Here is a 113,872-nt window from a genome sequence, read left to right on the forward strand (position 1 = left end):
AATCTCCTGCTGCCAGACCCGCTCGTTCACATCGCCGGCATGGCGGTAGCGGATAATGCCTTTGCCGTCGATGAGGAAAGTTTCCGGCGCGCCATACACGCCAAGATCCAGCCCCAGCATACCGTCGCCGTCAAACACCCCCAGCGCATACGGGTTGCCCAATTCGTGCAGCCAGTTCACCGCTTTCTGGCGATCGTCTTTATAGTTGATGCCAACGATGCGAATACCCTGCGCCGCCAGGGAGCGCAAATACTGATGCTCCGCCCGACAGGTGGGGCACCAGGTGGCCCAGACGTTAATCAGCACCGGTTTACCATTGATAATGTTAGAGGGATCCAGCATGACATCCGGTTTTTCCAGCGACGCCAGGCGGAAATCCGGCAGAGGCTTACCCACCAGCGCTGATTCAAGCACGGTAGGATCGTCCCCGTCGCTATTGCGCATCAGTTGCCACATCAGCGCCGCCGCCAGAATCAGGAAGATAGCCAGCGGTAAATATAAGACTTTGCGGTTCATCACGCGTTCTCCGGCAGTGATTTACGTAAGCGGTAACGTGGATCCAGGATGCACAGCACGCCGCCAAACGCCATTAACATCCCGCCGAACCAGATCCAGCGAACAAAAGGTTTATAGTACAAGCGCACCGCCCAGCTACCGTCGGCCAGCTCTTCACCCAGCGCAGCGTACAGGTCGCGCGCCAGCCCGCCGTCGATGGCGGCTTCGGTCATCTCCATGCGGCTGCTGCTGTAAATGCGTTTTTCCGCCCGCAGCGTACTCACGTGACGGCCATTTTGAGAAACTTCGATCACCCCTTCACCGCCGAAGTAGTTCGGCCCGGTTATATCCCGCACGTCACGGAACACAAAGTGATACTGGTGGATATCGACGCTATCGCCCGGCTTCATCCGCACGTCACGTTCGATGCTGTAATTCTGACTGAAGGCGATGCCAATGACGGTGACCACCAGCCCTACGTGGCCGGCGACCATTCCCCAGTGACTGCGTCCGAGGCGGGTCAGCCCGCGCCAGAAGGGGTGGCGGTCGGTGGCGCGCTCCACCACTTCCATCACGGTAAGCACGAATGCCCATAGCGACATCAGCAGGCCAACCACGGTCATGGCTTTAATACGATCCTGCATCAGCCACGGCAGTGCGATGGCCAGTACGATGGCAACCACCGCGGCAATCAGCAGCCGCTTACGCAGCTTGTGGAATTCATCGCGACGCCAGCGCACCAGCGGCCCGATGCCAAGCAGCAGCGAGAACGGGACCATCAGCGCAATAAAGAGGGAATTAAAGAACGGCTCGCCAATAGAAATGCTGCCTAGCCCCAGTAGCTTGTGTATCAGCGGCAGCAGCGTTCCCAGCAGTACCACCAGCATGGCGGCAATCAGCAACACATTGTTGCCCAGCAGCAGCGACTCGCGCGACCACAGTTCGTGACGCACCCGGGAGCGTACCTTGCCGCCTTTGATGGCGAATAACAGCAGCGAACCGCCGATAGTGATCACCAGCAGCGCCAGAATAAACATGCCGCGCGTAGGATCGGAAGCGAAGGAGTGTACGGAAATCAGTACCCCGGAACGCACCAGGAAGGTGCCCAGCAGGCACAGCGAGAACGCCAGAATCGCCAGCAGCACGGTCCAGGATTTAAAGCTGCCGCGCTTTTCGGTGACCGACAGCGAGTGAATCAGCGCCGTTCCCGCCAGCCACGGCATCAGAGAGGCGTTTTCTACCGGATCCCAGAACCACCAGCCGCCCCAGCCGAGCTCATAATAGGCCCATGCGGACCCCAGCACGATACCGACCGTCAGAAAGCTCCACGCCGCCAGCGTCCACGGGCGTGACCAGCGCGCCCACGCGCTATCAAGGCGCCCGGTCATCAGCGATGCAATCGCGAAAGCGAAAGCCACGGAGAAGCCCACATAGCCCATATACAGCATCGGCGGGTGGAAGATCAGCCCGATATCCTGCAGCATCGGGTTCAGATCGCGCCCTTCGATGGGGAAATCAGGTAGCGTGCGCACGAACGGATTTGAGGTCAGCAGGATGAACGCCAGGAAGCAGAAGGAGATCATCCCCATTACCGCCAGCACCCGCGAAGAGGCCTCCAGCGGAATATTACGGCTCAGGGCCGCGACCGCGCAGGTCCAGCCGCTCATCAGCAATACCCATAGCAGCAACGATCCCTCGTGGGCCCCCCAGGTCGCCGCTACGCGATACCACACCGGCAGCAGCGTATTCGAGTTACTGACGACATACAGAACGGTGAAGTCATTCACCACAAAGGCATACACCAGAATGAGAAACGCCCCGAGGATGGCGGCAAACATCGCTACCGACAGCGGCTTCGCCAGCGCCATCATCCGCGCATCCTGCCGCATCGCGCCCCAGGAGGGAAATAGCGCCAGCAGGCAGGAAATGCCCAGCGCCAGGCACAGCAGGAAGAGGCCGATTTCAGGGATCATTGCGCGGCTCCCTGTGGCTTCTCTGCCGGATGATGATTCTCTTCCATCGCTTCTTTCACTTCCGGAGGGGTGTAATTTTCATCGTGTTTCGCCAGCACTTCCTTCGCGCGGATATGCGTCCCGTCCTGCAGCGTCCCCTGTGCTACGACCCCCTGCCCTTCGCGGAACAACGCCGGCAGTATCCCGGTATAGCTCACCTCGACGACGCCGCGGGCATCATAGAGTTTGAAGGTCACATCGAGGGTTTTATCGTCACGCTTCACGCTGCCGGGCATCACCATGCCGCCGATACGTAGACGCTGTCCCGGCTCTGGCTTCTGGCCATTTTCCCGTTTGCCGTATATCACTTCGCCTGGGGTATAGAAGAGATCGATATTGGAGCTTAATGCATACATCACCAGACCAACGGTCAGCGCCAGCCCCCCAATCACTCCGCAGGCGAGCCAGAGACGTACTTTACGCCGAGGATTCACAACGCATCTCCCTTCATTGTGCTTTGCTTACGCGCCGCCGATACCCGCCGCTCGCGCGCCATCTGCCGGCGTATATCCGCCAGCAACGCCCGGCGCTGCCAGCGGGTGTGGATGAACAAAATCAGCAGCGCGATAACCGTCACTGCAACCGCCAGCCAGACATAAAAGGCGTAGCCGCCCATCTGCCAGAAATCGCTCCAGGAGTGAAAAGCGCTGGTCATGAGTTCTCCTCGCGCTTGCTAGCCCCAGCCAGCGCCACGACCCACGGACGGCGGCGCTCCTGCAACAGAATTAAATTACGCATACGCATTAATGTCAGAGTAATAAAGAGGAATAAGAAACCGAAAATGGTTAAACGCAAGGGCATTCGCATCGACGGGTCGATGGTTTTCTGCATATTGGTCGAGCCCTGATGCAGGGTGTTCCACCACTCCACGGAATAATGAATAATCGGCAGGTTGACCACCCCGACCAGCACCAGTATCCCGGCGGCGCGCCCGGCCAGCCGGCGATCGTCAAAAGCGTGATACAGGCCAATCACCCCGACGTATAAAAACAGCAGGACCAGTTCGGATGTCAGACGCGCATCCCAGACCCACCAGGTTCCCCACATCGGTTTTCCCCACGCGGAACCGGTCACCAGCGCAATAAAGGTGTAAACCGCGCCTGGCAGCGCCATCGCCATCACCGCTTTATCCGCCATTTTCATCTGCCAGACCAGGCCGACAAAAGCGGTCACGGCCATTGAGCCGTAAATCCCCATCGACCACATCGCCGCCGGAACGTGCAGATACATGATGCGATAGCTTTCACCCTGTTGATAATCTGCCGGGGCGTAGACAAATCCCCAGACGCAGCCCACCACCAGAAAAAGCGCGCTGAGGATAGCCATCAGCGGAATGAATCGTCCGCATACGCTATACAGGCGCTCTGGAATGGCGAGTTGATGTAACACTTTCCACATTTTTTTTGCCTCATTGCCCCGAGGGAACGGGAATTATTGCACGCTAATTCTGAGTGCCGCCGCGGTAGCAAACGGACTTAAGGTGGCGCTTCCCGCCAGAAAGGCGCCAAGAATGGCCATATAGCCGTCAACCGGCAACTGCATCTGCGCCGCGCCCACGGCGGCGGTGGCGAAAATCAGTAACGGAATCATCAGCGGCAGCACCAGCAGGCTCAGCAATACGCCGCCGCGCCGCAGGCCGACGGTCAGCCCCACGCCGATGGCGCCAATAAAGCTCAGCGTTGGCGTGCCCATCAATAGCGTCAGGGCCAGCACCTGCCACTCCGCGGTCGAAAGTCCGAATAACATAGCGATCAGCGGAGAGATTATCAGCAGCGGCAGCCCGGAGACCACCCAATGCGCCGCGATTTTTGCCAGCACCACCAGCGACAGCGGCACCGGCATCAGCATCAGTTGCTGCAGCGAGCCATCCAGCCAGTCATCGCGAAACAGCCGGTCCATTGCCAGCAGCGAAGAGAGTAACGCGGCCACCCACACAATGCCCGGCGCAATCTGCCGGAGCAGCTGCGGTTCAGGGCCGATACTGAGGGGGAACAAGGTGATAATAATCAGGAAAAACCACAGCGGGTTGATAATTTCGGCGTAATTGCGAAAGGCGAGGCGCAGGTCGCGCCAGAATATCTGCTTGATCATGCCGCGACCGCCTCATCGTCACTCAGCATAATCGTGCGTAAGGGAACGCACAGAGGGCGCAGAGGTTGATGGGTGGTCAGGATGACCGCACCGCCCTGGCTGACGTGCTGCTCCAGCCGGGTGGTCAGCGTTTGTACGCCTGCCGCATCGAGCGCGGTGAAGGGTTCATCTAAAATCCAGAACGTCGCGCGGCTGAGCCATAGTCTCGCCAGCGCGACGCGCCGCTGTTGCCCGGCGGAGAGTTGCGCTACCGGAACATCCTCAAAGCCCACCAGCTCAACCTGCGCCAGCGCCTGCCAGCGCGCCTCAATGGTCGCCTCAGGATGGTAAAAGCGCAGATTTTCGTCCGCCGTTAGCGCCCCTTTCACCCCCACCTGATGACCGAGCCATAAGAGCTGCGCATGCCAGCTATCGCGAATGCGCCGCAGCGGTTTGCCCTGCCAGAGAATTTCCCCTTCTTCTGGCGTCGATAACCCGGTTAAGAGATGTAATAACGAGGTTTTTCCCGCGCCGTTGGGGCCTGAAATTTGAATAATCTCGCCGGGCTGTACCGCAAACGATAAGTGGATAAAAAGGGTTCGTTCATCCCGCAGGCAGGCGATATTTTTTATTTCCAGCATCAGAAAGCAGGTCCAGTCCGGGCGTCAGCGCATTCAAGTGCCTTATTATAACGAAAGAAAACAATCTGTTTTGCTGAATGTATTAAAATTTTTATACCGGAACTAAGCGGGTAAAAATGCTAAAAACACATAATCGAACGTGCCAGTAGCGGTTGCATTTTCACCACTACCGGCATTCCCTTCTTTAGCGATGCAAGCGTAAAGTGCTGGCAATAGAGGATATTGCCGCAATAGCGCAGGCGAAGCCAAACACATAAACGGCAAACTGTGCGCCGCCTGGGCCGGTTAAGCCGTTCAACAGCGCAATGACCATCGCCACCAGCGCCGCACCGATGGACTGCCCTGTCGTCCTGGCCGTTGATAGCACGCCGGAGGCCGTTACCGTGCGATTTGCTGAGACATTGGCAAACATCTCCTTATTGTTTGGCGGCAGGAATAAGCCATACCCCACCCCGCAAACGGCAACGCGCCACAAGAAATCATTCACCGTCGCGGCGTGCGGCAATAGCGCCAACGACCCTAAGCCAAGACAAAAGATAACCACCCCGACGGTAGAAATTTGCGTCGGATTAAAACGGTTTGACAGTCTTCCCGCTACCGGGGCGCAGAAGGCGACAGCTACCGGCCACGGCGTAAAGATAAACGCCGATTCAAGTACTGAATAGTGATAGCTATGTTGCAACACAAACGGTAAGCCGACCAGCGCCATTCCCTGAGCCACGAACATAGAGACGGATGAAAGCACCGCAAAGCTATATTGCCGTGAACGAAATATATCAAGCGGCAATAAGGGGTGCTTTGCTCGCGTCTGGACGATAATAAAGAAGGCAATTAACGCCACTGACGCCGCCGCGCAATAGATAAGCGTCAGGCTCTCCCAGCGGCCAATTTGATCGACTGCCACCACCATCAAGCCCAATGCCGCTGCCGAACTCAGAGCCCCTGCCCAATCAAAGCCCTTCTCCTTTTCGTTATCCGCCCCTAATGAAATCAGGGAGAAAATAATCGCAGCGCCGCCAAGCGGGATATTGATATAGAAAAGCCACGGCCAGGAAAGATACGAAATGATAAGTCCGCCCAACGCCGGACCGATTGCCGTGCCAACCGCAAAGGCCAGCGCATTCAGCCCGAATATCGTTCCTAGCGCGCGAGGTGGAAAAATAACCCGATATAATCCCAGCCCCACGCTTATCATGACCGCATAACTTACCCCTTGTAGTATCCGCATGGTAACCAGTACGCCAAAGGTCGGCGCAAGGCTACAGCCCAGCGAAGAGAGCGTAAATAACACCATTCCCGCCGTGTAAAAACGCTTCTCACCGATTCTGCTGCCCAGCGACGCGCAAATCAGCATCGTCGCCGCGCTGGCTACCTGATAGCCGTTGGTGATCCAGATACTGGACGCCGAATCGACCTGTAACGCACTGGCAATGGTGGGCAATGCGATATTGACAATAGAGCTATCCAGCGCCGCCATCAGCACGCCAATTAATATGGCCGCGGCGGCTAAATAGCGCCTCGGCGCCTCAAAACCTTGATCAAGAGTACTACTACTTACCAACGACATATCCGCAGGTCCTTTATTAGAATGAAATTACGCGCACAGACTTTCGCTCGCGACGCTTGCCCCTTCGAGGTAGGTCAGCATCCCAAGCATAAGTACCTCCTCAGGCCGGGCGATAACCGGAGAGCGCGGCGTTTTCCACGGCTGCTTGCTGCCATTAATACGGATGCTCCTGAGGAAGCAGTAAGCGGTGAGGACATAAAAGCGATGACGCATATTCTCGCCCATTATTGGCAGCAGCCCGGAAATACCGCCAATTTCCGGAATTTCGCTGAGAATATTGCCGTAATCCTGTTTCGCCAGAACAAACATGAGCGCGTCAGACATCGGAACCATTTTCACTGCGTCTTCAACCTCGGCTGCCAGCTCATGCCAGAACGAAAAAGCAAAGCGCGAAAAGCCGAAAAGGGGATCGAGGCCACTGACGGAAAAATCAGGATCGATGAAATGAGTCAATGAACGTTCTTCGTCATAAAGCACGTTGCCAAAGTGAAAATTGAAATGAGCCTTTTCTACCGATCGGAATTCTTCACCACGCGCCATCTCGATCGCTTTTTCGATAACCTCTCTGGCGGTAATGCTAAAACGGACGCCATTCAGTAAAACCGGTTTATCAAACAGATCGTGCGCAAATCGCGTAGCTTCCCACTCCTCCTGCAACCTGGCTGGCATATCGCTGACCCGTGCAGGTTGGTTTTCTATCTCCAGTCCAATCGCGGTTTGGATGTTCTCCAGGGCATTCAGAACTATTTTGCGTCGCGCCGCGAGCGTTCTTTGTTCATCAAGCACGATAGCCGATAGCGGAAGTGAGGCTTTCTTTTCCATAACATAAAACTGACGTCCGGCGGCAACCCCCTCGTGTAACACCGGCACCATCAGCTCCGGGTAAAGAGCATGTAACGCGCGGATTTGCTCAACCTCAGCCTTTAGCTTGCTATTGAAATCAGGAGACATGGCGGTTTTCACCACAAAACCAGAATTTAAAAAATCAACGGTATGGGAACGTGTCATTTTTCAATCTCCTGAAAGGTCGCCACCGGTAGACCTTGGGCAATATTGCGCGCAACGGCGCGAACAACTGCGGTATACCCTACCGAATTGTTAACAAAGGACTGGATAATCACTTCGCTCAGATTCTGCTTCGCCAGATATGCGGGTCGAAGAATGAGTAAATGGTTAGCGTCAGAGAGAATTGTCGAACAGCGGCGCTCATAAGCATAAGCGCGTCCCCCAAGAGGCGACCGCGAGGCCATCACTACATGAGGATGCTGCTTGTTCACGCGCTCAATGGCAGCTTCAATTAAACCAGTCGTTAAAGCACCGTTATCTTCGACGATAAAGCGGTTAATCTGATAGCCAGGGGCATGAACTGGCGCGCGAAGCGACACCGTATTCACCAACGGCGCCCACGGCATAACTTTTTTCTGGCTCATGGCAATTTGCGAGAAGCTGGGACGCAGATTGTCGCGAGCATCCTGCATACGGCCTTCAAAGGAGCGAGTGCCAAGTACGCCATTCGGCGTATCTGGATGCACAATATCGGTTTCAACCGACACAATTTGCGAAGCGTTGCCATGGATAGCATTTAGTGCCTCAACCACAACACGTAATGAAGCATGCATCCCATTGGTCTGGCAGGAACCCAGACAGTACATACCAGAACTTACTACCTTACGCTGAATCGTACTGATATCGTCACTCGTCAGATCGCCAAGGCAGCCATAAATACTTTTTAGGCTATCAGCCTCAGCGACACCCAGAACTACATTGGCCAGCTCCTGCATGTTGCGAGCCACAGGACTGTGCTGATCCATATCCTGTTTGCTGGTGGCAATAAAACCGATATCAAAGCGCCCGTTAACGGGTGGGCACACTTTGGCTAAATCGCCAAAGAAGAAATGAATTTCACGACCGTCAATTTGCAGCGTATCGTCATTGATTATCTCGACCCGGGACTGGATGCCAGGTTGCGCCATCGCCAGACGCGCCACAATGCCATCAATCGGACGTAACTCCGGATAGTGTTTATCAGTAGCAGGCGGATTCGTTACTACGGTCTGCACCACGAAACCATCATTCTGCGGATCGTTTTGAATCAACAGATTTGCGCCAATCTCTGCACCACAGCCAACCAGTATTGCCTTTTTCACTTCATTCACCTTTAGCGTTATAAATTTATGTCAATGATTCAGAAATGGATTAATGCCAGGAAAAAAGTTTCAGGAACTCATTAACAGACATAGTCTCAAGCGCCGGGCCAGTGGTCAGGATATCGGCCAGTCTGTCCGCCCGATCGCGTAGCGGGCTGTCTGAAAGATTCAGATGGAATTTGGTTAGCAGTGCGTCAAAACACTCCTCACGACGGCGGACGTGACCAAGCGGATATTCAATAAGCTCGGCAATCTCCTCCGTCATTCCACGACATTTAATGTACAGCGCATTCGGGATCGCGCGTTTTTCTGGGTCGTAGTAGCTTTCGGTAAAAGAAGGACGTTCAGTGCAGGTAATTTTGTGGCGTAAGGCTTCCAGTTGCGGATCGCAGGCCAATGGCTCATGGAAATCCCTAATCGTCAGATTTCCAGTTTGTAGCCCTACCGCTACCATATATTGCAGGCAGTGGTCGCGATCGGCTGAGTTATTCAGCACACCTGATTTATCAATAATTTGAATCGCCGGACGCGTCGTTTCTACGCGAACATATTCGATTGATTCAGGTGAATAACCGGCGGCAAGTATTTTTTCACGCAGGTTAATTGCCGCCTCGACCGCGGTCTGAGCATGATATTCAGCAGGATTGGGAACTTTAAACAATATATTATTGATGACGAAGTCTGAGAGATCTCGCGTCAGGTTGAACGACTGACCGCGTAGCACCGCATCATCAAATCCCCAGCGTTTAGCCGTTAACGCCGTCGGATAACCCATCTCATCTGCCTGGGCAAACAGCGCCAATTGCAGTCCGCGAGCTGTGGCATCGCCGGCGGCCCATGATTTACGGGTGCCTGCATTAGGTGCATGTCGGTAAGTTCTGAGCGCATGGCCATCAATTATCACGTTGGAAAGCGCACTCAGCGCCTGATCCTTCGATAATCCCATGATCTGTGCAGCTGCAATCGCCGAAGCCACCTTGACCAGCACGACATGATCAATACCTAGCGCATTAAAACAGTTCGACAGGCACAGTACGCCATGAATTTCATACGCCCTGACCATGGTGTTCAGAACCGCCGCCATACTCACCTCTGGCTGGGCGCTATCGGAGAGGCTCCGCCACGCGGCAGCGGCCAGGATTGCCCCAAGGTTATCGGACGGATGTCCCCACTCTTGCGCAAGCCAGGTATCGTTAAACTCAAGCCAGCGGATCATCGAACCAATTTGAAAAGCCGCTTCGATTGGCCCTAACCGCAATGGCGTCCCCATGACCGGGACCCCCTGAGGGTTGCGACTGAATTGCGCGCTGCGCATGAGTCTGGAACAGTCGGCATCTGTAGAGGCGGCTATCGCGCAGCCAATTGAATCCAGCAGACAAAAACGCGCCATCCGGAGCGTCTCATTATTAAAGGCTGTTTGCTCGTAGGCATAATCAACCAGATCGATCATTATTTTATCAAACTCAGCGTGCGCCATGTTTTATCCCATAAACGAAATGAAGGTTTCATCAATACGAGTAATAAAGGCCAGAAAAGCGAGATAACTGAATACAAGAGGATGCGTAACCACTTGATTATAAAATGAATAATTGGCCTTACTGATTAAATCGTAATTGGCGCAGCAATAAAAAACCAGCGAATAAAATCGAGGTATTCATCGAAAAGATTGATACCTTAATGATATTCAACAGAGCATGGCTCATTGCAATGGAGATTCAGGACATACGAATTGATATACGAATAAGCTTATTGATGTCGAACGTCTTCGCTGTGACGCTCTCTGGCCAGCACTACCAACACTGGCAATTAGAAACATGATGACAAAACAAACGTCACAAATTATAAATACAATTGCAACATTAAACTAACTTTTAGCATGAGGTCTCAAATGAAGCTAAGTGAACTTCTTGCGTTCGTGACGGTGGTGGAGACAGGGAATATAACCCAAGCCGCAGAGCGCCTGAATCGAGTGCAATCAAGCATTTCCCACCGAATACGAAGTCTCGAGGACAACCTGGATGTCACCCTGTTAGACAGGAAAACCGAAGGATGCACTCCCACAGCGCAAGGCCAGATACTTTATGAGTATGCACTCAAAATTCTGAACCTGGCGGACGATTGCAAAAACAACATTTCCTACTCTAAAAGCAGTCAGTTGACGATAAGAGTTGGAATAATTGAATGTTTACCCCCCTATATTATTAGTTCCTTGATTGATTTAGGCCAGGAGCTGGGCTGGAACATCGACATATCAATCGGCAACACAATTAGTTTGCTCAGCGCCTTTGATAAAAACGAATTTGATGCGGTAATTATTGGCGCCGGATTTTCCAATACACAACATGCACGTTCCATATTGCTCTCAAGCGAGCTGGTAATTATCACCGAGAAAAATCAACCTCCCATTACTGATATCTCCAGTCTGGATGGCGAAGTCTTTTTGCTCAGTAGTAAAAAATGTGCAACGTCTACGCGCAACTTCAATGTGCTGTTCAATGAAGGCAATATCACGCCAAAACGTGTCGTTGAATGCGGATCTTATCCAGTGCTGTTCTCAAGCATTGCCGCGGGTAAAGGGGTATCGTTGGTGTTGCGCTGTTCTATTAGTAGTGAAGTTAAGAGCAAGATTAAGATTCATCAGCTCTCCGGGCAGTTCAATGACTTCAAAATAGAGTTGGTGTACCGAACAGACTGTGCCTATCTGGATATCGCCAAATTCACCGGTATGATGACCTCTGTGTTCCAGGATCCTCGGCTGCGCGATATCGGTTATTAACTAACTCATATGAACTGCATAAATTATGCTCGCACCACATTATAAAATACACCTACCTATTGAAGACGATCGGTAAAGGTGATTAGCGGGGATATGTTGTCATTCAAGGAAAATCTTGTAGAAAGCTACGGCTTTCATACTGATTAAGCAGTAAAGCGTGGGAGTGCATCTCATTGACGCATGCCTCCCACCAGAAATGCTGAATATTCAATCTGTCATCATGAGGGTTCGCGCAGGCTGACCAACCTTCTTTCCCGAAACTTTGCCAGAATCGTTTTCATCATTGGTACTTCGAAGTATTTGTATAAAAAAGCGGCGAAAGCAATTGACAGAACCAGAGCAACAGCGATAAGCCCTATTCCTTCAGCTAAATCAAACTTTCTCCCTGCCGTTAAATTCAAAAAATAAAACAGTACTAAGAAATGAACCATATAGAATGCATAAGAGATCTCTCCTAACCAAACCGAGGTTGGCGAATTCAATGCAGTTTTCCTGGTTTTCAAGTCATCGCCGGCAAAAGAGGTAATTAACAAGCAAACAGGAATGATAAATACGACACTCATACTAAATTGGTATGGAATATACATAGAAGCAATATACGTTGCCACCAGTAAGGCAAGTGATACCGTTTTCGACAACATAATTGCCCGGCCATTGATGAGTAGTCGTGCAGCAAACATACCGGCCAGAAACTCAAAAATTCGTGCCGGAGGGAAAATATACGAAATCCAGAAATGATGTTGAGAAATAGGGAATGCTCCCATCATTTTATTCGGTTCAGCCCACAGATAGATCGCAACCTGGACTGCTAACGATGTCATTGTGACCAACAACAGGGCAAGTAAATCATGCTTTGTCGGGATCGTCTTCATAATCCGGTAAAGGAATGGAAAAGAGAGATAAAACATCGCTTCGATGCATAAAGACCAACTCGGCCGGTTACCAACGAAAAAGTAATGTACATCGTTAAACCAGGTATTCACCAACAGCAGATTGGTCGACCATAATTTATATTGATAAACACTGACTGCACCAATTAAAAATGCAACCAACCATGTCAGGAAATGTGTTGGATAAATTTTAGCAAAACGCCGCAGATAAAAATCACCAACGGTATCCGTATCTTTCGCGGACCATACCATGATAAACCCGCTCAAAATAAAGAAGTATGACACTCCCAGCCAACCAGCTTTACCGACAATAACGGTATAGATATGTTGAATCGTCGGATTGGCGAATGGGGCGAGATCGCTGGGCAGTGATGCATGAAATAAAAAAACTAAAAAAGCAGCCCAAAACCTGCTTCCGGTGATGGAAGGAAGCTTAGGCCGCACTGAAAATGCTCCTGCCGCTATTGATTGCATCCCTGGCGTGATATGTGCTTCACCGTAAAGCTTATCACTACTCATTTCTTTTGTTATTACAGAACTCATTACACTCCTCCACAGATGGTATTTTTATATCACCAAGTTATTCTGAAATAGAAAGATGATTACTGGTATAAAAATTAATAACGGCAAAGCAGTATCGACTCAGATTAATGTCTATTACTCATCGGTAATAATGCAATATCCTGTGTTAAGCTTTTTAATATAACCAAAACCCTGCTGACCAAAATGCATACCGCCAACAAGAACTTGATCGGAGCTGGCCATCTCAAGGATGCGCGCACGCGTCTCCGCTGCCAACAGTGGATCATAATCAAAGGCGATAGTGACATCCGGCTTTAATAGCTGAATATGTGGGAAATGCACAATATCCCCCCAAATCAATAGGCTGTTATGACTCCCGACAATGCTATAGCCGGTATGTCCAGGTGTATGGCCTTTCAAGGGAATAGCACGTATGCCGGCAAGCACTTCACCATCATCAATTAACTGAAGCCGATCTTGATACTGTTTAAAAACGCTGCGCGCCAACAGGAAATTACCTTTAACGCGATCGCTGACCGTCGCAAACTGGTTATCGTCTTGCAGATAATCATATTCATCACGACTGATGAATAGCTCCGCGCGAGGAAATATAGCTTCTCCCTGAGCATTAACCAGGCCACCAATATGATCGGGATGAGCATGAGTGAGTAGAACGGCATCAATATCATCTGGTTGCAAGCCCAGTTTAGCTAAATTCTTAACTAAACCGCCCCCCCAACCTTTAATGCCACCAGCACCGCTATCAATGAGGATATTCTTCCCCTGCTGCTGCACTAAAAAGGTATTGATATGAACTGAATTTGGTTCCTCAGGACAGGATTTTTGCTGAATGGCCCTGCACTCCGTTTCATCTACATTTGCCAGTAGCCCGAAGTCAACCTGCAAGTAGCCATCGCTAACCGCAGTCACTAAGACATCCCCAAGGTCCTTCATTGGCAATTTTTCATTCATATTTTATCCTTTAATTTTTAGCGAAAATATTATTGGCTTGATAAAGGAAACAGCGAATTCTCGCCACAACGCCGATCCTCTCTTTAATTAACAAATCTACCTGATGTAAAAATTCATTCATCACCGGTTCGCTACGAAATATTTCTTGTCTGAGTTTTGCCTCGACATAAACCGGCGTACCATAGCCGATTTCAGCAGTGAGATAAGTAATGTGGATATTATTGTCTTTAGCTTGCAGTATCTCTTTGGCTAAATTTGCCAGGGCAATCGAAAATTCAGCAAAGGCGGCGGAATCCAACCGATATCTTGCTGATGTATATACAGTAATACTGGGCATTTAGAAACTACTCCTGCAACAGGTATTTTAGCAACGTGGAACTACACGGTATGGGTAGTCACCAGACGCATGCGTTTAATCACATCCGGATTAACCACCGTGCCCAACTCGGCATCACCACGGCGGAGTTTATCCACCCATTCCATTCCTTTGGTAACCTGACCAACGACGGTATAGTTTTGATCTAAATATCGAGCGCGGGTTGAGGTGATAAAAAATTGATGGCAAGCACTGTGCGGATTTCGCGATCTGGCCATGCCAATAGTGCCGCGTTCAAACGGCAAATGATTAATCTCCGCAGCCAGTTTTGGCATTACGCGGGGATCAAACCGTGTATTTTGTAGCGGCTCACCAGTTTGCGCCATAAACCCATCAATAACCCTGGAAAAAGGCATACCATCATAAAATTTAGACTGTACGAGTGTCTTAATCCGCGCCACATGATTAGGGGCAATATCAGAAAATAACTTTATCGTGACGATACCACTATCCAACTCCATCTCAATAGTATCATCTGCAGAACCTAGCCATTTTAACGCGGCAGGCAACGCGACGGCGCCCGCACATAATCCCAGGCAGCCGCCAATAAATAACCGACGATTCATATCATTTACTCCATTCTGGCGACAGAAATTACCGCCTGTCGCTGCATTTGCTCATTAGCCGCGCTGATTGGCCCCTTATCGCGGCATTGATCTATTAATGTGTTTACGCTTTCTCAATAAATGTAATGATCTCATCGGTAAGCGCATCCGGTTTTTCTAAATTAGGTAAATGTGAAGCGCCGGGGATAACATGTAATTCGGCATTACGCTTTTTCGCCAGACGTTGCGCGTAGTCTTGCGGAGTCAGCTTATCTTCCGCTCCCCTGACTATAACCGCACTAACGCCATGGATATCCATATTAGTCAAATCAGTATCGGCAATAGCTAAAGAACACCCGGAGAAAGCTTCGACCGTTGTATTGCGCAGCATTTTCCTCAGACCGTCAGCCTCAGGCGAGTCGATAAATTGCGGCGTGACCCAATTACTGATAATTCCTCTCTCAAGGTGCTCAAGACCATGCTGGAAAACATCCTCCGCCCTTGCGCGCCATAGCGAGGGCGGAGCGGCATTCACCAGCGAAGTATCAATAATCACCATCCCCTGTACGCGTTGCGGTAATTTGAAGCCAATCCATTGTGCTATCGTGCCGCCAATTGAAACACCGACGACATAAAACTTATTGATGTTCAGATGATCGACGACAGCAATAACATCATCGGCAAGATCTTCCATTGAAAAAGGCAACGCGTCGACGGCACTGAGCCCATGTCCGCGAATATCCAGGCGGACTACTCGATAACGCTCGGTTAATAGCGGCATTTGCAGATCCCAAAGATGCATATCCGTTCCTAACGAGTGAAGAAGAATCACTGTCGTCGCATTTTCTGGGCCCTGTACATCGACATGCTGAGTTAATTTCAGTGGTCGGATAAACATTTAAAATCTCCGTATGCTTATTTTTACTTTTATCATTGACTCCGGATGCCGGTACACAGGCTCAGACGCACGGTTATACCAAAGAAATGTTTATCTGTTTAAGCTATCCCGCAAGCGCACTCATCAGGAAAAACGTGAGGTTATTTCCCGCATTAACATCGGATAAATGTTCTTATCTTGTTAGTACTGCTAGTATTATTAGAGTAATTTAATCCTGTGCTCTAACGGATAATTTCGATATCGCTATCGAATTTGTTGATGTGGTAAAGCCCCCCAATTCCCACCTGCTACGCTTACTACTCCATTCCATAAAAAAGGCTCAACCATGAATATTGATTTATCGGGGAAAGTCGCAATGGTGACGGCATCCACGGCCGGCATCGGTTATGCCATTGCCAAAGGGCTGGCGACAAGCGGCGCTGAAGTGATAATCAACGGCCGCAGCGAACATAGCGTTAATGCGGCGATGGCGCGGCTGCAACAGGAGGTGCCGGGATTCAGGCCCTATCCCGCGGTGGCCGATCTCAGTGACGCCGCCGGGGTGAGTCAACTGCTGCAGGCGGTGAATGAAGTCGATATCCTGGTGAATAACGCCGGTATTTACGGCCCGCAGGACTTTTACGCCACCGATGACGCCACCTGGGAAAACTATTGGCAAACCAACGTGATGTCCGGCGTTCGCCTGTCACGCGCGCTGTTGCCCGCCATGGTGCGTAAAGGCTGGGGTCGGGTGGTCTTTATCTCCTCCGAATCGGCACGCAATATTCCCGCCGACATGATCCACTACGGCGTAACCAAAACCGCGCAACTGTCGCTGGCCCGCGGGCTAGCGAAATACGTCGCCGGCAGCGGCGTCACCGTAAACAGCGTGCTGCCCGGCCCGACCCTTTCTGACGGTTTTGCCGAAATGATGAAAGATGAGGTCACGCGAACCGGTAAGCCGCTGGAACAACTGGCGAAAGAGTTTGTTATGGCGCAGCGCCCCGCTTCCGTTATTCAGCGTGCAGCCTCGGTGGACGAGGTGGCCAATATGGTGGTCTACGTCTGTTCGCAGCAGGCTTCTGCCACCTCCGGCGCCGCGCTGCGGGTCGATGGCGGCGTGGTCGATGATATTGTCTGAATTATCCCGCTAAGCAGGGGGAGCAAAGCTCCCCTGAGATTGATGACAAACCTCATGCAACCGTTGGACTTACAGATTGCAAGAGACAAATAACAAGGAAAATCAATTTATTGGTTTTCGGCTGATAACCGCAAAGAAGGAAAAACCACGCTTTTTCCTTCTTTGTCAGCAGTCTGGGGGGAGTAAAGCTCCCCTTTCTCACCTGCAGTTGCGCTATTTAGCGCTAAATAGCTCAAAAGGTTTAAAACACGCCGCGATGTCGCACAAAGTGAACAGGAAGTCACATTCACGATATTTATCATTACCGTTTTGAATATAAATAGTGGTGTTAATGTCTGTCATCAGAAGCTTACTTTTCTTTCTCGGCGCGGCGGCGGCTTCCGCCATTGCGGTACTGTGTCTATGGGTGGATATCCGGGTGTTTGGCAACGATATTCCGGAGATTTCGCTTACCGAGGTGGTGCAGGAGGTCGTGCTGGCGATAATCGTGCTGATTCACTTCCTGCTGGCGAAAAAATATGAGCTCCTGCGCTACTGTAATATCCTCGTTGGCGGCTTCTTCCTGGCGATGCTGATCCGCGAACTGGATGCGCTGTTTGATCTTATTACTCACGGTAGCTGGGTGTGGTTCGCGCTGGCAACGACGATAGCCGCGCTAATCGCTCCGCTGCGCCACGCTCGTCAAACGCTGTCGCAACTGGCGCAATACACCCGCACGCCCTACTACGGCATGATGATAAGCGGCCTGCTGGCGATTCTGGTCTTCTCACGGCTGTTCGGCATGCATGGCTTATGGTATGCCGTACTCGATGAAAATTACGCGCGGGTGGTGAAAAACACCGTTGAAGAGGGTAGCGAATCGTTCGGCTACATGCTTTGTCTGACCGCCTCGATTGGCTACTACTGCTACTTCCGCTATCAGGCGCGGCAGAAAAGCTAATCCATTGCGCCGCCAGAATGTCGCATTCTGGCGGCTGCGCGAATCATGAATTACCCCTGAATTTTCCACTTCCGCTTGAGCACATTTTTATCCTGGCTATCCAGCCACTGGTTCACTTTCTCAAGCAGCGCCGGATTATCCTTATTCATCATATAGACCTTATAGCTGGCGGTGCCGGGGAACGGCGTCTCATTCGCCACGCAGAACACGCCGGGCTCCTTACTCTGGTAGTAATCCCCTTCTATCAGGTCGGTCACCATCATATCGGCCGTTTTTTGCCGCAGCGCCTGCAGATTATCGACATTGTTCTGCACGCGGATGATCTGCGCATGCTTGATGTGCTCATCAACAAAACTTTGGTTGGTGCCGCCGGGGTTCACAATCACCTTCACATTCGGCTGGTCGATTTTTTCAAGGCTGCCGAGCGCTGGCGCGGCGCTGCAGTTCGCCAGGGCGATTTTACCATTGGCCACAACCGGATGGCTCAGGGAGAAATCTTTCGCCCGTGCCGCCGTCTCCGTTACGCCGCCCATAGCGATATCAAACTTATCAGCTTTTAAATCAGTCGATAGCGTTGGCCAGCTGGTGATAATAAACGTCACCTTCACCCCCAGCGTTTTCCCCAGATCGTGCGCCATATCGACGTCATAGCCGATAAGTTCGCCGGCGCCGTTATGAAAGGCCAACGGCGCGTAGTCCCCCGGCACGCCGACTTTTAACTCGCCGCTTTGTTGAATTGACTGCATATCGCGCGCCTGGCCCGCCAGTGCGGCCAGGGATAGCGTCAGGGCAAGCACCGCCTTCACTTTCATTTCATGATCCTTTTTTAATCATCAGGTTTTTGGTTATCACTCTGTCTGTCTCTGACGGCAAGCAAAATTATCTCTCTACCGCTCCGGCTTATAACCACTTTGTTAACCATATGTTTTATTTTTGTGATGCACAACCAGGATTCATTGCACCTTCTTTGTGCAATGAATCGCCAAAATCTACGCTCAAGATCCGACACTTCCCCATTACATTCGCGATATTGCTGGAAACAGCGCTTTCTGGCACAGCTGGCACGCATCGTGCTTTGTTAATTGAGTATCAGAATTCTGTTAAATGAGAGCGAACTATCATTAAGGGCAGAGATGAACGATAGCAACGGCTTGTTTCACATTATTGAATCCACTTTCAGCCAGCTCACGCCGAGCGAAAAGCGTATTGGCAGTTGGTTGTTAAGCCATCGGGAGCATATCCCGTTTGAGACTGCCGACAGCATTGCGCAGGCCACCGGCACCAGCGGGATAACCGTAGGCCGCTATCTGCGCAAGCTGGGCTATCGCAATCTCGATGACGTGAAGCACAGCCTGAAGGAGCCCGCTTCAACGCCCTACCGCCAATGGGGAGTGATTGACCGGCTTGACTCCTGGTCACAGCAGCAGGCGCAGCCGGATCGCGCCAGCCTGTCGTTGCAGATGGAGCTGGATGCCATTCGCTATGTCTACCAACTGGCGCAGGAACCGATCTTCGCCCGCGTCAGTCAACGCATCGCCGAAGCCGACGCGGTTATCATCATTGGCATTCAGTCGACCCGCGGCATCGCCAACACGTTCTTCAGCCATCTGGAATACCTGCGCCCACGCGTGACCTACGCCGACGGCAGCTCCGGTAGCTGGCTGGAATCATTAAATTCTGAATACCAGCGCCCCTATGTGGTGCTGACCGATACCCGCGCTTACTCCGTCGCCGCGCGCCAGTTTTGCCGGGTCGCCTGCGAGCGCGGGGTTGCCACCGCGCTGGTCACCGATATCTGGTGCCCATGGGCGCGCGACTATCCGGTTGATTTATTACAGGTGAAAACCGATACCGGCCACTTCTGGGATTCACTGGCGCCGATCGGTTGTCTTTTTAATCTGCTGCTCTCCGCGGTGGTGGAACGGCTGGGACCGAGCCTCTCCAGCCGCCTTGCCGCGAACCGCGCGCTGCAGCAGGAATTTGGTCAGTTTGAACGTTAAGGAAATTTTCGATGAGCCATCTTTCCCTGGTGGATATCGCCGCGCGTTTTCCCACGCTGCCTGTCGACCTGAAATACGCCACCGCAGATAACATTACCGGCCAACCGATTTATCGCGAAGCCCGCTGCCTGCTGCACCCCGACGCGGCGACCGCGCTGGAGAAATCTATCGCCATCGCCGCGCTGGCGGGCTATCGCCTGCTGGTGCTTGACGCCTATCGTCCACAGCGCGCCCAGCAACTGCTGTGGAATGCCTGCCCGAACCAGGATTATGTCGTACCGGCCAATATCGGCTCCAACCACAGCCGCGGCACCGCCATCGACGTAACGCTACTCGATGACCACAACAACCTACTCGACATGGGCACCGCCTTTGACGAAATGGACGATCGCTCGCATCCCTACCACCCGGCGGTAGCGCAGGAGGCCCAGCGCAATCGCCTGTTGCTGAACGCCATTATGTTCGGCGGCGGATTTAAAGGTATTACCACGGAATGGTGGCACTTCGAACTACCGGACGCGGCCGGTTATCCGCTACTCGATGATGTTTTCGCCTGTTTCTCCCCCGCTCAGATTGACGGAGTTTCACCATGAACATGACTCGCCCAGCATCCGTAGGTTTTCGCCCGTTACTGTTAGCCGCCGCGCTCTGCGCCGCTGTCCCCTCCGCCTTTGCCGCGGTGCCGAAAGATATGCTGGTGATCGGCAAAGCCGCCGACCCGCAAACGCTCGACCCGGCCGTCACCATCGATAACAACGACTGGACGGTGACCTACCCGGCCTATCAGCGGCTGGTCAAATACAAAACCGATAATGGCAAAGGTTCAACCGATGTCGAAGGCGATCTCGCCGAAAACTGGCAGGCCTCCGACGACGGCAAAACCTGGACCTTCACTCTGCGCAAAGGCGCGCAGTTTGACGACGGCTCGCCGGTGACGGCAGAGGCGGTCAAACTCTCTTTCGAACGGCTAATACGCATTAAACAGGGGCCATCGGAGGCGTTTCCCAGCGGGTTGAAGGTGGATGCCGTCGATCCGGCCACCGTTCGCTTCACGCTGCCGGAATCTTTCGCGCCGTTCCTGCATACGCTCGCCAATGACGGCGCCTCCATCATTAACCCGGCGGTGCTGAAAGCCAACGCCGCCGATGACGCCCGCGCCTATCTGGCCGAGCACACCGCGGGCTCCGGCGCGTATAGCCTGCAGCGCTGGCAGAAAGGGCAACAGTTGGTGCTGGTGCCCAACCCGCACTTCAGCGGCAACAAGCCGGCCTTTAAGCGCGTCACGGTGAAAATCATCGGCGAAAGCGCCGCCCGTCGTCTGCAGTTGACCAAGGGCGATTTGGATATCGCCGACGCCCTGCCGGTCGATCAGTTTGCGGCATTGAAGAAAGAGGACAAGGTCGCGGTCTACGACTACCCGGCGCTGCGCGTCACCTACCTGTATCTCAACAACAGTAAAGCGCCGATGAACCAGGCGGATCTGCGCCGCGCGGTGTCGTGGGCAACGGACTATAAAGGCATGGTCGACGGCATTCTTGGCGGTAACGGTAAGCAGATGCGCGGGCCGCTCCCCGATGGCATGTGGGGCTACGACGCCAGCGCCATGCAGTATTCATTAGATCCCGACAAAGCCAAAGCGGCGCTGGATAAGGTGGCGGATAAGCCGAAAACGCTGACGTTCCTCTACTCCGATAACGATCCGAACTGGGAGCCGATTGCGCTCTCCACTCAGGCCAATCTGCAGGCGCTGGGTATCCAGGTCAAGCTGGAGAAACTGGCCAACGCCACCATGCGCGAGCGCGTGGGTAAAGGTGATTACGACATCGCTATCGGTAACTGGAGCCCGGACTTCGCCGATCCCTATATGTTTATGAACTACTGGTTCGAGTCGGACAAAAAAGGGCTGCCGGGAAACCGCGCATTCTACGACAACCCGCAGGTTGATGCGTTATTGAAACAGGCGGTCGCCACCACCGATCAGGCGGCGCGAACCAAAGATTATCAGCAGGCGCAAAAGACCGTCATTGATGACGCCGCCTACGTCTACCTGTTCCAGAAAAACTATCAGGTCGCCATGAACAAAGAGGTGAAAGGCTTCGTTTTCAACCCGATGCTTGAGCAGATTTACAATATCGCCGACATGCACAAGTAGCGGGCCGTCTCTCCATCTTGTCTGGTCGGGCCGTCGCAGGCCCGGCCGAGGAGCGCCATCATGAGTTTCTGGGGTTTAATACGACAGCGCTGTTGGGGGCTGATTTTAGTCGTCGCCGGCGTCTGCGTGATTACGTTTATTATTTCGCACCTGATTCCCGGCGACCCGGCGCGGCTGCTGGCGGGCGATCGCGCCAGCGATGAAATCGTCCGCCATATTCGCCAGCAGCTGGGGCTGGATTTACCGCTATGGCAGCAGTTTGCCCGCTACGTTGACGCCCTGCTCCACGGCGATCTCGGCACCTCGATTCGCACCGGCCGCCCGGTCCTGGAAGATTTGAAAACCTTCTTCCCGGCGACGCTGGAGCTGGCCTTTTGCGCGCTGCTGATTGCCCTGCTGGTCGGCATCCCGCTCGGCATGCTGTCGGCGGTTTACCGCAATCGCTGGACCGATCACCTGGTGCGCCTGATGGCGCTGACCGGCATTTCAACCCCGGCGTTCTGGCTCGGTCTCGGAGTGATCGTGCTGTTTTACGGCAAGCTCGATTGGCTGCCCGGCAGCGGCAGGCTCGATGACTGGTTCGATCCGCCCACCCGCGTCAGCGGCTTTTATCTGCTGGATTCACTACTGGAAGGCAATATCGAGGTCTTCTTCAATGCCCTGCAGCACCTCATTTTGCCGGCGGCCACCCTTGCCTTCGTTCATCTTGGCATCGTCGCCCGGCAGATCCGCTCGGCGATGCTCGAACAGCTCAATGAGGATTACATTCGGACCGCGTTGGCCAGCGGCCTGCCGAAATTCACCATTGTGGTGCGCTATGCGCTACCCAACGCGCTGATCCCCTCCATCACCGTGCTCGGGCTGGCGCTGGGCGATCTGCTGTACGGCGCGGTGCTCACGGAAACAGTGTTCGCCTGGCCGGGGATGGGCGCCTACGTGGTGTCTTCGATTCAGGCGCTCGATTTCCCCGCCGTGATGGGCTTCGCCATCGTGGTCTCCTTTGCTTACGTACTGGTCAATCTGGTAGTCGACCTGCTCTATTTATGGATCGACCCGCGCATGGGTCGGGGAGAAAGCTAAGTGATGATGACTCAGGAACAACCGCTTCCACGGCCAAAGGCTGAAAAAAGCGGCCACTGGAAGCGTCGTTGGTGGTTGATCCGCCAAAGTCCTCTAACGCTAATTGGCGCGGCGATCATGCTGATCATGCTGTTTTTAATGATCTTCTCGCCGTGGCTGACGCCGCACGATCCTAACGCTATCAACCTTGCCGCGCGTCTGCAGGCGCCGTCGTTCGCTCACTGGTTTGGTACCGACGAGGTCGGCCGCGATCTGTTCAGCCGCGTACTGATCGGCAGCCAGCAGTCGGTGGCCGCCGGGCTGGCGGTGGTATTGATCGCCGGGATCAGCGGCTCGCTGCTGGGCTGTCTCTCCGGGGTGCTTGGCGGGCGCAGCGACGCGCTGATTATGCGTCTGATGGACATTATGCTGTCGATTCCGTCTCTGGTGCTGACCATGGCGCTGGCGGCGGCGTTAGGTCCGAGCCTTTTCAACGCGATGCTGGCGATCGCCATCGTGCGTATTCCATTTTACGTGCGGCTGGCCCGCGGCCAGACGCTGGTCGTGCGTCAGCATACTTTCGTCGAGGCCTCGGTGACGTTTGGCGCCTCGCGCTGGCATCTGATCAGCTGGCATATTCTGCGTAACGCCCTGCCGCCGCTGGTGGTGCAGGCCTCGCTGGATATCGGCAGCGCGATCCTGATGGCCGCCACGCTCGGTTTTATTGGCCTCGGCGCCCAGCAGCCCACCGCGGAGTGGGGCGCGATGGTCGCTAACGGCCGCAACTACGTGCTCGATCAGTGGTGGTACTGCGCCTTCCCCGGCGCGGCGATCCTGATCACCGCCGTCGGCTTTAACCTGTTTGGCGATGGCATTCAGGATCTGCTGGATCCCAAGGCCGGAGGGCGCAACTAATGGAAAATCGGGTCTTAACTATCGATAACGTTCGCCTGAGTTTCCCGGTCTATCAGGGCCAGGTCAACGTGCTGAATAATATCTCGCTGCACATCGATCGCGGCGAAATCGTCGGCGTGGTGGGCGAGTCGGGTTCTGGTAAATCGGTGACCGCGATGCTGGCGATGCGCCTGCTGCCTGCCGGCAGCTACCACATTCATAGTGGCGCTATCACCCTGATGGGTCACGATATGCTCAACCTGACGGAAAAAACGCTGCGCGATATTCGCGGCAGTAAGGTCGCGATGATTTTTCAGGAGCCGATGACCGCGCTAAACCCTACCCGACGCATCGGTAAGCAGATGGTAGACGTCATTCGCCAGCACCGTCCCATGTCGATGCGTGAGGCGCGCGCACGCGCCGTCGAACTGCTGGCGGATATGCAAATTGCCGACCCGCAAAGCGTGCTCAAGCGCTATCCCTTCGAACTCTCCGGCGGCATGCGCCAGCGGGTAATGATCGCTATCGCCTTTTCTTGCGAGCCCGACCTGCTGATTGCCGACGAACCAACCACCGCGCTGGACGTCACCGTGCAGCGTCAGGTGCTGCGCCTGTTAAAGCAAAAGGCCCAGGCGACCGGTGCCGCCGTGCTGTTTATCAGCCACGATATGGCGGTGGTCTCTCAGGTGTGCGATCGGCTGTACGTCATGTACGCCGGCGCGGTCATTGAAAGCGGCAACACCGGGGAAGTGCTGCAGCAGCCGCAGCATCCCTACTCTATCGGCCTGTTAAACAGCGCCCCCGATAATGGCGAACCGCGCGCGCCGCTACGTTCTATTCCCGGCACCGTGCCGAATCTGGCGCGTCTTCCTGCCGGCTGCGCCTTCCGCGAACGCTGCTTCGCCGCGGGTGAAGCCTGCGGTATCACCCCCACGCTGCAGGCTCATGGTAGCGCCGCCGATAGACAGGCTGCCTGCTGGTACCCGCAACGGGAGAACGCCCATGTCTGAGACGCTATTAACCCTCAATGATGTGCACCTGACCTTTGCCGCGCAGAAAAACTGGCGCGGGAAAGTCATCGAACACGTCTATGCGCTAAATGGTCTGGATATGACAGCCAGGCGCGGCGAAACCTTAGGGATCGTTGGCGAATCCGGCTGTGGAAAAAGCACCCTGGCGAAGCTACTGATGGGCATGTTAAAGCCCTCTTCCGGCCACTTCACCCGCGCGCCGGCGCGCGGCGAAAACCAGAGCGGACGCATGCAAATGGTGTTTCAGGATCCGCTCTCATCGCTGGATCCGCGGCTACCGGTCTGGCGCACCATCACCGAACCGGTGTGGATCCAATCGCGCATGCCTGAAAAGGCGCGTCTCGATCTCGCCGAGCAGCTGGCGCTACAGGTGGGGATCCGTAGCGAATATCTCGATCGGCTGCCGCACGCTTTTTCCGGCGGCCAGCGCCAGCGTATCGCCATCGCCCGCGCGCTCTCGTCACAGCCGGAGATAATCGTGCTCGATGAGCCGACTTCGGCGCTGGATATCTCGGTGCAGGCGCAGATCCTTAATCTGCTGGTCGAACTGCAGCAGCGGCAGAATCTCACCTACGTGCTGATTTCGCATAACGTCTCGGTGATACGCCATATGAGCGATCGGGTGGCGGTGATGTATCTCGGGCAAATCGTTGAGATGGGGGAGGCCCGGCAGGTACTGGATAATCCCGCGCATCCTTATACCCGGCTATTGATGGAGTCGGTACCGCGCATCGGTTCGCCATTAGGCGAAGGTGTGCGCAATACCGAACTACCGGGTAACCGCCGGCTGCCGACGGGCTGCTACTTTCGGGAACGCTGTCCTTACGCCAGCCAGGGCTGCGAACGGCCGCAGCCGCTGGAGGCACAAGCGAATGGCGCGCAAGTCCGCTGCTGGAAAGCGCAAACAATAAGATGAGACCGGTCGCCGCCCGGTGCTACTGTTATCGGTTTGCAACGGTTTTGTGTACGGAAAACATGTGCTTTGTGTTAATTCAGAGCACATTGCGCTCCCGATATTTCTTCTGCGTTATGGCTCTCATGGCGCAGGGAGCGCACAGACCGTAGGCCGGATAAGGCGAAGCCGCCATCCGGCGCAAAAGCGGCGCCTTATCCGCGGATATTGCCCGGCTGCGCTGCGCTTGCGCGGGACTACAGATCCAGTGCAATGGGTGGCCCAGAGCCATAGGTAGCCCGGGGAAGGCGGTTACGCCGCCCCCGGGTTAGCCGTTATAAATTAATCAGAACAGCCCCAACGGCGCGGTGCCGTAGCTCACCAGCAGGTTTTTGGTCTGTTGATAGGCTTCCAGCGCCATTTTGTGGGTTTCTCGCCCGACGCCGGACTGCTTATAGCCGCCAAACGCGGCATGCGCCGGATAAACGTGATAGCAGTTGGTCCACACTCGACCGGCCTTGATGCCACGCCCCATGCGGTACGCCAGGTTAGTATCCCGCGTCCACACCCCGGCCCCTAAACCAAACTGCGTCTGGTTCGCGATCGCCAGCGCCTCCGCCTCGTCCTTAAAGGTGGTCACGCCGATGACCGGGCCAAAGATCTCCTCCTGGAAGCTGCGCATCTCGTTGTGCCCTTTAATCAGCGTCGGCTGAATATAGAAGCCGCTATCCAGCTCGGCGGTAATGCTCGCCCGATCGCCGCCGGTGAGGATCTGCCCGCCTTCATCACGAGCGATCTTGATATACGACAGGATCTTATCGAACTGCTGACGTGACGCCTGAGCGCCGATCATCGTTTCGGTATCAAACGGATCGCCGCGACGGATCTGCATCACTTTCGCCATAACCCGCTCCATAAACGGCTCATAGATCGATTCGTGGATCAACGCGCGCGATGGACAAGTACAAACTTCACCCTGATTGAAGAAGCCCAGTACCAGCCCTTCCACCGCCTTCTCAATAAACTCCTCCTCGCCATCCATCACGTCGGCGAAATAGATATTCGGCGATTTGCCGCCCAGCTCAACGGTGCAGGGAATAATATTCTCTGCCGCGCAGGCCATAATGTGACGGCCTACTGGCGTCGAACCGGTAAAAGCGATTTTAGCGATCCGCTTGCTCGTCGCCAGCGCTTCGCCGGCCTCTTTGCCAAAGCCCTGCACCACGTTCAACACCCCTGCCGGGAAGAGATCGCCGATGATTTCCATCAGCAAAGTAATACTCAGCGGCGTCTGCTCCGCCGGTTTTAAGACCACGCAGTTGCCTGCCGCCAGCGCGGGCGCCAGTTTCCATGCCGCCATCAGCAGCGGGAAGTTCCACGGAATAATTTGCCCGACCACGCCCAACGGTTCGTGGAAATGATAAGCCACGGTGGTGTCGTCAATTTCAGCAGTACTGCCTTCCTGCGCGCGCAGACAGCCGGCGAAATAGCGGAAATGATCGACCGCCAGCGGCAGATCGGCGTTCAGGGTTTCACGGATAGGTTTGCCATTATCCCAGCTCTCCGCTACCGCCAGATACTCGAGGTTCTCCTGAATGCGGTCAGCGACCTGCAGCAGAAGATGGGAACGCTGTTGTACCGAGGTTCGCCCCCAGGCGTCCGCCGCCCGGTGTGCCGCATCAAGGGCCAAACCGATATCTTTAGCGTCGGAACGGGGAAACTGCGCAATGTTGCTCCCATCGACGGGAGAAGTATTCATGAAATATTCGCCGCTTAACGGCTCGACGAATTTACCGTCTATGAAGTTGCCGTAGGCCGATTTGAATGAAACCAAAGCGCCCGGTTTGCCAGGATGAACATAACGCATAGCAATCTCCTTCTGTAGGGTTAAGGCGCAGCGGCGTGGTGGTTTTTGCTATTGTCCGCTGCACGCTTTCTCATGTAGCAGGGGTTATGCCAATTTTGCGTACTTCACATAAAATTCATAACTTCCAAATAATTACATATATCCCTCTGCCGATTCGCGTCCTCTTTGTCGCACAAGATCCCGCTTCTGTGTTGCGAATCGCAACACCAAGAAAACCAAATCGCTACAATATTGCAACACAACCCAGCCGACCACGAGGTGCGCCGTGCAAGGAAATCCGTTCACTATCACCGCCGGGACGCAGTCAAGCGCCCTGCTGAGCGACTCCTGGCAACGCAGCCAGCGCTACGGCCTGCAGCCAACGAGCGACGAATTTCCGCGCCTGCGCGGCGGCGAACTGGCCGACGTGCTGGAAAGCAACCGCAGCCTGCAACGGCTGGCGCAACCGGTGGCGACGCCGCTGGCGCAACGTGCTGCCGGGCTGCAATCGGTAGTGATTCTTTCCGATGCCAGCGGGCTGGTGCTCCAAACCTTCGGCAATAGCGCGGCAATGAAAAAAGCGCAGAGCTTCGCGCTGGAGCCTGGCAATATCTGGAGCGAAAGCGGTCGCGGCACCAACGCTATCGGTACCGCGCTGGCGATTGATGACAGCTGCGAAGTCGAAGGCCGCCAACACTATTTAACCCGTAATCAGGATTTGTACTGCGCGGCGGTCCCCCTACAGAGCCCCGATGGCCAGATTGCCGGGGCGCTGGATATTTCCGGCCCGGCGCATATCCCGCATCCCCACTCTCTGGCGTGGATTAAAGAGGCGGCCAAACAGATTGAATATCTGTGGGTGAAACAGAGCCTGCATCCGCAGCAGTGGTTAATGAGCCTGCACTCGCGGGTGCAGAAGCTCGATAGCGCCGAAGAGCTGCTGCTGGTCTTCTCCGATAACCTGCTGACCGCGGCCAATCGGCTGGCCATTCGCGAACTGGGCCTGCAGTCCGGTCAGATAGGGCAAATGACCTTCCAGCAGTTGTTCCCCCGCCTGACGCAAACGGCGGTTAGCGTGCCGCTGCCGATGACCTTCCAGCAACGTGGCTACTACTACCGCCTGCGTGCGCCAACCTGCACCAGCGTCGCTGTCCCCGCGCAACCAGCGCTTAACCTGCCGTTTTGCCCGTCCGGCGAAGGCGAGAAAATGGTCCGCCTGCTCAATGCCGGTATCGCGCTGTGTATCGAAGGAGAAACCGGCTGCGGTAAAGAGTTCCTCAGCCGCGAACTACATGCACATAGCCGCTGGCGCAGCGGTAAATTCGTCGCCATCAACTGCGCGGCCATCCCCGAATCGCTGATTGAATCGGAGCTTTTCGGTTATCAGGCGGGCGCTTTTACCGGCGCGAATAAAAACGGCTATATCGGCAAAATTCGCGAAGCCGATGGCGGGGTGCTGTTTCTCGATGAAATCGGCGATATGCCGCTGGCTCTGCAAACCCGTCTGCTGCGGGTGCTGCAGGAAAAAGAGGTCATGCCGCTGGGCGGGAATCGCAGCGCGCCGGTAAACTTCGCCTTGATTTGCGCCACCCACCGTCATCTCGCACAGCGCGTCGCCGAAGGCGCATTTCGCGAAGACCTGCTCTATCGCCTGCGCGAGTATGCTTTTACCATCCCGCCGCTACGCCAATGGCCTGAACTCAAGCTGTTTATTCCAGCGCTGTGGCGCTCGCTTGGCGCGGCAGAACGCCATATCACTCTCTCCGATGCCCTGATTAATCAACTGACATTATGCCGTTGGCCGGGTAACGTGCGTCAGTTGCAAAGCCTGCTCAAAGTTCTGTTGGCGCTGGCGGACGATGGCGAATGCCTGGGCGTCGCGGCGCTGCCGGAGGAGTATCAAAGCGCGCCGCAAACCAGCGCTCCAGGCGGGCTTCAACAACATGATGCAAAGCTGATTGCCGATACGCTGGCCAGCTTTAACGGCAACGTGAGTAAAGCGGCGCAGGCGTTAGGCGTCGCGCGCAGCACGCTGTATCGGCGGGCCGCGCGCGTACAAAGGAAGTGACTACGGCGTAAAGCGCGCCGGCAGCCAGGAGAAGAGACGGCGACTCAGCGCTTCGCACAAGGCCACTAGCGTCTGCCCCAGCCGTTGCCAGACCACTTTCGCCACGCAGACGCCCAGTGCTGAAATCAACGCAGCGCCCAGCATATCCAGCGGGAAATGGACGCCGAGAAAAATACGCGCCCACGCCACCGGCAGCGCCGCCGCCAGCACCAGCAGCCCCATGCCGCGCAGGCGTAATGATAGCAGCGCGAAAGCGGCGCTGAACATCACGGTGCCGTGATCGCTTGGGAAAGAGTTATCCGCCGGGTGGCTTATCCAGGTATGGCCCAGCGGGATCATAAACGGCCGCGGATGGAACCACAGCGTTCCGCAGGCAAACCCAAGCCCTAACGCTATCAAAATCGTCATGGCGCAAAACAGCGCCTGTCGATGTCCCTGACGACCGCCGAGGAACCATAATCCGAGCAATATCGCCGGGACTAAAAGGATAATCCAGCTGGCGGAGAATCGCGCCAGCAGCAATAGGCTGTCCGGCGTACCAGGCCCGGCATTCAGCGCGAGGAAGGCGCTCTGGTTAAACGTTTCTAACAGGTTCATGGCGAGTTCTCGTCACAGTCATCATGCTGTCATTATCGCCGGGATACCTTAAGCCAGGATTAACCTGGCGCTGAAGAATCCTCCTGGTTTTCTCCACCAGCTAACTGCTGCGGCAGCCGCGCCAGCAGTTCATCTACCACTACGCGAATTTTCTGCGGTACCCATGCCGCTTCCGGCCAGACGGCGCTAATCGCAAAACTGCCGCTGACGGACGACGGCAATATTTGCTGAAGTTCTCCCCGCGCTATCTCGTCTGCCGCCAGCCAATCCGGCAGCCAGGCGATTCCCAGTCCGCTTTTCGCCGCCGCGGCGATGGCGGCGAAATCATCCATTGCCAGCCCGGGCTGCGGGCGGAACGCGAGCGCCGCTCCCTGCGCATCGCGCAGATGCCATTTCTGCATCTGCCCGGCGTAGAGATAGCCAATGGTAAGATGCCCGTGTAGTTCTTCCGGCGCCTGCGGCGCTGGCCGATGTCGTAGATATAACGGCGATGCGCAGAGAATCATGCCATGCTGGCCTAAACGCCGGGCCTTAAGAAAGCTGGAGTCGCTCAAGGTGCCGATCCGTATCGCCATATCGAATCCTTCTTCAAACAGATTGACCTGGCGGTCGCTAAACGACAGCTCGAGCTTAAGCTCAGGATAACGTTGGCTAAGAGGAAACAAGATCGGCGCCACGCAGCGCTGGCCAAACAGCACAGGCAGGCTGATTCGCAGTCGCCCTTGTACCTGGGTTTTTCCACGCTGTATTTCATTTTCCGCATCACGCAGGTTATCCAGCGCCCGGCGGGATTGTAGATAAAAAACCTCGCCTTCTTCGGTCAACGCCTGCCGGCGAGTAGTGCGCTGGAACAACGCGACGCCGAGCCGCTGCTCCAGCCGGGAAATCGTCTTGCCGACGGCGGATCGCGTCACGTTTAGCTTCTCTGCGGCTTGCGCAAAGTTACCGCATTCGACGACGGCGACAAATACCGGGATCGCGTTCAAGTCACTGCGCATTGATTGGTTCCTGAGTGGATACAATTATAAAAAATAATGTCACTACTGGAGAAAAAAAGACAGTGTTACCCTGCGGACCATCAACTTTATGAGGAGTCCGTCATGAGTAACGTATTGATTTTAAAATCCAGCATCAACGGCCCGGCGTCGCTAACTAACCAGCTAATAGATGAATATATGCAGATTCGCCGCGAAGCCGGCCATCAGGACTCGGTTGTCGAACACGATCTGACCACCCTCGCCTTGCCGAAACTCGATGGCGCGCTGTTTGCCGCGCTGCGCGGCGCGCAAGATACGCGCCCGGCGATCCAGCAAGGAGTTGCCCTCTCTGATTCACTCATCGCCGAGTTAAAGGCTAGCGATCTGCTAGTGATCGGCGCACCGATGTATAACCTCAACGTGCCAACCGATCTCAAAAACTGGTTCGATCTGGTGGCGCGAGCGCGGGAAACCTTCCGCTATACCGAGACCTGGCCGCAGGGGCTAGTTGAAGGCGTGCGTGCGGTGGTTATTAGTTCGCGCGGCGGCGTCCATGACGGGCAACCCAGCGATGCGGTCACCCCTTACCTGCGCGCGGTGCTGGGATTGATGGGGATTAGCGACGTCGAATTTATCTATGCTGAAGGGATGGATATTCGCCCGCACGGCCGCGACGCGGGCATCGCCCACGCCCGCCAGCATATCGCCAGGGCTGCTCAGTTGGCGTGAGGTCGATTCTTTATGCGGGCTGGTAAAGGGTCATCTTTTACTTTAGAATAATCTAAATTTAGAAAAGACTAAAATAAAATGACCACAGCACAACAACTGCAGGCCAGCGCCGGGGAAGCCGCTGTCCTGCTGAAAGCGATGAGCAATCCCCACCGATTACTGATTCTATGCATGCTCTGCGAAGCCCCGCGTACAACCGCAGGCGAGCTGGCGCAAATCACCGGCCTGAGCCCTTCAGCCACCTCTCAGCACCTCGCGCGAATGCGTGATGAAGGGCTAATCGACTGCGAACGCGATGCGCAGCGCCTGCGCTATTTCATTACCCATCCCGCCGTTCAGCAGGTCATCGCCACGCTGAAAACCATTTACTGCCCGTAAGGAGTCCTTATGACTATCGCCACCGTTACAGCCAACGAAGCCCAGGCGCTTATCGCCCAGGGCGCGCGGCTGATTGATATCCGCGCTGCCGACGAATACGCTCGTGAGCATATTCCGGCGGCGACGCTACTGCCATTAGAGCAACTGACTCACGGCGAGGCGCTCAATGCGCAGCCGGGAGAAACAATCATTTTTCACTGCCAGGCCGGCTCGCGCACGCAAAATAACGCCAGCCTTCTGGCCACCGCCGCCGCGCCCGCGCAGGTTAAGCTGCTGGCTGGCGGTATTCAGGCATGGCGAGCGGCGGGTTTGCCGATAGTCGAAGATAAATCCCAGCCGCTGCCGCTAATGCGCCAGGTGCAAATCGCCGCCGGCGCGCTGATTTTGCTGGGAGTAGTGCTGGGATACGCCGTCAACAGCGGCTTTTTCTTGCTGAGTGGTTTCGTTGGCGCGGGGCTCACTTTCGCTGGCCTCACCGGTTTCTGCGGCATGGCGCGCCTGCTGGCGGTCATGCCGTGGAACCGACGTTAAAATGCCTGCCAGATGAGTAGCGCAATGCCGCCAAACAATAGCCATTTGACAATGTAGTAAACCGTTTTATTCCATTTTTTCAATCGCTTGCCGACAATGCGGATTTGATAAATGTAACGGAAGCTGCGGTTAATCCCGCCGGTACGGTCACCAATATCGTTCGGCGCGGCGGCGGCGCTCATTAAATTTCGCCCCAGCCAGTGGTTTACCTTCTGCGCCCAACGGTAACGCATAGGCCGTTCGATATCGCAAAACAGAATCAGCCGGTTCTCACCGCTGGTATTTTCCGCATAGTGAATATAGGTTTCGTCAAATAGCACACCTTCGCCATCGCGCCAGCTATAGCGTTCGCCGTCCACTTCAATAAAACAGCGATCGTCATTCGGCGTCGCCAGCCCAAGATGGAAACGCAGCGACCCGGCATAAGGATCGCGGTGGCGAGGCAAACGGCTACCATCGGGTAACGTGGCGAACATCGCAGCTTTAACCGAAGGAATACCGCGCAGCAGTTCGGTCGTTTTTGGACACAGCTGGCTGGCGGAGGGATGTGCATCTTCATACCATTTCAGGTAAAACCGTTTCCAACCGGTTTTAAAGAATGAGTTAAATCCGGCATCATTATATTTTTCCGCCGCTTTTATTTGCTCCAGTCGCTGCAGGTTAATCCCCTCTTCACGAATAACCAGCCAGTTCTTTTGTAATATCGCAAGCTCCGGAAACGTTTCAGGACGCAGAAACGGGGTGTTCGGCACACGTGAAAAGAGGTACATAAACCCGTTAAGTGGGGCAGTAAAAGTTGAATGGTCTGAAAGCTGACGCCAGAAACGATAGCGAACTTTTCCGCGATAATGGACGTAGAGCACAGCAATTATAATAATCAGTAAAATGATATACTTCATATTCGCTTATCTGACCATGTTCTGTTTTGAATCATTCCGCGCCAACAGTATAAGTTTCCCTCACCGCAGCGCCACAAAAACCATTAACAAAGATAATACATCTACCCATAAATTGTTTTAACAAAAAGCAGCACGACCATTGAATCCGTCAGCATCGTTGAGCTATCGTTTAGGTTCTTAGTTGTTACCCATGCTCAGGAGAAACACCATGTTTGCAACAGGCGATCTGGTACAACCGCGCGTCGGCGGGCCAAAATTGAAGGTAGTGGAAGTGAATGGCGATAGTCTGATCGTTGTTCAGGCAAGTAACGAACAGGGTGAGAAATTTACTCTGAAAGCGGTTGATGTCACGCCTTATACAGAAGAAGGCGATTTCGGCGTCTGCTAAGTAAAACGGTGGGTTTCCCCACCGTTGAAACAAACGTTGTTTAAATCAGGAAGCTCTCAAGCGATTTCCCTTGCGCGACAGCCATAGCGATCGGCTTCGGCATACGTCCCTGACCAGTCCAGGTTTTTTCTGCGCCGGTATGATCGGTATAACGATATTTAGCCGGGCGCGGCTGACGTTTTTTACTGCTTTTCGCCGGGGCCATTTCATGCAGCGCTAATTCATCAGGTGAAATACCATCAGCAACCATTAATTCCAACCAGGTATTAATTTTTTCCTGATATTCCGCCTGCTGCTGTTGCATCTTCTGCTGCTCTTCACGTTTTTCTTCAGTGACGATCCTGAGTTTTTCCAGCATCTCTTCAAGCACGTCAGTGGAGAATTCACGCGCCATAGCACGCAGTGAGCGAATATTATTCAGTTTTTGTAACATAAAAGACATAAAGATCAAAAATCCCAAATCGAAAAAATAAAACAAGAATTACCTGGGCAGTTTAATATATATGTATATATATTTCCAGCCTTTGATTATTCAAATAAATATGAACAGGTTTGCGCCCATAGACTCACTAAAATTTATTGGCGGTTAATATCGAAATAGAACACAAACTCTGACTAGCGCAGATGAATAATGCATAGCGCGACATAATAATATATTTATAGCCACGTCAGTGAGTTATAAAATCAACGCCCATGCAGGGGAACGCCAATGGCTTTGTGGTAATGAATTAAAATTCATATAATCAGAATAAAACACACACTTTGCATGCAGCAGTAAATGCTGGAAAATCGGCATTTATACGGTAAATAACGCCAATAGTGACCACTATCACATAACGCAATCAGGCATCCGCTTTACCAACCCTACTTCTCCTGCCATGCGTACTCGCCCCCTGACAAAACAAAATCATATCTAATTGATATTAAACGATATAATCAATTAAAGGAACAAAAGTAGCGCAAGCTGAGAAAAACGCCAGTTCACAGAGTGTTTTATCGACAAAAAGGCGATAAATAAAAATTTATAGCTAGTTGTCACTTACAACACAGAGATATACTCTACACACATCAAAACAGGCAGCCCAAAACCGCTACACCATGCGCACTTTTCGGCGTTATTGACTTCATTTTCGAGGAGCACACCGATGTTCTCTGCTCAATCCCGCTTGCGTCATGCGGTAGCAGACACCTTTGCAATGGTGGTCTACTGCACCGTTGTCAACATGATGATCGAAATTTTCCTCTCCGGAATGACCTTTGAGCAGTCGTTATCTTCACGACTGGTCGCGATCCCGGTCAACATTATTATTGCAGTGCCTTATGGTTTCTATCGCGACTTCGCCATGCGCCAGGCGCGCCGGATCAGCACCTCGGGATGGATGAAAAACATTGCTGATGTCGTCGCGTATGTGACTTTCCAGTCACCGGTGTATGTATTGATTCTGTTGTCGGTAGGCGCGGACTGGCATCAAATTGCCGCCGCGGTCAGTTCAAACATTCTGGTATCAATGATGATGGGCGCGGTGTACGGCTACTTCCTCGACTTCTGCCGCCGCCTGTTCCGCGTCAGCCCTTATCAGCAAGCTAAAGCCTGATCCCCCTCTTTCGGCGACTGGTCGCTGCCAGTCGCCTGCTTCAAAGCAGCCCGCATTAGACTATTCAGCCGTGAGACATCTGCGGCTGCGCTTCGCCAAACAGCCCATTCAGAAAACGCTCAAGCGCCATCCGCGAACTAAAACCATGTGGAATGCCGTAATGCTGCTGCGCATCACCCGCCAAATAGAGCGGGAACTGTTCATAATGATCACAAGTTTTAATCTCGCTGGCAGGTTCAGCCAGTGAATTACTGCGCTCTTTAAGCGCCGGATGAATAACTAAAGCGGTACGCCCCATGCGCGCTTCGCGGTTCACATAAACATAATTATCGCCACGGCGATATCCATACGCTTTTTGCGTCACAACATCCATGGTGAAGCCGGCTTTTTCAAGAACACGCGCCACCTCATCGGGTCTTAAATACATACTGATTCCTCGTTATCTTTTACCGCACATTTACCTTACCTTATTCACGAATAGCAGCGCTTTCAGAAAATTCCATAAACTCCCGCAAAAGCATAATGCAAAATCATGTCCTACACTTAATCACTCGAATGGAACAAAGGGAGAAACCAATGGCTAACCGTGTGAACCGCAACGACATTGATGAAAGCGCCGAGGATATTCATAACGAAGTCAGCCAATTAGCGGATACGCTGGAAGAAGTGCTGAAATCATGGGGTAGCGATGCGAAAGATGAAGCTGAGAACGCGCGTAAAAAAGCGCAGTCGCTGCTGAAAGAGACGCGCGCCCGCCTGAACGGCAATACCCGCCTGCGCCAGGCAGCCTATGATACCGTTGAACGCGCCCGCGATGCCGCCGGCTGCGCCGACAGCTACGTGCGTGATAAACCCTGGCAGAGCGTTGGCGCCGCCGCCGCCGTTGGGGTGTTTATTGGCGTTTTGCTTAATTTGCGTCGATAATAGTATCGATAGACTACATGTGAAGATAACAAATACGCGTCTAACCCTGCGTCCCAATGGTGCGCAGGGTTTTTTATTATTCCACGCTGGCCAGCGCTTGTTTAAGTTCGCCTACGACTTCACGTGCCATCACCGCCGACGTGATATTCGTAAAACTCATCAATAACCCGCCCTCACCACGGCTAAGCATGCGCCAGTCGCTCAACGCCTGCACCGCCAGCCCGGCATGTTGGCAGCGGCGGGCCTGCTCGCGATCGTCCCCCTTTACCTCCATCACCAGTTGAATCCCGCCGGACTGCGGTACCACCTGAAAACCCTGCGCCTGCAGCGCCGACTCCAGCCACTGCCTGCGCAACGCGTAGCTGGCGCGCATTTTTTTTAGATGACGCCAGAAATGCCCGTCATTGATGAAGTCCGCTAACGTCTGCTGCCATAAGGTCGGTACATTACAATGGCTCAATTCGGCCTGACGGCGAAACCGCGCCGCCAACGGCAGCGGAACCACCAGCCAGGCAGTGCGCAGCGCGGGAAACATCGATTTACTAAATGACCCGGCGTACAGTACCCGCTGCGGCGCATCAAGGCTTTTCAGCGGCGGTAGCGGCTTCCCCTGATAGCGAAATTCACTGTCGTAATCATCTTCAATAATCCAGCTATCGCGCTGCGCCGCCCACTGTAATACCTGTCGACGTCTCTCCAGCGATAGGGCCACGCCGAGCGGGCTTTGATGCGCTGGAGTTAACAGCGCAAAGCGCGCCTGAGGATAGTGTGCCTGCGCCCAGTCGATATTCATTCCCTGTTGGTCAACCGGTACCGGATCGATATTGACCCCCGCCGCGCTAACCACCGGGCGAATGAACGGATATCCCGGATCCTCCATCCACATATGCTGCCCCGGCTGCGCAAGGGTACGCAAAATCAACGCCATCGAGGCCGCATAGTTGCCGCTAATCACAACCTGCTCCGGCTGGCACTCGATGCTGCGCGACAGGCGCAAATAGTCGACAATCGCCTGACGGAGAACCGGTTCGCCGCAGGGATCGCCGGGTGCGAGGTCGAAGCGCGATTGCGTCCGTAGCCGCCGCCCCATCACCCGCGCCCACAGCCCGCGCGGGAAAAGATCCAGTGCCGGCAACCCCATTTGAAAAGGCTGCGGCGCTACGGATCCCCGGCCCGTCGCCGGTCGCTGAGCCGTGACCTGCCGCGGGCTCAGCCGCTCGCTGACAAAGGTGCCCGCCTGGCCGCGGCGCTCCAGCCAGCCCTGTGCCACCAGCTCGCCCCAGGCATTTTCAATCGTCGCCCGCGATACGCCAAGCTCCTGCGCATAAACTCTGCTCGCGGGCAGACGGCTTCCCGGCGCCAGCTCGCCATTCTCAATCGCTGATTTCAGCTGGCGGGCGATACGCTGGTAGTGCGGCACTTTTTTGGCTTCCATTATGGTCTGCTTTTTTCATCACAATATGGCTATCTAATGCAGTCCATTATAGTGCTATTTTGCCCGGGTCTTAGAGAGGAGAACTGCAAGATGACCACATTACGTCAGCCGTATAGCGAACTGAGCCCGGAAATCTATAAGGGGTTGGTTCAGGCCAGCATAGCGCTGGAAAAAAGCGAATTGGGCAGCACGATGGTGGAGCTGGTCTATTTGCGGGTGTCGCAAATTAACGGCTGCGCTTTTTGCCTTGAGATGCACAGCAAAGCGCTACGCAAAGCCGGCGTTGACCAGAGCAAACTGGATGCGCTGGCAGGCTGGCGCGTAAGCGCCCACTTCAGCGCCGCGGAACGCGCGGCCCTGGCATGGGCGGAATCGGTAACCGATATCGCAACCAGCCACGCCGAAGATGAGGTGTACCTGCCTTTAGAAGAGCATTTTACGCCCCGCCAGATTAGCGATTTAACCTTCGCCATCAGCCTGATGAACGCCTTCAACCGTCTGGCGATCGCGATGCGGATGTAATTTTCGCGTATCGACTTCCCTCCCCCGCCAGGCTAGTTGGTGGGGGATAACTTATCGAAAAACTCTATATATTGCGTGGTTGAAGTTTTAAATAACTACATCTAGTATTTCCTGAACGGTAAGCCCATAACGTTCGGCGCGATGTTTTACGCCGTCTTGCTATCTTAAATGGAAATACGAATCATGCGCATTATTATTTACACTCGAAGTGACTGCGTGCAATGCCATGCCACCAAACGCGCGATGGAGAGCCGCGGTTTCGCCTTCGATATGGTCAACATCGACCAACACCCGGAAGCCATCGACATGCTGCGCGAGCAGGGATTCCAGCAATTACCGGTGGTGATGGCCGGGGAAACCCGCTGGTCTGGCTTCCGCCCCGATATGATTAATCGCCTGCGTCCCGCCGCGGCTACGGCCAGCCTATGAGCCTCATCGTCTACTTCTCCAGCAGCTCTGAAAATACGCATCGCTTTGTGCAGCGTCTGGCGCTGCCTGCCGTGCGCATTCCGCTCAACGAGCGCGAGCGAATTCAGGTAGACGAACCCTATATTCTCATCGTCCCCAGCTACGGCGGCGGCGGAACGGCAGGCGCCGTGCCGCGCCAGGCGATCCGCTTTTTAAACGATCCGCATAATCGCCGGCTGATTCGCGGCGTCATCGCCGCCGGTAACCGTAACTTCGGCGAGGCCTATGGCCGGGCGGGAGAGGTCATCGCGCAGAAATGCGGCGTGCCGTATCTGTATCGTTTTGAGCTGATGGGTACCCAGCAAGATGTCGACAACGTGCGTAAAGGAGTAAGCGAATTTTGGCAACGACAACCGCAGAACGCGTAACCGCCGGGGCGTCTGATTTCCACGCCCTCAATGCGATGCTGAACTTATACGACAGCAATGGCCGCATTCCCCTGGAAAAGGACCAACAGGCGGTCGAAGCATTTATCCATAGCCACGTGCGCCCCAACAGCGTACCGTTCGCCGGGCTGGAGGAGAAACTGCAATGGCTGAGCGACGAAGGTTATTATGATCCGGCAGTGCTGGCCCGCTATGAACGTCGTTTCGTGCTGGCCCTCTTCGCCCACGCGCATCAACACGGTTTTCGCTTCCGTACTTTCCTCGGCGCGTGGAAGTTCTACACCAGCTATGCCTTACGCACTTTCGACGGCAAACGCTACCTGGAGCATTTCGCCGACCGCGCCTGCATGGTGGCGCTGACCCTGGCGCAGGGCAATGAAACCCTGGCGCGACAGCTGGCCGACGAGATCCTCTCCGGGCGCTTTCAGCCAGCGACGCCGACCTTCCTCAACGCCGGTAAACAGCAGCGCGGCGAACTGGTCTCCTGCTTTCTGCTGCGTATCGAAGATAATATGGAGTCTATCGGCCGGGCGGTGAACTCCGCCCTGCAGCTGTCGAAACGCGGCGGCGGCGTGGCGTTCCTGCTCTCCAACCTACGCGAAGCGGGCGCGCCGATTAAACGTATCGAAAACCAATCCTCCGGGGTGGTGCCGGTGATGAAAATGCTGGAAGACGCCTTCTCTTACGCCAACCAGCTGGGAGCACGTCAGGGAGCCGGCGCGGTTTACCTTCACGCCCATCACCCCGATATTTTGCGCTTCCTCGATACCAAGCGGGAAAACGCGGATGAAAAGATCCGCATTAAAACCCTGTCGCTGGGGGTAGTCATTCCGGATATCACCTTCCAGCTGGCGAAAGAAGACGCGCAGATGGCGCTGTTCTCTCCCTATGACGTTGAGCGACTGTACGGCAAAGCCTTTGGCGATATCGCGGTCAGCGAGATGTATGCGCAACTGGTCGCTGACGACCGCGTTCGCAAACGCTGGATCCGCGCCCGCGATCTGTTCCAGCGGCTGGCGGAAATTCAGTTTGAATCCGGCTATCCGTACATCATGTTCGAGGATACGGTGAACCGCGCCAACCCGATTGCCGGGCGCATTAATATGAGCAACCTGTGCTCGGAGATCCTGCAGATCAACAGCGCCTCCACCTTTGACGAAAATCTCGATTACGCCACCGTTGGCGAGGACATCTCCTGCAACCTCGGCTCGCTGAATATCGCCCACGCTATGGATTCGCCGGACTTCGCCCGCACCGTCGAAGTAGCGGTCCGCGGCCTGACGGCGGTCTCCGATATGAGCGATATCCGCTCGGTACCCTCGGTGGCGGCGGGTAACGCCGCATCGCACGCCATCGGCCTTGGACAGATGAACCTGCACGGCTATCTGGCCCGTGAGGGGATCGCCTACGGCAGCCCCGAAGGGCTGGACTTCACTAATCTCTACTTCTACACCGTCACCTGGCACGCCTTGCGCACCTCTATGGCGATGGCGCGCGAGCGCGGCGTGCGTTTTGCCGGGTTTGAGCAGTCGCGTTACGCTAGCGGCGACTATTTCCAGCAGTATTTGCAGGGTGACTGGCAGCCGAAAACCGCCAGAGTACACGAACTGTTCACCCGTGCGGGGATAACCCTGCCCGATCGTGAGATGTGGCGACAGCTACGTGACGACGTGATGCGCTACGGCATTTATAACCGCAATTTGCAGGCGATACCGCCGACCGGTTCGATCTCCTACATCAATCATGCCACCTCCAGCATTCATCCGATTGTGGCGAAAATCGAGATCCGCAAAGAGGGAAAAACCGGCCGCGTGTACTATCCGGCGCCGTTTATGACCAACGACAATCTGGCGCTGTATCAGGATGCCTGGGAAATTGGCCCGCAGAAAATTATCGATACCTATGCCGAAGCCACGCGACATGTCGATCAGGGGCTGTCGCTGACGCTGTTCTTCCCTGATACCGCCACCACCCGCGATATCAATAAAGCGCAAATTTACGCGTGGAAGAAAGGTATCAAGACGCTGTATTACATTCGCCTGCGCCAGCTGGCGCTGGAAGGTACCGAAATCGAAGGCTGCGTGTCCTGCGCGCTGTAAGGAGAACAGGATGACCCATTTATCGCGCATCAGCGCCATTAACTGGAACAAAATCGAGGATGATAAAGACCTCGAGGTGTGGAACCGGCTGACCAGCAACTTCTGGTTGCCGGAGAAGGTGCCGCTATCCAACGACATTCCGCACTGGCAGATTCTGACGGCTCAGGAGCAGCAGTTGACCATCCGCGTCTTTACCGGGCTGACGCTGCTCGACACCATCCAGAATACCGTCGGCGCCCCGGCGTTGATGACCGACGCCCTCACTCCACATGAAGAGGCTGTGCTGTCGAACATCAGCTTTATGGAAGCGGTGCATGCTCGCTCCTATAGTTCGATATTCTCGACCCTGTGCCAGAGCAAGGATGTCGATGCCGCTTACGCCTGGAGCGAGGAAAACGCTCCCCTACAGCGCAAAGCGCAGTTGATGCTCAATTACTACCAGGCCGATGAGCCGCTGAAGAAAAAAATCGCCAGCGTGTTCCTCGAATCTTTTCTTTTCTATTCAGGGTTCTGGCTGCCGATGCACTTTTCCAGCCGCGGCAAGCTGACCAATACCGCCGATTTAATCCGTCTGATTATTCGCGACGAAGCGGTACACGGTTATTATATTGGCTATAAATATCAAAAAGGGCTGGAAATCGTCAGCGCCGCTAAGCGCGAAGAGCTAAAAAATTTCGCCTTTGATCTGCTGATGGATCTGTACGATAACGAACTGACCTATACCCGCGAATTGTATGCCGACAGCCCGTGGCTTGACGACGTCAACGCTTTCCTCTGTTACAACGCCAATAAGGCATTGATGAACCTTGGCTATGAGGCGTTATTCCCGGCGGAAATGGCCGCCGTAAACCCGGCAATTCTTGCGGCGCTGTCGCCAAACGCCGATGAAAACCACGACTTTTTCTCCGGCTCCGGTTCTTCTTACGTCATGGGTAAAACAGAAGCGACCGCCGACGACGATTGGGACTTTTAACCTCGCAATCGCTGGGGAATATATCAACATATTCTCCAGTGATCTATTTCACATTATTCTTTATTATCACACAAATAATCCACTGGCCATTCCCTCGTCATATTTCCTTCATTTAAGCCAATTTCCCCATTCATTATTCATGCATAATCAAAAAATATCACCAGCCGTATATGATGGCTCAGCCCTTATATCATGGGCAATTCAGCCAGAGTTCCCCATTCAGATTTTGGCTAGCTATTCACATCGAGGGTTGTCACAGAATCTCAGTATGTTAGGGTGTAAACAGGTAATAATCTTCACCAGGTACGATATCGATATAATTAAAGACAGGAAATCATTTATTGCATGGCAATTAAATTAGAAATCAAGAATCTCTATAAGATATTTGGCGAGCACCCGCAACGCGCGTTCAAATATATTGAAAAAGGACTTAGCAAAGAGCAAATATTGGAAAAAACGGGGCTATCGCTTGGCGTTAAAGACGCCAGTCTGGCCATTGAAGAAGGCGAGATATTCGTCATCATGGGACTTTCCGGTTCAGGGAAATCCACCATGGTTCGCCTTCTCAATCGCCTGATTGAACCCACCCGCGGACAGGTGCTGATTGACGGCGTCGATATCGCCAAAATCTCAGATGCCGAGCTTCGCGAGGTGCGCAGGAAAAAGATTGCGATGGTGTTCCAGTCATTCGCCCTGATGCCGCATATGAACGTGTTGGATAACACCGCGTTCGGTATGGAACTAGCCGGCGTCTCCTCCGAAGAGCGCCAGCAGAAAGCACTGGATGCGCTACGTCAGGTGGGGCTGGAAAATTACGCCCACGCCTATCCCGACGAACTTTCCGGCGGGATGCGCCAGCGCGTCGGCTTAGCCCGCGCATTAGCGATCAACCCCGATATTCTGCTCATGGATGAGGCCTTCTCAGCGCTTGATCCGTTAATTCGTACCGAAATGCAGGATGAGCTCACCAAATTACAGGCGAAGCATCAACGTACCATCGTTTTTATTTCCCACGACCTTGATGAAGCTATGCGTATTGGCGATCGTATTGCCATTATGCAAAATGGCGAAGTGGTGCAAATTGGCACCCCTGACGAAATTCTGAATAACCCGGCGAATGATTACGTTCGTACTTTCTTCCGCGGCGTCGATATTAGCCAGGTATTTAGCGCTAAGGATATTGCCCGCCGTAGCCCGGTTGGCCTGATTCGTAAAACCCCCGGTTTCGGCCCGCGTTCAGCGCTGAAATTATTGCAGGATGAGGACCGTGAATATGGCTACGTCATTGAACGCGGTAATAAGTTTGTCGGTATTGTCTCCATCGACTCTCTGAAAAGCGCGCTGAGCGAAAATCAGGGGCTCGATGCGGCGTTAATTGACTCCCCGCAGGCGGTGGAGGCACAAACGCCGCTCAGCGACCTGCTCTCCCACGTCGGCCAGGCGCCCTGCGCCGTCCCGGTGGTGGATGAAGGGCACCAGTATCTCGGCATTATTTCAAAACGCATGCTGCTACAGGCTTTAGATCGCGAGGGGGCAAACAATGGCTGATCAATCAAACCCATGGGATACCGCTGCGCCAGCGGATAACGAGGCGCAGTCCGCCGACGCCTGGGGCAATCCAACACCCGCGCCCGCTGATGGCGGCGGCGCCGACTGGCTTAACAGCGCGCCTGCGCCGCAGCCAGAACATTTCAATATTATGGATCCGTTCCATAAAACGCTGATCCCGCTCGATAGCTGGGTCACCCACGCCATCGACTGGATCGTGCTGCACTTCCGTCCCCTGTTCCAGGGGATCCGCGTGCCGGTGGATTATATTCTCAGCGCCTTCCAGCAGTTGTTGCTGGGAATGCCGGCGCCGGTGGCGATTATTCTCTTCGCGCTGATCGCCTGGCAGATCTCCAGCGTCGGCATGGGCATAGCCACTCTGGTCTCGCTGGTAGCCATCGGCGCTATCGGTGCATGGTCGCAGGCGATGGTCACCCTGGCGCTGGTGCTTACCGCGCTGCTGTTCTGCATGATAATCGGCCTGCCGCTGGGGATCTGGCTGGCGCGTAGCCCGCGAGCGGCGAAAATCATCCGCCCGTTACTTGACGCGATGCAGACCACGCCGGCGTTCGTCTACCTGGTGCCGATCGTCATGCTGTTCGGTATCGGCAACGTTCCGGGGGTGGTGGTGACCATTATCTTCGCCCTGCCGCCAATTGTCCGCCTGACGATCCTTGGGATTAACCAGGTGCCGGCAGACCTCATTGAGGCCTCACGCTCCTTCGGCGCCAGCCCGCGCCAGCTGCTGTTTAAAGTCCAGCTGCCGCTGGCGATGCCGACCATCATGGCCGGCGTCAACCAGACGCTGATGCTGGCCCTGTCGATGGTCGTTATTGCCTCGATGATCGCCGTCGGCGGCCTCGGTCAAATGGTGCTGCGCGGTATTGGCCGCCTGGATATGGGGCTGGCGAGCGTCGGCGGGGTCGGGATCGTTATCCTCGCGATAATCCTTGACCGCCTGACGCAGGCCGTCGGCCGCGATTCCCGCAGCCGCGGTAACCGCCGCTGGTACACCACTGGACCTCTGGGGCTGATTACCCGCCCTTTCTGTAAATAAGAGAAGGAATAACGATGCGACATACTACACTCCTTGCCACAGCGTTTACCGCCCTCGTCACAACCAGCGCGTTTGCTGCCGAGCTGCCGGGTAAAGGCATCACCGTGAAACCGGCGCAGAGTACCATTTCAGAAGAAACTTTCCAGACGCTGCTGGTCAGCCGCGCGCTGGAAAAACTGGGCTATACCGTCGAAAAGCCGAGCGAAGTCGACTATAACGTCGCCTATACCTCCATCGCCTCCGGCGATGCCACTTTTATTGCCACCAACTGGCAACCGCTGCACGATGATATGTACGCGGCGGCGGGGGGCGATAAAAAATTCTACCGTGAAGGAACCTTCGTCACCGGCGCGGCGCAGGGCTATCTGATCGACAAGAAAACCGCCGAGCAGTACCACATTAAGTCCATCGACCAGTTGAAAGATCCGAAGATCGCCAAACTGTTTGATACCAACGGCGATGGCAAAGCCGATCTCACCGGCTGTACCCCCGGCTGGGGCTGCGAAGCGGTCATCAACCATCAGATTGATGCCTATGGGTTGAACAATAAAGTGGTCCATAACCAGGGCAACTACGCGGCGATGATGGCCGATACCATCGCCCGTTATAAAGAAGGCAAACCGGTTCTTTATTATACCTGGACGCCGTACTGGGTCAGCGACGTGCTGAAACCGGGTAAAGATGTGGTCTGGCTGCAGGTGCCGTTCTCCTCTCTGCCGGGAGAACAGAAAGATATCGACACCAAGCTGCCGAACGGCGTCAACTATGGCTTCCCGGTGAATACCATGCACATCGTCGCCAACAAAGCCTGGGCTGAGAAGAACCCGGCGGCGGCGAAGCTATTTAGCCTGATGAAGCTGCCGATTGCCGATATCAACGCCGAAAACGCGATGATGCATGCCGGCCATGCCTCAGAAGCCGACATCAACGGCCACGTTGATGGTTGGATTAAAGCCCACCAGCAGCTGTTCGACGGCTGGGTGAAAGAAGCGCTGGCGGCGCAAAAGTAATTTCTCCCCTCTCCCCACGGCGTTTACCGTCGTGGGGACCGCCCTTCCCCAGAACCAATACGAAACAGATATGCCTAAAAAGGGATTTTCTGATTTCCCATTTTAGCGATTGTGAAGCCGTCACGCCGTCTGCTAAGGTGAACAAATCTTTCCAGGCGTAATTTTCACCAGCGTTATCAATAAGTCACCGATATGGAAACGCCTGCTCCCCGACGTCAGCGCCATTGGCTACCAACACGGGTAGGTTGCGCCGCGTTCAGGTTGAGCTTACAGGCGACGAACAGCATTATTATCCCTACGCAACTCAGCGCTTTAGCCTATGGTTTGGCATGGAAAATCGGCGACTCGCCGGAGATTTTAAGTATTAATAGTGACCGATAATTCATTTGCTTTATTTGTCACAATAGTTATTATATCGGCTGTAATTAATGAGGTTATACCCAAATGGATAGTTCGTTTACTCCCATTGAGCAGATGCTCAAATTCCGCGCCAGCCGCCATGAAGATTTCCCTTTCCAGGAGATTCTCCTCACCCGTCTCTGTATGCACATGCAGGGTAAGCTGCTGGAAAACCGTAACAAAATGCTGAAAGCGCAAGGGATTAACGAGACATTATTTATGGCGCTGATAACGCTTGAGTCTCAGGAAAATCACAGCATTCAACCTTCCGAGCTGAGCTGCGCGCTGGGTTCGTCACGCACTAATGCCACCCGCATTGCCGACGAACTGGAAAAACGCGGCTGGATCGAGCGCCGTGAAAGCGACAACGATCGTCGCTGCCTGCATCTGCAGCTAACCGACAAAGGTCATCAATTCTTGCGCGAGGTATTACCTCCGCAGCACAACTGCCTGCACCAGCTGTGGTCTTCTTTGAGCACTGCGGAAAAAGACCAGCTGGAGCACATCACCCGCAAACTGCTTGGCCGCCTCGACCAAATGGAAGAAGACGGCGCGCTGGCGGGATCCCTGCGCTAAGCACGGAGCCGCACAACATTTTGAGTTGCAAGGAACACGGTCAGGCCAGCAGATCTTCTGCTGGCCTTTCTGGTAAACAGGTCGGCTCAGCCGATGTGAAATAATAAGAATGTAAAATTGTGGAGAATCAGATGAGCGAAAATGCGGCGAGCCAAACTCCGCAGCAATCAGGCAGCAAGAAAGGGAAACGCAAAGGCGCCCTTCTGCTCCTGACCTTGCTCTTTGTTATTGTGGCCGTAGCCTACGGCATTTATTGGTTTTTAGTCCTGCGTCATTATGAAGAGACCGATGACGCTTATGTGGCAGGGAACCAGGTACAGATCATGGCGCAGGTTTCTGGTAGCGTCACCAAGGTCTGGGCCGACAACACCGACTTTGTGCAACAAGGCGATCCGCTGGTTACTCTCGACCAGACCGACGCCCAACAGGCGTTTGAAAAAGCCAAAACCCAGCTGGCGGCAAGCGTGCGTCAGACTCGCCAGCAGATGATCAACAGCAAGCAGCTGCAGGCGAATATTGACGTCAAAAAAACCGCCCTCGCCCAGGCGCAGGCAGACCTTAATCGCCGCATCCCGCTGGGCGCCGCGAACCTGATTGGTCGCGAAGAGCTGCAGCACGCTCGTGACACCGTCGCCAGCGCCCAGGCCGAACTCGACGTCGCTATTCAGCAGTACAACGCCAACCAGGCGATCGTACTGGGCACCAAACTGGAACAGCAGCCTGCGGTGCTGCAGGCGGCGACCGAAGTCCGCAACGCCTGGCTGGCGCTGCAGCGTACGCAAATCGTCAGCCCGATTAGCGGCTACGTTTCCCGCCGCTCGGTGCAGCCTGGCGCGCAGATTGGCACCACTACCCCGCTGATGGCGGTGGTTCCGGCCACCAACCTGTGGGTTGACGCCAACTTTAAAGAGACCCAGCTTGCCCATATGCGTATCGGCCAGCCGGCGACCATCGTCAGCGATATCTACGGCGATGACGTGAAGTACACCGGTAAAGTGGTCGGCCTGGATATGGGTACCGGCAGCGCCTTCTCCCTGCTGCCGGCACAAAACGCCACCGGTAACTGGATCAAAGTCGTCCAGCGTCTGCCGGTTCGTATCGAGATAGATGCTAAACAGCTGGCGCAACATCCGCTGCGCATCGGCCTGTCGACGCTGGTTGAAGTAGACACCAGCAATCGCGAAGGCGAGATGCTGGCAAGCCAGGTACGTAGCTCGCCGGTCTATGAAAGTAATGCCCGTGAAATCGGCCTTGAGCCGGTAAATAAACTGATCGACGGTATCATCCAGGCCAACGCCGGATAATTCGGGGTGAGCGTAATGCAACAGCAAAAACCGCTCGAAGGCGCGCAACTGGTCATCATGACCATTGCGCTGTCGCTGGCGACTTTCATGCAGGTGCTGGACTCCACTATCGCCAACGTGGCTATTCCTACCATTGCCGGTAACCTTGGCTCGTCGCTGAGTCAGGGAACCTGGGTCATCACCTCGTTTGGGGTGGCGAACGCTATCTCCATCCCGATTACCGGCTGGCTGGCGAAGCGCGTCGGCGAAGTGAAACTCTTCGTCTGGTCGACGGTGGCATTCGCCATCGCCTCCTGGGCCTGCGGGGTGTCGAATAGCCTGACGATGCTGATTTTCTTCCGCGTGATTCAGGGGATCGTCGCCGGTCCGCTGATCCCGCTATCGCAGAGTCTGCTACTCAGCAACTACCCGCCAGCGAAGCGCTCAATCGCGCTGGCGCTGTGGTCGATGACGGTCATCGTCGCGCCGATTTGCGGCCCAATTCTCGGCGGCTATATCAGCGATAACTACCACTGGGGCTGGATCTTCTTCATCAACGTGCCGATTGGCGTGGCGGTGGTTCTCATGACGCTGCAAACCCTGCGCGGCCGCGAAACCCGCACCGAACAGCGGCGTATCGACGGCGTCGGGCTGGCGCTGCTGGTTATCGGGATCGGCAGCCTGCAGGTTATGCTCGACCGCGGTAAAGAGCTCGACTGGTTCGCTTCCAACGAGATTATCATCCTGACCATCGTGGCGGTGGTGGCGATAAGTTTCCTTATCGTCTGGGAGTTGACCGACGATAACCCGATAGTCGACCTGTCGCTGTTTAAGTCGCGTAACTTTACCATCGGCTGTTTGTGTATCAGTCTGGCCTATATGCTCTACTTCGGCGCCATTGTATTGCTGCCGCAGCTTCTGCAGGAGGTATACGGCTACACCGCCACCTGGGCCGGTTTGGCTTCGGCGCCGGTCGGGGTGATCCCGGTCATTCTGTCGCCGATTATCGGCCGCTTTGCCCATAAGCTCGATATGCGGCGGCTGGTGACCTTCAGCTTTATTATGTATGCGGTGTGCTTCTACTGGCGCGCGTGGACCTTTGAACCGGGAATGGACTTTGGCGCATCGGCCTGGCCGCAGTTTATCCAGGGCTTTGCGGTGGCCTGTTTCTTCATGCCGCTGACCACCATCACCCTCTCTGGCCTGCCGCCGGAGCGGCTGGCGGCGGCGTCGAGCTTGTCGAACTTTACCCGAACCCTTGCCGGCTCCATCGGTACCTCAATTACCACCACCATGTGGACCAACCGCGAGGCGCTGCACCATGCGCAGCTCACCGAGTCGGTGACGCCGTTCAACCCCAACGCCCAGCAGATGTACGATCAACTACAGGGCATGGGAATGACCCAGCAGCAGGCTTCCGGCTGGATTGCCCAGCAGATAACCAACCAGGGGTTGATTATCTCCGCCAACGAAATCTTCTGGGTCTCGGCGGGGATCTTTATCCTGCTGCTAAGCCTGGTCTGGTTCGCCAGGCCGCCGTTCAGCGCCGGCGGCGGTGGCGGAGGCGCGCACTAAGTATCAACAAAAGGGATCTACGGGTCCCTTTTTTATTGCCGCGACCTTGTCCATTTCGCGCTAGCTTCTGTCCATTTCGCTAAAGCCGCCGATGGGTTATGTCATGCAGGATAAAGCTCCGACTACAGGAGAACACCATGCTGACCAATCCTTGCGAAAAATACAGCCCTTATCCGCCTATCGCCCTGCCCGATCGTCGCTGGCCCGAGCGGCAAATCACTACCGCGCCGCGCTGGCTTTCCACCGATTTGCGCGACGGCAACCAGGCGCTGGCCGAACCAATGGACGCCGCGCGTAAGCTGCAGTTCTGGGATCTGTTGCTGGAGTGCGGTTTTAAAGAAATAGAGGTCGCCTTCCCCTCCGCCTCGCAAACCGATTTCAACTTTGTGCGCCAGCTGATTGAGGAGCAGCGCATCCCTGAAGATGTCACCATTCAGGTGCTGACTCAGGCGCGGGAAGAACTCATAGCACGAACCTTTGAAGCGCTGCGCGGCGCCCGGCAGGCGACTATCCATCTCTACAATGCCACCGCGCCGCTGTTTCGCGAGCTGGTTTTCGGCATGGAAAAGGCCGAAGTGATCGAGCTCGCCACCCGCGCCACCCGGCTTATTCGTCAGCATTGCGAGCAGCAGCCGGACACCCGTTGGCAATATGAATATTCACCGGAAACCTTCTGTTTTACCGAGCCGGAATTCGCCCTTGAAATCTGCGAAGCGGTGGCGGAAATCTGGCAGCCCTGCGGCGAACGGCCAATGATTATTAATCTTCCGGCAACGGTCGAAGTCAACACGCCGAACGTCTACGCCGATCGGATTGAATATTTTTGCCGCCACTTCTCGCGCCGCCAGGATGTGTGTATCAGCGTGCATCCGCATAACGATCGCGGTACCGGCGTCGCCAGCGCCGAACTGGCGGTGATGGCCGGCGCCGATCGCGTTGAAGGCTGTCTGTTCGGCAATGGCGAGCGTACCGGCAACGTCTGTCTGGTCACGCTGGCGATGAATCTCTATAGCCAGGGCGTGGATCCGCAGTTGCGCTTTACGCAGATGAATCGGGTAGTGGAGATCGTCGAGCACTGCAACCAGCTCCCGGTACATCCGCGTCATCCATGGGCAGGCAGTCTGGCCTACACCGCCTTTTCGGGTTCACATCAGGATGCCATTAAAAAAGGGTTTGATGCCCGTAAACCGGGAGATCGCTGGCAAATGCCGTATTTACCTATCGATCCACAGGATATCGGCTGCAGCTATGAAGCGGTGATCCGCGTTAACAGCCAGTCAGGTAAAAGCGGCAGCGCATGGCTGATTGAGCAGAACCATGGTCTTAAGCTGCCGCGGGCGTTGCAGCAGGACTTCAGCCAGTACGTTCAGCAAGAAACGGATAGCCATGGTAAAGAAATGACCCATAACGCATTATGGCAGCTGTTTCGCAGCCGTTACGGCCTGCTGGCGCAGCCGACGCTGGCGTTACTCGACTATCAGAGCGACGGCCAGCAGGATGGCGAACTGACGTTACAGGCTGCGCTGCGGATGAATGGCGAAACCCGCCGCTTGAACGGACGTGGTAACGGTTTGTTATCCGCCGCCGCCAACGGCCTGAGCGCGCTGTTAAAACGTCATTTCGTTATCAAGGACTACCACGAGCATACCCTCGGGGCGCGCAGCGACAGCCGCTCCGTTGCCTATATTCGCTGCGTCTTTGCCAATGGCGAAAGTCGATGGGGCGTCGGCATTGATAATGACGTTGCCCGCGCGTCGTTACAGGCGTTGTGTAATGCCGTTCACGCCAGGGATTAATCCAACGGGCGAAAATAGTCGCTGGGCGCGGTCCCCATGACCCGGCGGAACATGGCGCTAAAAGCGCTGTGGCTGCCGTAACCCAGATCCAGCGCTACCCGTAGTACCGACTGCCCCTGCGCCAGGCGAACCAGCGCCTCCATCAGCTTCGCCCGGCGCACCCATTCGCTCCAGGTCAGGCTGGTCTGCTGTTGAAAATGACGGTTCAGCGTACGCTCGCTCATTCCGCCTACTTGCGCCGCCTCTCGACTGCCCCACGGCTCACCGGGCGCTTCGCGCACCCGCTGGCATAACCGACGCAGGCTATCGCTATGCGGTTCCGGCAAACCGAAAGGTAATACCGACATCCCGCGAATTTCATCCAGCATCAGCTCATAGATACGTTCATCGCGGGTGCCGGGGAAATAGCGCTCTTCCAGCGCCAGCGACGCGACGATAAGCTCACGCAGCAGCGGTGAGATCTGCACGATCTGGCAGGTAGAGGGCAGATCGGCACGGGCCAGCGGATCGATAAATAGCGTCCGCGCGGCCACATTGCCGGTTATACGTAACGCGTGCGGCGTATGTGCCGGCAGCCAGACGCCGCGCCCCGGCGGTACGACCCAGAACCCGACCGGCGTTTCCACCCGAACCACGCCGCTGAGAATATGCAATAACTGAGCGCAGTCGTGGCTATGCATCGGTTCGCTATCGCCGTGGGCATAATCATGGGCAAATGGCACCAGCGCGCGGTGCAGGAAGGAAAAGGAGAGCGTTGTCGACATGATAAGCGGAGAGCGGCCCGACGCGATGGCCGGGCCGACGCAGGCGCACTAGATGTGCAGTTCTTGCAGTTTTTCTTTCGGCAGCGCCAGCTCATCGTTGCTGTTGATGCGAACATCACGCTCAATGATGTGGCGGGCGATATCCTGCGCTTCCTCCAGCGAGTGCATGGTGTAGGTTCCGCACTGGTAGACATTCAGCTCAGGGATCTGATTCTGATCTTTGACTTTCAGCACGTCAGTCATCGCCGCTTTCCAGGCATCTGCCACGCGTTGCTCTTCCGGCGTGCCAATCAGGCTCATGTAGAAACCGGTACGGCAGCCCATCGGAGAGATGTCGATAATTTCCACGCCATTACCGTTCAGGTGATCGCGCATGAAACCAGCAAACAGGTGCTCCAGAGTATGAATGCCGCGCTCCGGCATCACTTCCTGGTTCGGTACGCAGAATCGCAGATCGAAAACGGTGATTTGATCGCCGTGCGGCGTGTTCATTTTCTTCGCGACGCGCACCGCAGGCGCTTCCATTCGGGTATGGTCGACTGTGAAACTATCTAACAACGGCATTCTTCACCTCCGATAGTGATTTTTTTTAAAATAAAATGAACTCTTCGTTCAACAGCGAGTCTGAGTATATGAAAGACGCGCATTTATTATCATCATCATCCCTGAATCAGAGATGAAAGTTTGGCCACAGTGATGTGGCCTTTTTCTTTTGTAGCGCTTTTTACTACGCGTGTCGTGCTAAAAGTGCCTCGAACGGCTCGCTATCTTCCGCTTCCACTTTCTTCTGTCGCGCGACCGACGCATCACGTTCGGCGATAAAATCTTCTTCGCTTAAAATTTCCAGCGGTTCATCGCGCAGCATCGTACGATACTCATCAGCCAGCTTACGCCCGGTACCGCCAATCCCTTCTTCAATCATAGAACGCAGAATGCGCGCTGAGAACGTTAATTCCGGATCGTCAAAGCACGCCAGCAGCTCATCGCACACTTGTTGATAGGCCTCGCCGCCGTGGATGCTGTCCAGCGTTTGCGCCACGCGACGTAAATCACGGAACAGATCTTTACCCACCTGCGCCAGCGGGAACTGCGCGCTTTCACAGCCAATCCCCAACGTCAGGCCCGGTTTACGGCCCTCAAGAATCACCCGGTTCCAGTTAGTGCGGGTACACAGCAGTTCGCTGCTGCTCATCTCCGGCGCATCGGCCAGCACGCACCAGACCATAAACAGATCGAGGAAGCGCACCTGCTGCTCATCCACGCCGATCGGCGAGAACGGGTTGATATCCAGCGAACGCACTTCGATGTACTCGATGCCGCCGCGCAGCAGCGCATCGGACGGCGTTTCACCGCTACGGGTCACCCGTTTCGGGCGAATCGGCGCGTACAGCTCGTTTTCAATCTGCAGAATATTGCTGTTGATCTGCAGATGTTTACCGTCTTTCTCAAGCCCGATTTTAGCGTACTCTTCCGATGGCGTTTTAATCGCCCGCTTCAATCCTGCCACATACTCGTGCAGATCGTTAAACGTAATTCCGAGATTGCTTTGCGACTTATTGGTATAACCGAGGTCGCTAAGACGCAGAGAAGTGGCGTATGGCAGGTAATACATGCCGTTTCCGGCCTTCTCAAACGGCAGAGTCGTCGGTTTGCCTTGCAGGAACGAGGAGCAAATCGCCGGCGACGCGCCGAACAGGTACGGGATCACCCAACCGAAACGGTAGTAGTTACGAATCGAGCGGAAATAACCAGCCGAGATCGCCTCTTTGCCGCTTTCGGCGTCTTCCACGCCGCACTTGGCCTGCCAGAACGCCATCGGCAGCGAAAAGTTATAGTGCACGCCAGAAATGGTTTGCATCAGCGCGCCGTAGCGATTTTTCAGCCCTTCGCGATACAACGTCTTCAGCCGACCAACGTTAGAGGTACCGTACTGCGCCAGTTCAATTTCCTGGCCCGGCGCGATATAGCACGGCATGCTCAGCGGCCACATCCGCTCGTCGCCAAGCTGGCGGGCGGTGTAGCGATGCACATCGCGCAGGAAAGTCAGCATATGATCGACATCGCCATCCACTGGGGTAATAAACTCCAGCAGGGCTTCGGCAAAATCAGTGGTAATCCATTTATGGGTCAGCGCCGAACCTAAAGCTAAAGGATGGCCGGTAGTGGCCAATGTGCCGTCGGCGTTAACGCGCAGCGTTTCGCGCTCAAGCCCACGTTTAATGCCTTGCAGCGCCTGCGGATTTTTTTCCAGCCAGGCCAGCGCCTGTGATACATCCGGGATCAATTTGACCTCCCGCCTGTCGAAATCGTTTGAATTAGCATAATTGTAATGGTTGAACAATCAGTCCAATTAGTGCCACCACGTCATGCCCTGAAGGGTTGCCGCCGCAATGACGATATAACGCAACGCCTTACCAAGGCATAAAAAAAAGAGCACTGGTCCCCAGGAAATGCGCATCCATCCCGCCAGTAAACACAGCAAATCGCCTATAACAGGCGCCCAGCTCAATAATAATGTCACCGCGCCATAGCGTTTAAGCCAGCCGGTTGCCCTCTCCTGCCAGCGCGATTGCTTGCGCAGCGGGAACAGGCGCCCCAGAATAACGTTAGTTACCCCTCCAAGGCTATTGCCGATTGTTGCTATTAATACCAGCAGCCACGGTTGACTTGCCCCCGTAAGAAGCATAGCAACCAGCACCACTTCCGAGTTGCCGGGCAGTAAAGTGGCGCTTAAAAAGCTGCTGGCAAAGAGCGACAGGAGCGACAGCGCGTCGCTCACAACAGACGCACATCCACAGCATCCATACCCGCGCGCTTCGCCGCTTCGAGACCGAAGTCGGCATCTTCAAAGACTACGCAGGTTTCCGGCGCGACGCCCATGCGCTCCGCGCACAGCAGGAAGGTATCGGGCGCGGGTTTATGCTGCGTCACGTGATCGGCAGCCACCACCGCGGAGAAATAGTGACGCAGGCCAAGATGCGCCAGTAGCGCTTCGGCGACAGCGCTTTCGCTACCGGTGCCGACCGACATAGGTCGACGCCCATGCCACTCTTTTACCACGTCTATCAGCGGTAACGGGCGTACGCTATCCAATAGCATCGCTTTGACGGCGACGGTTTTTTCCTGCGCCAGACGATGCGGATCTAAATCAGCCTGATTCAGCTCGATAATCGCCTGGGCAATACGCCAGGTTGGAGAACCGTTGAGCGCGACCACGGCCTGCTCATCAAAACGCATACCGTAACGGCCCAGTACTTCACGCCATGCCTTACGATGCGTCGGCTCGGTATCGAGGATGGTGCCATCCATATCGAAAATCAGTCCTGCGTAACGTTGGTACATCGTGTTCTCACAAACCGGATAAGGAAACGTTACTGTATCGCAAAAGGCGGGTTTTGTCGCGGGGGAGCCAGAGACAGCAAAGGCGCCTGCAGGCGCCTTAATCAATCAGAATAGCGAAAACCGTATTATTTGATTCTCAGGTCGTTCTCAACCACGCGCACGCCCTGCACGCGACGGGTGACCTCTACCGCCCGTTTAGCGCTCTCAGCCGACGATACGAAACCGCTCAGCTGTACGCGGCCTTTAAAGGTCTGCACGCTAATTTCTGAGGATTTGATATCTTTTTCGTTAAACAGCGCGCTTTTTACCTTGGTAGTTACCACGGTATCGTCAATATAACCGCCGGTGCTTTCTTTGGTGGACGATCCGGCACAGCCTGCCAGAGATACGGCGACCAGAAGCGTTGCGCAAAAGGCAGGTATTGCTTTGAACCATTTCATTGATTTCTCTCCTTGCATTCATCACACCCGGTTCAGGTAGATCTACAGGGATAAATTATAGTGGAAAGAGCGACTTGCCAATAAGAAATGTGTTGATTATCGAGGAGATAAAATGCGTCGTACCGATGGGATGAAAATTGGAGAGTTTTATTGAAGAGAAGATGGTGCATCCGGGAGGATGACTCGGCTGCGCCTCGCCCTACGGGCCGTTGCTAACGCAACGTTATCCTCCCTGGTACTCGCGATAATTTCGCATACCATGCAACATTGAGATTGCTGTTACTAAGGAGAATATGGTGCATCCGGGAGGATTCGAACCTCCGACCGCTCGGTTCGTAGCCGAGTACTCTATCCAGCTGAGCTACGGATGCATCGGAAAAGCTATTTAACTGCGAGGTTATTCTGTTGCAAATCTCGTGGCGAGAATATGGTGCATCCGGGAGGATTACTCGGCTGCGCCTCGCCCTTCGGGCCGCTGCTTACGCAACGTTATCCTCCCTGGTGCTGGCGATAATTTCGCAGACCATTAAACAACATCGTCGCTGTTGCTAAGGAGAATATGGTGCATCCGGGAGGATTCGAACCTCCGACCGCTCGGTTCGTAGCCGAGTACTCTATCCAGCTGAGCTACGGATGCATCGGAATAACTAGTTTACTACAGAATCATCTGAATAATTCAGAATCAGGCAAGAATGGTGCATCCGGGAGGATGACTCGTTTACGCCTCGCCCTACGGGCCGTTGCTTACGCAACGTTATCCTCCCTGGTGCTGGCGATAATTTCGCAGACCATGTAACAACGATATTGCTGTTACTAAGAAGAATATGGTGCATCCGGGAGGATTCGAACCTCCGACCGCTCGGTTCGTAGCCGAGTACTCTATCCAGCTGAGCTACGGATGCATCGGGAAACTTGCTTTACTACGCGTCAGTGTCACAACTAACACATGCCACACTGAGTATGATGGAGTAATCGGTAGAGTGACTCGATTACGCCTCGCACTGCGGGCCGCTGCTTTCACAGCGTTCTTCTTTCTGTTTACAGAGAGAAGATGGTGCATCCGGGAGGATTCGAACCTCCGACCGCTCGGTTCGTAGCCGAGTACTCTATCCAGCTGAGCTACGGATGCAAAATGGCGGTGAGGCGGGGATTCGAACCCCGGATGCAGCTTTTGACCGCATACTCCCTTAGCAGGGGAGCGCCTTCAGCCTCTCGGCCACCTCACCACACAACACGCCTCTTGCGAGTGCTTCGAAGAACTTGTTTCTGCTCTTCGTCGCTGCGATGGCGCACATATTACTTTCTGAGACTTATAAGTCAAACAATTTTTCGAGAGCTTTTTCCGTTTGCACACTTCACGCGCAATTAGCCTGCAAAAACGGCAAAAAGAGTATTTTATCAACAGGAAATAGCCCTTTACGGCCACTCAAAAGCGACAACGAAAAATGACGCACAGCGAATAAAAACAAAAGAGAGGATGTCGCGAGAGAAGAAAAAGGAGAAGAAAAGAGAAAAACGACCGCCGGAGGGATGCGCCTCACAATAAAGCGAGGCGCGGAAAGCTTAGTAACTGGACTGCTGGGATTTTTCAGCCTGGATACGCTGGTAGATTTCTTCACGATGTACAGAGACTTCTTTAGGGGCGTTGACACCAATACGTACCTGGTTACCCTTAACCCCTAAAACTGTCACAGTGACCTCATCTCCAATCATGAGGGTCTCACCAACTCGACGAGTCAGAATCAGCATTCTTTGCTCCTTGAAAGATTAAAAGAGTCGGGTCTCTCGCATCCCGGCATTATCCATCATATAACGCCAAAAAGTAAGCGATGACAAACACCTCGCGGTGTAAGCAGTCACGGCATCACATTCTGTTAAACCTAAGTTTAGCCGATCTACACAACTTCAACCCGACTTTATCGTTATCAGTACTTATGACGCAAGATGCCGCTCCCATCAGGTTACGGCACCTATACCCGTCATACTTCAAGTTGCATGTGTGTTGGCTTTCCTCACTCACTCCAGTCACTTACTTAAGTAAGCTCCTGGGGATTCGCTGCGTCGCCGCCTTCCTGCAACTCGAATTATTTAGGGTAAATGCGTTTATAGTTATTACAGTTTTGCGCTGACCCAGCCTTTCACACTGGCTAACGCAGCAGGGAGAGCAGACGCATCGGTACCGCCGGCTTGCGCCATATCCGGACGACCGCCCCCTTTACCGCCCACCTGCTGGGCGACCATACCAACCAGCTCCCCTGCTTTCACGCGGTCTGTCACATCCTTAGACACACCTGCAATCAGAGAAACCTTACCATCCGCTACCGTAGCTAATACAACGACCGTCGAACCGAGCTGGTTTTTCAGATCATCAACCATGGTACGCAGCATTTTCGGCTCAACGCCGGCCAGTTCACTGACCAGCAGCTTAACACCGTTAATTTCTTCCGCTTTACTGGAGAGATTAGCGCTCTCCTGCGCCGCAGCCTGCTCTTTCAGCTGCTGCAGCTCTTTTTCCAACTGACGGGTACGCTCAAGCGTCGCGCGAACTTTATCGCCGATGCTGTGGCTATCGCCCTTCAGCAGTTGGGCGATATCGCTGAGCTGATCGCTCTGCGCATGCAGGCTGGCAATCGCCCCTTCGCCGGTCACCGCTTCAATACGGCGCACGCCTGCGGCGGTACCGGATTCAGAGGTAATACGGAACAGGCCGATATCACCGGTACGCGCTGCGTGAGTACCGCCGCACAGCTCGGTGGAGAAATCACCCATCCGCAGTACGCGAACGCGATCGTCGTATTTCTCGCCGAACAGCGCCATGGCGCCGGATTCACGCGCGGCATCGATATCCATGATATTGGTTTCGATAGCCAGGTTACGGCGGATCTGGGCGTTCACCAGATCTTCCACCGCTCTAATTTCTTCCGGCTTCATCGCTTCAAAATGCGAGAAGTCAAAACGTAGCGCTTTATCGTTAACCAGAGAGCCTTTCTGCGCCACGTGGGTACCGAGAACCTGGCGCAGCGCCGCGTGCATCAGGTGCGTCGCGGAGTGGTTGAGACGAATACGCTGACGGCGAGCCTGATCGACATCGGCCTGCACCGCGTCACCCACTTTCAGGGAGCCGCTGGCGACTTTACCGATATGACCAATAGCCTGGCCGTACTTCTGCGTATCGCTGACCGTGAAGGAGAAGCCAGCGCCTTTCAGTTCGCCTTTATCGCCTACCTGACCGCCGGATTCCGCGTAGAACGGCGTCTGGTCAAGGACGACTACAGCATCCTGACCCGCGCTGACGCTATCAACCGCTTTGCCGTCGATGAACAGCGCAGTAACTTTGCCGTTCAGCTCCAGATGATCGTAGCCTTTAAATTCCGATGCGCCGTCAACGCGAATCATCGCGTTATAGTCAGCGCCGAAACCGCTGGACTCACGCGCGCGGCGGCGCTGCTCTTCCATCGCGGCTTCAAAGCCTGCTTCGTCAACCTTGATGTTGCGCTCGCGGCAGACATCCGCCGTCAGGTCAACCGGGAAGCCATAGGTGTCATACAGACGGAAGGCGGTTTCGCCGTCCAGCGTGTCGCCTTTAAGCTTCGACAGTTCCTCGTCCAGCAGCGCCAGCCCGCGCTCCAGTGTGCGCGCAAACTGCTCTTCTTCGGTTTTCAGCACCTGCTCTACCAGAGCCTGCTGCTGTTTCAGTTCTTCACCGGCGGCGCCCATCACGTCGATAAGCGGAGCAACCAGTTTCCAGAAGAAGGTATCCTTCGCGCCCAGCATGTTACCGTGGCGAATCGCGCGGCGAATGATACGACGCAGCACGTAGCCGCGGTTTTCATTCGACGGGATCACGCCATCAGCAATCAGGAATGCGCAAGAACGAATGTGGTCGGCGATAACGCGCAGCGACTTGTTAGTGAGATCGGTCGCGCCGGTGACTTTCGCCACGCTCGCAATCAGGTTGCGGAACAGGTCGATGTCATAGTTGGAGTTAACGTGCTGCAGAACAGCGGCAATACGCTCCAGCCCCATACCGGTATCAACGGAAGGCTTCGGCAGCGGCTCCATGGTACCGTCAGCCTGACGGTTGAACTGCATGAAGACGATGTTCCAGATCTCAATGTAACGGTCGCCATCTTCTTCCGGGCTTCCCGGAGGGCCACCCCAGATGTGATCGCCATGATCAAAGAAGATTTCGGTGCACGGGCCGCACGGACCGGTATCGCCCATCTGCCAGAAGTTATCAGAAGCAAACGGCGCGCCTTTGTTGTCGCCGATACGGATAATACGCTCACGCGGAACGCCCACTTCATTGGCCCAGATGTCGAAAGCTTCGTCATCGGTCTCGTAAACGGTAACCCACAGTTTTTCTTTTGGCAGGGCGAACCAGTTCTCACCGGTCAGCAGTTCCCATGCGTATTTGATGGCATCCTGCTTGAAGTAATCGCCGAAGCTGAAGTTGCCCAACATTTCGAAGAAGGTGTGGTGACGCGCGGTGTAACCGACGTTTTCCAGATCGTTGTGTTTACCGCCCGCACGCACGCAACGCTGCGCGGTGGTCGCGCGCGAATAATTACGTTTGTCGAGACCAAGGAAGACATCCTTGAACTGGTTCATCCCGGCGTTGGTAAACAGCAGGGTCGGATCGTTGTGCGGCACCAGGGAGCTGCTGGCAACTACCTGATGTCCCTTACTATGGAAAAAGTCGAGAAACGCCTGACGGATCTCAGCGGTGCTCTTGCTCATAATTATCCTGAAATCAAGCTACACTTCATCCTTCAAGTCGCCTCTGACCTGGCGGAACGTCCTCTCCCGGTAGTGAACTCACGTACGCCCCAGAAGCTGTTCTCTCTTGCCGCCGTGATGCAGCTTGAATGATTTTGTGTATAAGGAATAATCGCCCTGGACGCTGATTATGCAATCACAAGCAGCGGCCCGACGGAATAAAGTGGGAATAAGATAAGTTTTCTTTAGAGGGAAGTAAAATCCCCGATGGGTCAATCTGCAAAATTTCGCCAGATTTCCTGGATATCTTCCATCAGATAGCCGCGGTACAGCAAAAATCGCTGGATTTTAACTTTTTCAGTAAAGGCGGAAGGTAACGGTTCGCCGTATTTACGCTGCGCCTGCTCTTTGGCCAGCGCCGCCCAGTCGATTTCACACTCGCGCATCGCGCTTTCGATGTCGCTGCGGCCAATGCCCTTTTGATTCAACTCCTGGCGGATACGTGCCGGCCCATAGCCCTTGCGGCTCCGGCTGGCGATAAACTGGCGTACAAAACGCTGGTCATCAAGATAGCGGTTTTCCAGGCACCAGCCGACAACCTGTTCGAGCTCCTCCGGTGTGATGTCCAGCTTTTCAGGCCCGTTTTTACTCATTACCGGCGCCGCCAGCTTACGCCGCAGCTCCTGTTCGCTATGATCGCGCATCGCCAGAATACGAATTGCGCGATCCAACAGACGCGCATAGCCGGAGCGGCGTGGTGAAGTCTCAGTCACAGGCACCTCGATAATCTAAGAAAAGCAAAAGGGCCGCATCAGCAGCCCTTTGTCACTCTTTTAGACGATATCAGAAATCTTGTTCGGTTTCTTCTGCGTCGTTGCCGTCAACCGCGAAGTCCGGCGTGGAATCCTGGTTGTTGAGCAGCAGTTCGCGAACCTTCTTCTCAATTTCTTTCGCCGCCGCCGGGTTATCTTTCAGCCAGGAGATTGCGTTCGCTTTACCCTGACCGATTTTGTCGCCGTTGTAGCTATACCAGGCACCTGCTTTTTCAATCAGCTTCTCTTTCACGCCGAGGTCAACCAGCTCGCCGAAGAAGTTGATGCCTTCACCGTAGAGGATCTGGAATTCAGCCTGTTTGAACGGCGCGGCGATTTTGTTTTTCACCACTTTCACGCGGGTTTCGCTGCCGACGACGTTGTCGCCCTCTTTCACCGCGCCGATGCGGCGAATGTCCAGACGCACGGAAGCGTAGAACTTCAGCGCGTTACCACCGGTGGTGGTTTCCGGGTTACCGAACATCACGCCGATTTTCATACGGATCTGGTTGATGAAGATCAGCAGCGTGTTGGACTGCTTCAGGTTACCAGCCAGTTTACGCATCGCCTGGCTCATCATACGCGCCGCGAGGCCCATGTGAGAGTCGCCGATTTCGCCTTCGATTTCCGCCTTCGGCGTCAGCGCCGCCACGGAGTCGACGACGATAACGTCTACCGCGCCGGAACGCGCCAGCGCGTCACAGATTTCCAGCGCCTGCTCGCCGGTATCCGGCTGGGAGCACAGCAGGTTGTCGATATCAACGCCCAGCTTACGGGCATATACCGGATCCAGCGCGTGTTCGGCATCGATGAACGCACAGGTTTTGCCTTCACGCTGCGCTGCGGCGATAACCTGCAGCGTCAGGGTAGTTTTACCCGATGATTCCGGCCCGTAGATCTCAACGATACGGCCCATTGGCAGACCGCCTGCGCCGAGCGCGATATCCAGAGAAAGCGAACCGGTGGAGATAGTTTCCACGTCCATGGAACGGTCTTCACCCAGGCGCATGATGGAGCCTTTACCGAATTGCTTTTCGATCTGGCCCAGTGCTGCCGCCAACGCTTTCTGTTTGTTTTCGTCGATCGCCATTGTTACTCCTGTCATGCGAGGTGAAGCGCGTTCGCTTCGCCGTTAATATTTGTTCAGTTGAGGCAATTATACTGTATGGTCATACAGTATCAAGTATTTTGTAGAAATTGTTGCCAGAGCAGATTTAACGCATAGGCCGTCGCCTGACGACGCACCGCTTCGCGGTCTCCGGCAAAGCATTCGCGGCGGGTCACGCCCTGCCCGTTCGCACAGGCGACGCCGAACCACACGGTGCCGACGGGCTTCTCCGCGCTGCCGCCGTCCGGGCCGGCGACACCGCTGACCGATACCGCATAGGTGGCGCGCGCCGCGCGTAGCGCGCCAATTGCCATCTCGACAACCACCGGTTCGCTCACCGCGCCGTTATCCAGTAACGTCACTTCGCTCACGCCAATCATCTGCGATTTGGCTTCGTTGCTATAGGTCACGAAACCGCGCTCAAACCACGCTGAGCTACCGGCAATATCGGTCAGCGCTTTGGCTATCCAGCCGCCGGTGCAGGACTCCGCGGTGGTCACCGTCGCGCCCTGCGCTTTCAGCGCCAGCCCAACCTGTTCGCTTAGCTGCATTAATTCTGAATCGGTCATTTTTGCCCCGCTTAAGCCAGATAAAGAGGCCATCAAAGATAGCACTTTCGGCAGAGATATGGGGACGAGGTGGTGATTTTACGAGGGGGGATCTAAAAATGGGCCGTCCCGCTGCAACCGGGACGACCAGACAACCTGTTACTTCATACTATTGGCGATGAGCTCGACGTTATGGCGCAGCATTTTAACGTAGCTATCGGCCACGCCGCCCGGCTTAGACAGCGCTTCCGGATAGAGTTCGCCGCCCGGTTGCGCCCCCGTTGCGCCAGCGATTTGCTGCACCAGACGCGGGTCCAGCTGGTTCTCCATAAACCAGGTATGTACGCCATCGGCTTTGATTTGCTTAATCAACGCCGCCACCTGCGCCGCGCTGGCTTCGCTCTCGGATGAGAGCCCCTGCGGAGCGAGGAACGTCACGTTGTAAGCGCGGCCAAAATAGCCGAAAGCATCATGGCTGGTCAGCACTTTACGCTTCGCCTGCGGGATGGCGCTAAACTGCGCCTTCGCCCAGCCGTCAATTGCCGTCAGCTGCTCGATATAACGCTTACCGCTGCTCTGGAGCGCCGCTTTATCCTGCGGGTCGGCTTTCACCAGGACATCAAGGATATTCTGCGCGTACAACGCGCCATTAGCGGCGCTATTCCAGGCGTGCGGATCGGTCACCGTTTTACCGTCTTCATCAAGGGTATGCGTCTTAACCCCTTTTGAAGCCACCACTAATTCGCCCTTAAAACCGGACGCTTTCACCAGCCGATCCAGCCACCCTTCCAGGCCAAGCCCGTTGACCACCACCACGTCGGCTTTGCTGAGCAGCGCGCTATCCTTCGGTGAGGGTTCAAAGGTGTGCGGATCGCCATCCGGCCCTACCAGCGTATCGACATGAACATGCTCGCCTCCGACCTGCTGCACCATATCGCCCAACACCGAAAAACTGCTTACCACGTTCAGCGTTTTTGCCATCGCCCCCTGCGCCATCAGCCCCACGGCTAACGCCATCACCACTGCACTTCGTTTCATCATTTCCTTACCCCATCAATTTGCGCCAGCCAACGACCAGCCGGCTGCGCGTGCCAAAAAACACTGAAATAAAAAACAGTACGCTGGCGGTCAGCACGATGGCGGGCCCGGCGGGTAAATTCACTGCCCACGAAAGGCTCAATCCCATCCAGGCGCAAAACGCGCCGATCGCCGCCGCCAGCAACAAAATGCCCGGCAGCGTTCGTGCCCAGCAGCGCGCCGCTACCGCGGGCAACATCATCAGCCCTACCGCCATTAGCGTGCCGAGCACCTGAAACCCCGCCACCAGGTTCAGTACCAATAGCGCGAGAAACAGGCCGTGCAGCAGCGCCGGTAGCCGCCGCGCGTTGACCTGTAGCCAGGCGCTATCGAATGCCTCGCTGACCAGCCCGCGATAAAACAGCGCAATGCACAGCAGCGTCAGGCTCGCCACGCCGGTGACAAAGAACGCCGCGTCGCTATCCACCGCCAGAATCGAACCGAACAGCAGGTGCAGCAGATCAACGCTGGAGCCGCGCAGCGAGACCAGCGTGACGCCAAGCGCCAGCGAGCCGAGGTAAAACCCGGCAAAACTGGCGTCCTCTTTCAGCGGCGTTCGCCGGCTGACCCAGCCTGCCACCAGCGCCACCGCGATCCCGGCGATAAATCCGCCAACGCTCATCGCCAGCAGCGACATGCCGTTAAGGAGATAACCCGCCGCCACCCCCGGCAGAATGGCGTGCGACAGCGCATCGCCCATCAGGCTCATCCGTCGCAGCAGCAATAGCACGCCTAACATGGTGGTGCTCAGCGACAGCGCGAAGCACACCACCAGCGCCCGGCGCATAAAGCCAAATTCAATAAAAGGTTGAAAAAAGGTATGCCAGATCATGCCTGCCTCGCGGTGTTGAAGGCAGGAAGCACACTTGACGTCTCGCCCCAGCGCGCGTGCTGGGGTTCAAGCAGCAGCGTCTCGGGAAAGAAATCGGCCACGCACTGGTTATCGTGCAGCACCGCCAGTATCGTTTGCCCCTCGCGATGCATATCGACGATAAGCGCCATCAGCTCGCGGCTGGTGGCCTCATCGACGCCGGTAAACGGCTCGTCCAACATCACCAGCGGCGCCTGTTGCACCATCACCCTGGCAAAGAGCATGCGCTGGAACTGGCCGCCCGAGAGTTCTTCAATCGGCGTATTGGCCAGCGCGCTGAGCCCCACCCGCTCGAGCGCCGCCTTGATGCGCTGACGCTCGCCGCCGCCCAGACCGCGCAGCAGCGAGACTCGCGGCCATGCCCCCTGGCTGACGACATCGCGCACCAGCAGCGGAAACTGTGATTCCAGGGCATGGCGCTGCGCCAGCCAGCCGACCACTGGCCGCCCTTTGCGCCAGTTCAGCCGGCCGCTAACCGGTGGAATAAATCCAGCCAGCGTTTTCAGCAGCGTCGATTTACCACAGCCATTAAGCCCGACAATCGCCGTCAGGCTTCCCGCCGCAATCACGCCGCTTAGCGCCGGAGTGATTGCCATGCCTTCATACCCGGCAACCAGGTGATCCAGCTCAATCATGGCAGCGCCACCGCCCACCATGTGGCCAGCCATAGCGCCGCCAGCAGTCCGCTGGCGATTGCCACGCGCGCCGCGCCGGATGCCATAAAAACCGATGTGAACATATTTCCGCCCATCAAAATGTTATAACATAACAATATGGGATTCAGAAAAGAATGTAAATCTGCGTCAGCGAGAGGAAATGTAACAAAGGTCAACAAGAGGCACGCAGACGGGAAAAAACCGGAGGATAAGCGCAGCGTCCCGGGGCTACCAACCGGATACCAGACCGTAGCCCGGATAAGGCGCTACGCGCCGCCATCCGGGGAACTCGAAATTTGTCGGCTGGATGAAAGGATCAATACCCGCCGCGGGCCTGCGAAACCGCCAGCCCCAGTTGCCAGACAGCCATCGCGTAGTGGGTGCTGTGGTTATAGCGGGTGATAGTGTAGAAGTTCGGCAGGCCATACCAGTACTGGTACCCGGTGCCGATATCCAGCCGCAGCAGGCTGGCCTGCTGATGGTTGCCCAGCGGCTGCGTTGGGGTTAACCCCGCCGCCGACAGCTGTGAAACGCTGTATTTGGTTTTAAAGCCGTTATCCAGACCCGGCGCCTGGCCCAGAGCCTGCACCGCGACGGTATCGCCGCTCACCCAACCGTGCTGTTTAAAGTAGTTCGCCACGCTACCGATGGCATCAACCGGATCCCACAGGTTGATATGACCGTCGCCGTTGAAGTCCACCGCGTATTGCTTATACGACGACGGCATAAACTGGCCGTAGCCCATCGCGCCGGCAAAGGAGCCTTTCAGATCCAGCGGGTCATCGCTTTCGCTGCGCGCCATCAGCAGGAAGGTTTCCAGCTCAGAGGAGAAGTATTCAGCGCGGCGCGGATAGTTAAACGACAGCGTCGCCAGCGCATCGAGGATGCGGGTTTTGCCCATCACCCGGCCCCAACGGGTTTCCACGCCGATAATGCCGACGATGATTTCCGGCGGTACGCCGTAGACCTGATACGCGCGGTTCAGCGCGTCCTGATACTGGTTCCAGAACACCACGCCGTTCTGCACGTTATCCGGCGTAATAAACTGTTTCTTATAGCGTAACCAGGCGCCGTTTGGCCCGGTCGGCGGCAACCCGCTCGGCGCCTGGCGATCCATCAGCCGCAGCACGTAGTCCAGGCGCTTAGCCTGCGACAGGATCTCCTGGAGCTGCTGTCTATCGAAGCCGTGTTTCGCCACCATCTTATCGATGAACTGCGCCGCCGCAGGGTTATTGGCGAAATCGCCGCCCATCTGCATCACGTTATGCTGCGGTTCCAGCAAAAAACCGCCGGTTCCGCTCGCCATCTCCGCTTCCGCGGGGGTCTTAGGTTTGCTGCTGCAGGCAGCCAGAAGTGCACATAAAGGGAGTAAAGCCAGATAGCGACGCTTCAACATGGGAATTCCATTTAACAAAATCGGCAAAGGGTAATTATGGTAAAGCATGCGCCCGCCAACAAGGAAGCGGCAATACATTTGCAGACAAAATAGTCCTTTTTTTGCACGTTCTCCGAGTTCGATCCGCACGTTAATTTTTTCACTCACCGCCCCTGAACTTTCAAAATAAAATATTTATCTTTCATTTTGCGATCAATTTAACACTTTTAAACCTTTCAAAGTGATTAAAATCAGCCTCCAGTTAGCAAGAAAAATAATACGCTGAAGGAGAGAACAATGATTGAAATCGTTACCCACGGCGCTGAGTGGTTCATCGGCCTGTTTCAGAAAGGCGGCGAGGTGTTTACCGGTATGGTGACCGGGATCCTGCCGCTGCTGATAAGCCTGCTGGTGATCATGAACGCGCTGATCAACTTTATCGGCCAGCAGCGGATCGAAAAGCTGGCGCAGCGCTGCGCCGGCAACCCGCTTACCCGTTACCTGCTGCTGCCTTGCATCGGTACCTTTGTCTTCTGCAACCCCATGACCTTAAGCCTTGGCCGCTTTATGCCGGAGAAATACAAACCGAGCTACTACGCAGCGGCCTCCTATAGCTGTCATTCGATGAACGGGCTGTTTCCGCACATCAACCCCGGCGAGCTGTTTGTTTATCTCGGCATCGCCAACGGCCTCACCACGCTGGGCCTGCCGCTTGGCCCGCTGGCGGTGAGCTACCTGCTGGTTGGCCTGGTGACCAACTTCTTCCGCGGCTGGATCACCGACCTGACCACCTCTATTTTCGAAAGAAAAATGGCTATTCAACTTGACCAGAAAGTGCATCTGTCAGGAGCGACATCATGACCCGTATTCGTATTGAAAAAGGGACCGGCGGTTGGGGCGGCCCGCTTGAGCTCGACATCGTTGAGGGCAAAAAGATTGTCTATATCACCGCAGGCACCCGCCCGGCGATCGTCGATAAGCTCGCCAGCCTGACCGGTTGGCAGGCGGTTGATGGATTTAAAGAAGGTGAACCGGCAGAAAGCGAAATTGGCATCGCCATTATTGACTGCGGCGGCACCCTGCGCTGCGGCCTCTACCCGAAGCGCCGTATTCCGACCATCAACATCCACGCCACCGGTAAATCCGGGCCGCTGGCGCAGTACATCGTCGAAGATATTTACGTCTCCGGAGTAAAAGAAGAGAACATCAAACTGCTGGAAGATAGCGGCGAGACGGCAGTGCAACCACTCCCCGCCGCGGGCCGCGATTACGATGCCAGCAAGAAGATTACCGAACAGAGCGACGGCCTGCTGGCTAAGGTCGGGATGGGGATGGGTTCGGTAGTGGCGGTACTGTTCCAGGCCGGACGCGACACCATTGATACGGTGCTGAAAACCATTCTGCCGTTTATGGCCTTCGTCTCGGCGCTGATCGGCATCATCATGGCCTCCGGTATCGGCGACTGGATTGCCCACGGCCTGGCGCCGCTCGCCAGCCATCCGCTGGGGCTGGTGACGCTGGCGCTGATCTGCTCCTTCCCGTTGTTATCGCCGTTTCTCGGCCCCGGCGCGGTGATAGCCCAGGTGATCGGCGTACTGATTGGCGTCCAGATCGGTCTGGGCAACATTCCACCGCATCTCGCCCTACCCGCGCTGTTTGCCATTAATGCCCAGGCCGCCTGCGATTTTATCCCGGTAGGCCTGTCGCTGGCCGAAGCCCGTCAGGAGACGGTACGCGTCGGCGTGCCGTCGGTGCTGGTCAGCCGCTTCCTCACCGGCGCGCCAACCGTGCTGATCGCGTGGTTCGTTTCCGGATTTATTTACCAATAAGAGGTTCCTGAAGATGACCGTCATTTACCACACCACTATTACCCGTATCGGCGCCAGCGCGGCAACGGCGCTGGAAGAACAGATGCTCATTACCTTCCGCGAAGGCGCACCGGCGGATATCGAAGAGTATTGCTTTATTCACAACCACGGTGAGCTATGCGGTGCGCTGCGCCCGGGCGCAGAGCTACAGCTCGGCGATCGGCATTATCCGGTGACCGCCGTCGGCGAGGTCGCCGAGCAAAACCTGCGCGAGCTGGGCCACATCACCCTGCGCTTTGACGGTCATCGTCAGGCGGAGTTTCCCGGAACCGTTCACGTCGCGGGCCCGGTGCCGGACGCCATCGCGACCGGCTGTGTACTGAAATTTGTTGCTTAGAAGGAGAGAAAGATGAATCAGGTTGCTGTTGTCATTGGTGGCGGACAAACCTTAGGAGAGTTTCTGTGCCGCGGTCTGGCCGCCGAGGGCTACCGCGTGGCGGTGGTTGATATCCAAAGTGAAAAAGCCAGCCGCGTCGCCCAGGAGATCAACACTGAATATGGCGAAGGTACAGCATACGGCTTCGGCGCCGACGCCACCAGCGAAGCCAGCGTCACGGCCCTGGCCCACGGCGTAGATGAGATTTTCACGCGCGTCGATCTCCTGGTCTACAGTGCCGGTATCGCTAAGGCCGCGTTTATTAGCGACTTCGCGCTGGGCGATTTTGACCGCTCGCTGCAGGTCAACCTGGTGGGCTATTTCCTCTGCGCCCGCGAGTTCTCACGGCTGATGATCCGCGACGGCATTAAAGGTCGCATCATTCAGATCAACTCGAAATCCGGCAAAGTCGGCAGTAAGCATAACTCAGGCTATAGCGCGGCGAAGTTCGGCGGCGTCGGGCTTACCCAGTCGCTGGCGCTGGATCTGGCGGAATACGGCATTACCGTGCATTCGCTGATGCTCGGCAATCTGTTGAAATCACCGATGTTCCAGTCGCTGCTGCCGCAGTACGCCACCAAGCTCGGCATCGATGAGAGCGAAGTCGAGCAGTACTACATCGATAAGGTGCCGTTGAAACGCGGCTGCGATTACCAGGATGTGCTGAACGTGTTGATGTTCTACGCCAGCCCACAGGCGTCGTACTGCACCGGGCAGTCGATTAACGTCACCGGCGGCCAGGTGATGTTTTAAAAGGTTCCCGGATGGCGCTGCGCTTATCCGGGCAACAAAACTGTAGGTCGGGCAAGGCGTTAGCCGCCACCCGACAAAAAACGGTACCCGGGTTGTACCCGGCATCACACCTTCAGGAGACATTATGGTTACCGCACTCATTACCGTCGCCGCTATTGCCTGGCTTTGCCAACTGGCGTTCGGCGGCTGGCAGATCCGCCGCTTCAATCGCGCCTTTGATAGCCTTTGCCAGCAGGGCCGCGTTGGCGTAGGCCGTTCCTCCGGGCGCTTTAAACCGCGCGCGATTGTCGCTATCGCCGTCGATGAAAACGATCGTATTTGCGATACGCTGTTGATGAAGGGACTCACCGTCTTCGCCAGTCCGCAAAAAATCCCCACGCTTAGCGGTAAACATCTCGAGGAATTGCAGCCTGATGTGATCTTTCCCAATGATCCGCTCTGTCAGAATGCACTATCATTAGCGCTTAATCCGAAACATGCATAATTTCGTTGTGAAAGTTAATGTCTTGCGAAATTATCACTTCGAAACTTAAACGCAGGATACAACGCCTATGAAACCACGTCAGCGCCAGGCAGCCATTCTCGAGTACCTGCAATCGCAGGGCAAATGCTCGGTCGAAGAGCTGGCGCAACACTTCGACACCACCGGCACCACTATCCGTAAGGATCTGGTGATACTGGAGAATGCCGGGACCGTCATCCGCACCTACGGCGGCGTAGTGTTAAATAAAGACGAGGCCGACCCGCCTATCGACCACAAGACGCTGATCAACACCCACAAGAAAGCGCAGATTGCCGAGGCCGCCGTGCGATACATCCACGATGGCGATTCAATTATCCTCGACGCCGGCAGCACCGTGCTGCAGATGGTGCCGTTGCTGAGCCGCTTCAATAACATCACGGTGATGACAAACAGCCTGCATATCGTCAACGCGCTTTCCGAGCTCGATAACGAGCAGACCATCCTGATGCCGGGCGGCACCTTCCGTAAAAAATCGGCCTCCTTTCACGGCCAACTGGCGGAAAATGCCTTCGAACAATTCAGCTTCGACAAGCTGTTTATGGGCACCGACGGCATTGATCTGGTCGCGGGCGTCACCACCTTTAACGAGGTCTATACCGTAAGTAAGGCGATGTGTAACGCCGCCCGCGAAGTGATCCTGATGGCAGACTCATCCAAGTTTGGCCGTAAAAGTCCCAACATTGTCTGCGGCCTTGAACGCGTGGATAAATTGATTACCGATGCCGATATTGACCCTGAATTCCAGCGGGCGCTGGAAGCCAAAGGTATTGAAGTCATTATTACTGGAGAACATCATGAGTAACTTTTTGTTAGAGGCCGGACGCCAGACCCTGATGCTTGAGCTGCAGGAGGCGAGCCGCCTGCCGGAACGCCTGGGCGACGACTTCATCCGCGCGGCGGAAACCATCATCCACTGCGAGGGCAAACTGATTGTCTCCGGTATCGGTAAATCCGGCCACATCGGCAAAAAGCTAGCGGCAACCTTCGCCAGCACCGGCACCCCGGCCTTTTTCGTCCATCCGGCGGAAGCCCTGCACGGCGATCTCGGCATGCTCGATAGCCGCGACGTGATGCTGTTTATCTCCTACTCCGGCAGCGCGAAAGAGCTGGATCTCATCGTACCGCGGCTGGAAGAGAAATCCATTCCGCTGCTGGCGATGACCGGCAAATCCACCTCGCCGCTGGCGCTGGCGGCGAAAGCGGTGCTGGATATCGCCGTAGAGCGCGAAGCCTGTCCGATGCATCTGGCGCCGACCTCCAGCACCGTCAACACGCTGATGCTGGGCGACGCGTTGGCGATGGCGGTGATGCAGGCGCGCGGTTTCAATGAAGAAGATTTCGCCCGTTCCCACCCGGCGGGCGCCCTCGGCGCGCGGCTGCTGAACAAAGTGCATCATCTGATGCGCCGCGATGAAGAAGTGCCGCGGGTCAATGCTGACGCCAACGTCATGGACGCCATGCTTGAACTAAGCCGAACCGGGCTCGGCCTGGTGGCGGTCTGCGATGAAGCCAACCGCGTGCAGGGCGTTTTCACCGACGGCGACCTGCGCCGCTGGCTGGTTGCTGGCGGTACGCTCAACGATGGCGTCACTCAGGCGATGACCCGCAACGGCGTGACGCTGCAGGCGGAAAGCCGCGCGGTGGAAGCCAAAGAGCGGTTGATGAAACACAAAATCAGCGCCGCGCCGGTAGTGGATGAAAACGGCCTGCTGGTCGGCGCCATCAACCTGCAGAACTTTTACCAGGCAGGGATCCTTTAAGCCCCAGACGTTTCGCCAGCCGATGCAGGTTGGCGACGTCCAGTTCCAGCGCACGGGCGGTCGCCGCCCAGTTGCGCTGGTTCGCCTCCAGCGCGTGGCTAATCGCTTCTCGCTGAAAAGAGTCGGTCGCCTCGCGCAGATTGACGTTTCCCGTCGCGGGCGCCGCTGCGACCGTCTCAGTCGGCAACATCGGCGCCGCCACCGCAAACTGGAAATGCTGCGGCTCCAGTACCACTTCATCGCCGGCCTGGGTGGCCCGCGCCAGCACCACCGCCCGGTGAATAGCATGCTCCAGTTCGCGCACGTTGCCCGGCCAGGACCACTGCTGCAGCCTGTTTCGCGCCGCCTCAGCCAAAATGACCCGCGCCAGCCCCATCCGCAGGCGGCACTGCTCACAGAAATAGCCCGCCAGCAGCACCACATCGTTTTCCCGTTCGCGTAGCGCCGGAACCGACAGCGGGAAGACGCTCAGCCGATGGTACAGATCGGCGCGAAAGCGCCCTTCCACCACCTCCTGGCGCAGATCGCGGTTCGTCGCCGCCAGCACCCGCACATCGACCCGCAGGCTGCGGTCATCGCCGACGCGCTGAATATCGCCATACTGCAGCACGCGCAGCAGCTTCGCCTGCAACGCCAGCGACAGTTCGCCAATTTCATCAAGGAACAGGGTGCCGTTATCAGCCATCTCAAATTTACCGCTGCGGTTGCTGATAGCGCCGGTAAATGCCCCTTTCACATGGCCGAACAGCTCGCTCTCCGCCACGCTTTCCGGTAGCGCCGCGCAGTTGAGATAGACCAGCGGATTGGCGGCTCGCGGCGACCCCTGATGCACCGCCTTCGCCACCAGCTCTTTACCGGTGCCGGTTTCGCCGCTTATCAGCACGTTTAAATCTGATGCAGCGACGATATCGATCTCTTTTTTCAGCTGCAGCATGGGCGCCGACAGGCCGATAATCTCCTGACGCTCAGGCTGCGCGTAATGCACCGGCTGCGCCGGCAGCACGTTTTGCGCTTCAAGACGGGCGATGAGCAGCGCGTTATTCAAGGCGCCAGCCACCAGCGCGGCAATTAGCCGCAGCTCTTCATCGCTAAAGCTATCGAAACGGTCGGCATCCATGCCGTCAAGGGTCAGCGCGCCAATCAGCGTCTGCCCGGCGAACAGCGGCAGGCCAACGCAGGCGTGAACCTTCAGACTCTCATGACCGGGGATCAGCCCGTCGTAGGGGTCAGGCAGATCGCTATCCGCCGGGAAGCGCACCACATCACCGGCGCGCGCAATCGCCTCAAGCCGCGGGTGTCCTTCCAGGGCAAAGCGCCGACCGAGCACATCCTGCGCCAGGCCATCGATCGCCAGCGGCACAAACTGATGCGCCTCGTAGCGCAGCAGCGCCGAGGCATCGCAGCCGAGAATCTGCCGCAGGGTAGTAATCAGACGCGAAAAACGGTCGGTGTGACCAATATCGCTTTGTAAATCAATGGCGATTCTCGCCAGCTCGTCGACGGAAAAACTCATTGCTGCTCCATTGTCATTTTGACAATACGCATTGTCATATCGACTATTTTAGTCATTGTCATTTTGACAGCAACAAAAATCATAAAAAATTAAAAATAGATAATTATCAATGAATTAAAAAGTTGGCACGCAACTTGATATAAGCCAATCAACTGAGTTTAAACACACTGTATTGATTGAGGTTGCTATGTCTATTGCGGTTAAAAATAACATTCTTTGGGTTGGCCAACGCGATTGGGAAGTGCGTGATTTCCACGGCACCGAATATAAAACGCTGCGCGGCAGCAGCTACAACAGCTATCTCATCCGCGAAGAGAAAAACGTGCTGATCGATACCGTCGATCATAAATTCAGCCGCGAGTTCGTGCAGAACCTGCGCAGCGAAATCGATCTGGCTGACCTCGACTACGTCGTCATTAACCACGCCGAAGAGGACCATGCCGGCGCGCTGACCGAACTGATGATGCAGATCCCGGATACGCCGATTTACTGCACCGCCAACGCCATCGACTCGATCAACGGCCACCATCATCATCCGGAGTGGAACTTCCACGTGGTGAAAACCGGCGATACTCTCGATATCGGTAATGGTAAACAGCTGATCTTCGTGGAAACGCCAATGCTGCACTGGCCTGACAGCATGATGACCTACCTGACCGGCGACGCGGTGCTGTTCAGCAACGACGCCTTCGGCCAGCACTACTGCGACGAACACCTGTTCAACGATGAAGTGGACCAGATTGAACTGTACGAACAGTGCCAGCGCTACTACGCCAACATCCTGACGCCCTTCAGCCGCCTGGTGACGCCGAAAATTACTGAAATCCTCGGCTTCAACCTGCCGGTGGATATGATTGCCACCTCCCACGGCGTGGTCTGGCGCGATAACCCGACGCAAATCGTCGAGAAATATCTCGAGTGGGCGGCGGATTACCAGGAAGATCGCATCACTCTCTTCTACGACACCATGTCCAATAACACCCGCATGATGGCGGACGCCATCGCTCAGGGGATCACTGAAGTCGACCCGCGGGTAGCGGTAAAAATCTTCAACGTCGCCCGCAGCGACAAAAACGACATTCTCACCAATGTTTTCCGCTCGAAAGGCGTGCTGGTGGGCACCTCCACCATGAACAACGTGATGATGCCGAAAATCGCCGGGCTGGTGGAAGAGATGACCGGGCTGCGTTTTCGCAATAAACGCGCCAGCGCCTTTGGCTCACACGGCTGGAGCGGCGGCGCGGTAGACCGTCTGTCCACCCGCCTGCAGGATGCCGGTTTTGAGATGTCGCTGAGCCTGAAAGCCAAATGGCGCCCGGATATCGACGCGCTGGAACTGTGCCGCCAACACGGACGCGACATCGCCCGCCAGTGGGCCCTCTCGCCGCTGCCGGTTGCTGAAGCAGCGACAACGCCGGAACAACAAGACTGCGCCTGCGCCGCCGCCGCGGCCGCCGATCTCGGTCCCATGATGCAGTGCAGCGTGTGCCAGTGGGTATATGACCCGGCGAAAGGCGAACCTAACCAGGATGTACAGCCGGGTACGCCGTGGAGTGAAGTGCCGGACAATTTCCTCTGCCCTGAGTGTTCTCTTGGCAAAGATGTCTTTGACGTACTGGCGACGGAGGCAAAATGAGTGATGGCATCGTCATCATCGGCTCGGGCTTCGCGGCCCGCCAGCTGGTGAAAAATATCCGTAAGCAGGATACGCAAATCCCGCTGACGTTAATCGCCGCCGATAGCATGGATGAGTACAACAAACCGGACCTCAGCCATGTCATCAGCCGCGGGCAGAAGGCCGACGATCTGACCCTGCAAAGCGCCGGCGAGTTCGCCGAGCAGTACAATCTGCGTCTGTTTCCCCATACCTGGGTAAGCGATATCGACGCCGAAAACCGGTTAGTGAAGAGCCAGGATAACCAGTGGCGCTACGACAAACTGGTGCTGGCCACCGGCGCGACGCCGTTTATCCCGCCGGTGCCGGGACGCGAGCTGATGCTGACGCTGAACAGCCAGCGCGAATATGGCGCGGCGCAGAGCCAGCTGCACGACGCGAAGCGCGTGCTGATCGTCGGCGGCGGCCTGATTGGCTGCGAACTGGCGATGGATTTCTGTCGCGCCGGTAAAGCGGTAACGGTAGTCGATAACTCAGCCAGCGTGCTGGCGGCGCTGATGCCGCCGGAAGCCAGCAGCCGCCTACAGCATCGGCTCACCGAGATGGGCGTACATCTGATGCTCAAAACGCAGCTTGAGAGGTTAGAGCAAACCGCCGACGGCATTCGCGTCAGCCTCGATCGCCAGCGCGCGATAACCGTCGATGCGGTGGTGGCCGCTGCCGGCCTGCGCCCGGAAACGTCGCTGGCGCGCCATGCCGGATTGCAGATTAACCGCGGCGTGGTGGTCAATAACCAACTGCAAACCAGCGACCCGGCGATTTATGCGCTCGGCGACTGTGCGGAAATCAACGGTACGGTACTGCCGTTCCTGCAGCCGATTTTACTCAGCGCCATGTGCCTGAGTAAAAACCTGCTGGCGCAAGCGGGCGAGCTCACATTGCCGCCAATGCTGGTGAAAGTGAAAACACCGGATCTGCCGCTGCATCTGGCCGGCGACACCCGCCGCGACGATCTGACGTGGAATATCGTGGCCACCAAAGAGGGGCTGGTGGCGAAAGGCGTGGATGCCGAAAACCAGCTGCGGGCCTTTGTGGTGAGTGAAGACAAAATGAAGGAAGCCTTTGCGCTGCTCAAGCAACTGGTGAGGTGATGGTTTTCCCGGCTTGCGGCGTAAACGCCTTAGCCGGGCTACAGTATTGTCCTGGTAGCCCGGCTAAGCGCAGCGCAAGCCGGGAAAATATCCCGGCTAGCGCGCCAAATTATCGTAGCCGCGCCAGCGATAATTAAGCACCGACAGCGCCCAACAAACGACGAACAGCCCCACCACCACAAACCCGGCATCGCCGAGGTTATCGTTTAACGCCCCTACCCAGCGCCACACCCCGCCGCTTAGGGCGAACTTATCCATTAACAGCCCCAGCGCCTCCAGGCCGCCGATAAACAGCGCCACCACCACCGAGGTACCGGTGATGGTCATATTGTAATAGAGCTTGCGCTGCGGCTTGCTGAACGCCCAGCCGTAGGCGCCGACCATCAGCACATTATCAAGCGTATCCACCAGCGCCATACCGCTGGCGAACAGCGCCGGGAAGACCATAATCGACCAAATCGAAATGCCGCTCGACGCGCCGGCGGCGGAAATACCCAGCACGCCGATTTCGGTGGCGGTATCAAAGCCAAGACCGAACAAAAAGCCCACCAGATACATCTGCCAGCTGCGGCTTATCAGCCGGAAGGTCTTGCCAAACAGCCAGCTCATCATACCGCCGCCGCTAACGATTTCGTCGCTGACCTTTTCACCGCGCTTCCACGCCTGGAAGCTGCGCCACACGCTGCGCAAAATCACCAGATTGACCAGCGCCATCGCCAGCAGGAACAGCGCCGATACCGCGGTGCCAATCACGCTGCCGGTATCGTGTAGCCAGCTCATCTGCTGGCTGAAGGCGGTGGCCGTCGCGGCAATCGCCGCCGACGCCAGCACCACGATCGACGAATGCCCTAGCGAGAACCACGCCCCGACGCCAAACGGCCGCCGCCCCTGCTGCATCATCTTGCGGGTGACGCTATCAATCGCCGCAATATGGTCGGCGTCGACCGCATGGCGCAGACCGTAACCCCAGGCCAGCAGACTGGCGGCCATCAATGCCCCGCTATCGCCAAACGCCTGAAACGCCCATAGCCAGGCCAGGGCGTTCGCGGCGATAAGTCCCAATACCAGCGCCGCCGCACGCGGCTGTTGGCGTAAAATCATCGTTATCATCTTAAATCCTTTGAGACTGCCAGCGGGCGGCGGCCACCACCGCCTGACCGTAGGCGATCGCGCCATCGCCAGCGGGAAGCTGCTGCGGCAAAAGCAAAGTAAAATCAGAGAGGTAATCGCTGAGGCGGGCGGCGAGCAGCTGATTATGCAGTACGCCGCCGCTACAAACGATCGTCGCTATCCCGCGGGAAGCGGCGCGGTCGCGCGCCAGCGCCGCCAGCCCGCAGGCCAGCGCATCATGAAAGGCCCAGGCTTTCTGCGCGGGCGTCGCCTGCCAGCGCAACCACTGTCGCCAGAAGGTGGCTAAATCCAGCTCGCCGCCGCGCCAGGGCAGCGTGACCGGATGGCTGACGCCCGGACAGCTGGCGGCCAGCGCCTCCAGCCGACAGGCCGCCTCGCCTTCGTAGCTCAGGCTCTCCGGCGCGCAATCCAGCGCGTAGGCGACGGCATCAAACAGCCGTCCGCAGGAAGAGGCGCGCGGCGAATTAATGCCGCGTTCGATGGCCTGCGCCAACAGCGGCCAGTTTCGCTGCCCCAGCGCGGCGGTTTGCGGGTATGACTGCCAGTCGGGAATAAATGCCAGGCACTGGGCCAACAAATTTCGCCACGGCTGGCGCGCCGCCAGATCGCCGCCCGGCAGAGCCACGGCCGGGAGGCCGCCAAGATGTTCGCATTCGCGGTAGTTCACCCGCAGGCATTCGCCGCCCCACAGCGCGCCGTTTTCCCCCATGCCAATGCCATCAAGGGTCAGGGCAATCACATCGCCGCCGTCGAGCGGCCAGCGGTGTTCCGCCAGGCAAGCCGCCGCGTGGGCATGGTGATGCAGTACCGGCTCGACCGGTAACGACATTGACGCCGCCCACTGTGTCGAGCGATAGCCGGGATGGGCGTCAACCGCCACCCGCTGCGGCGCAAATGCATAAATGCTCTGCATTAACTGCAGCGCACTGCGCCACTGTTGCTCGACGCCCTCCTCGCCGAGATCGCCAAAATGCTGGCTCAGCACCGCCTCGTCGCCGCGCGCCAGACAGAAGGTATTTTTCATATCCGCCCCCAGCGCCAGCAACGGCGGAATATTATCCAGGCCCGGCGGCAGCGGCAGCGCATCCGGCACGTAGCCTCGGGCGCGGCGCAGCATCTCACCGCTTGAGCGCACCAGCGAATCGTCCATACGCTGCACGATATCGCGATTATGTAGCAGAAAACCGTCGGCGATATCGGCTAAGTCGGTGAGCGCTTCGCGATTACTCAATGCCGGAGGGCGGCCGCTGAGGTTGCCGGAGGTCATCACTATCGGGCGCGCCAGCGCCTGCAGAAGTAAATGCTGCAGCGGATTAGACGGCAGCATCACCCCAGCTTCCGCAAGCCCTGGCGCAATCTCGTCACACAGGCCGGGAACCTGCGCTTTAGCCAGCAATACAATCGGCGCGGCGGGCGAGCGCAGCAGCGTTGCCGCCGCGGCGGGTAATCCCGTGGCCGTCGGCAGCATTACCGCCAGCGGTTTTGCCGGGCGCCGTTTTCGCGCGCGCAGCGCTGCCACCGCCACGCTATTGCCGGCATCGCAGGCCAGATGAAAACCGCCAATCCCTTTTATCGCCACAATATCGCCCGCAGCCAGCCGCGCGACGGCCGCCTGCAGCGCCGCTTCAGCGAATAGCGTTAGCGTTCCCGCCCGCCACTCCAGCTGTGGGCCGCAATCGGCACAGGCCACCGGCTGGGCGTGAAAACGGCGATCGGCAGGCTCCCGGTACTCGGCAGCGCAGCGCGGACAAAGTGGGAACGGCGCCATCGCCGTAAAGGGACGATCGTATGGCATGGCGCGAATAATGGTGAAACGCGGCCCGCAGTGGGTACAGTTGATAAAGGGGTAACGGTAACGGCGTTCTTGCGGATCGTTCATCTCCGCCAGGCACGCCGGGCAGGTTGCGGCATCGGGAACAATCTGCGTGCGCATACTGCCGCCGCCGCTGTGGCGAATGGTGAAATCCTGAGGAAGCTTATGCCAGTGAAACGGGGTGCAGTCGGTGCTGTCAATACGCGCCAGCGGCGGGCAGTGACGGGCCAACGCGGCAGTAAAACCACCGTCGTCGCCGGTCAGTCTGACCAGCACGCCGTCGCCGTCGTTACAGACATCGCCGCCGCGCGCCATTTGCCGAGCCAGTTGCCAGACAAAGGGGCGGAAACCCACCCCCTGCACTTTGCCGCGAATGCGGATTTGCACCCCGTTCATGCGGCGTATTACCAGGCCAGCGCCGTACGGCGACGTTTTTCGAGGTTCATCTGCTCAAGCTTGTTGCGGTCGACGCAAACCAGCGCGTGCGTCGGGCAGGCTTCAATGCAGGCCGGACCGCTATCGCGCTGGTGGCACAGGTCGCACTTGTTGGCTTCGGCTTTTTCCGCCATGACGTTCAACCCGGCGCCGCTGTGGCGAACGACCGGGCGCACCACCACTTCCATCGCCCCATACGGGCAGGCCACGACGCAGGTTTTACAGCCGATGCAGCGCTCCTGCATCACGTGGACAAAGCCTTTATCGCGGCTGATGGCGCCGTTCGGGCAGACGTTGGCGCATGGCGCGTCTTCACATTGACGACAGGCCGTCGCCGTCGACACATTGACACCTTTGATCACGTGAATACGCGGCAGGAACGACTGCGGCGTCAGCGCGGCGCAATCCTGATTTTCCTGATGAGAGACCACGCAGGCCACTTCACAGGTGCGGCAGCCGATGCATTTGCTCGCATCGGCGATAATGAAACGGTTCATCCATTTCTCCAGCGGAAAGAAGTTAACGCGCCGGATTATGCATAATACGTTCCAACTTTTATTTCATTGAAATTTAAGGAAATTAAATTAACAGCAGCTGTCATCGTCACAACTGACGATGACAGCTGACGACATCAGACATGCGGGCCGCGCGCCAACGACTCGCGTTCAATCAGCTCGCCGGGGAAAGTTTGCTGATATTTAAATTCCCCGCCATCGAGCATAAAGATCAGCCTGTTGATGCTCTCTTTCATCATTTCGGTGACCGGAATTTTAACGCTGGAGAGCGAAGGGATCACATACGGCGCCAGCGCGATGTCATCGAAACCGATCACCGATACCTGCTGCGGCACCGCGATCCCCTGCTGGTGCAGTTGCTTAATCGCGCCGATCGCCATGTCGTCATTACTGGCGACCAGCGCGCTGAAACTGACGCCGCGTTGGCAGAGCGCTTCGACAGCGGCGGCTCCGGTTTGTGGCGTCCAGCGCCCTTCAACGATCAGTTCTTGCCGCACGGGAAGCCCCAGTCCTGCCAGCGCGTCTTTATAACCAGAGAGACGCTCAACCCCGGTAGGCGAATCCAGCGAACCGGTGATAAACGCAATGTCGCGATGCCCGCTGGCAATTAACTTTTCAACCGCCATCCGCGCCGAGGCTTTGTGATCGGACCATACGCAGTGGCTGGCGTGGCGGCGCAGGCGACGGTTCAGCACCACAATCGGCTGCTGATGATTGTCGATTATCTCATCCATCTCATCGACGCTAAGAAAGCGCGGATAGATGATGATCGCATCACAGCGCATATCGAGCAGATACTGAATCGCCTCGCGCTCCTCTTGCGCGCTGTGTTTACCGTCGGCAAGGATCAGCTGCCGCCCCTGATCTTCCGTCAGCCGCGCCACGTGAAACAGCAGCTCGCTGAAATAGACGCCGTGATAAAGGGTGTTGGTTACCACCAGTCCGATAGTCTGGCTTTTTTTGGTCGCCAGATTACGCGCCAGCAGATTCGGCCGATAACCGCTTTCGGCAATTGCCTGAAACACCCGGTCTTTGGTTTCCTGGCTGACATAGCCGTTGCCCGACAGCACCCGCGACACGGTCGCCTTTGATACTCCCGCGCGCTTCGCAACCTCCAGCATCGTTGCCATGGGGTTCTTCCTGTAACTTAAGTTGCCTGCAGTGTACTGCACGTCTCGCCGTTTTTCAGCAGCCGACATCACCGGGATGCTTTCCAGCCGCTGCCTACAAAGCGATCAAAATCACAAATTTGCAAAGTGATTTTTTTAATTCTTGTATGACTCAATGAAACTCATCATGATTTTGTGGAACCGGTTTCCTATGCATATACCGCGCATAGCCGCCGTCAGGCGCTGGCGTGTAATCAGTACCCTATTGATAAAACAGGATAAAATCCGATGTCTAAAAATTATGCAGCCCTGGCGAACCAGATCCTGACGGCGCTCGGCGGCGCAGATAATGTCGTTGCCGTGACCCACTGCATGACCCGCCTGCGCTTCGTGGTGAAAGATAACCAACGCGTGGACGCCACGGCGCTGAAAGCGCTGCAAGGGGTACTTGGCGTCGTGCGTAGCGATAACCAATGTCAGGTGATCATCGGCAATACCGTCTCGCAGGCGTATCGCGAGGTGCTGAATCTGCTGCCCGGCGAGTTGCGCCCGGCGGAGCCGCAGGGGAAACCGCCGCTGACCTTAAAACGCGTCGGCGCCGGGATCCTTGATGCGCTGATCGGCACCATGTCGCCGCTGATCCCGGCGATTATCGGCGGATCGATGGTCAAACTGCTGGCGATGATCCTGGAGATGAGCGGCGCGTTGCCAAAAGGCTCTCCGACGCTGACCATTCTGACGCTTATCGGCGACGGCGCGTTCTTCTTCCTGCCGCTGATGGTTGCCGCTTCCGCGGCGGTAAAATTCAAAACCAATATGTCGCTGGCTATCGCTATCGCCGGGGTGCTGGTGCATCCGGGATTCATCGAATTAATGGCTAAAGCCGCGCAGGGAGAACACGTTGAGTTCGCCTTCATTCCGGTTACCGCGGTGAAATACACCTACACGGTGATCCCGGCGCTGGTGATGACCTGGTGCCTCTCTTATATCGAGCGCTGGGTCGATCGCATCACCCCGGCGGTGACGAAAAACTTCCTTAAACCGATGCTGATCGTGCTGATTGCCGCGCCGCTGGCGATCCTGCTGATTGGCCCGCTCGGCATCTGGATCGGCAGCGCGATCTCCGCGCTGGTGTACACGATCCATAGCTATCTCGGCTGGCTGTCGGTAGCGATCATGGGCGGACTCTGGCCGCTGCTGGTGATGACCGGGATGCACCGCGTCTTTACGCCAACCATCATTCAAACCATCGCCGAAACCGGCAAAGAGGGGATGGTGATGCCATCGGAAATCGGCGCCAACCTGTCGCTGGGCGGATCGTCGCTGGCGGTGGCGTGGAAAACCAAAAACCCGGAGCTGCGCCAGACCGCGCTAGCGGCGGCGGCATCGGCGATTCTGGCCGGGATTTCCGAACCGGCGCTGTACGGCGTGGCGGTACGTCTGAAACGCCCGCTGGTCGCCAGCTTAATCAGCGGCTTTATTTGCGGCGCGGTGGCGGGAATCGCCGGGCTGGCCAGCCATTCGATGGCGGCACCGGGGCTGTTCACCAGCGTCCAGTTTTTCGATCCGGCCAATCCGATGACTATCGTTTGGGTCTTTGGCGTGATGGCGCTGTCGGTGGTGCTCTCCTTTGCGCTGACGCTGCTGCTCGGTTTTGAAGATATCCCGGTAGAAAATGCCGCCGCCGACGCCAGACAGCGCCAGGGCGCGGCCACTCACGCCTGAACACTTTTTTGAACGCGAGGTAACGCATGTCGAGTTTTCCACACGGATTTTTATGGGGCGGCGCTCTGGCCGCTAACCAGTCTGAAGGCGCTTATCTTGAGGGCGGCAAAGGGCTGACAACCGTTGATACTATTCCGCACGGCGCTCATCGCTTGGCGGTGAAATTGGGCCAGGAGAAGCGCTTTTCGCTTCGCGAAGATGAATTCTACCCAAGCCACGTGGCGATCGATTTTTACCATCGCTATAAAGAGGATATCGCCCTGATGGCGGAGATGGGATTTAGCGTCTTCCGCACCTCTATCGCCTGGAGCCGACTGTTCCCGCGCGGTGATGAACAACAGCCAAACCCGGAAGGTATCGCCTTCTATCGTGCGATGTTTGAAGAGTGCAGAAAGTACGGGATCGAACCGCTGGTCACCCTGTGCCACTTTGATGTCCCGATGCATCTGGTGACGGAATATGGCTCCTGGCGTAACCGGAAGATGGTCGATTTTTTCAGCCACTATGCGCGCACCTGTTTTGAAGCCTTTGACGGACTGGTGAAATACTGGCTCACCTTCAATGAAATCAACATTATGCTGCATAGTCCCTACTCCGGCGCCGGTCTGGTGTTTGAGGAAGGAGAAAATCAGGAACAGGTGAAATACCAGGCCGCGCATCACGAGCTGGTGGCCAGCGCGCTGGCGACAAAAATCGCCCATCAGGTTAACCCGCAAAACCAGGTCGGCTGCATGCTGGCGGGCGGTAATTTCTACCCGTATTCCTGTAAGCCGGAAGATGTCTGGATGGCGCTGGAAAAAGATCGTGAAAACCTGTTCTTTATCGATGTGCAGGCACGCGGCGCGTATCCGGTGTGGGCCGCGCGGGTATTCCGCGAGAAAGGCGTCACTATTGCCAAACAGCCAGGCGACGACGAAATCCTCAAAAACACCGTTGATTTTGTCTCCTTTAGCTATTACGCCTCGCGCTGCGCGTCAGCGGAGATGAACGCCAGCAATACCAACGCCGCCAATATCGTCAAGTCGCTGAAGAATCCGTTCATTGCGGCCAGCGAATGGGGATGGGGCATCGATCCGCTCGGCCTGCGCATCACCATGAACATGATGTATGACCGCTATCAGAAACCGCTATTCCTCGTGGAAAACGGGCTCGGCGCGCGCGATGAGATCGACGCCAACGGCGAAATCAACGACGACTACCGCATTAGCTATCTGCGTGAACACATCAAGGCGATGCGCGACGCCATCGATGATGGCATTCCGGTCATCGGCTATACCAGCTGGGGCTGTATCGATTTGGTCTCCGCCTCCACCGGCGAGATGAGCAAGCGCTACGGTTTCGTGTATGTCGATCGCGACGATGCCGGTAACGGCACGCTTGCGCGCAAGCGCAAGAAATCGTTCTGGTGGTATAAGAAGGTCATCGCCAGCAACGGGGCGGATCTGGAGTAGTCGGTATTGCCGGGTGGCGGCTTACGCCTTACCCGGCCTACGGTCCGTACTATTTATAGCCCTGCGAAGCATTAGCGCAGGCCGGGGAACGCCTGTTCCTCGGCCGCTTCCAGCGCGGCAAAACCACCCAGCCCCTGCCAGCCATCAAGCCGCGCGTATACCGTCGCGACGGCGTCTTTCACAGGCTGAGTCATCGGGTAATAGAAACCGACTATATCGGGCTGAATGCCCACAAAAATCACCTCGCCAATATCCTCTTTTAACTGATCGATAAGATAGTTAAGCGGCATGTTGTGGGTGGTCATCATAAACATGTCGGCGATATCGTCCGGGTCGACAATGCGAATTTCGCCAGGGTTGAGCCCCATATCGGTTGCATCGACGATCAGCAGCCGCGTCGGGCGCAGTTCGCGGATGGCGACGATATCGTTTTCCGGCGCGCTGCCGCCGTCAATCACCACCCAGCCGCCGACCGGATTGGCCGCGCACATTTCCGCCAGCAGCGGGCCTGCGCCGTCATCGCCCATCATGCTGTTGCCGACACACAGTAAAACGTCAGTCACGTAGTCTCCTCACCATCAGATAGATGGCGCTTTCCTGGTGAATATCGTGCAGCATGCTGAGCAGGGTTTTACTCCACGCCTGCTGCTGCGGGGTCTGCGCGGACTGCGCTTTATCAAAGGCATTAGCCAGCATCGCCACGTGATTACTGTCGATAACAATCTCGCCATACTTCGGCACGCCTTCCATTTTGCGCCGCGCGGCGCTGCCCGCCTCCAGCGTGCCAATCCACGCCAGATAGTCCTCCCACGGGCAGCTTAACGCCGCTTCCAGGCAGTCAATGACGCCGAGGTGGTGGCCAATCGCCAGGCTGTAATAGACCACCTGCTGCGCCTGATCCGGCGTCGCGTCGTTCTCATCAATAAATTTACGGCTCAGCTGACTGAACACCACCGTCTCGCTCATCGGATACGCGCCCCCTCGACCACCTGATTCAGGTGCGTGACGATCTCGGTCAGACGCGGATCTTTCTCCGCCTCCAGCCAGCGCAGTACCTGGTTATCGCCCTGCCCCAGTAGACGCATATAGTCGTCGGCAATCTGGCGACCATAGCGATAGCCGGCCAGACGGCGCGCTTCGCGATCGATACGCACCCGCAGCGGCTGCACCATGTTGGGATGCAGCAATTCGGTTGGCTGTTCGTCAAGCTCGCCCGGCAGGCGAGCGTGGATTTTTTGCTCCAGCAGACCAAGCGCCATCGCAAAACCGTACAGCGTGGCGGCAGGCGTCGGCGGACAGCCCGGAATATAGACATCGACCGGCACGATTTTGTCGGTGCCGCCCCATACGCAGTACAGATCGTGGAAGATACCGCCGCTGTTGCCGCAGGCGCCGTAAGAGATGCAGATTTTCGGATCCGGCGCCGATTGCCAGGCGCGCAGCGCCGGCGAACGCATCGCGCGGGTCACCGCGCCGGTGAACAGCAGAATATCGGCATGGCGCGGCGACGGCACTACTTTAATTCCGAAGCGTTCGGCGTCGAATAGCGGCGAAAGGGTGGCGAAAATCTCGATTTCACAGCCGTTACAGCCGCCGCAGTCGACGCGATAAACGTAGGCGGAACGTTTGATTTTTTTCAGCAGCGAGGCCTTCATGCTGGCGATGGATTCCTCCACTGTCATCGGCAGCGGAATGCCGTTTTCATCGCGCGGGCCTAATAAATTGCTCATCAGCTGGCCTCCCTCATGTGGCGAGTCAGTTCAATACGATCGGATGGCACCAGGCATTTCTGACGCTTGCATTCCGGGCAGGTCTCAAAGCTTTCGCGGTGCAATTCGGCGCGGGTATCGCCGTTGTGCTTAAGCAGCGCGATAGCGTAGTCGATCTCTTTTTGTACCGCGAAAGGCCGTTCGCAGACCCGACAGTGGCAGATGGCAAAGCGCGATTGCTGGAGGAAATCCTCTTTTTTCCACACCGCCAGTTCATACTCCTGCGACAGCTTAATCGCCGCCGTCGGGCAAACTTCTTCACAGCGGCCGCAGAAAATGCAGCGCCCGAGGTTGAACTGCCACGCCAACTGGTTAGTCGCCAGATCGGTCTCTACCGTCAGGGCGTTAGACGGACACGCATTCACGCAGGCCGCGCAGCCGATGCACTGCTGCGGATTGTGTTCCGGTTTGCCGCGGAAGTTTTTATCCACCGGCATCGGCTCCAGCGGATAGGAGTGGGTCGCGGTGCCGGTCTTGATGACTTTTTTGATAAAGGTAAACATTGTTGCTCCCAGGTTGTGTGTGGCCTTTTACCCTCACCCTAGCCCTCTCCCTAAAAGGGAGAGGGGACAGTTGTGCACGGTCAGTGAATTCGCGCTCGATCTGCCCTTCCCCCTCTCCCCTGCGGGGAGAGGGTCGGGGTGAGGGGCCCCACGCAATGGCTCAATTATTTCAGCGGCGAGTTTTTACGCTCGATGCTGTAGCGCTCCAGCTCTTTGTACGGCACCACTTTGCTCTTTTTCTTACGCACATCGACCACCGTCATGCGGTCGGTACAGGAGTAGCAAGGGTCGAGGCTGCCAATAATCAGCGGCGCGTCGGAGACGGTGTTGCCGCGCAGCATATAGCGCAGGGTCGGCCAGTTGGCGTAGGTCGCCGCACGGCAGCGCCAGCGGTACAGTTTTTGATTGTCGCCGGTCATGCTCCAGTGAATATCGTCGCCGCGCGGCGCTTCCGAGAAGCCCAGCGCGAAGCGGTGCGGAATATAGGTGAAGCCATCCACCATCAGCGGGCCGCCGGGCAGATTGTCGAGACCGAAATCAATCATATTCAGCGCGGTATAAACCTCGTTGATACGTACCTTGAGGCGGGAAATCACGTCGCAACCCTGCTCGCTGTGGACTTCCATCGGCAGCAGACCGTAACCGACGAACGGGTGATCGGCGCGAGTATCGCGGGCGTGGCCGCTGGCGCGGACCATCGGGCCGACGTTACTGAAGTCGCGGGCGATTTCTGGATCCAGACGGCCAATACCGACGGTACGCTGTTCCATATTCGGCGTGCTGAGCAGCATATCCACCAGCTCCTGCACATCGCGGCGCATCTGCTGCGCCAGCTGGCGGGTCTGGATCATGTCCTCTTTCAGCAGATCGCGGCGAATCCCGCCGATCAGGTTCATACCGTAGGTTTTACGCGCGCCGGTGAGGATCTCCGCCATCTTCATTGAGGTTTCGCGTACGCGGAAGAACTGCATAAAACCGGAGTCAAAACCGGTGAAGTGGCAAGCCAGGCCAAGGTTCAGCAGGTGCGAGTGCAGGCGTTCCACTTCCAGCAGAATGGCGCGGATCATCTGCGCGCGCTCCGGCACCACGATACCCATCGCGTTTTCTACCGACGTGGTATAAGCAGTGCTGTGGGCGAAGCCGCAGATGCCGCATACCCGGTCCGACAGGAACGTTACTTCGTTGTAGCCCATGCGGGTTTCCGCCAGCTTTTCCATGCCGCGATGGACATAGAACAGGCGGTAATCGGCGTCGATAATGTTCTCGCCGTCGACAAACAGACGGAAATGGCCTGGCTCATCGGAGGTGACGTGCAGCGGGCCAATCGGCACCACGTTGTTTTTCTTACTGCCGAGCTCGTTAATGAATTCGTAGGTCTCCGCGTCGGTGGTCGGCGCCGGGCGCTGGCGGTAGTCCATGCTGTCCTTACGCAGCGGATAGAGTTCATCCGGCCAGTCGTCCGGCAGCACCAGGCGGCGCTCGTCCGGCAGGCCCACCGGCACCAGACCGTACATATCGCGTACTTCGCGCTCGCCCCATACCGCCGCCGGCACGCGCGGGGTCACCGACGGATATTCCGGTTTATTAGCGTCGACTTCCACGCGCACGGTGATCCAGCACTTCGTGCCCTGCTCCATCGACAGCACATAGTAAACCGCATAGTGGCCGTTCAGCTTACGTTCGTCGTTGCCGAACAGTACCGACAGCCAGCCGCCCTGCTTGTAGTACAGGAACTCGACCACTTCCGGCAGGTAGTTAACCTTCACGGTGACGGTTAGCTGATCTTTGGTCTGCCAGGCTTCGTCCAGCACCACGCCAGGAAAGGCCTGGTGCAGCGCCGCAAGATAGTGTTGACCGATTTTTTCTTCAGACATGCTCAAATTCTCTTAATCACGCCACCAGCAAGGAGACGAAAGCTAAAAAGGCGAAACCAAACCCGGCCCAGGTAACGCGGGAGGTGGCACAAAAGCGCAGACGCGCCATGCTGTTTTCGAACAGCGCGATAATCAGCACTCCCGCCACCAGCTTGACGATGGCGACCACCAGCGCCAGCAGCAGGCCTGGCGCGCTAAAACTGGTCATCTGTCCCCACGGGATAAATACGCCGACGAACATCTGCAGCACCACCAGCTGTTTCAGGCTGATGCCCCACTTCAGCACCGCGAAACCGCTGCCGCTGTACTCGGAAAGCGGCCCTTCCTGCAGTTCCTGTTCGGCCTCGGCTAAATCGAACGGCAGCTTGCCCATTTCGATGAAGGTGGCGAAAGCGCAGGCGCACAGCGCCAGGATCAGCGGGATGCTGCGCGCGGCGGGCCAGTGGTAAACGGTATCGGTAATCGCGCTAATATGGGTGGAGCCGGCAACCTGCGCCGCGACCCACAGCCCAAGCAGCAGAATCGGTTCGACCAGCACGCCGAGCATCGCTTCACGACTGCTGCCGATGGCGGTGAACGGACTGCCGGTATCCAGGCCGGAAATGGCGAAGAAGAAGCGGGCGATGGCGAACAGATAGATAAGCGTAATCAGGTCGCCCAGCCCCGGCAGCGGTGAATCTACGGTCACCACCGGCAGCGCGGCGGCGATGGTCAGCATCACGCCAACCATCACAAACGGCGTCAGGCGGAATACCCAGCCGGAAGCGTCCGGGCCCACGCTCTGGCGACCCAGCAGTTTCAGGATATCCCGATACTCCTGCAGTACCCCCGGCCCGCGGCGGTTATGCAGGCGCGCGCGGGCAACGCGGGTCAGGCCGGACAGCAGCGGCGCGACGGCAAACAGTACCAGCGCCTGTATTAATGCAACGAATAGGTTCACTCTCAGGCTCCTCGCGAAATCACAATCACCACCAGTACCGCCAGTTCGATCAGCGCCACGCCGCGCAGCAAGGCGGGCGCGGCGGCGTTCTGCCAGCCGGGCACCAGCCGTACCGGATTCAACCAGTGACGCAGCTTCAGCAGCGGCGCAAAGGCTTCTTTCACCGGCATGGCGAAGCCGTGGGCGGTGACCACCATCGCTTGTTCATGGTCGTAGCCGCAGACCCACGCCGCGCCGCGCGAGCGTGCCGGCAGGCGGTCGCCTTTGAAGAAGATCATCAGCAGGAACGGCAGCAGCGGACAGGCAATCAGCAGAATGGCGATCAGCGGCTGCGACACGACGCTTGTAGCCTGCGCAGGAACCGGAATAACGTGGCCGACCAGCGGCAACAACCATGGCGCCGCCACGCCGCCGATGACGCAGGACGCGGCGGCCAGCACCACGCTTAAGGTCATCAGCCAGGGCGCGCAGGTGGCGTTTTCCGCCTCTTTACTGCGCGGCGCGCCGAGGAAGGTGACGCCGTAGACTTTGGCCATACACATCACCGCCAGCGCCCCGGTAATCGCCAGGCCAACCGCCAGCAGCGGCCCCAGCAGACGGCCGATAAACACCTCGCCGGTGCTCAGCTTGAAGAAGGATTGATAGATAACCCATTCGCCGGCAAAGCCGTTCAGCGGCGGCAGCGCGGCCATCGCCATCAGCCCCACCAGCATGGCGAGTGAAATGAGCGGCATTTTTTTACCGATGCCGCCCAGCTTCTCGATATCGCGATGGCCGGTACGGAACCACACCGCCCCCGCGCCAAGGAACAGCGTGGTTTTGAACAGGCTATGGTTGATCAGGTGGTACATGCCGCCGATAAAGCCCAGCACCATCAGCGCATTATTGCCGGTAGCAATACCGGTGACGAACGCGCCGAGGCCAAGCAGAATAATACCGATGTTTTCCAGGGTGTGGTAAGCCAGCAGGCGCTGGATATTATGTTCCATCAGCGCGTACAGCCCGCCGATAAAGGCGGTAATCATCCCCAACACCAGCAGCAGCACGCCCCACCACAGCGGCGGCACGCTACCGGCCAGCGACACGGTCAGGATGCCGTACAGACCGACCTTCATCACCACTGTAGAAAACAGCGCGGCGGCCGGGGCGCTGGCGCCCGCATGCGCCTGCGGCGCCCAGCCGTGCAGCGGGATCACCCCGGCGAGCAGGGCAAAACCGAGCAGACCCGGCAGCCACAGCGCCATGTTCTGCGGCGCGCCGGCGGCCAACTGGCTAATCGCCGCCAGATCGAGAGTGCCGTAGAACGACCACACCAGCCAGCAGGTCCACGCCAGCAGCAGGGTACCGAGACGCCCCAGCGCAAACCACAGTTTGCCGGACTGCGCGCAGCCGGTAAGGAACGCGGCGCACAGCGCCATGATTTCCGCCATCACCACCAGGCTGCCGAAGTTAGTCACCACCACCGCGCAGGTGGCGGCAGCCAGCAGCAGGTTAACCAGCAGGCCGTTGGATTTGACCTGCGGATGACGATGCCAGGAAATGTTAAACAGCGAAATCGGCAGCGCCGACAGGCCGATAGCCAACAGCCACAGAGCGTTAATCCCGCCCACCCGCATCGCCAGATGCAGATACTGCAGCATGCCGCCGTTGATCCGCTCCGGCGCGATCAGCGCCGAGAAGCCGGCGACGATTAACATCGCGCTGGCGACCGCGCCGCCGATCCCGGCAATCGCGCCGCTCAGCGGTTTTCGCAAACTAAATAAAAACGCCAGCACCGCGCTGGCGGCATACCAGGCAACCGCCTGATTCACTAATGCAACCACGCTCATTTCACGCCCCCTTGTTGCGCCTGAAACAGCGACAAATCGCCGAGGTCGGTATTAAAGGTCAGTTCGCGCTTACGCTTGCTGGACTTAGCAATATCGCGAATATCCACCAGCACTAAGGCTTTGGTCGGGCAGGTGCGCACGCAGGCCGGGCCCTGCTCATCAAAGTGGCAGAGGTCGCATTTCACGGCGATAGCGCGAACGCCCGGCACCCAGTCGAGCAGCGAGCTGACGCGAGCCGGAGCCGGCGGCGCGGCGGGCGCCATCGGCGTGTTAGCGTTGGCGGGAATATCCAACGGACGGCTGCCGGAGAATTCAATCGCGCCGAACGGGCAGGCGATGCCGCACAGTTTGCAGCTAACGCACAGGCTTTCATTCAGCTGTACCGCGCCGTCAACGCGAGTAATGGCGTTGACCGGGCACACCGCGGCGCAAGGCGCGTCTTCGCAGTGGTGGCACATCTGCGGCGCAGACTCTTTTTCATTACGCATGACCTGCAGGCGCGGCATACTTTGCAGGCCATACTGGCGGTGCGTCTCGGAACAGGCGGCTTCGCAGGTGCGGCAGCCAATACAGACGCTGGAATCAGCAATTACAAAACGGTTCACCGGGTCATCCTCGGGTGAAAGTCACTTTTGACGAAATCAGGCCGCGCAGGTGTCGGTTTCGACACTTGTCGACACTTCACAATTAATGGACCTGCGCCAGATGGCTTAAATCCACCGGCTGGTCGCGCTCCATGGCCTCATACAGACGGTCATAGACGGTGGCGATGATCGCCAGGTAGTGTTCCAGCACCGCTTCGCGGGAACGGTTACTGATGCGACCGTCAATCACCCCTTCCGCATCCAGCGTCGCCTGGGCGATCAGCCGTTTGTCATCGCCATTTTTGCTTTCTACGTAGTATTCGATGGTGTGGCTGTTAAAGCCTTCCGCCAGCGCGACATATACCTGAAAGTGGCCGAACAGCACGAAGCACAGCTCTTTGTCCGGCGCGCAGCTCATCGCGTGATGCAGACGCGCTTTCGACAGGGTGATGCCCTGAACCAGCGAGTTGCAGTATGTGTGCCACTGCTCCTGATGCTGGCGGTGACGATCGGCGATGTAGTCCGCCTTTTCACTTAATTCCCAAATTGTCATCCCGGATCCTCCCGTTACATGAGATGCACCGGTTAAGCATTTTCCATGCCAAAATTTATTTATATGAATTTAAAGGAATTATTAAAAATACTGGCGCCATCGCGACATGTCGATGACAGCCATCCGTCGTCGTCATCGACAGTTCCCCCGCCGTTTATGGTCTCCTGGCATCGTTATTGCATATAGCCGCCATAGTATTAACGGAGGCCAACATGCACGAAATCACGCTAAGCCAGCGAGCGCTGGAAATCATTGAGCAACAGGCGCGGCAAAACGGCGCGCGCCGGGTCACCGGCGTGTGGCTGAAGGTCGGCGCGTTTTCCTGCGTGGAGGCCAGCGCCCTCACCTTCTGTTTTGAACTGGTGTGCCGCGGCACGCTGGCGGAAGGCTGCGCGCTGCACATTGCCGAGCAACAGGCTGAATGCTGGTGTGAACGCTGTCAGCAGTATGTGCATCTTGTCTCTCAGCATGTCCGCCGCTGCCCGCACTGCGATAACGACCAGTTGCAGATCGTGGCGGATGATGGCTTACAGATTCAGCGTTTAGAATTGGAGTAAAAATTATGTGTACGACTTGCGGATGCGGAGAAGGCAACCTTTATATCGAAGGCGATGAACATAACCCGCATTCGGCGTTTCGCAGCGCCCCCTTCGCTCCCGCCCCGCGTCAGACCATGACCATCACCGGCGTAAAAACCGATAACTTCACCCCGACCCGGAGCGCGCAAGGCGATCTGCACTACGGCCACGGCGAAGCGGGTACCCATGCGCCGGGGCAAAGCCAGCGGCGGATGCTGGAAATCGAAATCGACGTGCTGGATAAAAACAACCGCCTGGCGGCGCGCAACCGCGCGCGCTTCGCGGCGAACAATCAACTGGTACTGAATCTGGTCTCCAGCCCCGGCTCCGGTAAAACCACCCTGCTCACCGAAACCCTGACGCGCCTGAAAGGCATCGTCGACTGCGCGGTCATTGAAGGCGATCAGCAGACGGTCAACGATGCCGCGCGTATCCGCGCCACCGGCACGCCGGCGATTCAGGTCAATACCGGCAAGGGCTGCCATCTCGATGCGCAAATGATTGCCGACGCCTCTGCGCGTCTGCCGGCTGGCGATAACGGTATTCTGTTTATCGAAAACGTCGGCAACCTGGTCTGCCCGGCCAGCTTCGACCTTGGCGAACGTCATAAAGTGGCGGTGCTGTCGGTTACCGAGGGAGAAGATAAACCGCTGAAGTATCCGCATATGTTTGCCGCCGCGAGCCTGATGCTGCTCAACAAAGTCGACCTGCTGCCGTACCTCAACTTTGACGTCGAGAAGTGCCTCGCCTGCGCGCGGGAAGTGAATCCGCATATCGAGATTATTTTGCTCTCCGCCACCAGCGGCGCAGGCATGGAGCAGTGGCTTAACTGGCTGGAGACACAGCGATGTGCATAGGCATTCCGGGGCAAATTCGCACGATTGACGGCGTGATGGCGAAGGTTGAAGTGTGCGGCATTCAGCGCGAAGTCGATCTGACGCTGGTCGGCGCCGTCGACGAGCAGGGCCAGCCGCGCATCGGTCAGTGGGTGCTGGTCCACGTCGGATTCGCCATGAGCGTGATTAACGAAGCCGAAGCGCGCGATACCCTCGAGGCGCTGCAAAACATGTTCGAGGTTGAACCGGACGTCGGCGCGCTGCTGTACGGCGAGGAGCGATAATGCGTTTTGTTGATGAATACCGCGCGCCGGAGCAGGTGCTGCAGCTGGTCGAACATCTGCAGCAGCGCGCCCGGCTGCTGGACTACAGTGAAGCCCGCCCGCTGCGGATGATGGAGGTCTGCGGCGGCCATACCCACGCCATCTTTAAATTCGGCCTCGACCAGCTATTACCGAGTAATATTGAATTTATTCACGGCCCCGGCTGCCCGGTGTGCGTCCTGCCGATGGGCCGCATTGATGCGTGTATCGAGATAGCCAGCCGTCCGGATGTGATTTTCTGCACCTTTGGCGATGCGATGCGCGTGCCGGGAAAAAACGGGTCGCTGCTGCAGGCGAAGAGTCGCGGCGCCGATGTGCGAATCGTTTACTCGCCGATGGACGCCCTGCGGCTGGCGCAGCAGAATCCACAGCGCGAAGTGGTGTTTTTCGGTCTCGGTTTCGAAACCACCATGCCCGCCACCGCGCTGACGCTGCGTCAGGCCCGCGAGCGCAACGTCGGCAACTTCTACTTTTTCTGTCAGCACATCACCTTACTGCCGACGCTGCGCAGCCTGCTGGACCAGCCGGACAACGGTATCGATGCGTTTCTCGCCCCCGGCCACGTCAGTATGGTGATTGGCACCGACGCCTACGGTTTCATCGCCAGCGACTATCATCGGCCATTAGTCGTTGCTGGATTTGAACCAGTTGATCTACTGCAAGGCGTGATCATGCTGGTTGAGCAGAAAATAGCGCAGCGCAGTCGGGTAGAGAATCAGTACCGTCGCGTGGTGCCGGATGCCGGTAACGCGCTGGCGCAGGCGGCAATCGCCGAGGTCTTTTGCCTGAGCGGCGATAGCGAATGGCGCGGCCTGGGGACGATCAACGATTCCGGCGTTTGCCTGACGCCAGATTATCAACGCTTTGACGCCGAGGCCCATTTCCGCCCGGCGCCGCAGCGGGTTTGCGACGACCCGCGCGCCCGCTGCGGTGAAGTGCTGACCGGGCGTTGTAAGCCACACCAGTGCCCGCTGTTTGGCCGCGTCTGCAATCCACAGAGCGCCTTTGGCGCGCTGATGGTCTCCTCAGAGGGCGCCTGCGCCGCCTGGTATCAATATCGCAGTCAGGAAAATAAAGCATGAAAAGCATTCAGTTAGCTCACGGTAGCGGCGGTCAGGCGATGCAGCAACTCATTGGCGAGCTGTTTATGCAGGCCTTCGCCAATCCCTGGCTGGCCGAACAAGAAGATCAGGCGCGTTTAGATCTCGCCGGGCTTGCCGCCCAGGGCGATCGGCTGGCCTTCTCAACGGACAGCTACGTCATTGATCCGTTATTTTTCCCCGGCGGCGATATCGGCAAGCTGGCGGTCTGCGGCACCGCCAACGACGTGGCGGTCAGCGGCGCCCTGCCGCGCTATCTCTCCTGCGGGTTTATCCTCGAAGAGGGGCTGGAGATGGCGACGCTGGAAGCGGTGGTGCGCAGCATGGCAACTACCGCGCAGCAAGCCGGGATTGCCATTGTGACCGGCGATACCAAAGTGGTGCCGCGCGGCGCAGCGGATAAATTATTCATCAATACCGCCGGTATTGGCGCCATCCCCGGCGATATTCACTGGGGAGTGCAGCAGATTAGCGCCGGCGATGTGCTGCTGGTCAGCGGCACGTTAGGCGATCACGGCGCCACCATTCTTAACCTGCGCGAACAGTTGGGGCTGGACGGCGCGTTATCCAGCGACTGCGCGGTGCTGACGCCGCTTATCCAAACCCTGCGCGAGATTCCGGGCATCAAAGCGCTACGCGACGCCACCCGCGGCGGCGTCAACGCGGTGGCGCACGAGTTCGCCGCTACCAGCGGCTGCGGTATCGAACTGCATGAAGCGAAGCTGCCGGTCAACGATACGGTACGAGGCGTCTGCGAACTGCTGGGGCTCGACGCGCTGAATTTCGCCAACGAAGGTAAACTGGTAATTGCCGTCGCCAGAGAAGCCGCGCTGCGCGTACTTGAGCATTTACGGTCTCACCCGCTCGGACAGAATGCCGCGATAATTGGCGACGTTGTCGAGCGCGCCGGCGTGCGCTCCGTAGGGTTATATGGCGTTAAACGGACGCTCGATCTTCCCCACGCCGAGCCGCTACCGAGAATTTGCTAACCACTGAACCGGCCCGGAGGGCGGAGGTCGCCTTATCAGGTCGACCTCAACGACGGCAACAATTGTTTTATTAACAGACTATTATTTGATTCATCTCTTTATTCTGCGCCGCGCTGCGGCGCTTTTTGGACTTAAGCAATGTCGTATACACCAATGGGCGATCTCGGGCAGCAGGGTCTGTTTGATATCACCCGTATTTTATTACAGCAGCCCGATCTGGCCGCGCTGAGCGAAACGCTAACCCGTCTGGTGCAGCAATCCTCGCTTGCCGACCGGGCGGCGATTATCTTGTGGAACCACGGCAACCATCGCGCCGCCAGGTACGCCTGCGACGACGCCGGACAGCCGGCAAGCTACGAAGATGAAACCGTACTGGCACATGGCCCGGTACGCCGCCTGCTGTCGCGCCCCGACGCGCTACATTGCGACAACGCGACCTTCGCCGAAACCTGGCCGCAGCTGGCCGCCAGCGGCATTTACCCGGAATTCGGCTACTACTGCCTGCTGCCGCTGGCGGCGGAAGGCCGCATCTTCGGCGGTTGTGAGTTCATCCGCGACGACAACCGGCCATGGAGCGAAAAAGAGTACCAGCGCCTGCATACTTTCGCGCAGATTGTCGCCGTCGTGACCGAGCAGATCCAAAACCGGGTCAGCAACAACGTCGATTACGATCTGCTGTGCCACGAGCGCGATAATTTCCGCATCCTGGTGGCCATTACCAACGCCGTCCTGTCGCGCCTCGATATTGACGAACTGGTCAGCGAGGTGGCAAAAGAGATCCACCGCTATTTCCGCATCGACGCGATAAGCGTGGTGCTGCGCAGCAACCGCAAAGGCAAGCTCAACATTTACTCCACCCACTATCTCGACGCCAGCCATCCGGTCCACGACCAAAGCGAAGTCGATGAAGCCGGCACGCTAACCGAGCGGGTGTTTAAGAGCAAAGAGATGCTGTTGCTCAATCTGCATGAGCACGACTCGTTGGCGCCGTATGAGAAAATGCTCTTCGAGATGTGGGATAACCAGATCCAGACCCTGTGCCTGTTACCGCTCATGTCCGGCAATACGCTGCTCGGGGTGCTGAAGCTGGCACAGTGCGATGAGCAAGTATTTACCACTACCAACCTTAAACTGCTGCGGCAAATCGCCGAACGCGTATCGATAGCTATCGATAACGCCCTCGCCTATCGCGAGATCCAGCGGCTGAAAGAACGGCTGGTGGATGAAAACCTGGCGCTCACTGAACAGCTCAACAACGTCGAAAGCGAGTTCGGCGAAATCATTGGTCGCAGCGAAGCGATGCACAGCGTGCTCAAGCAGGTGGAAATGGTAGCGCAGAGCGACAGTACGGTGCTGATCCTCGGTGAAACCGGCACCGGTAAGGAACTGATCGCTCGCGCTATTCATAACCTGAGCGGGCGCAACGGCCGACGGATGGTGAAAATGAACTGCGCGGCGATGCCCGCTGGCCTGCTGGAAAGCGATCTGTTCGGCCACGAGCGCGGCGCTTTTACCGGCGCCAGCGCCCAGCGTATCGGCCGTTTCGAACTGGCGGACAAAAGCTCGCTGTTCCTCGATGAGGTCGGCGATATGCCGCTGGAGCTGCAGCCGAAGCTGCTGCGCGTTCTTCAGGAGCAGGAATTCGAACGCCTGGGCAGTAATAAACTGATTCAGACCGATGTACGGCTGATCGCCGCCACCAACCGCGATCTCAAACAGATGGTTATCGATCGTGAATTCCGCAGCGATCTTTACTATCGGCTCAATGTGTTCCCGATCCACCTGCCGCCGCTGCGCGAACGGCCGGACGATATTCCGCTGCTGGTGAAAGCCTTCACCTTCAAAATCGCCCGCCGTCTGGGGCGCAACATCGACAGTATTCCGGCGGAGACCCTGCGCACGCTTTCGCGCATGGATTGGCCGGGCAACGTGCGCGAGCTGGAAAACGTCGTCGAGCGCGCGGTGTTGTTAACCCGCGGCAACGTACTGCAACTGTCGCTGCCGGAAATGCATATTGAACAGGAGACGCTAGCGCCGGAAGTGCTGCCGGAGGAAGGCGAAGATGAATATCAGCTCATCGTCCGGGTATTGAAAGAGAGCAACGGCGTGGTGGCCGGGCCAAAAGGTGCCGCCCAGCGCCTGGGGCTCAAGCGCACGACGCTGCTGTCGCGCATGAAACGTTTAGGCATTAATAAGGATCGGTTAGTCTAGCCCGACGATATGTCTCTCATGGCGTAGGGATTTTCCCGGAGGCGGCGCATTGCGCCTTCTCCGGGCTACCAAATCGCACAGGACCGTAGGTCGGATAAGCGTAGCGCCATCCGACAAAATAACGCGGCGACCCATCGAATAGCGGACCGCCCCTGATTTAATCCCCTTCACAATCCTTCTCAACCTAATCATTACCTCAACATCTAAATAAGAATTATTTTCATTTATAAATAGCTTGTGCTATATAACATAGCAAAGGCTATAAACGATGATTAAATAATCGCAATACCGTGAGGGATCCTATGACGCATCTGCCGCCGTTCAAGCACCTGTTGTTCTCCGCCGCATTAGCGCTGCTTGCTATCGCCCCCGCTCAGGCGCAAGAAAAATTCAAAGTCATTACCACCTTCACCGTGATCGCCGATATGGCGCAGAACGTCGCCGGCGACGCCGCTGACGTCAGCTCAATCACCAAACCGGGCGCGGAAATTCACGAATACCAGCCGACGCCGGGCGATATCAAACGCGCGCAGGGGGCGAAGCTTATTCTCGCCAACGGCCTCAACCTCGAACTGTGGTTCGCCCGTTTTTATCAGCACCTGAACGGCGTACCGGAAGTCGTGGTCAGTAACGGTATTCAGCCGATGGGCATCAGCGATGGCCCCTACAACGGCAAACCTAACCCGCACGCGTGGATGTCGGCGGATAATGCGCTGATCTACGTCGATAACATTCGCGATGCGCTGGTGAAATACGATCCCGTCAATGCCGACACCTATCGCCGCAACGCCGACGCCTACAAAGATAAAATCCGCCAGACCATGGCGCCGCTGAAGGCCGAACTGGCGAAACTGCCGGCGGACAAACGCTGGCTGGTTACCAGCGAAGGCGCATTCTCCTATCTGGCGCGCGATAACGGCCTGCAGGAGCGTTATCTGTGGCCGATTAACGCCGACCAGCAGGGCACGCCGCAGCAGGTGCGTAAAACCATCGACACCATGAAGAAGGAGCATATCCCGACCATCTTCAGTGAAAGCACCATCTCCGACAAACCGGCGCGACAGGTCGCCCGTGAAGCCGGCGCCCACTATGGCGGCGTGCTGTATGTTGACTCGCTAAGCGCCGCCGACGGCCCGGTGCCGACTTATCTTGACCTGCTGCGTGTCACCACCGAAACCATCGTCAAAGGGATCAACGATGGCCTGAGGAAACAGTCATGATTGCGCCGCAAGCGGGACTTATCGTCGACCAGGTCACGGTGACCTATCGCAACGGCCACACCGCCCTGCGCGATGCCTCGTTCAGCGTTCCGCGCGGATCGATTGCCGCGCTGGTGGGGGTCAACGGCTCCGGTAAATCCACGTTGTTCAAAGCGCTGATGGGTTTCGTGCGCGTCGGCCACGGCGATATCGCCATTCTCGGCCAGCCGGTCAACCGCGCGCTACGGCAAAATCTTGTTGCCTACGTACCGCAATCGGAAGAGGTGGACTGGTCTTTTCCGGTGCTGGTGGAAGATGTAGTGATGATGGGCCGCTATGGTCATATGGGCTGGCTGCGGCGGGCGAAGCCCCGCGACCGGCAGATTGTCGATGCCGCGCTGGCCCGCGTAGGGATGAGCGAATACCGCAAAAGACAGATTGGCGAGCTCTCCGGCGGGCAGAAAAAGCGCGTGTTCCTCGCCCGCGCCATTGCTCAGGAAGGCAAAGTCATCCTGCTCGATGAGCCTTTTACCGGCGTCGATGTGCAGACCGAGGCGCGGATCATCACCCTGCTGCGAGAACTGCGCGACGAAGGCTGTACCATGCTGGTCTCTACCCATAACCTCGGTTCAGTCAGCGAATTTTGCGATTATACGGTGATGGTGAAAGGCACCGTGCTGGCCAGCGGCCCGACGGAAACCACCTTCACCGCCGAGAATCTGGAGCTGGCCTTCAGCGGCGTATTGCGTCACGTCACGCTCACCGGCGCGGAAGAGCGCATTATTACCGACGATGAGCGACCGTTTATCAGCCATCGCGCGGCGGGGGGGCAACGATGAGCTGGCTGCTGGAGCCGTTTGGCTATCAATACATGCTCAACGCGATGTGGGTCTCGGCATTAGTCGGCGGCGTCTGCGCCTTTCTCTCCTGCTACCTGATGCTCAAAGGCTGGTCGCTGATTGGCGACGCCCTCTCCCACTCGATCGTTCCCGGCGTCGCCGGCGCTTATATGCTCGGCCTGCCCTTTGCACTCGGCGCGTTTCTCTCCGGCGGCCTGGCGGCAGGCAGCATGCTGTTTCTTAACCAGCGTTCGCGACTAAAAGAGGACGCCATCATCGGGCTGATTTTCTCCTCGTTTTTCGGCATCGGCCTGTTTATGGTGTCGCTGAATCCGACCTCGGTGAACATTCAGACCATTATTCTCGGCAATATCCTCGCCATCGCTCCGGAGGATATTATCCAACTGGCGGCGATTGGCTTTATTTCGATGGCGATCCTGTTGCTGAAGTGGAAAGACCTGATGGTCACCTTCTTCGACGAAAACCACGCCCGCTCGATTGGCCTTAACACCAGCGGCCTGAAGCTGCTGTTCTTCACTCTGTTGGCCGCCTGCACCGTGGCGGCGCTGCAAACCGTCGGCGCGTTTCTGGTCATCTGTCTGGTCGTGACGCCCGGTGCCACCGCCTGGCTGTTAACCGACCGCTTCCCGCGTCTGCTGGCCATCGCCGTCGCTATCGGCAGTCTGACCAGCTTCTTCGGCGCGTGGCTGAGCTACTATCTTGATGGCGCCACCGGCGGCATCATCGTGGTGGCGCAGACGCTGCTGTTCTTAGCTACCTTTGTCTTTGCGCCGAAGCACGGCCTGCTGGCCAACCGCCGTCGCGCCAGGGAGGCCTCATGCTAACGATGCTCCTTGAACCATTACAGTTTCCGTTTATGGTCAACGCGATGCTAGTGGCGACGATCGTCGCCGTCCCCTGTGCGCTGCTGTCGGTATTTCTGGTGTTAAAAGGCTGGGCGCTGATGGGCGATGCCATGAGCCACGCGGTGTTTCCCGGCGTGGTGGTGGCCTACATTATTGGCATCCCCTTCGCCATCGGCGCGTTTATTGCCGGCTTATTTTGCGCCGTCGCCACCGGTTTTCTCGACGATAACAGCCGCATCAAGCGCGATACCATTATGGGGATCGTCTTCTCGGGGATGTTCGGCGCCGGGCTGGTGCTGTACGTGGCGATTCAATCCGACATTCATCTCGACCACATTCTGTTTGGCGATATGCTGGGAATATCCGCCAGCGATATCGGGCAAACGGCGGTGATTGCGCTGGCGATTGCGCTGATTATCGGGCTAAAGTGGCGCGATTTTTTACTGCACGCCTTTGATCCCAATCAGGCCAAAGCCAGCGGCCTGCGCTGCGGGCTGCTGCATTATGGTCTGCTGTGCATGATCGCGCTGACTATCGTCGCGACGTTAAAGTCGGTGGGGATTATTCTGTCGATTTCGCTGCTGATAGCGCCCGGCGCTATCGCTCTGCTGCTGACGCGGCGCTTTGTCAGCGCATTATTGCTGGCAACGGTAATCGCCGTGGGCTGTTCGCTGGCGGGCGTCTGGCTGTCGTTTTATCTCGATAGCGCCCCGGCGCCAACCATCGTGGTGCTATTTACCGCGCTGTTCGTGCTGGCCTTTGTCGCCAGCACGATCCGTGACGGTCAGAAACAGAGGGCGTCAGCAACGATCTCCGATGGCGGTTAACGCCAGCGCGAGCAGGGAGAATTGTCGGATGGCGCTACGCTTATCCGACCTACGATCCTTCAACCGCGATCCCGGTGGCGGCGAAGCGCAGCGCAAACCGTGGAAAGGCCACTATTTTTTCGGCCGATATTTTTCCGGCAGCTCCGGCACCGGCCGCCTGTCGTCAATCAGGTGACGAATGGTCAGAATCGGATGCCGCCAGAGCATCCGCGGCCCGGCCCAGCGCATGATCCGCTTCATCTCTTCTCGCTTCGCCGGCTGATAGCAATGTACCGGACACTGTTTACAGGCCGGCTTCTCTTCGCCAAATACGCACTTATCCAGCCGCTTGTCGGCGTAAGCGTTAAGCGCCAGGTAATGTTCGCCATCGTTGCGCGCATCCGGGCTGCGGCGCTGATAAAGCCTGATCATATTGCCGATAGTCTTCTTTTCGCGATCGATGCGTTTGCCCATGTCACAGCCTCAAGCTAATAAGATGCATTGATTATACACCTTTGTATCTGTCAGGGCATCTCACTGCTTCAGATGCTGGATTAACTGCAGAGCGGCTCCGGATAACACGCCAAAATGGCTCCAGGCATAGAAATCTCTGACAAACACGCTGCCCTCCGCTTCCAGCGGTCGCAACAATCCAAGCTTCTCTTCCAGTCGATAGACGGGGGCAGGCATTGACGTTAAAAGATCGCTCTCAGCGATAAAGGATTTTATCGCCGCGGATGAAGCGCACTCGATAATAGGAACCGGACAGGGTAACTGATGCGAGCGAAAAATATCTTCAAGGATAAGCATCGGCGTGCTTAATGGCGGCGGCATGATCCACGGATAGTCGAGCATCGCCGCAAGCGACAGACGTTTTTCTTTTTGTAGCGGATGGCCTGGCCTTGAAATGATACAAATACGATCCTGCCAGTTAATTTTTCCACGAACTACGATTTTATCGTCGTGCGGTAAAGGCCCGCAGAGGGCGATATCTATTTCATGCATCAGCAGCAGCTTAAACAACTCTGAGTCAATGCGGTCGAATATTTTGATGTGTATCTGGGGATGGCGTTTATGAAAGGCGGCTAATTTATCAATAAAATGGCTGGTTAACAGACTGGATACGCAGCCGATTCTCAAAATCCCCTTGCCCGCCCCGCGGATCAGCGCCATTTCCTCTCTGGCTTTGTTCTCCGTGTTCAACATTGTCATGGCATAGGGTAAAAACGCGCTGCCGTACTCGCTTAACGCCATTCCATGCTTATGCCGTTCAAATAAGGTAGCATTCAGATCCTCCTCCAGGGTCAGCAACAATCGGCTTAGCCCGGATTGCGTAATCCCCATTTTCTCCGCTGCCAGAGTTAAATTCCCTTCGCTGGCGACGGTAAGAAAGGCTTGTATTTGTTTAATTTTCATAGCCATGACAATTACTCATTGAACGAATTATTTTTACATTTCCCTGACGCTTCTTTTTGCGTCAAGAATGCAGTAAGCAACGAAAAAAATGAATAGTGCAACAGCGGCGTATTTCCGGGGTGAACACTCTCAATATTTATAGTTCAACACCCTGCCCCTAACGATAATTTATAATGAGAATAAATCACTATGACACAGAACAACATCCTATTAATCCTCGGCGCTATTTTACCCGTTATCATTACCGTTCTCATTGGCTATATCAGCGGTAAACGCAAAGACTTTAACTGGCAGCAGGCTGGTGATATTAATAAAATTGTGATGCTGTATGCTTTACCGCTGAGCATTTTCAGTAATATGGTCATGACGCCGCGGCATATCGTGATGAGTATGGGCCCTGTCGCTATCGCTATTATCCTGGCGCTAATTCTGAGTTTCCTTATTCCCTTAGCTATCGCCCGTTATGTCTGTAAACGCTCCCTGGCGCTCAGTACGCTACAGGCTCTGGCCATCGGCTCGCCGGCCGTTCCCTTCATTGGCACCTCGGTACTGGCTTTTTTATTCGGCACCGTCAGCGCCTCATTAATTACTGTTTCCAGTATTACGCAAAATGTCTTCCAGCTCCCGCTGGTGATGATTCTGATGTCCATTGCAACGGGGGATAAAAGCCAGAATATCTCTTTTGCCACGCGGGTCCTCAACGCCATCAAGCAGCCGGTGGTATGGTCACCAGTTGTCGCGCTGATATTAGTATTAATGGATATTCATATTCCTGAAACCGTATCAATGTCGCTAGGTCTGTTGGGTAAGGCCTCCGGCGGACTGGCGCTGTTTGCCGCAGGTATCGTGCTCTATACTCGCAGCATTGTCATCACCTCCGCCACCATTATTACCGTTATCGCCCGTAATATTCTTGTGCCCGGCGCCTGCTACCTCATTTTGTTAAAAATGGGTTTCAGCATGGAGCAAATAAAACAAGTGGTATTAACGATGGCGATTCCTGTGGGCTCGATCGCCATTATTATTGCTATGCAATATAAGTCCGGCGAGCAAGAAATGGCCTCGACCATGGCGCTAAGTATTATTACTTCCATCATTACGATGGGCGCATTTATTTTCCTGACCTTTTAATCACGGCGATAACATCGCGTTAATCCGGAGAGAATATGACTTCTATCACTGTATCGGCCGCTGAATTATTACTGCACCGGCTTCAGGCCCTCGACGTGGCCTATATTTTTATTAATTCGGGTACCGATTATCCCCCGGTTATTGAAGCGTGGGCCAAAATGCGCGCCACGGGACAACAGGTGCCGGAGCTGGTGATATGTCCCCACGAGAACGCCGCCATCGGCATGGCCCACGGCTATTATCTCGGGAGCGGGAAGGTGCAGGCCGTCATGGTTCACACTAACGTAGGCCTGGCCAATGCCGCCTGCGGCGTCATCAATCTGGCCAACAGCAATATTCCGGTGCTGATTTTTGGCGGACGCACGCCGATTAGCGAGCATTCACACTTTGGTTGTCGCAACACGCCGATTGGCTACGGCCAGGAGATGCGCGATCAGGCGGCGCTCATTCGCGAGTCGGTGAAATGGGACTTCGAATTACGCATTGCCGATCAGGTCGGCGAGCATGTTGACAGAGCATGGGCGATAGCCCGTTCATTGCCAAAGGGGCCGGTGTATTTGAGCCTGCCCCGCGAGCCGCTATGCGAAACGTTCACCATCGATGAACAAGCGCTTTATGCCGCACCAACTCAACAGCCGGTCCGCTATGCGCCAACGCGGGCGGATATTGCCAGCGCCGCCGATGCGATAGCCAATGCCAGACAGCCGATCATCTTCGCCCAGCGCGGCGCAAGAACGTCCGGGGGCTTTGCGCGACTCAATACCCTGGTTAAGGAGTGGGCTATTCCGGTGGTGGAATACTGGGGTACTGAAGTCACCCTTAGCAGCGACAATCCTATGCTGGCCGGCAGCGATCCCGAAGGCTGGCTTTCCGCCGCCGACGTCATCATCGTTATCGACTCACAGGCCCCGTGGATCATCGAAGAAAGCTGCTGCAACGACGGCTGTAAGCTTATCCAGATCGGCCCCGATCCGCTTTTTTCCCGCTACCCCGTCCGCGGTTATCGCGCCGATATCAATCTGGCCGGAGAAACCGACGAGGTATTCGAACTTTTACAAGAGGCGCTCCAGCCGCTTGTGGCAGCGAAGCAACAGCAGGTGGCTGAACGTGAAAAGCATGTGCTTAGCCTGATACAACACGCGAAGAACCAACGGGAAGCCCTCCTCCACGCCGGTCAAAAAGGGGCGATTGGCAAACCCTGGCTGAGCTACTGTCTGGGTCAACTTGCCAATCAACATCAGGGGAAGATCGTCTCCGAACTGACAACAATGCCGCAGTTCGCCGGCCTGACTCAGGCGGACAGTTATTACCAGGAAGCGCTGGCGGGTGGTCTGGGTGAAGCGTTGCCCATCGCCTTAGGGCTGCAGCTCGCCCGGCGAGGCGAGCTAATCATCGCCGCCGTGGGCGACGGCTCCTATCTCTTTGCCAATCCGGCGGTATGTCATCACATCGCGGAAGTGATGAAGCTTCCCGTACTGGTGGTGGTTGGCAACAATGGCGGCTGGGGAGCGGTAGCGGGCGGCACCAAAGCGCTCTATCCCGACGGCTATGCCGCCAAAATGGAAGCTATTCCGGCCACCGCGTTTTCGTCGTCGCCAGATTTCGCCGCGCTCGCCGCCTCCAGCCGCGCGGCTGCGCTGACGGTTTCGCTGGCGGAAGATCTCCCAGGCGTACTGGAAGAGGCGGTCGCTATTATTCGCACTCGCCGACAAAGCGTACTGGTCAACGTTGAACTAGGACGTTAATCGCAGACAGCCGTTTTAGATCTGCTTCCCGGCATTATCCACGTGTCCCAACGCTTTTTCCGGGAAGCAGACGTCCCGCACTCGCCGTTTCAGTTCGGCCGCGTCCGGGAAACCGCCGTCCCGTTTGCGCTCCCAAATGAGCGCCTCATCGACGCTCACCGTAAAAATGCCGCCGGTACCGGGCACCAGCGTGACCGAAGCGATATCGGTACTAAAGGTATGCAGCAGCTCCTGGGCCATCCAGCTGGCGCGCAGCATCCAGTTGCATTGGGAACAGTAGTGAATGGTAATCGCCGCTTTATGAGTCATGTTGTGTTGCTCTCGTCCGAAGGAATGTAAACAAAATGCAGAATATACCCGTCATACTTCAAGTTGCATGTGCGTTGGCTTCCTCGCTCACCCCAGTCACTTACTTGAGTAAGCTCCTGGGGATTCTCTGCGTCGCCGCCTGCCTGCAACTCGAATTATTTAGGGTATAGGTAAATATTTTGTTGCAAACGATAATACCTATCATTACCATTCGCAATTACTAAATCAGGAATACCACTGTCCGCCAGGGAAAACACGGACCAACCTGCACTCTGGAAGTAACGCGTGAGCCGATACTAATAATTATCAAGGCGTGGCTACAAATGTACAAATCGACTCAATCAGCAGCATGGTGTAAGAAAAGCCTGCTGGCGACTTCTCTGCTCGCAGCAATCGCGCAGAATGCCGCTATCGCGGCCGTGACCCAGGATAACACGACGGATAGCGCGGAACAGATGGTGGTGACCGCCCCGGCCCCACAGCTGAAAGCCGGCAGCGAGCACTCCGTGAGCGCGCAGGAACTGCAGGACAAAGGCGCCAACGACTTCGGCTCAATCATGCGTTATGAACCCCTCATCAGCGCCACCGGCGCCAGCGGCGGTTCCGGCAACGGTAAAAGCGGTTTCGATCGCGGCGGCTATACCGGCTACAACATCCGCGGCCTCGAAAGCAACCGCGTCGGCATCGATGTTGACGGCATTGCCCAGCCAAACGCCACCGGCCGCGGCTACGTTGGCCGTTCCGGCCTCAACACCTTTGGCATTGGCCGCGATTATATCGATCCCTATATGTACGGCAGCGTGGATATTCAGTCGGGCGCCACCTCAACCGAGACCGCTAACAGCTCAATCGGCGGCAACGTCTCCTTCCGCCCGAAATCGGCGGATGACTATCTGCGCCCGGGCAAAACCAGCGCCTTTGGCTACCAGAGCGGCTACGACTCTTCCGACCGCAGCTGGCATAACGGCGTCACCGTCGCCGGCGGCGATGAAACGCTGCGCGGCATTTTCGTCTACAGCCGCCGCGATGGCCAGGAAACCGAGAACAACAGCGGCAGCGTCGACGCTTACCCGGCAAACTGGCACTCTGACGCGTTTATGGCCTCCGGCATCTGGCAGCCGAACGATGAACATAAGTTCACCAGCACCTTCGACTACTATCACAAGACCAACCACAGCCACTTCGATTCGTGGGACTCCAGCGGTAACAGCGTGATCGGCACCGCCAACCAAACCAACCAGACGCGGCGCTGGGGGCTGAGCCTGAAAGACGACTGGACGCCGCTGAACGATTACATCGACAGCGTCTCGACCAAGGTTTACTACCAGCATACCGAGGCTCACGACTGGACCTGGATGCCGGATAGCGTCACCCGCAAAATGCAGACGGTCAATTCCGACTACGATACCGATACCTGGGGCCTGCAGACTATGCTCGCGAAAAGTATCGGCCGCCACGACCTGAGCGCCGGTTTTAACGCCAGCACGACCAAAACCCAGCGGCCATTTAGCCAGTCGCCGATCCCCAGCGTCTACAGCGAAATTATGCAGCCGGAAGCGGACAGCCGCAGCTACACCCTCGGCGGTTACGTGCAGGATCAGATCAACTTCGACCTCGATAGCCACAACTTCGCGATTATTCCCGGCGTACGCGTGACGCATCAGTCCACTAAACCGGAAGATCTGTCCGATCTTAGCGCCAACAGCAGCGTGCTCACCGAATCGTCGGTGGCGAATCTGTATGGTAAAAACAGCGACACCCAGGTGCTGCCATCATTGACGTTCCAGTACGACATTACGCCGCGGCTGATGACCTATCTGCAGTACCAGCGCGGCGCGCAGTTCCCGAATGCCAGCCAGCTGTATGGTTCGTGGAACCTGGGTTCCAGCTATGCCGGCAGCCAGCAGTACGCGCTTATCGGCAACAACGATCTGAAAACCGAGACCAGCGACAATATCGAATGGGGTATCAAGGGTGAAGTCACCGAAGGCATCACCGTGCGTACCGCGCTGTTCTACAACAGCTATAAGAACTTTATCGCCTATACGCGCTATTCGCGCGCCAACAATCCGGGCAAATTCACTAACGTCCCGTCGAATATTTACACCATTTATCAAGCGGAAAACCGCGATAAGGCCTATATCTACGGCGGCGAGATCAGCACTAAATTTAACTTCGGCACCTGGTTTGAGCAGGTAGATGGCCTGAGCGCCACCCTCGCCTGGGGCTATAGCGAAGGGAAATCGAAATCCAGCTACTACGGCGATAAATACGTCGACCTCGACAGCGTCGCGCCGATGAAAGCGATCGTCGGCGTGGCGTGGGACGATCCGGCTAAGCGCTACGGTACGGCGCTGACCGCCACCTTTGTTAAGGGCAAACAGGCCACTGCCACCAGCCGCGAGAGCTACAACAACACCGACTCCGCCATCGCCGATTCCAGCACCGAATATATGCGCGTGCCGGGCTACGGCATGCTGGACTGGACCGCTTACTGGCAGGTGGCGAAGAACGTTCGCCTCAACGGCGGGGTTTACAACATTACCGACCGTAAATACTGGGACTACCTGAGCAGCCGCAACATCGAGACCAGTACCAATCAGGATGCCAACGATAAAGCGCTGGCTGTGATGCCCGGAAGGACCTGGCAACTGGGCGTGAATATCGATTTCTGATCGCCCGAATAATAACAAACCTGCCCCCCGGCCCGCGGGCCGGGGAAATTCATCGTAGAGAAGGATGTGAATTATGCAAAACGCACACGACGATCTGTGGCAGCGCTACCAGGCCACCAAAGCTCGCTCCACCGCCAAATATGCCCGCGACATCGCCGCAGAGATGGGAATTAGCGAAGCCGAATTAACCGCCGCGCGCGTCGGTCACGATGCCGTGCGTCTGCACGACGACGTACGGGCGATTATCGCCGCCCTGGAGAGCGTCGGCGAAACCAAATGCATCTGCCGCAACGAATACGCGGTGCACGAGCAGGTCGGCGAATTTACCCATCAGCACCTGAGCGGCCACGCCGGGCTGGTGCTCAACCCGCGGGCGCTCGACCTGCGTCTGTTCCTCAGCCAGTGGTCGAGCGTGTTCCACCTCAACGATAACGGCCGCCAGAGCATCCAGTTCTTTGACCCGCACGGCGATGCGCTGCTAAAGGTTTACGCCACCGGGCAAACCGATATGGCGGCATGGCAAACGCTGGTAGCCAAATTCAGCGAGACGGCGCCCGGCGCGCTGACGATTCGCCCGGCCGACCGCGTAAAGTACGCCGACTCCGCCGACGCCGCGGCGCTGGAAAAGGAGTGGCGCGCGATGACCGATGTACATCAGTTCTTCGGCCTGTTGCGTAAACACAACCTTTCCCGTCAGCAGGCCTTCCGCCTGGTGAGCGACGATCTGGCCTGCCGCATCGACAATAATGCCCTGCCGGGACTGCTGGAAACGGTGCGCCAGGACGGCAATGAAATCATGATCTTCGTCGGCAACCGCGGCTGCGTGCAGATCTTCACCGGCGCGCTGGAAAAGCTGGCGCCGATGCGCGGCTGGATCAACATCTTCAACAGCGCCTTTACACTTCATCTTCGCGAAGACAGTGTGGATGAAATCTGGGTCACCCGTAAACCGACCTCCGATGGCCACGTCACCAGCGTCGAACTGTTTGCCAAAGACGGTACGCAAATCGCCCAGCTGTACGGCCAGCGCAGCGAAGGCCACCCGGAGCAAGAACAGTGGCGCGCGCAGGTGGCGCGTCTGTGCGCGGAAGGGCAGCCGGCATGAAACGTTGGTTAATACTGCTTGCCGCACTGCCGCTGTTCGCCAGCGCGGCCGCCGAACGAGTAATTTCCCTCGGCGGCGACGTCACCGAAATTGTCTATGCGCTGAACTCTGGGCAGCAACTGGTGGCGAAAGACAGCACCAGCACCTGGCCTGCCGCCGCGCAGAAGCTGCCGGACGTCGGCTATCTACGGCAGTTAAACGCCGAGGGGATCCTCTCCTTACGCCCGCAGCTGGTGCTGGCCAGCGCGCAGGCGCAGCCGTCGCTGGTGCTGCAGAAAGTGCAGGACAGCAAGGTGACGGTCGTCAACGTGCCGGGCGGCGATAACCTTGCCGCCATCGATAACAAAATCGCCGTTATCGCCAAAGCATTAGGCAAAAAACCGGCGGGCGACGTACTGCGCCAGCAGGTCCAGCAGCAGATAGCCGCCCTTCCCACACAGCCTATCGCCAAACGGGTACTGTTTATCCTCAGCCACGGCGGGATGAATACCATGGTGGCCGGGCAGCACACCGCCGCCGATGGCGCGATCCGCGCCGCCGGGCTGCAAAACGCGATGCAGGGCTTTGACCATTATCGCGCGATGTCACAGGAAGGGGTGGCCGCAAGCCAGGCGGATCTGGTGGTAATTTCCGCCGATGGTCTCAAGGGGATGGGCGGCGAAAGCGGGTTATGGAAATTGCCCGGTCTGGCGCAAACGCCCGCTGGCCGCCATAAACAACTACTGGCGATCGACGATATGGCCCTGCTTGGCTTCGGCCCGCGTACGCCGCAGGCGATCCTCGAACTGCGGAAAAAAGCGGAGCAGCTGCCCTGATGCGCCCTGCCCTCGTTCGCCATTTGCTGTTAATGGCGCTGCTGCTGGTCGCATTGACGCTCTACGCCACCACCCTCGGCGCAATGCGATTGCCATTGGTCAACCTGCTGCCCTCCGGCGATGAAATCCTGCGCCATATCTGGCTGACGATCCGTCTGCCGCGGGTGCTGCTGGCGCTGCTGGTCGGCGCCGCGCTGGCCCTGTCCGGCTGCGTGATGCAGGGGCTGTTTCGCAACCCGCTCGCCGACCCGGGGCTGCTGGGCATCAGCAGCGGCGCGGCGCTGGCGGTGGCCTGCTGGCTGGTGCTGCCGCTCAGCGTGCCGGCGCTGTTAGCCCTGTATATGCCGATGCTGGCGGCGTTTATCGGCAGCCTGGCGGTGATGGCAGTGATTTTTATCCTCAGCCGCGCAGGTGACGGTTCGCTGTCGCGGCTGCTGCTGGTGGGGATCGCCATCAACGCCTTATGCGGCGCGCTGGTCGGCGTGCTGGCCTGGCTAAGCAACGATGCTCAGCTACGCCAGCTGTCGCTGTGGGGGATGGGAAGCCTCGGCCAGGCCGAATGGCCGACGCTGCTGGTGGCGGCTAGCTTGATTATTCCGGCGTCAATAGCGGTGTGGTGGATGGCGTCACGCCTTAACCTGCTGCAACTTGGTGATGAAGAGGCGCACTACCTCGGCGTTAACGTGCGGGCGCTGCAACGGCTGCTGCTGTTATGTAGCGCGGTGCTGGTTGCCGCGGCGGTGGCGATAAGCGGCGTCATCGGCTTTATCGGCCTGGTGGTGCCGCATCTGATGCGAATGTGGCTGGGGGCGGACCACCGCGGTCTCATCCCCGGCTCGCTGCTGGCGGGCGCGATTCTGCTGCTGATTGCCGATACCCTGGCGCGCACCGTCGCCGCGCCGGCGGAGATGCCGGTGGGGCTGCTGACCAGCCTGTTGGGCGCGCCGTGGTTCCTGTGGTTGATATTTCGTCGGGAGAAACCAATCCATGGATAAAGACTATCGGGCGCAAGGGCTGTCGCTGCGGCTCGGCCAACGACAGGTGATTGACCAGGTTTCGCTGACGCTTCGCGGCGGCGAGATGACCGCGCTGATCGGCCCGAACGGCGCGGGAAAATCCACCCTGCTGCGGCTGCTAACCGGTTTCCTTACCCCGGACAGCGGCGAACGCATGATGGACGGCAAAGCGCTGGAGCGTTGGTCGCCGCAGGCGCTATCGCGCCGCCGGGCGGTGATGTTGCAGCGCACTCCACTCCAGGCCGACTGGACGGTGGAAACGATTATCGCCATGGGGCGCTCGCCATGGGAAGCGACCGCCAGTCCTCAGACTCTGCGCGATATTATGGCGGAAACCGGCTGCGATCATTTGC

Annotated in this window: 113 protein-coding genes, 5 tRNA genes and 1 pseudogene (2 of these 119 running past the window's edge); 58 read left to right on the forward strand and 61 right to left on the reverse strand. The window is 56.6% G+C overall.

From position 1 onward, the window contains the following. The 11 genes from ACSEMK_RS05285 to ACSEMK_RS05335 form a co-directional block, all read right to left on the reverse strand. Positions 1-516, reverse strand: the 5' portion of a protein-coding gene (locus ACSEMK_RS05285; protein ID WP_015370115.1) for a DsbE family thiol:disulfide interchange protein. The gene continues 42 nt to the left of window position 1, outside the view; only the first 516 of its 558 coding nucleotides appear in the window; it begins with the start codon at positions 514-516; the stop codon falls past the left edge of the window. Next, the gene (locus tag ACSEMK_RS05290; protein WP_430914603.1) at positions 516-2,468 is read right to left on the reverse strand and encodes a heme lyase CcmF/NrfE family subunit; all 1,953 of its coding nucleotides are present in this window, start codon (positions 2,466-2,468) and stop codon (positions 516-518) included. Before ACSEMK_RS05290 ends, ACSEMK_RS05285 begins: the two co-directional genes overlap by 1 nt. Continuing rightward, entirely contained in the window at positions 2,465-2,941 is a 477-nt protein-coding gene (gene ccmE / locus ACSEMK_RS05295) for a cytochrome c maturation protein CcmE (RefSeq protein ID WP_015703212.1), read from the reverse strand. Before ccmE ends, ACSEMK_RS05290 begins: the two co-directional genes overlap by 4 nt. Next, positions 2,938-3,162, reverse strand: a complete 225-nt coding sequence (ccmD, locus tag ACSEMK_RS05300; RefSeq protein WP_045378277.1) for a heme exporter protein CcmD — start codon at positions 3,160-3,162, stop codon at positions 2,938-2,940. Before ccmD ends, ccmE begins: the two co-directional genes overlap by 4 nt. Further along, the gene (locus tag ACSEMK_RS05305; RefSeq protein ID WP_045366782.1) at positions 3,159-3,905 is read right to left on the reverse strand and encodes a heme ABC transporter permease; all 747 of its coding nucleotides are present in this window, start codon (positions 3,903-3,905) and stop codon (positions 3,159-3,161) included. Before ACSEMK_RS05305 ends, ccmD begins: the two co-directional genes overlap by 4 nt. 33 nt (positions 3,906-3,938) lie before the next feature. Next, entirely contained in the window at positions 3,939-4,598 is a 660-nt protein-coding gene (gene ccmB, locus ACSEMK_RS05310; protein WP_015370111.1) for a heme exporter protein CcmB, read from the reverse strand. Then, positions 4,595-5,218: a cytochrome c biogenesis heme-transporting ATPase CcmA gene (gene ccmA / locus ACSEMK_RS05315; protein ID WP_430914604.1), complete on the reverse strand. Its 624-nt coding sequence runs from the start codon at positions 5,216-5,218 to the stop codon at positions 4,595-4,597. The genes ccmB and ccmA overlap by 4 nt, the downstream gene beginning before the upstream one ends. Before the next feature lie 184 nt (positions 5,219-5,402). Further along, the gene (locus ACSEMK_RS05320; protein WP_087858651.1) at positions 5,403-6,785 is read right to left on the reverse strand and encodes an MFS transporter; all 1,383 of its coding nucleotides are present in this window, start codon (positions 6,783-6,785) and stop codon (positions 5,403-5,405) included. Between the two features lie 27 nt (positions 6,786-6,812). Beyond that, complete coding sequence (locus ACSEMK_RS05325; protein ID WP_087858652.1) at positions 6,813-7,793, reverse strand: hypothetical protein; 981 nt, start codon at positions 7,791-7,793, stop codon at positions 6,813-6,815. Beyond that, a complete protein-coding gene (locus ACSEMK_RS05330) occupies positions 7,790-8,932 on the reverse strand; it encodes a hypothetical protein (protein ID WP_113374602.1) in 1,143 nt (380 codons plus the stop codon). Before ACSEMK_RS05330 ends, ACSEMK_RS05325 begins: the two co-directional genes overlap by 4 nt. Positions 8,933-8,981: 49 nt before the next feature. Further along, complete coding sequence (locus ACSEMK_RS05335; RefSeq protein WP_045395151.1) at positions 8,982-10,409, reverse strand: bifunctional 2-methylcitrate dehydratase/aconitate hydratase; 1,428 nt, start codon at positions 10,407-10,409, stop codon at positions 8,982-8,984. A gap of 411 nt (positions 10,410-10,820) precedes the next feature. Between ACSEMK_RS05335 and ACSEMK_RS05340 the strand changes: the two genes are divergently transcribed. Beyond that, the gene (locus tag ACSEMK_RS05340; protein WP_047044392.1) at positions 10,821-11,708 is read left to right on the forward strand and encodes a LysR family transcriptional regulator; all 888 of its coding nucleotides are present in this window, start codon (positions 10,821-10,823) and stop codon (positions 11,706-11,708) included. Between the two features lie 218 nt (positions 11,709-11,926). Here the strand turns inward: ACSEMK_RS05340 and ACSEMK_RS05345 are convergent, their stop codons facing one another. The 5 genes from ACSEMK_RS05345 to ACSEMK_RS05365 form a co-directional block, all read right to left on the reverse strand. After that, positions 11,927-13,141: an acyltransferase family protein gene (locus ACSEMK_RS05345; RefSeq protein WP_087858655.1), complete on the reverse strand. Its 1,215-nt coding sequence runs from the start codon at positions 13,139-13,141 to the stop codon at positions 11,927-11,929. A 114-nt stretch (positions 13,142-13,255) separates the two neighbouring features. Then, complete coding sequence (locus ACSEMK_RS05350; protein ID WP_316424871.1) at positions 13,256-14,092, reverse strand: MBL fold metallo-hydrolase; 837 nt, start codon at positions 14,090-14,092, stop codon at positions 13,256-13,258. A gap of 10 nt (positions 14,093-14,102) precedes the next feature. Beyond that, entirely contained in the window at positions 14,103-14,429 is a 327-nt protein-coding gene (locus ACSEMK_RS05355) for a hypothetical protein (protein ID WP_316424870.1), read from the reverse strand. Positions 14,430-14,470: 41 nt separating this feature from the next. Next, on the reverse strand, positions 14,471-15,034 hold the full coding sequence (locus ACSEMK_RS05360; RefSeq protein WP_045395159.1) for a peptidylprolyl isomerase: 564 nt from the start codon (positions 15,032-15,034) through the stop codon (positions 14,471-14,473). Between the two features lie 103 nt (positions 15,035-15,137). Continuing rightward, positions 15,138-15,911, reverse strand: coding sequence for an alpha/beta fold hydrolase (locus tag ACSEMK_RS05365; RefSeq protein WP_430914605.1), 774 nt, complete (start codon positions 15,909-15,911; stop codon positions 15,138-15,140). A gap of 325 nt (positions 15,912-16,236) precedes the next feature. Here ACSEMK_RS05365 and ACSEMK_RS05370 point away from each other — a divergent pair, with 325 nt between their 5' ends. Further along, entirely contained in the window at positions 16,237-17,031 is a 795-nt protein-coding gene (locus tag ACSEMK_RS05370; protein WP_430914606.1) for an SDR family NAD(P)-dependent oxidoreductase, read from the forward strand. A 331-nt stretch (positions 17,032-17,362) separates the two neighbouring features. Next, positions 17,363-17,971: a transporter gene (locus ACSEMK_RS05375; RefSeq protein WP_430914607.1), complete on the forward strand. Its 609-nt coding sequence runs from the start codon at positions 17,363-17,365 to the stop codon at positions 17,969-17,971. 50 nt (positions 17,972-18,021) lie between these two features. On the opposite strand, the gene ACSEMK_RS05380 is transcribed toward ACSEMK_RS05375, so the two are convergent. Continuing rightward, the gene (locus ACSEMK_RS05380; protein ID WP_430914608.1) at positions 18,022-18,783 is read right to left on the reverse strand and encodes a transporter substrate-binding domain-containing protein; all 762 of its coding nucleotides are present in this window, start codon (positions 18,781-18,783) and stop codon (positions 18,022-18,024) included. Positions 18,784-19,104: 321 nt separating this feature from the next. On the opposite strand from ACSEMK_RS05380, the gene ACSEMK_RS05385 reads away from it, so the two are divergent. The 7 genes from ACSEMK_RS05385 to ACSEMK_RS05415 are packed head-to-tail and all read left to right on the forward strand — an operon-like array spanning position 19,105 to position 26,023. Beyond that, the gene (locus tag ACSEMK_RS05385; RefSeq protein WP_087858664.1) at positions 19,105-19,971 is read left to right on the forward strand and encodes a MurR/RpiR family transcriptional regulator; all 867 of its coding nucleotides are present in this window, start codon (positions 19,105-19,107) and stop codon (positions 19,969-19,971) included. A gap of 11 nt (positions 19,972-19,982) precedes the next feature. Continuing rightward, on the forward strand, positions 19,983-20,564 hold the full coding sequence (gene ddpX, locus ACSEMK_RS05390; protein ID WP_430914609.1) for a D-alanyl-D-alanine dipeptidase: 582 nt from the start codon (positions 19,983-19,985) through the stop codon (positions 20,562-20,564). Continuing rightward, positions 20,561-22,123, forward strand: coding sequence for an ABC transporter substrate-binding protein (locus ACSEMK_RS05395; protein ID WP_430914610.1), 1,563 nt, complete (start codon positions 20,561-20,563; stop codon positions 22,121-22,123). The genes ddpX and ACSEMK_RS05395 overlap by 4 nt, the downstream gene beginning before the upstream one ends. 60 nt (positions 22,124-22,183) lie before the next feature. Beyond that, positions 22,184-23,203, forward strand: coding sequence for an ABC transporter permease (locus tag ACSEMK_RS05400; RefSeq protein WP_435336325.1), 1,020 nt, complete (start codon positions 22,184-22,186; stop codon positions 23,201-23,203). After that, the gene (gene ddpC, locus ACSEMK_RS05405; RefSeq protein ID WP_372584999.1) at positions 23,204-24,097 is read left to right on the forward strand and encodes a D,D-dipeptide ABC transporter permease; all 894 of its coding nucleotides are present in this window, start codon (positions 23,204-23,206) and stop codon (positions 24,095-24,097) included. Beyond that, the gene (locus ACSEMK_RS05410; RefSeq protein ID WP_213793429.1) at positions 24,097-25,086 is read left to right on the forward strand and encodes an ABC transporter ATP-binding protein; all 990 of its coding nucleotides are present in this window, start codon (positions 24,097-24,099) and stop codon (positions 25,084-25,086) included. Before ddpC ends, ACSEMK_RS05410 begins: the two co-directional genes overlap by 1 nt. Next, a complete protein-coding gene (locus ACSEMK_RS05415) occupies positions 25,079-26,023 on the forward strand; it encodes an oligopeptide/dipeptide ABC transporter ATP-binding protein (RefSeq protein WP_430914611.1) in 945 nt (314 codons plus the stop codon). Before ACSEMK_RS05410 ends, ACSEMK_RS05415 begins: the two co-directional genes overlap by 8 nt. A 322-nt stretch (positions 26,024-26,345) precedes the next feature. On the opposite strand, the gene exaC is transcribed toward ACSEMK_RS05415, so the two are convergent. Then, positions 26,346-27,866 carry an acetaldehyde dehydrogenase ExaC gene (gene exaC / locus ACSEMK_RS05420; protein WP_430914612.1) on the reverse strand — a complete coding sequence of 507 codons (1,521 nt, stop codon included), beginning with the start codon at positions 27,864-27,866 and terminating at the stop codon, positions 26,346-26,348. Between the two features lie 265 nt (positions 27,867-28,131). On the opposite strand from exaC, the gene ACSEMK_RS05425 reads away from it, so the two are divergent. Continuing rightward, positions 28,132-29,913, forward strand: coding sequence for a sigma-54-dependent Fis family transcriptional regulator (locus tag ACSEMK_RS05425; protein WP_087858670.1), 1,782 nt, complete (start codon positions 28,132-28,134; stop codon positions 29,911-29,913). On the opposite strand, the gene ACSEMK_RS05430 is transcribed toward ACSEMK_RS05425, so the two are convergent. After that, entirely contained in the window at positions 29,914-30,510 is a 597-nt protein-coding gene (locus tag ACSEMK_RS05430; RefSeq protein ID WP_087858671.1) for an undecaprenyl-diphosphatase, read from the reverse strand. It lies immediately after the preceding gene. Between the two features lie 59 nt (positions 30,511-30,569). After that, positions 30,570-31,508 carry a LysR family transcriptional regulator gene (locus tag ACSEMK_RS05435; protein WP_213793432.1) on the reverse strand — a complete coding sequence of 313 codons (939 nt, stop codon included), beginning with the start codon at positions 31,506-31,508 and terminating at the stop codon, positions 30,570-30,572. A 102-nt stretch (positions 31,509-31,610) separates the two neighbouring features. Here ACSEMK_RS05435 and ACSEMK_RS05440 point away from each other — a divergent pair, with 102 nt between their 5' ends. From ACSEMK_RS05440 to ACSEMK_RS05450, 3 genes are all read left to right on the forward strand, one after another. Then, a complete protein-coding gene (locus ACSEMK_RS05440) occupies positions 31,611-32,216 on the forward strand; it encodes an FMN-dependent NADH-azoreductase (protein WP_087858673.1) in 606 nt (201 codons plus the stop codon). Between the two features lie 78 nt (positions 32,217-32,294). Then, positions 32,295-32,594: an ArsR/SmtB family transcription factor gene (locus tag ACSEMK_RS05445; protein ID WP_015370089.1), complete on the forward strand. Its 300-nt coding sequence runs from the start codon at positions 32,295-32,297 to the stop codon at positions 32,592-32,594. Between the two features lie 9 nt (positions 32,595-32,603). After that, a complete protein-coding gene (locus ACSEMK_RS05450; protein ID WP_430914613.1) occupies positions 32,604-33,125 on the forward strand; it encodes a rhodanese family protein in 522 nt (173 codons plus the stop codon). Here ACSEMK_RS05450 and lpxO read toward each other — a convergent pair. Beyond that, complete coding sequence (lpxO, locus tag ACSEMK_RS05455) at positions 33,122-34,024, reverse strand: lipid A hydroxylase LpxO (protein ID WP_045395192.1); 903 nt, start codon at positions 34,022-34,024, stop codon at positions 33,122-33,124. The genes ACSEMK_RS05450 and lpxO overlap by 4 nt on opposite strands. A gap of 208 nt (positions 34,025-34,232) precedes the next feature. On the opposite strand from lpxO, the gene ACSEMK_RS05460 reads away from it, so the two are divergent. After that, positions 34,233-34,412 (forward strand): hypothetical protein, encoded by a 180-nt coding sequence (locus ACSEMK_RS05460; protein WP_087858676.1) that lies wholly within the window; start codon positions 34,233-34,235, stop codon positions 34,410-34,412. Between the two features lie 40 nt (positions 34,413-34,452). On the opposite strand, the gene stpA is transcribed toward ACSEMK_RS05460, so the two are convergent. Further along, complete coding sequence (gene stpA, locus ACSEMK_RS05465; protein ID WP_213317215.1) at positions 34,453-34,854, reverse strand: DNA-binding protein StpA; 402 nt, start codon at positions 34,852-34,854, stop codon at positions 34,453-34,455. 703 nt (positions 34,855-35,557) lie between these two features. Between stpA and alaE the strand changes: the two genes are divergently transcribed. Further along, a complete protein-coding gene (alaE, locus tag ACSEMK_RS05470; protein ID WP_015370082.1) occupies positions 35,558-36,007 on the forward strand; it encodes an L-alanine exporter AlaE in 450 nt (149 codons plus the stop codon). A 64-nt stretch (positions 36,008-36,071) separates the two neighbouring features. Here alaE and ACSEMK_RS05475 read toward each other — a convergent pair whose 3' ends face one another. After that, positions 36,072-36,434 (reverse strand): DUF2002 family protein, encoded by a 363-nt coding sequence (locus tag ACSEMK_RS05475; protein WP_015370081.1) that lies wholly within the window; start codon positions 36,432-36,434, stop codon positions 36,072-36,074. A 149-nt stretch (positions 36,435-36,583) separates the two neighbouring features. Here ACSEMK_RS05475 and ACSEMK_RS05480 point away from each other — a divergent pair, with 149 nt between their 5' ends. Then, complete coding sequence (locus ACSEMK_RS05480; protein WP_015370080.1) at positions 36,584-36,931, forward strand: DUF883 family protein; 348 nt, start codon at positions 36,584-36,586, stop codon at positions 36,929-36,931. A 76-nt stretch (positions 36,932-37,007) separates the two neighbouring features. Here ACSEMK_RS05480 and ACSEMK_RS05485 read toward each other — a convergent pair whose 3' ends face one another. Next, positions 37,008-38,366, reverse strand: a complete 1,359-nt coding sequence (locus ACSEMK_RS05485; RefSeq protein ID WP_430914614.1) for a PLP-dependent aminotransferase family protein — start codon at positions 38,364-38,366, stop codon at positions 37,008-37,010. Between the two features lie 90 nt (positions 38,367-38,456). On the opposite strand from ACSEMK_RS05485, the gene ACSEMK_RS05490 reads away from it, so the two are divergent. The 13 genes and pseudogenes from ACSEMK_RS05490 to leuA all read left to right on the forward strand — a co-directional run bounded on the left by ACSEMK_RS05490 (position 38,457) and on the right by leuA (position 52,058). Then, positions 38,457-38,888 (forward strand): carboxymuconolactone decarboxylase family protein, encoded by a 432-nt coding sequence (locus ACSEMK_RS05490; RefSeq protein WP_308957879.1) that lies wholly within the window; start codon positions 38,457-38,459, stop codon positions 38,886-38,888. Between the two features lie 183 nt (positions 38,889-39,071). Next, on the forward strand, positions 39,072-39,317 hold the full coding sequence (gene nrdH / locus ACSEMK_RS05495) for a glutaredoxin-like protein NrdH (RefSeq protein WP_308957880.1): 246 nt from the start codon (positions 39,072-39,074) through the stop codon (positions 39,315-39,317). Then, positions 39,314-39,724, forward strand: a complete 411-nt coding sequence (gene nrdI / locus ACSEMK_RS05500) for a class Ib ribonucleoside-diphosphate reductase assembly flavoprotein NrdI (RefSeq protein WP_045395202.1) — start codon at positions 39,314-39,316, stop codon at positions 39,722-39,724. Before nrdH ends, nrdI begins: the two co-directional genes overlap by 4 nt. Further along, a complete protein-coding gene (nrdE, locus tag ACSEMK_RS05505; protein WP_430914615.1) occupies positions 39,697-41,841 on the forward strand; it encodes a class 1b ribonucleoside-diphosphate reductase subunit alpha in 2,145 nt (714 codons plus the stop codon). Before nrdI ends, nrdE begins: the two co-directional genes overlap by 28 nt. Before the next feature lie 10 nt (positions 41,842-41,851). Further along, complete coding sequence (gene nrdF / locus ACSEMK_RS05510; RefSeq protein WP_271032906.1) at positions 41,852-42,814, forward strand: class 1b ribonucleoside-diphosphate reductase subunit beta; 963 nt, start codon at positions 41,852-41,854, stop codon at positions 42,812-42,814. 345 nt (positions 42,815-43,159) lie between these two features. Then, on the forward strand, positions 43,160-44,362 hold the full coding sequence (gene proV, locus ACSEMK_RS05515) for a glycine betaine/L-proline ABC transporter ATP-binding protein ProV (protein WP_213793440.1): 1,203 nt from the start codon (positions 43,160-43,162) through the stop codon (positions 44,360-44,362). Further along, on the forward strand, positions 44,355-45,419 hold the full coding sequence (gene proW, locus ACSEMK_RS05520; RefSeq protein WP_430914616.1) for a glycine betaine/L-proline ABC transporter permease ProW: 1,065 nt from the start codon (positions 44,355-44,357) through the stop codon (positions 45,417-45,419). The genes proV and proW overlap by 8 nt, the downstream gene beginning before the upstream one ends. A gap of 14 nt (positions 45,420-45,433) precedes the next feature. After that, entirely contained in the window at positions 45,434-46,429 is a 996-nt protein-coding gene (gene proX, locus ACSEMK_RS05525) for a glycine betaine/L-proline ABC transporter substrate-binding protein ProX (RefSeq protein ID WP_087858681.1), read from the forward strand. Between the two features lie 225 nt (positions 46,430-46,654). After that, positions 46,655-46,810, forward strand: a pseudogene (locus ACSEMK_RS05530) (hypothetical protein); the annotation flags it as partial. Between the two features lie 63 nt (positions 46,811-46,873). Continuing rightward, positions 46,874-47,404, forward strand: coding sequence for a transcriptional repressor MprA (mprA, locus tag ACSEMK_RS05535; RefSeq protein WP_015370069.1), 531 nt, complete (start codon positions 46,874-46,876; stop codon positions 47,402-47,404). 131 nt (positions 47,405-47,535) lie between these two features. Then, positions 47,536-48,708, forward strand: coding sequence for a multidrug efflux MFS transporter periplasmic adaptor subunit EmrA (emrA, locus tag ACSEMK_RS05540; RefSeq protein WP_015370068.1), 1,173 nt, complete (start codon positions 47,536-47,538; stop codon positions 48,706-48,708). A 15-nt stretch (positions 48,709-48,723) separates the two neighbouring features. Further along, the gene (emrB, locus tag ACSEMK_RS05545) at positions 48,724-50,262 is read left to right on the forward strand and encodes a multidrug efflux MFS transporter permease subunit EmrB (RefSeq protein WP_411325262.1); all 1,539 of its coding nucleotides are present in this window, start codon (positions 48,724-48,726) and stop codon (positions 50,260-50,262) included. 137 nt (positions 50,263-50,399) lie between these two features. Then, positions 50,400-52,058, forward strand: coding sequence for a 2-isopropylmalate synthase (gene leuA / locus ACSEMK_RS05550; protein WP_020078122.1), 1,659 nt, complete (start codon positions 50,400-50,402; stop codon positions 52,056-52,058). Here leuA and ACSEMK_RS05555 read toward each other — a convergent pair. The 20 genes from ACSEMK_RS05555 to mltB all read right to left on the reverse strand — a co-directional run bounded on the left by ACSEMK_RS05555 (position 52,055) and on the right by mltB (position 67,791). Beyond that, complete coding sequence (locus ACSEMK_RS05555; protein ID WP_395226878.1) at positions 52,055-52,822, reverse strand: AraC family transcriptional regulator; 768 nt, start codon at positions 52,820-52,822, stop codon at positions 52,055-52,057. The genes leuA and ACSEMK_RS05555 overlap by 4 nt on opposite strands. Before the next feature lie 48 nt (positions 52,823-52,870). Next, positions 52,871-53,386 (reverse strand): S-ribosylhomocysteine lyase, encoded by a 516-nt coding sequence (luxS, locus tag ACSEMK_RS05560; RefSeq protein ID WP_430914617.1) that lies wholly within the window; start codon positions 53,384-53,386, stop codon positions 52,871-52,873. 163 nt (positions 53,387-53,549) lie between these two features. Continuing rightward, on the reverse strand, positions 53,550-55,106 hold the full coding sequence (gene gshA / locus ACSEMK_RS05565) for a glutamate--cysteine ligase (RefSeq protein WP_316424836.1): 1,557 nt from the start codon (positions 55,104-55,106) through the stop codon (positions 53,550-53,552). A 66-nt stretch (positions 55,107-55,172) separates the two neighbouring features. Beyond that, entirely contained in the window at positions 55,173-55,601 is a 429-nt protein-coding gene (locus tag ACSEMK_RS05570; protein WP_047044328.1) for a YqaA family protein, read from the reverse strand. Continuing rightward, positions 55,598-56,164: a fructose-1-phosphate/6-phosphogluconate phosphatase gene (yqaB, locus tag ACSEMK_RS05575; RefSeq protein WP_045395223.1), complete on the reverse strand. Its 567-nt coding sequence runs from the start codon at positions 56,162-56,164 to the stop codon at positions 55,598-55,600. Before yqaB ends, ACSEMK_RS05570 begins: the two co-directional genes overlap by 4 nt. 125 nt (positions 56,165-56,289) lie before the next feature. After that, positions 56,290-56,604 (reverse strand): BON domain-containing protein, encoded by a 315-nt coding sequence (locus tag ACSEMK_RS05580; protein ID WP_015370060.1) that lies wholly within the window; start codon positions 56,602-56,604, stop codon positions 56,290-56,292. 294 nt (positions 56,605-56,898) lie between these two features. Continuing rightward, a tRNA-Arg gene (locus tag ACSEMK_RS05585) sits at positions 56,899-56,975 on the reverse strand. A gap of 189 nt (positions 56,976-57,164) precedes the next feature. Further along, positions 57,165-57,241, reverse strand: a tRNA-Arg gene (locus ACSEMK_RS05590). Between the two features lie 188 nt (positions 57,242-57,429). Then, positions 57,430-57,506, reverse strand: a tRNA-Arg gene (locus tag ACSEMK_RS05595). 150 nt (positions 57,507-57,656) lie between these two features. Then, a tRNA-Arg gene (locus ACSEMK_RS05600) sits at positions 57,657-57,733 on the reverse strand. A 4-nt stretch (positions 57,734-57,737) separates the two neighbouring features. Beyond that, a tRNA-Ser gene (locus ACSEMK_RS05605) sits at positions 57,738-57,830 on the reverse strand. Between the two features lie 337 nt (positions 57,831-58,167). After that, positions 58,168-58,353 carry a carbon storage regulator CsrA gene (gene csrA, locus ACSEMK_RS05610; RefSeq protein ID WP_000906486.1) on the reverse strand — a complete coding sequence of 62 codons (186 nt, stop codon included), beginning with the start codon at positions 58,351-58,353 and terminating at the stop codon, positions 58,168-58,170. Between the two features lie 363 nt (positions 58,354-58,716). After that, positions 58,717-61,344, reverse strand: coding sequence for an alanine--tRNA ligase (alaS, locus tag ACSEMK_RS05615; RefSeq protein ID WP_087859290.1), 2,628 nt, complete (start codon positions 61,342-61,344; stop codon positions 58,717-58,719). Positions 61,345-61,595: 251 nt separating this feature from the next. After that, entirely contained in the window at positions 61,596-62,096 is a 501-nt protein-coding gene (gene recX, locus ACSEMK_RS05620) for a recombination regulator RecX (RefSeq protein ID WP_015370056.1), read from the reverse strand. Between the two features lie 70 nt (positions 62,097-62,166). Next, positions 62,167-63,225, reverse strand: coding sequence for a recombinase RecA (gene recA / locus ACSEMK_RS05625; protein ID WP_015370055.1), 1,059 nt, complete (start codon positions 63,223-63,225; stop codon positions 62,167-62,169). Positions 63,226-63,314: 89 nt separating this feature from the next. After that, complete coding sequence (pncC, locus tag ACSEMK_RS05630) at positions 63,315-63,812, reverse strand: nicotinamide-nucleotide amidase (RefSeq protein WP_087859292.1); 498 nt, start codon at positions 63,810-63,812, stop codon at positions 63,315-63,317. Between the two features lie 138 nt (positions 63,813-63,950). Further along, positions 63,951-64,829 carry a metal ABC transporter substrate-binding protein gene (locus ACSEMK_RS05635; RefSeq protein WP_430914696.1) on the reverse strand — a complete coding sequence of 293 codons (879 nt, stop codon included), beginning with the start codon at positions 64,827-64,829 and terminating at the stop codon, positions 63,951-63,953. Between the two features lie 7 nt (positions 64,830-64,836). Next, entirely contained in the window at positions 64,837-65,700 is an 864-nt protein-coding gene (locus ACSEMK_RS05640; protein ID WP_015370052.1) for a metal ABC transporter permease, read from the reverse strand. Next, positions 65,697-66,407 (reverse strand): metal ABC transporter ATP-binding protein, encoded by a 711-nt coding sequence (locus tag ACSEMK_RS05645; RefSeq protein ID WP_162750228.1) that lies wholly within the window; start codon positions 66,405-66,407, stop codon positions 65,697-65,699. Before ACSEMK_RS05645 ends, ACSEMK_RS05640 begins: the two co-directional genes overlap by 4 nt. A gap of 304 nt (positions 66,408-66,711) precedes the next feature. Further along, complete coding sequence (mltB, locus tag ACSEMK_RS05650) at positions 66,712-67,791, reverse strand: lytic murein transglycosylase B (RefSeq protein ID WP_020078114.1); 1,080 nt, start codon at positions 67,789-67,791, stop codon at positions 66,712-66,714. 276 nt (positions 67,792-68,067) lie between these two features. Between mltB and srlA the strand changes: the two genes are divergently transcribed. The 7 genes from srlA (at position 68,068) to gutQ (ending at position 73,050) form a co-directional block, all read left to right on the forward strand. Further along, a complete protein-coding gene (srlA, locus tag ACSEMK_RS05655; protein WP_087859294.1) occupies positions 68,068-68,631 on the forward strand; it encodes a PTS glucitol/sorbitol transporter subunit IIC in 564 nt (187 codons plus the stop codon). After that, positions 68,628-69,599 (forward strand): PTS glucitol/sorbitol transporter subunit IIB, encoded by a 972-nt coding sequence (gene srlE, locus ACSEMK_RS05660; RefSeq protein WP_113374628.1) that lies wholly within the window; start codon positions 68,628-68,630, stop codon positions 69,597-69,599. Before srlA ends, srlE begins: the two co-directional genes overlap by 4 nt. A gap of 13 nt (positions 69,600-69,612) precedes the next feature. Next, a complete protein-coding gene (gene srlB, locus ACSEMK_RS05665) occupies positions 69,613-69,975 on the forward strand; it encodes a PTS glucitol/sorbitol transporter subunit IIA (RefSeq protein ID WP_113374629.1) in 363 nt (120 codons plus the stop codon). A gap of 12 nt (positions 69,976-69,987) precedes the next feature. Then, entirely contained in the window at positions 69,988-70,767 is a 780-nt protein-coding gene (gene srlD, locus ACSEMK_RS05670; RefSeq protein ID WP_213317203.1) for a sorbitol-6-phosphate dehydrogenase, read from the forward strand. Between the two features lie 124 nt (positions 70,768-70,891). Beyond that, positions 70,892-71,251 (forward strand): transcriptional regulator GutM, encoded by a 360-nt coding sequence (gutM, locus tag ACSEMK_RS05675; protein ID WP_015703248.1) that lies wholly within the window; start codon positions 70,892-70,894, stop codon positions 71,249-71,251. A 67-nt stretch (positions 71,252-71,318) separates the two neighbouring features. After that, positions 71,319-72,092 carry a glucitol operon DNA-binding transcriptional repressor SrlR gene (gene srlR / locus ACSEMK_RS05680; RefSeq protein WP_032708956.1) on the forward strand — a complete coding sequence of 258 codons (774 nt, stop codon included), beginning with the start codon at positions 71,319-71,321 and terminating at the stop codon, positions 72,090-72,092. After that, the gene (gutQ, locus tag ACSEMK_RS05685; protein WP_087859297.1) at positions 72,085-73,050 is read left to right on the forward strand and encodes an arabinose-5-phosphate isomerase GutQ; all 966 of its coding nucleotides are present in this window, start codon (positions 72,085-72,087) and stop codon (positions 73,048-73,050) included. The genes srlR and gutQ overlap by 8 nt, the downstream gene beginning before the upstream one ends. On the opposite strand, the gene norR is transcribed toward gutQ, so the two are convergent. Then, on the reverse strand, positions 73,013-74,563 hold the full coding sequence (gene norR / locus ACSEMK_RS05690) for a nitric oxide reductase transcriptional regulator NorR (RefSeq protein ID WP_411325257.1): 1,551 nt from the start codon (positions 74,561-74,563) through the stop codon (positions 73,013-73,015). The genes gutQ and norR overlap by 38 nt on opposite strands. Positions 74,564-74,750: 187 nt before the next feature. Between norR and norV the strand changes: the two genes are divergently transcribed. After that, positions 74,751-76,199 carry an anaerobic nitric oxide reductase flavorubredoxin gene (gene norV, locus ACSEMK_RS05695; RefSeq protein ID WP_113374632.1) on the forward strand — a complete coding sequence of 483 codons (1,449 nt, stop codon included), beginning with the start codon at positions 74,751-74,753 and terminating at the stop codon, positions 76,197-76,199. Further along, complete coding sequence (gene norW / locus ACSEMK_RS05700) at positions 76,196-77,329, forward strand: NADH:flavorubredoxin reductase NorW (protein ID WP_411325256.1); 1,134 nt, start codon at positions 76,196-76,198, stop codon at positions 77,327-77,329. The genes norV and norW overlap by 4 nt, the downstream gene beginning before the upstream one ends. A 96-nt stretch (positions 77,330-77,425) precedes the next feature. On the opposite strand, the gene ACSEMK_RS05705 is transcribed toward norW, so the two are convergent. From ACSEMK_RS05705 to ACSEMK_RS05720, 4 genes are all read right to left on the reverse strand, one after another. After that, positions 77,426-78,439, reverse strand: a complete 1,014-nt coding sequence (locus ACSEMK_RS05705; protein ID WP_047044127.1) for a HoxN/HupN/NixA family nickel/cobalt transporter — start codon at positions 78,437-78,439, stop codon at positions 77,426-77,428. A 1-nt stretch (position 78,440) separates the two neighbouring features. After that, positions 78,441-80,669: a carbamoyltransferase HypF gene (hypF, locus tag ACSEMK_RS05710; protein ID WP_430914618.1), complete on the reverse strand. Its 2,229-nt coding sequence runs from the start codon at positions 80,667-80,669 to the stop codon at positions 78,441-78,443. Between the two features lie 8 nt (positions 80,670-80,677). After that, entirely contained in the window at positions 80,678-81,205 is a 528-nt protein-coding gene (gene hydN, locus ACSEMK_RS05715; RefSeq protein ID WP_015370036.1) for an electron transport protein HydN, read from the reverse strand. Positions 81,206-81,339: 134 nt separating this feature from the next. Continuing rightward, positions 81,340-82,353, reverse strand: coding sequence for a LacI family DNA-binding transcriptional regulator (locus ACSEMK_RS05720; protein ID WP_430914619.1), 1,014 nt, complete (start codon positions 82,351-82,353; stop codon positions 81,340-81,342). Between the two features lie 267 nt (positions 82,354-82,620). On the opposite strand from ACSEMK_RS05720, the gene ascF reads away from it, so the two are divergent. After that, on the forward strand, positions 82,621-84,057 hold the full coding sequence (gene ascF / locus ACSEMK_RS05725; RefSeq protein WP_435336326.1) for a PTS cellobiose/arbutin/salicin transporter subunit IIBC: 1,437 nt from the start codon (positions 82,621-82,623) through the stop codon (positions 84,055-84,057). Positions 84,058-84,083: 26 nt separating this feature from the next. Further along, positions 84,084-85,508, forward strand: coding sequence for a 6-phospho-beta-glucosidase (locus tag ACSEMK_RS05730; RefSeq protein WP_430914621.1), 1,425 nt, complete (start codon positions 84,084-84,086; stop codon positions 85,506-85,508). A 71-nt stretch (positions 85,509-85,579) separates the two neighbouring features. On the opposite strand, the gene hycI is transcribed toward ACSEMK_RS05730, so the two are convergent. The 9 genes from hycI to hycA form a co-directional block, all read right to left on the reverse strand. Continuing rightward, a complete protein-coding gene (gene hycI / locus ACSEMK_RS05735) occupies positions 85,580-86,071 on the reverse strand; it encodes a hydrogenase maturation peptidase HycI (RefSeq protein WP_430914622.1) in 492 nt (163 codons plus the stop codon). Next, positions 86,064-86,474 (reverse strand): formate hydrogenlyase maturation HycH family protein, encoded by a 411-nt coding sequence (locus ACSEMK_RS05740; RefSeq protein ID WP_015370031.1) that lies wholly within the window; start codon positions 86,472-86,474, stop codon positions 86,064-86,066. Before ACSEMK_RS05740 ends, hycI begins: the two co-directional genes overlap by 8 nt. Next, positions 86,471-87,238, reverse strand: coding sequence for an NADH-quinone oxidoreductase subunit B family protein (locus ACSEMK_RS05745; protein WP_087858548.1), 768 nt, complete (start codon positions 87,236-87,238; stop codon positions 86,471-86,473). The genes ACSEMK_RS05740 and ACSEMK_RS05745 overlap by 4 nt, the downstream gene beginning before the upstream one ends. Then, on the reverse strand, positions 87,238-87,780 hold the full coding sequence (locus ACSEMK_RS05750) for a formate hydrogenlyase complex iron-sulfur subunit (RefSeq protein ID WP_015370029.1): 543 nt from the start codon (positions 87,778-87,780) through the stop codon (positions 87,238-87,240). Before ACSEMK_RS05750 ends, ACSEMK_RS05745 begins: the two co-directional genes overlap by 1 nt. Before the next feature lie 164 nt (positions 87,781-87,944). Beyond that, complete coding sequence (hycE, locus tag ACSEMK_RS05755) at positions 87,945-89,654, reverse strand: formate hydrogenlyase subunit HycE (protein ID WP_015370028.1); 1,710 nt, start codon at positions 89,652-89,654, stop codon at positions 87,945-87,947. Between the two features lie 16 nt (positions 89,655-89,670). Next, a complete protein-coding gene (locus ACSEMK_RS05760; protein ID WP_045377374.1) occupies positions 89,671-90,594 on the reverse strand; it encodes a respiratory chain complex I subunit 1 family protein in 924 nt (307 codons plus the stop codon). Between the two features lie 2 nt (positions 90,595-90,596). Beyond that, positions 90,597-92,423, reverse strand: coding sequence for a formate hydrogenlyase subunit 3 (gene hycC, locus ACSEMK_RS05765; protein WP_271032893.1), 1,827 nt, complete (start codon positions 92,421-92,423; stop codon positions 90,597-90,599). Continuing rightward, positions 92,420-93,028, reverse strand: coding sequence for a 4Fe-4S dicluster domain-containing protein (locus ACSEMK_RS05770; protein ID WP_015370025.1), 609 nt, complete (start codon positions 93,026-93,028; stop codon positions 92,420-92,422). Before ACSEMK_RS05770 ends, hycC begins: the two co-directional genes overlap by 4 nt. An 82-nt stretch (positions 93,029-93,110) precedes the next feature. Beyond that, on the reverse strand, positions 93,111-93,560 hold the full coding sequence (gene hycA / locus ACSEMK_RS05775; protein ID WP_015370024.1) for a formate hydrogenlyase regulator HycA: 450 nt from the start codon (positions 93,558-93,560) through the stop codon (positions 93,111-93,113). Positions 93,561-93,772: 212 nt separating this feature from the next. On the opposite strand from hycA, the gene hypA reads away from it, so the two are divergent. From hypA to ACSEMK_RS05825, 10 genes are all read left to right on the forward strand, one after another. Further along, entirely contained in the window at positions 93,773-94,117 is a 345-nt protein-coding gene (hypA, locus tag ACSEMK_RS05780) for a hydrogenase maturation nickel metallochaperone HypA (protein ID WP_015370023.1), read from the forward strand. A gap of 5 nt (positions 94,118-94,122) precedes the next feature. Continuing rightward, positions 94,123-94,995, forward strand: coding sequence for a hydrogenase nickel incorporation protein HypB (gene hypB, locus ACSEMK_RS05785; RefSeq protein ID WP_430914623.1), 873 nt, complete (start codon positions 94,123-94,125; stop codon positions 94,993-94,995). Beyond that, a complete protein-coding gene (locus ACSEMK_RS05790) occupies positions 94,986-95,258 on the forward strand; it encodes a HypC/HybG/HupF family hydrogenase formation chaperone (RefSeq protein WP_015703264.1) in 273 nt (90 codons plus the stop codon). Before hypB ends, ACSEMK_RS05790 begins: the two co-directional genes overlap by 10 nt. Further along, positions 95,258-96,379: a hydrogenase formation protein HypD gene (gene hypD, locus ACSEMK_RS05795; RefSeq protein WP_316424817.1), complete on the forward strand. Its 1,122-nt coding sequence runs from the start codon at positions 95,258-95,260 to the stop codon at positions 96,377-96,379. Before ACSEMK_RS05790 ends, hypD begins: the two co-directional genes overlap by 1 nt. Beyond that, the gene (gene hypE, locus ACSEMK_RS05800; RefSeq protein ID WP_430914624.1) at positions 96,376-97,386 is read left to right on the forward strand and encodes a hydrogenase expression/formation protein HypE; all 1,011 of its coding nucleotides are present in this window, start codon (positions 96,376-96,378) and stop codon (positions 97,384-97,386) included. The genes hypD and hypE overlap by 4 nt, the downstream gene beginning before the upstream one ends. 138 nt (positions 97,387-97,524) lie before the next feature. Continuing rightward, the gene (gene flhA, locus ACSEMK_RS05805) at positions 97,525-99,597 is read left to right on the forward strand and encodes a formate hydrogenlyase transcriptional activator FlhA (protein ID WP_087858555.1); all 2,073 of its coding nucleotides are present in this window, start codon (positions 97,525-97,527) and stop codon (positions 99,595-99,597) included. A gap of 302 nt (positions 99,598-99,899) precedes the next feature. Then, the gene (locus tag ACSEMK_RS05810) at positions 99,900-100,817 is read left to right on the forward strand and encodes a metal ABC transporter substrate-binding protein (RefSeq protein ID WP_087858556.1); all 918 of its coding nucleotides are present in this window, start codon (positions 99,900-99,902) and stop codon (positions 100,815-100,817) included. Beyond that, positions 100,814-101,635 carry a manganese/iron ABC transporter ATP-binding protein gene (locus ACSEMK_RS05815; RefSeq protein WP_047740375.1) on the forward strand — a complete coding sequence of 274 codons (822 nt, stop codon included), beginning with the start codon at positions 100,814-100,816 and terminating at the stop codon, positions 101,633-101,635. Before ACSEMK_RS05810 ends, ACSEMK_RS05815 begins: the two co-directional genes overlap by 4 nt. Beyond that, a complete protein-coding gene (gene sitC, locus ACSEMK_RS05820; protein ID WP_015370015.1) occupies positions 101,632-102,480 on the forward strand; it encodes an iron/manganese ABC transporter permease subunit SitC in 849 nt (282 codons plus the stop codon). Before ACSEMK_RS05815 ends, sitC begins: the two co-directional genes overlap by 4 nt. Continuing rightward, positions 102,474-103,328, forward strand: coding sequence for a metal ABC transporter permease (locus ACSEMK_RS05825; RefSeq protein WP_430914626.1), 855 nt, complete (start codon positions 102,474-102,476; stop codon positions 103,326-103,328). Before sitC ends, ACSEMK_RS05825 begins: the two co-directional genes overlap by 7 nt. Positions 103,329-103,439: 111 nt before the next feature. Here ACSEMK_RS05825 and ACSEMK_RS05830 read toward each other — a convergent pair whose 3' ends face one another. After that, positions 103,440-103,781, reverse strand: coding sequence for a nitrous oxide-stimulated promoter family protein (locus ACSEMK_RS05830; protein WP_430914627.1), 342 nt, complete (start codon positions 103,779-103,781; stop codon positions 103,440-103,442). Positions 103,782-103,841: 60 nt separating this feature from the next. Beyond that, positions 103,842-104,729 (reverse strand): LysR family transcriptional regulator, encoded by an 888-nt coding sequence (locus ACSEMK_RS05835; RefSeq protein ID WP_015370012.1) that lies wholly within the window; start codon positions 104,727-104,729, stop codon positions 103,842-103,844. 183 nt (positions 104,730-104,912) lie between these two features. On the opposite strand from ACSEMK_RS05835, the gene ACSEMK_RS05840 reads away from it, so the two are divergent. Both ACSEMK_RS05840 and ACSEMK_RS05845 read left to right on the forward strand, forming a co-directional pair. Further along, positions 104,913-105,854, forward strand: a complete 942-nt coding sequence (locus ACSEMK_RS05840) for an AEC family transporter (RefSeq protein WP_213317189.1) — start codon at positions 104,913-104,915, stop codon at positions 105,852-105,854. A 35-nt stretch (positions 105,855-105,889) separates the two neighbouring features. Then, positions 105,890-107,599 carry a thiamine pyrophosphate-requiring protein gene (locus tag ACSEMK_RS05845; RefSeq protein WP_430914628.1) on the forward strand — a complete coding sequence of 570 codons (1,710 nt, stop codon included), beginning with the start codon at positions 105,890-105,892 and terminating at the stop codon, positions 107,597-107,599. Between the two features lie 15 nt (positions 107,600-107,614). On the opposite strand, the gene ACSEMK_RS05850 is transcribed toward ACSEMK_RS05845, so the two are convergent. Then, entirely contained in the window at positions 107,615-107,908 is a 294-nt protein-coding gene (locus tag ACSEMK_RS05850; protein WP_213317187.1) for a SelT/SelW/SelH family protein, read from the reverse strand. A gap of 323 nt (positions 107,909-108,231) precedes the next feature. Between ACSEMK_RS05850 and ACSEMK_RS05855 the strand changes: the two genes are divergently transcribed. From ACSEMK_RS05855 to ACSEMK_RS05875, 5 genes are all read left to right on the forward strand, one after another. After that, on the forward strand, positions 108,232-110,583 hold the full coding sequence (locus ACSEMK_RS05855; RefSeq protein ID WP_430914629.1) for a TonB-dependent receptor domain-containing protein: 2,352 nt from the start codon (positions 108,232-108,234) through the stop codon (positions 110,581-110,583). 73 nt (positions 110,584-110,656) lie between these two features. Further along, a complete protein-coding gene (locus ACSEMK_RS05860; RefSeq protein ID WP_289578211.1) occupies positions 110,657-111,688 on the forward strand; it encodes a hemin-degrading factor in 1,032 nt (343 codons plus the stop codon). Further along, positions 111,685-112,503 (forward strand): heme/hemin ABC transporter substrate-binding protein, encoded by an 819-nt coding sequence (locus ACSEMK_RS05865; RefSeq protein WP_430914630.1) that lies wholly within the window; start codon positions 111,685-111,687, stop codon positions 112,501-112,503. Before ACSEMK_RS05860 ends, ACSEMK_RS05865 begins: the two co-directional genes overlap by 4 nt. Continuing rightward, complete coding sequence (locus ACSEMK_RS05870; RefSeq protein ID WP_395226896.1) at positions 112,503-113,498, forward strand: FecCD family ABC transporter permease; 996 nt, start codon at positions 112,503-112,505, stop codon at positions 113,496-113,498. The genes ACSEMK_RS05865 and ACSEMK_RS05870 overlap by 1 nt, the downstream gene beginning before the upstream one ends. Next, on the forward strand, positions 113,491-113,872 hold the 5' portion of the coding sequence (locus tag ACSEMK_RS05875; RefSeq protein WP_430914631.1) for a heme ABC transporter ATP-binding protein. The gene runs 398 nt beyond the window's last position; only the first 382 of its 780 coding nucleotides appear in the window; its start codon is at positions 113,491-113,493; its stop codon lies off the right edge, out of view. The genes ACSEMK_RS05870 and ACSEMK_RS05875 overlap by 8 nt, the downstream gene beginning before the upstream one ends.

Source organism: Klebsiella sp. K-3 (genome assembly GCF_051207495.1).
GTDB lineage: Bacteria > Pseudomonadota > Gammaproteobacteria > Enterobacterales > Enterobacteriaceae > Klebsiella > Klebsiella aerogenes.

Bases quoted from the DNA above. Each gene is read 5' to 3' on its own strand.
- ascF (WP_435336326.1), top strand. From the start codon at position 82,621: ATGTCTAAAAATTATGCAGCCCTGGCGAACCAGATCCTGACGGCGCTC.
- ACSEMK_RS05745 (WP_087858548.1), bottom strand. From the start codon at position 87,238: ATGAGCAATTTATTAGGCCCGCGCGATGAAAACGGCATTCCGCTGCCG.
- ACSEMK_RS05460 (WP_087858676.1), top strand. From the start codon at position 34,233: ATGTTTGCAACAGGCGATCTGGTACAACCGCGCGTCGGCGGGCCAAAA.
- ACSEMK_RS05790 (WP_015703264.1), top strand. From the start codon at position 94,986: ATGTGCATAGGCATTCCGGGGCAAATTCGCACGATTGACGGCGTGATG.
- yqaB (WP_045395223.1), bottom strand. From the start codon at position 56,164: ATGTACCAACGTTACGCAGGACTGATTTTCGATATGGATGGCACCATC.
- ACSEMK_RS05380 (WP_430914608.1), bottom strand. From the start codon at position 18,783: ATGAAAGTGAAGGCGGTGCTTGCCCTGACGCTATCCCTGGCCGCACTG.
- emrA (WP_015370068.1), top strand. From the start codon at position 47,536: ATGAGCGAAAATGCGGCGAGCCAAACTCCGCAGCAATCAGGCAGCAAG.
- hypB (WP_430914623.1), top strand. From the start codon at position 94,123: ATGTGTACGACTTGCGGATGCGGAGAAGGCAACCTTTATATCGAAGGC.
- mltB (WP_020078114.1), bottom strand. From the start codon at position 67,791: ATGTTGAAGCGTCGCTATCTGGCTTTACTCCCTTTATGTGCACTTCTG.
- ACSEMK_RS05370 (WP_430914606.1), top strand. From the start codon at position 16,237: ATGAATATTGATTTATCGGGGAAAGTCGCAATGGTGACGGCATCCACG.
- gutQ (WP_087859297.1), top strand. From the start codon at position 72,085: ATGAGTAACTTTTTGTTAGAGGCCGGACGCCAGACCCTGATGCTTGAG.
- exaC (WP_430914612.1), bottom strand. From the start codon at position 27,866: ATGCGTTATGTTCATCCTGGCAAACCGGGCGCTTTGGTTTCATTCAAA.
- ACSEMK_RS05400 (WP_435336325.1), top strand. From the start codon at position 22,184: ATGAGTTTCTGGGGTTTAATACGACAGCGCTGTTGGGGGCTGATTTTA.
- ACSEMK_RS05340 (WP_047044392.1), top strand. From the start codon at position 10,821: ATGAAGCTAAGTGAACTTCTTGCGTTCGTGACGGTGGTGGAGACAGGG.
- ACSEMK_RS05325 (WP_087858652.1), bottom strand. From the start codon at position 7,793: ATGACACGTTCCCATACCGTTGATTTTTTAAATTCTGGTTTTGTGGTG.
- ACSEMK_RS05740 (WP_015370031.1), bottom strand. From the start codon at position 86,474: ATGAGCGAGACGGTGGTGTTCAGTCAGCTGAGCCGTAAATTTATTGAT.
- nrdF (WP_271032906.1), top strand. From the start codon at position 41,852: ATGACCCATTTATCGCGCATCAGCGCCATTAACTGGAACAAAATCGAG.
- ccmB (WP_015370111.1), bottom strand. From the start codon at position 4,598: ATGATCAAGCAGATATTCTGGCGCGACCTGCGCCTCGCCTTTCGCAAT.
- ACSEMK_RS05440 (WP_087858673.1), top strand. From the start codon at position 31,611: ATGAGTAACGTATTGATTTTAAAATCCAGCATCAACGGCCCGGCGTCG.
- ACSEMK_RS05360 (WP_045395159.1), bottom strand. From the start codon at position 15,034: ATGAATCGTCGGTTATTTATTGGCGGCTGCCTGGGATTATGTGCGGGC.
- hycC (WP_271032893.1), bottom strand. From the start codon at position 92,423: ATGAGCGTGGTTGCATTAGTGAATCAGGCGGTTGCCTGGTATGCCGCC.
- pncC (WP_087859292.1), bottom strand. From the start codon at position 63,812: ATGACCGATTCAGAATTAATGCAGCTAAGCGAACAGGTTGGGCTGGCG.
- ACSEMK_RS05450 (WP_430914613.1), top strand. From the start codon at position 32,604: ATGACTATCGCCACCGTTACAGCCAACGAAGCCCAGGCGCTTATCGCC.
- ACSEMK_RS05730 (WP_430914621.1), top strand. From the start codon at position 84,084: ATGTCGAGTTTTCCACACGGATTTTTATGGGGCGGCGCTCTGGCCGCT.
- leuA (WP_020078122.1), top strand. From the start codon at position 50,400: ATGCTGACCAATCCTTGCGAAAAATACAGCCCTTATCCGCCTATCGCC.
- ACSEMK_RS05290 (WP_430914603.1), bottom strand. From the start codon at position 2,468: ATGATCCCTGAAATCGGCCTCTTCCTGCTGTGCCTGGCGCTGGGCATT.
- proW (WP_430914616.1), top strand. From the start codon at position 44,355: ATGGCTGATCAATCAAACCCATGGGATACCGCTGCGCCAGCGGATAAC.
- ACSEMK_RS05840 (WP_213317189.1), top strand. From the start codon at position 104,913: ATGACACAGAACAACATCCTATTAATCCTCGGCGCTATTTTACCCGTT.
- ACSEMK_RS05305 (WP_045366782.1), bottom strand. From the start codon at position 3,905: ATGTGGAAAGTGTTACATCAACTCGCCATTCCAGAGCGCCTGTATAGC.
- ACSEMK_RS05335 (WP_045395151.1), bottom strand. From the start codon at position 10,409: ATGGCGCACGCTGAGTTTGATAAAATAATGATCGATCTGGTTGATTAT.
- srlD (WP_213317203.1), top strand. From the start codon at position 69,988: ATGAATCAGGTTGCTGTTGTCATTGGTGGCGGACAAACCTTAGGAGAG.
- emrB (WP_411325262.1), top strand. From the start codon at position 48,724: ATGCAACAGCAAAAACCGCTCGAAGGCGCGCAACTGGTCATCATGACC.
- lpxO (WP_045395192.1), bottom strand. From the start codon at position 34,024: ATGAAGTATATCATTTTACTGATTATTATAATTGCTGTGCTCTACGTC.
- ACSEMK_RS05845 (WP_430914628.1), top strand. From the start codon at position 105,890: ATGACTTCTATCACTGTATCGGCCGCTGAATTATTACTGCACCGGCTT.
- ACSEMK_RS05855 (WP_430914629.1), top strand. From the start codon at position 108,232: ATGTACAAATCGACTCAATCAGCAGCATGGTGTAAGAAAAGCCTGCTG.
- ACSEMK_RS05375 (WP_430914607.1), top strand. From the start codon at position 17,363: ATGTCTGTCATCAGAAGCTTACTTTTCTTTCTCGGCGCGGCGGCGGCT.
- ACSEMK_RS05445 (WP_015370089.1), top strand. From the start codon at position 32,295: ATGACCACAGCACAACAACTGCAGGCCAGCGCCGGGGAAGCCGCTGTC.
- ccmA (WP_430914604.1), bottom strand. From the start codon at position 5,218: ATGCTGGAAATAAAAAATATCGCCTGCCTGCGGGATGAACGAACCCTT.
- alaE (WP_015370082.1), top strand. From the start codon at position 35,558: ATGTTCTCTGCTCAATCCCGCTTGCGTCATGCGGTAGCAGACACCTTT.
- gutM (WP_015703248.1), top strand. From the start codon at position 70,892: ATGGTTACCGCACTCATTACCGTCGCCGCTATTGCCTGGCTTTGCCAA.
- ACSEMK_RS05475 (WP_015370081.1), bottom strand. From the start codon at position 36,434: ATGTATTTAAGACCCGATGAGGTGGCGCGTGTTCTTGAAAAAGCCGGC.
- hypF (WP_430914618.1), bottom strand. From the start codon at position 80,669: ATGAACGGGGTGCAAATCCGCATTCGCGGCAAAGTGCAGGGGGTGGGT.
- srlA (WP_087859294.1), top strand. From the start codon at position 68,068: ATGATTGAAATCGTTACCCACGGCGCTGAGTGGTTCATCGGCCTGTTT.
- ACSEMK_RS05435 (WP_213793432.1), bottom strand. From the start codon at position 31,508: ATGCGCAGTGACTTGAACGCGATCCCGGTATTTGTCGCCGTCGTCGAA.
- hypD (WP_316424817.1), top strand. From the start codon at position 95,258: ATGCGTTTTGTTGATGAATACCGCGCGCCGGAGCAGGTGCTGCAGCTG.
- norW (WP_411325256.1), top strand. From the start codon at position 76,196: ATGAGTGATGGCATCGTCATCATCGGCTCGGGCTTCGCGGCCCGCCAG.
- ACSEMK_RS05365 (WP_430914605.1), bottom strand. From the start codon at position 15,911: ATGTTTATCCGACCACTGAAATTAACTCAGCATGTCGATGTACAGGGC.
- csrA (WP_000906486.1), bottom strand. From the start codon at position 58,353: ATGCTGATTCTGACTCGTCGAGTTGGTGAGACCCTCATGATTGGAGAT.
- srlB (WP_113374629.1), top strand. From the start codon at position 69,613: ATGACCGTCATTTACCACACCACTATTACCCGTATCGGCGCCAGCGCG.
- nrdI (WP_045395202.1), top strand. From the start codon at position 39,314: ATGAGCCTCATCGTCTACTTCTCCAGCAGCTCTGAAAATACGCATCGC.
- ACSEMK_RS05865 (WP_430914630.1), top strand. From the start codon at position 111,685: ATGAAACGTTGGTTAATACTGCTTGCCGCACTGCCGCTGTTCGCCAGC.
- ACSEMK_RS05415 (WP_430914611.1), top strand. From the start codon at position 25,079: ATGTCTGAGACGCTATTAACCCTCAATGATGTGCACCTGACCTTTGCC.
- ACSEMK_RS05320 (WP_087858651.1), bottom strand. From the start codon at position 6,785: ATGTCGTTGGTAAGTAGTAGTACTCTTGATCAAGGTTTTGAGGCGCCG.
- nrdH (WP_308957880.1), top strand. From the start codon at position 39,072: ATGCGCATTATTATTTACACTCGAAGTGACTGCGTGCAATGCCATGCC.
- ACSEMK_RS05355 (WP_316424870.1), bottom strand. From the start codon at position 14,429: ATGCCCAGTATTACTGTATATACATCAGCAAGATATCGGTTGGATTCC.
- ACSEMK_RS05815 (WP_047740375.1), top strand. From the start codon at position 100,814: ATGATTGCGCCGCAAGCGGGACTTATCGTCGACCAGGTCACGGTGACC.
- hydN (WP_015370036.1), bottom strand. From the start codon at position 81,205: ATGAACCGTTTCATTATCGCCGATGCGAGCAAATGCATCGGCTGCCGC.
- proV (WP_213793440.1), top strand. From the start codon at position 43,160: ATGGCAATTAAATTAGAAATCAAGAATCTCTATAAGATATTTGGCGAG.
- mprA (WP_015370069.1), top strand. From the start codon at position 46,874: ATGGATAGTTCGTTTACTCCCATTGAGCAGATGCTCAAATTCCGCGCC.
- ACSEMK_RS05350 (WP_316424871.1), bottom strand. From the start codon at position 14,092: ATGAATGAAAAATTGCCAATGAAGGACCTTGGGGATGTCTTAGTGACT.
- ACSEMK_RS05410 (WP_213793429.1), top strand. From the start codon at position 24,097: ATGGAAAATCGGGTCTTAACTATCGATAACGTTCGCCTGAGTTTCCCG.
- flhA (WP_087858555.1), top strand. From the start codon at position 97,525: ATGTCGTATACACCAATGGGCGATCTCGGGCAGCAGGGTCTGTTTGAT.
- hycE (WP_015370028.1), bottom strand. From the start codon at position 89,654: ATGTCTGAAGAAAAAATCGGTCAACACTATCTTGCGGCGCTGCACCAG.
- ACSEMK_RS05810 (WP_087858556.1), top strand. From the start codon at position 99,900: ATGACGCATCTGCCGCCGTTCAAGCACCTGTTGTTCTCCGCCGCATTA.
- recA (WP_015370055.1), bottom strand. From the start codon at position 63,225: ATGGCGATCGACGAAAACAAACAGAAAGCGTTGGCGGCAGCACTGGGC.
- hycA (WP_015370024.1), bottom strand. From the start codon at position 93,560: ATGACAATTTGGGAATTAAGTGAAAAGGCGGACTACATCGCCGATCGT.
- ACSEMK_RS05720 (WP_430914619.1), bottom strand. From the start codon at position 82,353: ATGGCAACGATGCTGGAGGTTGCGAAGCGCGCGGGAGTATCAAAGGCG.
- ACSEMK_RS05850 (WP_213317187.1), bottom strand. From the start codon at position 107,908: ATGACTCATAAAGCGGCGATTACCATTCACTACTGTTCCCAATGCAAC.
- proX (WP_087858681.1), top strand. From the start codon at position 45,434: ATGCGACATACTACACTCCTTGCCACAGCGTTTACCGCCCTCGTCACA.
- ddpX (WP_430914609.1), top strand. From the start codon at position 19,983: ATGAGCCATCTTTCCCTGGTGGATATCGCCGCGCGTTTTCCCACGCTG.
- ACSEMK_RS05830 (WP_430914627.1), bottom strand. From the start codon at position 103,781: ATGGGCAAACGCATCGATCGCGAAAAGAAGACTATCGGCAATATGATC.
- ACSEMK_RS05345 (WP_087858655.1), bottom strand. From the start codon at position 13,141: ATGAGTTCTGTAATAACAAAAGAAATGAGTAGTGATAAGCTTTACGGT.
- ACSEMK_RS05645 (WP_162750228.1), bottom strand. From the start codon at position 66,407: ATGGCTGGCCACATGGTGGGCGGTGGCGCTGCCATGATTGAGCTGGAT.
- ACSEMK_RS05395 (WP_430914610.1), top strand. From the start codon at position 20,561: ATGAACATGACTCGCCCAGCATCCGTAGGTTTTCGCCCGTTACTGTTA.
- ACSEMK_RS05485 (WP_430914614.1), bottom strand. From the start codon at position 38,366: ATGGAAGCCAAAAAAGTGCCGCACTACCAGCGTATCGCCCGCCAGCTG.
- sitC (WP_015370015.1), top strand. From the start codon at position 101,632: ATGAGCTGGCTGCTGGAGCCGTTTGGCTATCAATACATGCTCAACGCG.
- ACSEMK_RS05640 (WP_015370052.1), bottom strand. From the start codon at position 65,700: ATGATCTGGCATACCTTTTTTCAACCTTTTATTGAATTTGGCTTTATG.
- ACSEMK_RS05825 (WP_430914626.1), top strand. From the start codon at position 102,474: ATGCTAACGATGCTCCTTGAACCATTACAGTTTCCGTTTATGGTCAAC.
- ACSEMK_RS05870 (WP_395226896.1), top strand. From the start codon at position 112,503: ATGCGCCCTGCCCTCGTTCGCCATTTGCTGTTAATGGCGCTGCTGCTG.
- ACSEMK_RS05555 (WP_395226878.1), bottom strand. From the start codon at position 52,822: ATGTCGACAACGCTCTCCTTTTCCTTCCTGCACCGCGCGCTGGTGCCA.
- ACSEMK_RS05750 (WP_015370029.1), bottom strand. From the start codon at position 87,780: ATGTTTACCTTTATCAAAAAAGTCATCAAGACCGGCACCGCGACCCAC.
- ACSEMK_RS05635 (WP_430914696.1), bottom strand. From the start codon at position 64,829: ATGAAACGAAGTGCAGTGGTGATGGCGTTAGCCGTGGGGCTGATGGCG.
- ACSEMK_RS05705 (WP_047044127.1), bottom strand. From the start codon at position 78,439: ATGATAACGATGATTTTACGCCAACAGCCGCGTGCGGCGGCGCTGGTA.
- hypA (WP_015370023.1), top strand. From the start codon at position 93,773: ATGCACGAAATCACGCTAAGCCAGCGAGCGCTGGAAATCATTGAGCAA.
- ACSEMK_RS05430 (WP_087858671.1), bottom strand. From the start codon at position 30,510: ATGAACCTGTTAGAAACGTTTAACCAGAGCGCCTTCCTCGCGCTGAAT.
- ACSEMK_RS05385 (WP_087858664.1), top strand. From the start codon at position 19,105: ATGAACGATAGCAACGGCTTGTTTCACATTATTGAATCCACTTTCAGC.
- hypE (WP_430914624.1), top strand. From the start codon at position 96,376: ATGAAAAGCATTCAGTTAGCTCACGGTAGCGGCGGTCAGGCGATGCAG.
- luxS (WP_430914617.1), bottom strand. From the start codon at position 53,386: ATGCCGTTGTTAGATAGTTTCACAGTCGACCATACCCGAATGGAAGCG.
- srlR (WP_032708956.1), top strand. From the start codon at position 71,319: ATGAAACCACGTCAGCGCCAGGCAGCCATTCTCGAGTACCTGCAATCG.
- stpA (WP_213317215.1), bottom strand. From the start codon at position 34,854: ATGTCTTTTATGTTACAAAAACTGAATAATATTCGCTCACTGCGTGCT.
- ACSEMK_RS05580 (WP_015370060.1), bottom strand. From the start codon at position 56,604: ATGAAATGGTTCAAAGCAATACCTGCCTTTTGCGCAACGCTTCTGGTC.
- ccmD (WP_045378277.1), bottom strand. From the start codon at position 3,162: ATGACCAGCGCTTTTCACTCCTGGAGCGATTTCTGGCAGATGGGCGGC.
- norR (WP_411325257.1), bottom strand. From the start codon at position 74,563: ATGAGTTTTTCCGTCGACGAGCTGGCGAGAATCGCCATTGATTTACAA.
- alaS (WP_087859290.1), bottom strand. From the start codon at position 61,344: ATGAGCAAGAGCACCGCTGAGATCCGTCAGGCGTTTCTCGACTTTTTC.
- norV (WP_113374632.1), top strand. From the start codon at position 74,751: ATGTCTATTGCGGTTAAAAATAACATTCTTTGGGTTGGCCAACGCGAT.
- ACSEMK_RS05480 (WP_015370080.1), top strand. From the start codon at position 36,584: ATGGCTAACCGTGTGAACCGCAACGACATTGATGAAAGCGCCGAGGAT.
- srlE (WP_113374628.1), top strand. From the start codon at position 68,628: ATGACCCGTATTCGTATTGAAAAAGGGACCGGCGGTTGGGGCGGCCCG.
- ACSEMK_RS05860 (WP_289578211.1), top strand. From the start codon at position 110,657: ATGCAAAACGCACACGACGATCTGTGGCAGCGCTACCAGGCCACCAAA.
- ACSEMK_RS05835 (WP_015370012.1), bottom strand. From the start codon at position 104,729: ATGGCTATGAAAATTAAACAAATACAAGCCTTTCTTACCGTCGCCAGC.
- ACSEMK_RS05490 (WP_308957879.1), top strand. From the start codon at position 38,457: ATGACCACATTACGTCAGCCGTATAGCGAACTGAGCCCGGAAATCTAT.